Source organism: Affinundibacterium macrobrachii, from assembly GCF_014652415.1.
Classification (GTDB): Bacteria; Pseudomonadota; Gammaproteobacteria; order Burkholderiales; family Burkholderiaceae_D; genus Undibacterium; species Undibacterium macrobrachii.
The window spans coordinates 634,387-723,948 of record NZ_BMYT01000003.1; the positions used below are offsets into that span (position 1 = coordinate 634,387).

Sequence of the window (89,562 nt, forward strand, 5' to 3'; positions counted from 1 at the left end):
CAGTCACCTCGACCAAACTCAAAGTGACCGGCATTGATCTTTTTTCGGCTGGTGATTTCTCCGGCGGTAAAGATACCGAAGAAATTATCTTGTCTGATCCTATCGGCGGCGTCTACAAAAAACTCGTGCTGAAAGACGACAAACTCATCGGCGCTTGTCTGTATGGTGACACCGTCGATGGCAGTTGGTATTTCAAATTGCTACGAGAGGGTAAAAACATCGCCGAGATACGTGATTCGCTGATGTTCGGGGAATCAAATACTGGCGACGTTGGCCATGAAGGTCACACCAAAGCCGCAGCGATGCCAGACAATGCTGAAGTCTGCGGTTGCAATGGCGTATGCAAAGGGACGATCGTCAAAGCGATTAAAGAAAAGGGATTATTTACCTTAGAAGATGTACGCAAACACACCAAGGCTTCGGCATCCTGCGGTTCGTGCACAGGCTTGGTCGAACAAATCATTATGTTCACAGCAGGTGGCGATTATTCAGCTACACCGAAAGCCAAGGCCATGTGCTCATGTACCGACCACTCGCATCATGCAGTGCGTGAAGCGATCAAAGCCAATCATTTATTGACCGTGGCAGCGGTTCAACAATTCATGGAATGGCGCACGCCGAATGGTTGCGCCAGTTGCCGCCCTGCTTTGAATTACTATCTCATTTCAACTTGGCCGAAAGAAGCAGTGGATGATCCGCAATCGCGCTACATCAACGAGCGCTCCCATGCAAATATCCAAAAAGATGGGACTTACTCGGTCATTCCGCGTATGTGGGGTGGCGAAACCAATGCTTCCGAGTTACGTAGGATTGCCGACGTCGTCGACAAATTTAAGATCCCCACCGTCAAAGTCACTGGCGGTCAGCGTATCGATTTACTCGGCGTGAAGAAGGAAGACTTACGCGCAGTTTGGCAAGATCTGGGCATGCCATCCGGCCTCGCCTATGCCAAAGGGTTGCGCACGGTGAAGACTTGCGTGGGCAGCGAATGGTGCCGCTTTGGCACGCAAAATTCGACGTTGATGGGGCAACAATTAGAACGCGAATTGGCACGCATGTACGCGCCACACAAAGTCAAACTCGCAGTATCGGGTTGCCCGCGTAATTGTGCTGAAGCCGGAATTAAAGACGTTGGTGTGATCGGCGTCGACTCTGGTTGGGAAGTGTATGTGGGCGGGAATGGTGGCATCAAAACGGAAGTCGCTCAATTCTTAGTCAAGCTCAAGACCCACCAAGAAGTCATGGAATATACAGGCGCATTTCTACAACTGTATCGCGAAGAAGGTTGGTACTTAGAACGTACTGTGCACTACATCGCCCGCGTTGGCCTTGATTACGTCAAACAACAAATTTTAGAAAATGCTGCGCGACGTAAAGAACTGTATCAACGCTTGCTGTTCTCGCTGGAAGGTGAAGCGGATCCTTGGCATGAACCGGAGAAGGCGCAAGTGGATACGCGGCAGTTTGAGCGCTTGTCGGGCTAGGATTATTAACACCCGATTTCTCACCTAAACAGCACTCTAGATAAGAGCTTCTACAAAAATTTGAAGTTCGATGAAAGTCCCCTCCCCTTCAAGGGGAATCGGTCAGACGAAAAAACCTGTTTCTTCGTCTGACCGATTCTAAGCTGCATGATTGCAGCGCAGTGGACGGGCTAGGGTGGGGATAGGTTGAATGAAGAAAGCTGATAGCGCTCAATTGTGGTAACCCATCCCCATCCCAACCTTCCCCTTGAAGGGGAAGGAGCATTAATCGAAACTCAAGTTTAGGTAGATGCTGGTGCATAAAAATCTTTGATTGAAAAGGAAAACCTATGTCCAAAGAATGGCAAATCATCTGTCGCATAGACGACATTCCTGTACTCGGTGCGCGCGTAGTCAAACGTCCAGCGCAAACCGATGTCGCTATCTTCAGAAACAAGGAAGACAAAGTCTTCGCATTATTGGACAAATGTCCGCACAAAGGCGGCCCCTTATCGCAAGGCATCGTCTTCGGTGAAAAAGTCGCCTGCCCTTTGCACAACTGGAATATCGAATTACCGACTGGTTGCGCCGTCTCGCCTGACGAAGGTTGCACGCAAAAATTTAGTGTCAAAGTGGAAGCCGATCAAGTGTATTTATGTACGCAGGAATTACTCACGTTAGCGATCGATTCTTAACGCCAATCAACGCCTACGATCAAGGTTAAATACGATGCTAGAAACTAAATCTACCTGTTGTTATTGCGGCGTTGGTTGCGGTGTGATCATCGAATCCGATGGCGCTCAAGTTATCGGGGTGCGTGGTGATCCGGCGCATCCTGCGAATTTTGGGAAGTTGTGCAGCAAGGGTAGTAATTTACATTTGACGGCTCAGCCACTATTGCAACAACAGGTACGCGCACTGTATCCCGAAATGCGCACTGCACGCAATCAAGAAAGACAGCGTGTGAATTGGGATGTTTGCTTAGAAACGTTGGCAGATAAATTCGCAGATTGCATACAAACGCACGGTGTAGACAGCATCGGCTTCTACATCTCCGGTCAATTACTGACCGAGGATTATTACGTCTTCAACAAACTAGCAAAAGGCTTGATCGGTACCAATAACATCGACAGTAATTCACGGCTTTGCATGTCAAGCGCAGTCGCTGGTTATAAGCAAAGTTTGGGTGCCGATGCGCCGCCTTGCAGTTATGAAGATATCGAACTAGCGGACTTAATTTTTATCGCTGGCTCGAATACCGCTTATGCTCATCCAATTTTATATCGCCGCATAGAACAGGCGCGTGAGAACAATCCCACTCTCAAAGTAATCGTGGTTGATCCGCGTCGTACCGATACCGCTCGAGACGCTGATTTGCATCTGGCGATTTTACCCGGCACTGATGTGGCGCTGTTTCACGGCATGCTGCATTTATGTTTGTGGGAAGATTTAATCGATACCCAATTTATCGCAGAACATACTGAAGGTTTTGCTGAACTCAAACAAACAGTGCGTGATTTCACGCCCGCATTTACTGCGCAAATTTGCGGCATCGCTGAAAAAGATTTGATTCAAGCGGCGCGTTGGTTTGGGCAAAGCAAAGCGGCATTATCGCTGTATTGCCAAGGCCTAAATCAATCGAGCGCAGGTACTGCAAAAAATAGCGCCTTGATTAATCTGCATCTGGCGACTGGGCAAATCGGCAAACCCGGTGCTGGTCCTTTTTCTTTAACTGGACAGCCAAATGCGATGGGCGGTCGTGAAGTAGGTGGTATGGCAAATTTACTGTCAGCACATCGCGATTTGAACAATCCTGAACATCGTGCTGAAGTTGCCGCCATGTGGGAAATACCTGAGGTTCCCGAACAAGCTGGCAAAACTGCGGTGGAGATGTTTGAAGCCGTGCGTACAGGTAAGATCAAAATTATTTGGATCGTCTGTACCAATCCAGCGCAATCGATGCCGGATCAAAATTTAATACGCGCAGCATTAGAAAAAGCAGAGCTGGTGATTGTGCAAGAGGCATATCACAACACCGCGACGGTAGCGTATGCAGATGTACTTTTGCCTGCTTCGACCTGGTCAGAAAAGTCCGGTACCGTAACCAACTCTGAACGTAGAATCTCTCGCGTACGTGCTGCGTTACCAGCCATCGGGGAAGCCCGCCACGACTGGCAAATTGCCACACAGTTCGCACAAAAATTGGGACGAAAATTAAATAAAACAAAACCCGATTTTGCTTACGACCATCCTGAGACGATTTGGAATGAACACCGTGACAGCACTGCGGGACGGGATCTCGACATCAATGGTTTGTCTTATACATTCCTAGAAAATCATGGGCCGCAACAATGGCCCTTCCCTGCTGGTGCCACCAAAGGCAAAAATCGTCTATATCAAGACCATCAATTCGCCAATACAAGTGGTAAAGCACGCTTTATCAATTGCAGCTATGTAGCACCTGCTGAAAAAATCACACCACGACACCCATTTGCTTTAAATACTGGACGCTTGCGTGATCAGTGGCATGGCATGAGTCGCACCGGTTTGGTCGCGCAACTGTATGCCCATGCGCCTGAGCCTTGCATAGAAATGGCAACTCAAGATATGCAACGCAGCTTCATCAATGATGGTGATCTTGTCGAAGTCAGTAATCAACGAGGGACACAAATCCTGATCGCAAAAGCGAGTGCGCAACTCAAGGCTGGGCAGAGCTTTATCGCCATGCATTGGGGTGAAGAGTTTGTCTCGGGTTGCCAAGCGAATCAAGCCCTATTCGGTGTGAATAGCTTATGTAATCCGCGCTTTGATCCTATTTCTAAACAGCCAGAGCTAAAACACAGTGCGGTCAAAATCAGCAAAATTGACTTGGCATGGCAATTCCTCGCCTGTGCTTGGGTTGATTCCTCACAGATCTTCAATGTACAACAAACGCTGCGCCGCTATTATCCTCACTTCACTTACGCGAGTTGCGTGCTATTTGGACGCGAGCGTCAAGGTCTATTATTTCGTGCTGCGCATAGCATTGCGGTTGCAGCGGAGGTTATACACGCGATTGAACGCCTACTTGGCTTGCATGGCGAGTTTGTGTTGCAATACGACGATATCAAACGTGGGACTGGGCGCAAAATTTTAATTGAGACGAAACAAACTACACTTCCCCAAAAATGTATCGCGGGTTTTTCTTTAGCAGGCGATATTGCAGCAGAAAATTGGCTCAAACAATTGCTATTAGATGAAGAAGCGCTAACGATTACACCCACCTTGCTCGCCCGATCTCAGCCTGCCGTGAGCAAGGTCTCTGGTGGCCAACAAGATAATCAAGTCGTGTGTACATGTTTCAATATCAAGGCGCAACAAATCAAACATTCGCTAAGCTTGCATAACGGAGATGAGAAACAGCGACTTAGTCAGTTACAACAAGCTTTAGCTTGTGGTACCAATTGCGGGTCTTGCATACCTCAACTAAAGCAGTTCGTGCGCGAGGCCGCGCTTACTGATTAAACTTCTAATGATTAAACTTCTAAGTCAAATTCTGCTTTTTTATCCCACCATCGGTTGATTACAGCTTGCACCAGCATCCCATTGTGTGGCACTCTCGCAGTTCATTTTCTGTCCGACCTCACATGCGTCGGACTTTTCTATTTGGACTAAACAAGTATGCAACATTTTCGATTATCTATTCTTATTTCTCTGATTTGCTTAGGCATCGCAACCTATTGGGGTTACACCCATGGCGGTGTGACTGCGGCAGCCAGTGCGCTTGGTATTGCGATGATTTTGGCGATATTAGAAATCTCGCTGTCATTTGATAATGCCGTCGTCAATGCTTCTGTCTTAAAGAATTGGGATGCATTTTGGCAAACTCTATTTTTAACAGTGGGTATTATCATCGCGGTATTTGGTATGCGCTTGGTTTTCCCTCTGGTGATCGTAGCCGTTGCGGCAGATTTGGGATTGGCTGAAGTTTGGAACTTGGCGATCGACAATCCTAAGGAATTCTCCACACATCTAATTAATCATCATGCTGAAGTAGCTGCTTTTGGTGGTGTTTTCTTATTGCTGGTATTTCTCAATTTCTTATTGGATGATGAAAAAGAAATGCACTGGCTTGGCAATGTCGAAGCCAAAATCGCCAGCTTTGGTCGTATCAGTTCCATCCCTGTGTTGATTGCACTTGGCGTCGTGGTTGGTAGCGTCAGTTTGGTCGAAGCGTCACAACAATATGCTGTCTTATTATCTGGCGTGTGGGGCATCATCGTGTACGTTGGTGTTGACTTCATCAGCAGCTTGCTAGAAAAAGAAGAAGCAACGGATGTCAATGTCGGCGCGGTTGTTAAAACTGGCGGCATTGGCGGCTTTTTGTATTTAGAAGTGCTTGACGCCTCATTTTCATTTGATGGCGTGATAGGTGCATTTGCTATCACCAGCGACGTGGTCATTATTATGTTGGGTCTTGCAATCGGCGCTTTGTTTGTGCGTTCAATGACTGTGTATTTAGTGCGCCAAGGCACGCTCGAAGAGTATGTTTATCTTGAACATGGTGCACATTATGCGATTGGCATTTTGGCCTTAATCATGTTTGCGAGTATGAAATTTCATATTCCAGAAATCTTTACCGGATTGATTGGCGTTGCATTCATCGTGGCGTCGTTTTGGTCCTCATTGAAACATAAACGACTTGAGCATACGCGCTAGAAAGTGAGGCTGAGCACTAAGCACCAAAGCGAGGCAGGGACGTGGTGAAGACGAGAAAGATCACATCTCTGCCTCACAGAGTGCAGGCGTAGAGAGCATCACTTTTTCAAAAATTCGGGCGGGTGCTAATTTGCTGCGTAGTCTTGTAATTGCGCCCGATAGAAATCAATAAATGCTCTCACCTTGTGCGGCACATGACGACCCGGTGGTAGCACTGCATAAATGCCACCGGATGGCAGTCGCCATTCGGGCAGTAAGTGTTGTAACTTCCCACTCTGCATTTCTGATTTTGCACTCATCGAATCCATCACCGAAATCCCCGCACCTTGCTGCAGCAAAGCCAATAAACTACTTGGTGCATCAACTTGTAAGCGGGACCGCATATGTACCGTCTGCATCTCACCATCAATATGACTGAACTGCCAAGTTAATGGCGTGGGCAAAAGGTTTAAAGCAATCCAGGCATGATTACGCAAGTCTTGTGGCAATTGAGGATGCCCATGTTTTTTCAAATAGGCAGGTGCCGCTAGCAAGATTTGATCAAACTCACTCAACTTGATCGCCCGCTGTGACGAATCACGTAGCCAGCCCATACGAAACGATAAATCGATGCCATCAGTGACTAGATCACTAATGCGGTCGTTACTGCGCAAATCAATACGCAAATCGGGATGTAAGGCAGCAAAGCGTGCCACTGAAGGTGCCAAGGATTGACTGGCATGCATCACGCTGGTGGCAATTCTTAACACCCCAGTCAGGGCTTTATTCGCCGCCCCCACTTGTAAGATAGCATCTTGCAACCCTAATAAAGCTGGTTGGCATTGCTCATGCAATTGACGCCCAGCATCAGTCAAACTCAATCGTCGCGTGGTGCGGGTGAATAAAGCGGTGCCCAATTGCTGTTCTAGACGTGCAATTTGCACGCTGATCTTCGCCTTCGCCACATTCAATCGGTGTGCCGCTGCGGTAAAGCTCCCTGCTTCGACCACCGCGTCGAAAATCCCAAGTGCATTGAGATCAATTTGATCGAGAGTCGGCATGATGGCTCCGTCTTTGTGATTTATTCGTGGATTGAATACTTGCTTCTATGGAGATTGCAACGACAGAAGTCAATTCATCTGCTTCATATCTCAAAATCGAATCTCTATTGATAAGAATATGAGAACAATGAATTGTAGATTTGGTGGTTTATCTAGTCAATTAATTCGCCCATACTGCGTTTCATGCTGAGTTCTGTAATACAGACAAGCACAAATTCTCCATACATCTACGTCTTAACATCTACAACTTAACAAGGACTTCATCATGAATATCGCACTCATCGGCGCGTCAGGCTTTATCGGTTCCGCATTACGCCAAGAATTACTTAGCCGCGGACATCAAGTCACGGCATTCGTCAGCCAGCCCGCCAAATTAGCGGCACAAGAAAACTTGCGCGTAGAAGCGACCGACGTACAAGATTTAACGAGCTTGTGCACACAGCTTGCCAATTTCGATGCGGTGATCAGCGCATTTAGCGGGCATGCGCAAGCGAATACACTTGATTACTATGTATCTGGCATCAAGAATATTATTCAAGCAAGTAAGTCGGCCAAAGTGCCGCGTTTGCTGGTAGTTGGAGGTGCTGGTTCACTCGAAATCGCACCAGGTTTGCAGTTAATTGATACACCTGAATTTCCTGCTGCTTATAAAGCAACTGCAGAAGGTGCGCGTCAAGCTTTGAATTTATTGCGCGCAGAGACAGAACTGAACTGGACTATGCTGAGCCCCGCAGGCGTGATCGCACCGGGGCAACGCACTGCTCAATTTCGCCTCGGCAAAGATCAACTCCTTACCGACGCAGACGGCAAGAGCCATATTTCGGTAGAAGACTATGCAGTGGCGATGGTGGATGAATTAGAGTATCCGCAACACCTCAAGCAACGATTCACACTAGCTTACTAAGCACATCCTATGGGCGAGAACGATGCTAGATTCTGCGCATCACAATGCCATTCGAGTTACGTCGATCTCGCCCCGCTGTGTGAATTAATCAATAGAAGTAAAGAATAAACGCAATACATCCATCCCAGATCAAGAACAACTTGCTAGTAACAGAATCAAAAGCTATTCTGCAAATCTTCATTACAAGAATTTGGATGGGCGTCTATGCGAAGTATTTTGATACGCATCGTGTTGTGCTGTAGCCAGTTGTTGCTGATCAGCGGATGTGCGACCAAGCCAGTGGCACTGACCAACGATAATCTGTTCCATGACGAGCTGTTCGCGGCACCTACCGATCTTGTCAGTGCCGAGAGTATCTTCCAGCTCAGTCCCTCGATGCATCAATTTCTTGATCGTGAAATCCGTAAGCAATCAAGAATACACAGCGACCAACGTGCTCTGTATATGGCGCTCTACGATGAGGGCAAACTGCAATTACGTTACGATGCCAGTTACACCCGTAATGCCTCTGACACCTTTGAGTCTCGATCTGGCAATTGCTTATCCCTAGTGATTATGACCGCGGCGTTCGCGAAGGCAATGGGATTAACGACCAGCTATCAAAAAGTATTTCTGGAGGAGGAATGGAGTCGTGCCGGCGAACTCTATTTTGCGAGTGAACACGTCAACGTCGTGCTCGGACAAAAAAGACTAAAACTCTATAACGATAGTACTGGGCCAGAAACCATGGTGGTCGATTTCTTGCAACGTGGTGAAGCCGCCAATTTGCGTTCGATAGAAATCGATGAAAATACCATCGTTGCCATGTTCATGAACAATCGCGCAGCGGAAGCGCTAGTGCGCAAGGATTACAACCAAGCATATTGGTTTGCGCGGGCGGCAATTCAGGCAGATGATCAGTTTGCGGCTGCCTATAACACGCTAGGCGTGATCTACATGCACCGTAATTATCACGAGCAAGCCTATCGTACGCTAAGCACGGCATTAATCCTTAACCCTAAAAGTTTAGCAACCATGTCAAACATGGTGCAAACACTGAATAATCTTAATCGCGTGGCGGAAGCCAAACAATTAAGCCAACGGCTATTGGATCTGCAACCACATCCACCGTTTCATTTCTTTCAGTTAGGTTTGGCGGCGATGAATAAGAATGATTATGTCGCGGCGAAAGCGATGTTTCAAAGAGAACTAAAACGCGCGCCTGATTATCATGAGTTTCATTTCTGGCTGGGCTTGGCGCACTTTCGCTTAGGTGAATTAGCTGATGCTGAAAAAGAACTGAATTTAGCGAAACAAAATAGCATCAATCAAAAAGACTATGCTTTGTACGCTGCCAAACTGAATTATCTCAATGCGCTCAATGCAAACCAATAGGATGTTCGACTTCTGACTAACTCAGGATGCTAGGCCATCATTCCTTAGTGTGTACTAGTGTTTGCTGGTGTTCATTGATAAATAAAAAACTGCCAAACTTGTTGGCAGTTTTTTTGTTTTTTTAACAGGAAACTACTTGAGCTAGCGTGCTCGGTTTATCGAGAATGACGAAGTTTGTTGGATGCAACAATCTAGAGGCACCTGCTCGCACCAAGGCAAGCTAGATGCAAGCACACTCGTATCGAGCGGATCAAGCAGCTAAAAATACAGGTGCTTTCGCCGCAACTGGAACGCGCACAGCAGGGATATCTGCTAAATGCGTCGCACCACTCATTAATTCAGCGATACGATCAGTCAAGGCTGTTTCTTGGGTTGCCAATTGAAAATGCGCAGGACGTTGCGTTTGTACGATACCCCAACGAACGATAGGGGAGCGTCCACTGCCATCCAATAAAGCATGGTCACGCAACCATTGCTCAAAGAAACGTGTAGGCATATTGCTTTCCACCCAAATCAGATGATCCGATGTCATCAATTTATTGTAGGATGGGCGAACTAAAATTTCGTAGATCATTTTGACAACTCCCTAAATGTCTTTGTCTTGTTGGATTCGACAAAGCTGCTGTTAGGCAAAAAACGTGATCGACTTCAGTCCGGTTGACACAAATACTTACAAGTTTCGAGATTTTTTAAAAAATTCGCGATTATTTTTATCGAAATCCACATTTCCATACAAAAAAGGCCTGATTTTTTTCAAATCTAGGCCTTTTATTGCTTTTTTGAAGTAACTAAATCACTTCTTCTTATGGCACTTATGACACAAATGCCGGGCTTGTACGTTTGACAGGATTGCTTGTTTGAGCAGTATTGGCATGATCACCAATAAAACCGAACAAGTTCTTAGGATTTTCCATCGCTGGAATCAAGGACAAGGTTTCACTCATGCCCATCTCAACGGCGACATCGCGCATAAAACGCAATGCCGAGTAGTCTTCTAATGCAAAACCAACGGAGTCAAAAATAGTCACTTGATCCGCACTGCTACGCCCCACAACTTTGCCCGACAATACTGTCCACAATTCAGTGACGGGAAAATCTGCAGGCATTTGCTGCATATCGCCCTCGATACGCGATTGCGGCTCAAATTCGCAGAAAACTGGTCCCATGCGCAATACATCTGCGTGCAATTCTGTCTTACCTGGGCAATCGCCGCCAACACCATTGATATGCATACCCGGCTCAACCATATCGGGTGTGATGATCGTCGCATTGGTTTTATCTGCGGTCACCGTGGTAATAATATCCACGCCTTTCACTGCCTCTTTGGTGCTAGCAAAACGTTTGGTTTGCAAACCCATTTTGCGCAAATTCGCTTCTAATTTATCCGTGGCGGCAGTATCAATATCAAACAAATGGAACATTTCGACGCCAAGCAAATGGTGGAAAGCTAATGCTTGGAAATCGCTTTGTGCACCATTGCCAATGATCGCCATCGTTTTGCAATTGTCACGCGCTAATGCGCGTGCTGCTACTGCAGACATCGCAGCAGTGCGGATTGCGGTTGTCAAAGTCAATTCGCTAACCAATTCAGGCACACCTGTTTCGACATCCGCCAAAACACCAAATGCCATCACGGTTGGTAAATTAAAACGGTAATTACTTGGGTGACCATTCACATATTTAAATGCATACGATTTGTCGTCAGCGATTGGCATTAATTCGATAACACCCACATCTGAATGGTTCGCGACACGCGCACATTTGTCGAAAGAATTCCAACGCAAAAAATCTTGGTTGATGTAAGAGGCTACGCCAGTAATACAAGCGCCAATGCCGCGCTTTTGAATAATTTCTGCGACGCGCTCAGCGCTTAAATATTGCGTCACGGCGCGACGTGGTGTAATGACTTGTTGGGATTGTGTAGTGTGGTTTGGGTTACTCATATCGGTCTCCGTTTATTTGGTTTACTAATGAGAACTTGCGTAAAATTTCTACAACCAGCTGAGAGAAAACTAAGCACTTCACCATTAAAAATATGAACAACTAATTTCGGTGAATCTCGCTGCAACAACTTTGCGTAAGTTCTTAAAAAATTTTGATAGAAGCATCTTACGGGATGTCGATGTTAAACAGAATCAGCAGAAATGTACCAAATTCATCAAATTTCTGCCAAAATGACAGCATTATTTGACGAAATACACAAAATGGACGCACTAGATCAACAACTCATCAGCTTGTTACGCACCGATGCGCGGATGAGCATCGCCACCCTCGCACACAAGCTCAAAGTATCACGCGGTACGATTACAAATCGCATCACCAAACTCGAAGACGATGGCATCATCGTCGGCTATACGGTACGTCTTCGTCCCGATGCCCAACAAAACGAAATTCATGCATGGATCAGCATCGCCGTCGAAGGGAATGAGACCCGCGCGGTTATTGCTTCCTTATTAGGCGAACCGGGCATAGAAGAAATTCACGACACAAATGGTCGCTGGGATTTATTAGCCAGTCTACGCGCAGCTAATTTGTCTGAACTTTCATCCGTACTAGAAAGAATACGTTTGATTAAAGCGATACAAAATACCGAGACCAGTATTCATTTGCAGACTTATCGTACTTCTAGCAAGACATAAAATAAGTTCATCACAAACTATCTATCCAAACAAATTCAGCACTTCAAATCTTGTAAAAGATAATCACAAAAATCCCTAGCTTATTAAACAAGCGTAGCACTTAGGCACAATTTCTGCTTTAACCCAAACTGAAATAATGCAATTGAACTCAACACACGAGTTTCCATGCATAAGAAAAATAAACTTAGGGATGAACGATGAACTTCTTCAAAAGACTTTTAGGCATCGATAAGAGTGCCGATAAAAAATCTTCACTCAAGCAAACGCCAGAAATCAAAGCCGCACAAGAACGTATCAAAGCACGACAAGAAAAAGAAGCGAAATTAGCAAGCGAAAAACAAAAACAAGAACGCGTGCTTAAAACGCAAAGTGCATCGGCTCGCGCTTCGCATCATCAATCCGTATCAGCACAAGAAGAATTGCGCCGCTTAGAAAGAAGAGCGCAACAACATCATCAGGACAAACTACAAGCCGATAGCGGCATAATGGCAAATAGCAAAATGGACTTATGGATGAACAGCATCGCACCAGAAGATCCACCTGATACCATCGCACCACACCTACGCATCCCCGATACCGTCTTTAATGTAGAGACGAATAAATTCGAAAAATCCTGATTACATGTAAATTAGCGCAATGTTTTACAGGTGATCAGCGCTTGAATGATTTCGACCGTGAGCGTTCCATCTAGCTATTTTGCAAGTCAACTAAGCATGCAGCAAAACAACACGATCACCAATCGTCGTACGTGTCACATCCTCGTCATCAAAACTTGAAACAATCAGCAGCAATTTAGGTTCGGCAATGACGCGCCTATCGAAGGTACTTTTTACGTACTTTTTTGCGTGCTGATTTGAAGTACTCATTTGAAGTACTTATGTGCATTTTCATTTCATTTTTTAATTTACGAAGGATCTTCATGTTGAAATCTGGCCGACGCCATTTAATGGCATCTCTCATCATTCCTATCTCTATCTTAAGCGGCTGTGGCGGCAGTAACGATGAGGTCAAAGAGACCACCACTCCGGTTGCACCAACGCCAGTCAGCATGACATTAGAGAAAATCGGCAGCTATGATGGTGTCGCACTTGGTGCTGCGGAGATCACTGCGTTTGATCCTGCCAGCAAGCGACTCTTTGTGGTGAATGGTGCTAATGGTTCTGTTGATGTGCTCGACTTAACTAACCCAACTACGCCGAAATTAATTAGCACCATCAATGTCAGCAGCCTTGGCGGTGGTGTCAACAGTGTGGCGGTTCATGATGGCTTAGTCGCACTCGCAATCGAAGCAAAACAAAAAACTTCACCTGGCGTAGTCGCCTTTTACAACGCAGCTGATTTGAAACTGCTGCACTCCGTCACAGTCGGCGCTCTACCCGATATGCTGACTTTCACCTCCGATGGAAAAAGCTTATTGGTCGCCAATGAAGGCGAACCAAATAGCTATGGCTTAGCCGACTCGGTCGATCCAGAAGGCTCAATCAGCGTGATCACAGTCAATCGCAGCGGAACTTCAACTGTTAGCACAGCGGACTTCAAAGCCTATATTGGTAAAGAAGCCGAGCTACGCAGCAGTGGCGTACGCATCTACGGTCCTGGCGCGAATGCAGCGCAAGATATAGAACCTGAATACATCGCCATCAGTGCGGATAACAAAACGGCTTATGTGACTCTGCAAGAAAACAATGCGATTGCGATCGTCGATATTGCAACGGCAAAAGTCACCGCAATCAAGCCATTGGGATTTAAAAATCATAATGTCGCTGGCGCTGGTTTAGATGCAAGTGATGAAGATGGCGGTACCAACACCAATAGCGGAACGCCTGCAATTAAAATTGTTCCGCAGCCAGTAAAAGGCATGTATTTACCTGACGCGATTGCGCGCTACACCATCAATGGAAGCACTTATTTGATTACCGCGAATGAAGGTGATGCCCGCGCCGATTGGCCTGGATTTAATGAAGAAACGCGCGTAGCCACGCATTGCAAACTGGGTTTAGATCCAGCAATATTCGGCAGCGATGCAGCTAACTGGTTATTTGATTCCAATCTCGGACGCTTGCGTATCACCACGACACCAAATGGTGGCAGCGCAGGTAAAAATGCAGCGGGACTCTGTACTGATTTATATGCCTTTGGCGCACGTTCATTCTCGATCTGGTCTAGCGACATCGTACGTGTTTACGATTCTGGCGATGAACTGGAGCAACGTACCAAAGCGCTCAACAATGTTGCGTTCAATGCCAGCCATGACAACAATACACTTGATGGACGCAGCGCCAGCAAAGGCCCTGAACCTGAAGGCGTGGTAGTCGGTACTTTTGGTAACAAGACTTATGCCTTTATCGGTATGGAACGTGTTGGCGGTGTGATCGTGTATGACGTCAGCAATCCAAACGCACCTAGTTATGTAACTTACCTCAATACCCGCAATGCACTAACAGGTGATCGCGGTCCAGAAGGTTTAACTTTGATCGCCGCAGACAAGTCACCGAATAGCAAACCCTTGCTCATTGTTGGCAATGAAGTCAGTGGTACGACTGCGGTCTATCAACTGAATTTGACTTACTAACTCTGCGACTATCTTGGGACTAATTAAGAGCGCAAAGAGTATAAAAAGATAGTTATTGTGGATATAGAATCAGCGCAGATTGAAGCAAGAAATTCAAGCGACAATCTACGCTGATTCGCACAATACTAGACCGACAACAAGCTTAATCCCAAGCAGTCGCGGGTATCTCTCCCAAGCCTTTAAAAACAGGCTGACTAAACCAGTAGCCCTGCATCAACTTGATGCCAATCGAAAACAGAAAATCACGCTCGGCGCGTGTTTCTATCCCTTCGGCCAAAATCTGAATGTTCAATTCTCGGCAGATCGTGGCGATCCCTCTTACAATCGCTTGACGCGCTTTATCGGTATCAATACCACGCACCAAATCCATATCAATCTTAATGATGTCGGGCTGATATTCAGACAGTAAATTCAAACCCGCATAACCCGCACCAAAATCGTCGATCGCGGTTCTAAAACCGAAATTGCGATACTGTCTAAAGATATTCACCAAATGTGGTCGATCTTGAACGCGCTCGCCTTCGGTTACTTCAAAGATGATTTTCTCAATCGGGAAGTTATGTTCACGCGCAGCCTCGAAAGTGGTTCGAATACACACTTCTGGTTTGTATACAGCATTAGGTAAGAAATTGATCGACAAAAATTCTTGCATACCCAAGCGCGCCGCCCCCTGCACAGCTTTTACTCGACACAATTGATCAAAACGATAGCGATTACGATCATTCACTTGCGCTAAAACACTCGCTGCAGATTCCCCGTTTGGACCACGTACCAAAGCTTCGTGCGCAAAAATAGTTCGCGATGCAAAATCGACGATAGGCTGGTAGGCAAATTCAATCTCAATCTCAAACGGACTGTCGCTTCGGCAACCACCACAAGCATCACTTGCAGCTAGCGATTCGGCATCATTAGCGCCTTGTAAAAATACGGGGATAGTTGGATTGGTCATATCGATCTAGATGCGCGCTACCTCATACATAGGTTCAACCAACTATATGTCAATGCGGAGACTCAAATCAAGAGGAATTTTGGTTTGAGTAAGGTACAGAAATGACATTATTGGTGAAGTCGTTTAAACATAAGGATTTAAGAAAAATATGCTGTGTCACAAAATACCAACAACCAACTCAATTAGCATTTTTATCTAATTTTAAAATTCGAGAAACATGTTCTTTGTATACACGACCAACCGGAATGAGCGTGCTACCTAGTTCAATTTCATTTGCACTGATTAAGCTAATCGCATGATGAGCGATGATATAAGAACGATGTACGCGACTAAATTTATCCTTCGGCAAAATCTTTTCAAAATCCGAAATTTTCATCTGACTGAGGATATGGCCATCGGCATGATAGACCGAGGTGAAGTTGCCATTCGCTTTAATATAAATAAGCGCATCGAGTGCGACCTGATGCTGCTTTTTGTCGTCCTTGATGAAAATATGTTTTGCCATAGACGAAGTGCTACCAGACTGCGCTTGCAGCAGCACTGCTTGTTTGGCGATATCTTTTTCTACCTTTTCAATCGCATGGGAAAAACGCTGTAAATTAAATGGCTTCAACAGATAATCGGTGATCGCATATTCATAGCTTTCTAAAGCGTAATCCTTATGTGCAGAAATAACGATGACGTGTGGCGGGTCGACCAGATTTTGTAAAAATTCAAAACCACTTTGCGCAGGCATTTGAACATCCAAGAAAATCAAATCCACTTTTTGCGTATCTAGCAAAACCTGCGCATCCGCAGCACGAAATGCGCTACCGACAAAGTGCAAGCTTCCCAATGTATCGGCAAATTGCCGAATCAATGTATGCACAATAGGTTCATCATCGATAATCAGATAATTTAAAGCCATAGTCGTTCTTTTGTAGTCCTTATTTTAGAATTGCTAACTTAAGTCGATATTCACTTCGGCTCGATAACGGTCACCGCTAAGCTCGGTACGATACTGATGCTTATTCGGGAACAACAAAGCGAGTCGTCGCTTTATGTTCTCAGTCCCTAAGCCACCTTGCCCACGTTGTCGTTTATTTTTCTCTAGCACCTGCGCATCAAAATTATTTTCTATCGTAAATGCAATCGACTTCGCATTCGTGCGTAAGCTAAATTCAATGAAGGGATCGAGGCTCAAGGTCTCTACACCGTGCTTAAACGCATTCTCCAATAAATTGATAAACAATAAGGGCGGTATGCGTTGCTCAGGGTTTTCTATCTGTTGATCAAAACGAATCGCAATTCTATGCTGCTGACGAATTTGATTGAGTTCGACAAAATTTTCGAGATAGGCGATTTCTTCCTTCACACTCACGCTATCTTTGCGTCCATCATAAATCGTAAAGCGCATCATTTGCGCCAACTTATGTATGACTTCTGGTGCAAGATCCGATTTGGCAATCGCCAAGCCATACAAGTTATTCAATGTATTGAAAAAGAAATGCGGATTAATTTGACTCTTCAATAAATTCAATTCAGCCTTCAGGGTTTCTTGCTGTAAATGATCGATGACTTGCGCTTGCTTGTATTTATCGACGATCAAATAAACGATAGGAATCATCAATGATAGCGTCACAAACACCATCAATAAATCGGCATTATTGAGACGATAGATGGCATACAAAAGAGCGGCATAAATGCCACTCGCAATACTAATTTTGATGAGCGTTTTCAAGGATCTACAGTGGTGAATTGGTTGTTCGACATGGTTTAAGCGTCGTTCGTCATTAGCTTATTTATTTTTATTTTACTAGCAGTATGATGAAATCGATCAATACTTTTTGTGCTACCAGCCGGAATTTCTAATTATGCTCACACTACGTAATCTCTCAAAAACCTATGACAATGGCGTGCAAGCCTTGAAGGCGATCTCGCTTGATATCGAACCGGGTTTATTTGGATTGTTAGGCCCGAATGGCGCTGGCAAATCCACCTTAATGCGTACCATCGCAACGCTACAACAAGCCAGTCATGGGCAAATCAGCTTTGACAATAAAGACGTGATTCAGAACCCGAATGTCTTACGTAGTTGCCTCGGCTATTTACCGCAAGAATTCGGGGTTTATCCCAAAGTATCTTGCTATGACTTGCTCGATCACATCGCACTACTCAAAGGCGTGGTTGACCATAAAGCACGCAAGGCGCAAATCGAACAATTGCTACACCAAACGAATTTGTACGACGTTAGAAAGAAAGATGTGAGTTCTTATTCTGGCGGCATGCGTCAACGTTTTGGTATTGCGCAAGCGCTACTTGGCTCGCCACGATTGATCATCGTAGATGAACCCACCGCCGGACTCGATCCGCAAGAGCGTAATCGCTTTCATAATTTATTATGCGAGATCAGCGAGAACGTGATCGTCATTCTGTCTACCCACATCGTTGAAGACGTAAGTCAACTTTGTCCTAACATGGCGATTTTGATCAATGGAGAAGTAAGGCTGCAAGGCAAACCCGCCCATTTGATACAAGAAATTGATGGCACGATCTGGAGCAAGCTGCTGCCGCGCAATCAAACTGAACAATACAGAGATAAATACAATGTTATCTCAGAGAGATTAGTCGTCGGTCAAACACAGATACTCGTGCAAAGCGAATTCCAGCCAGAAATTGGTTTCGAACTGGTGTCCGCCAACCTTGAAGATGTGTATTTTGCGACCTTGAAAAAATTTGAGCAAGGAGCACAACATGTTCGGTAATATGTTCGGTAACTTGCTCAAGTTTGAATTCAAAATCTATCTCAAACAAGCTGGACTATGGTTAGGTGTCTTGCTGTTTTCTGCACTAGCTGCACTCATCACGACCCAACGCAGCTTTGCCAATTCTTCGTACGCGATTACGCAAACCTTGCTCTTCATCTCCCCGAATATTATTTTTTTGGTGTGCGTATTAGCGACGCCGGTATTGCTAAGAGATAGCCAGCATAAATTCGAATCCTTCATTTACACCACGCCACTCGACAAATTTGTTTATCTGGTCAGTCGTTACTTAGGCTTAATGTTAGCGAGCTTATTGGTGATGATAATCATGATGTTGGCAATGATGACGACCGCCCTATTTCTTGATCCGAAACAGGCAGGTAATTTCAATCCGTTTTACTACTTGTCTAGTTTCGCGATTTTCATCGTGCCGAATGTCTTGCTCTGTGTTTCCATTATATTTTCGACTGCGATATTTACTAAAAATACCTTAGCCATGTATGTCGCAGCAATCGTGGTTTATGTGTTGTATATCATCGGTTCAGTTTTAGGGAACTCACCTATCCTCGCCAATTCTTCTCCGCTTACCGCAGGCAACTACGGCTTCTCTGCTTTACTTGAGCCTTACGGACTAATCGCATTTTTTGAGCAGTCCGCCTATTGGACAAGCACGCAAAGAAATCAACTAGAACCAACGTTGGCAGGTAGCCTGTTGAGCAATCGTCTACTGTGGCTTGCCGTCAGTGCAGCGATGTTTGCTTACACTTATCAAAAGTTTTCTTTCAAATTATTCGAAGAAAATTCAAAGAAAAAGCAGGCTACAGAAACAACGATTGCAGAACCGATTCAGTCATACAAAGCGGTGAATCCACGCCACAACTTGGAAGATTTTCATATCGATATTTGGTTTTCTAAACTCAAACTGGAATACTTGAGTCTGGCGAAAAGTCGCGTGTTCTTGGTGTTGGCACTCATCACCATCGTCTTCACTGCGGTGCATCTGCTGAGCGAAATCTTGACCGGGCCTATCAATGGTGGGCGGCCTTACTATGCGACTACGGGAATGATTTTAGAATCACTAATTGAACCCTTAGTCATCTTTGGACAATTGATCGCGATTGTGTACGCGGTTGAACTCTATTGGAATGATAGAGCCGTGAATTTTCACGCTATCATCGATGCTAGCCCGACTAATAATCTCACTTTTTATCTAGCGAAACTCTGTAATGTGGTGGCTATTTTGTTTAGCTTCATCACACTCAGCGTGTTGACCGCGATTGCGTTCCAACTGATTCTCGGTCTACAGCGTGGCATGCATGAAATTAATCTTTCGCAGTATGTTCTGCTGTATTACTACGCGGGCATTCCCATTTTGTTGGTGGCTTTGTTTTGCCTATTTTTGCAGGGATTTGCAAAGAACAAAGCGATCGGTTTGCTATTGGGCATGGGCGTATTTTGTTTAAACATCATCTGGAAAACCTTCAGCATCAAACATCCTTTGTTGGTATTCGCGTATGTTCCCAAATTCTATTACTCAGAAATGGCGGATACGATTTATCACCATGAAGCCTTTCATTGGATTAGCGCCTATTGGCTATCGCTAGGCGGCTTATTCGCGCTGCTTTCTGTACTTTATTGGCGCCGTGGCGACTACAGTATTTTCAGCAATATGATAAGCAATGGTGGAAGCCGTAAGTGGACCTCGACAAGTCGCGTCTTATTGTTATGCGTCCTCATCAGCTTTATCGGCACGGGTAGCTATGTGTTCTATCAAACCAATGTTTTCAATAGCTATATGAGCGCCAAAGAGAAGTTGGCTTGGATGGCGCATTACGAAAAGAGCTACGAACAATACAAGAACATGCCGCAACCAAGTATAGAAAGTGTCAAGGTTGAATTGCATATTCAACCCGAGCAACGTTCCTATCAAGCTACAGGCCAGTTACAAATTCGCAATCAAACATCAAAGACCATTCATAAGATTATGGTGAATGTGTTGAGGCAAGCTCACCTTCAACACAGTGTCAAATTGCAAGGTGCAAAACAAGCGTCTTATGATGCGGCTTATCAAACTTATTGGTTCGTCTTAGACCACCCCATGCAGGCGCAGGAGAGTAGACAACTCACATTTACTTTGGATGTCACGCATAATGCATTTACCAAATTAGATGGCGAACATTGGGTCACTCAAGGAGGTAGCTATATCGAGCTAGAGGACGTGTTGCCGCAATTTGGCTTTGATCAACGCTATATGATTAGTGATGAACAAGAACGACTCAAACATGGCTTGGCAGCGGTCGAGTTGGCGGCACCGACGGCGCAAGATCAACTGAGCAAAGACGATAATGTGACCTATGAAGCGACGCTATCAATGCCCATCGCAAGCCAACAAACCGTCGTCACGGTTGGTCAGTTACAAAGAGAATGGCAAGATGAAGGACGCCGCTATTTTCACTACAAGAGTCATCAAAAAGTAGGATTGCAATTAGCCATCGTTGCAGCCGACTTTCACACCACAAAAGCACAACACAAGGATGTGAACATCCAACTATATCGCAGCCCTAAGCACGATAAAGATGATGCCTTAATGCTAGAAGCTTTGACGCAAACCATGGATTATTTTGCGACGCATATACAGCCGTATACCGACAAAGAATATAGCGTAGTCGAACTCCCTTACTTCGCCAAAGCGCAATCATTCGGTAGCGCGCAGCCGGGTATGTATTTGGGTGTAGAAAATCGTTTCTTCAATTTAGATAATCGCGGCATAAAAAGTAATCCATTATTGAATGGTGTTTCACATGAGTTTGCACACCACTTTTTCGGATTTGCCGTTGATCCAAATTACGTTGGCGGCTACCCCATGTTGACCGAAGTATTATGCAAATACATAGAACTCGTCATGAGCAAGAAATACCAAGGCGAAGCAAGTAATTTAGAAGCGATACATCAAGCAATAGATCGATATTTACGCCAACGTCCGTATAGCCAAAACACCGAACGACCATTGTTCAGCGTAGGCATGGAACCGCATATCTATTACAACAAAGGGCAACATAGTATGTACGCGCTGATGCATTTAATTGGCGAAGACAAAATCAATCTGGCCTTACGCAATTTACTCCAGAATTTTGCTTATCCACGCAAGCCAACTTCCTTAGACTTACTCAATCTGTTTTACCAACAAGCAGACGCGGCACAAGTCAAGATCATCGACGATCTATTCAAGCGCATCGTGTTCCATGATTTCACCGTACACGATGCCAAAACAGTACAACTAGCGAACGGCGAATTTGAAACCACAGTCGATTTAAGTGCGCTGAAATATGTGCTCAATGAAACGACGGGGGCAGAAGAGCAAGAGACCATCAACGACGACATAGAAATCGCCTTGTTCGCAGAATTTCCAATCAAGAAAGAGAGCGATCAAATTCTGTTGAATAAGCAGTCACTCAAGCAGGCGCGCAATACTATCCAACTGCGCAGTAAAGTTCGTCCGCAGTATGTGCAGATCGATCCACGACGTTTGCGGATTGATCGGACGCCTAGTGATAATTTGTTGAAGATTGGGGATTGAGGGTTGATGAGGTTTTGGTAGCGTCAGACGAGGGTTAGCTCAGTGACACGGTTGGTGCAATTGGGCTTAACTCGTTTGAATTTGTGATATTTCCCCGCAAGGAATTTTTGATGAATCCGAGCAAGTTGTAGACATTACGTCTCTCTACAGTATTCGGGAGTTTTTTTGTCGTTGATGGAGCAAAAATACAGCGTTGACACCTTGGTTAACCCGCGCCGAAGGGCGGAGGGGGCCAACATTGGCCATGAAATTAGCCTATATTGGCATCGGCGTTAAACCGACGGTCAGACATTCGCGTGCCTCATTGAGTCTTAGATGAGATACCAATATTTCGCGCTCGCTTGTGAATTATTCTAGCTCCCAACAAGCCTACCTTTACGTAAACCTCTGGAACCTCGGTTTGAGAGAGTTGCTGCTCGATTTGCACTCGATAGCGTTCATAGTGACTTAGCGTGAAGTCATCAAAGCTCATAACGACGATGAAGGCTATGCCATCAGATCCCTTGCTGGTTATCTGCTTGTAGGCCATCGTCAAGTCAGCGTCGAGCTTGCGCAAAAATCCTACGCTGAGCTCATAGTAAATGGATCCGTCAAAGCCCTCCTCAGCCTCCCGGCGATTGATCTGCGCCTCTGAAATACCGATACTCTTTACTTCGCAGTATCTTGTCTCGTTACCGTGACGGTATGACAAGTCTGGCGTCGTTTTGCCGTCCTCCGGCAAGACCGAGACATGCGTATAACCCTGGCGGAGGAGGAACTGATAGGCAAAGGCTTCGTTTAGTTGGTTGAAAAATCCCTGTTTGAGTTGACCTTTCCGATGATCCCGGAAGTGCGCGACGGCTTTCTTTGACAGTCTTTCCCAAGACGCTTGATCCATACAATCGAACGCCTTGTCATAGGCTCGATAAGACGCGCGGGCCTGTTTTGATAGACGCAATGTTTCGCCCACTGACTCAAAAAATTTGTCGTATGGATAGTTTTCCTTGATCAACCGAATGAGTGCTGCCATCCGCCTCATTTGACATGCCTAACGTGATTTAATTTAACAAGTCGCAAAGATAATCGAACATAAAAGAAAAGCCAATTCGTTTTAACTCTCTGCAAACCCGAATTCCACTTAGTTGGCTCTGTTTATACCGATTACTTGCTAGATTTCGTCCACAAAACCCATCCCCACCCTAGCCCTCCCCTTGAAGGTGAGGGGATTTATCACTTGAATTACTCTTGCGGCAAACTGAAAAAGTGCAAGTTAAATCGAAGCAACTTCTTTTACGTTCCATAAAAAAACACCCCAATTCAACACAGGGTTGAATTGGGGTGTTTTAGATTTGGTACTTAATGCTTATCTATTCTAAGGTACGCTTCAGAACGGAATATCATCATCCATATCGGAGAAGTTCGGTGCAGGACGTTGCGCTGGAGCTTGACGTGGTTGCTGCACGGGCGCGCTGTATTGTTGCTGTTGACGTGGGGCTGGAGCGCCGCCGTAGCCGTCGTCATCCATCGGGGCGCCGCCACCGCCGCCCATGCCTTGGCGACTGCCTAGCATTTTCATTTCGTCGGCACGAATGTCGGTTGCGTATTTTTCTACCCCGTCTTTGTCGGTGTATTTGCGAGTACGCAAGCTACCTTCAATGTAAACCTGTGAACCTTTTTTCAGGTATTGACCTGCGATCTCGGCCAATTTGCCAAAGAAAGTCACGCGATGCCATTCGGTCGCTTCTTTCTTTTCACCGGTTTGTTTGTCTTTCCACGATTCTGTGGTTGCTACTGCAATGGTGGTCATTGCATCGCCACTTGGCATGTAGCGGGTTTCTGGATCACGTCCCAGATTGCCAATAATCAGAACTTTATTTAGTGATGCCATATTTATGTCTCCTACTCTCAATGCGATAACATATCAATCTAATTTTAGAGGTCATCGCTGTGTTACAAAGCCTCGCAATACTAGTGTATTGCTACGTTTTGATGCCTTGCGCTACCACTCTATAAGAATTGCTACCTTTATCGCTAATTTATCAACGTAACTCGCGTGTTTCAATAGATCAAAAATGCTTTCCTTTTAGGAGGACAATTTTGCTTACTACTTTTCCGACTTTGCTAACTAACCGGCAGACGCTGCGTCGTTCGCATTGGCAGAATTCGGTTTGCTGGCGCGCTTAGGCAATTCCGGCATCCGGCTTGCGATTATAAGCCAGATCAAGGATAAAACTGCAGTAAATATGAAGACGGAACTAGCGCTGATGTGCTGCTTCATCCATCCACCTACAAAACCACCACAGGCCAAGCCCAGTGCTTGCAAAGTGTTATACACGCCGAGCGCCGCGCCCTTGGCTGAAGGTGGCGCGAGACGAGAAACCAAGGAAGGCTGACTCGCTTCCAAAATATTGAAGGCCAGAAAGAAAGCGAACAACATCGCAATCAGCATCCAAGCGTGGTCAAGGAAGCTCCAAAAGCCCAATTGCACCAGCATCAGCAAAGCAATGGCAGCAATAAAAACTTGCTTCATTTTGCCGCTACGTTCTCCTCGCATAATCGCGAATAGCATCACGAAGAAAGAACCAAATACGACTGGCAAATAGACTTCCCAATGCTTGTCTAGCGGCAGATGCACGGTTTGCACTAAGGCGGATGGCACAACCACAAACATCGCTACCTGACTGAAGTGCAATACAAACACGCCTAAATTCAAACGCATGAGCTCAGAATTTTTTAGCACATCAAGCAAAGGCACTTTGGCGCTTGGTAAAGACGGTGCATCTGGTGTAATCCACATCACCACAGCGATAGCAGCAATTGCCATGATCGCGGTCATGATGAAAATGCCTGACATGCCGATACTCTGATATAACACTGGAGCAAACACCAGTGACAAAGCAAAACTAATCCCGATTGATCCACCCACCATCGCCATTGCCTTGGTGCGATGCTCTTCTCGTGTAGTGTCGGCCAACAATGCCGTAATCGCCGCAGAAATTGCGCCTGCGCCCTGCACTGCGCGTCCAATCAAAATGCCCATCACAGTATTCGACATCGCTGCAATCACCGCGCCGAGTGCAAATAAAATCAACCCAGCGATAATTACTGGCTTGCGTCCATACTTATCCGACGCCATGCCGAACAAAATCTGCAAGCAAGCTTGGGTTAAACCATATACACCCATCGCCATTCCGACTAATGCGGTGTTATCGCCATCTGGCAGAGTTTTGGCATGAATTGCGAAGATCGGCAAAATCAAAAATAAGCCGAACATGCGTAAAGCGAAGATCGATGCCAAAGATGCGCCAGCACGGATTTCGGACGCGGACATTTTGCTAGAAGCGATAGTTGATGAGAGCGAATCTGTGCTCATAGGTGTTGCACTATTCATAAGACGATTAACAGCATTGCAAAAAGCAAAATAACGAGTACGGGTCAGCCGGAACCATGATTCTGAGGACTATTTACAGCGACACTCGCGCTTATTTTTGAAAACCCGTTATAGTATCAGGTTGCTCGCTTTTCATTTCAAAATGCGGCAAGCTTGCGCGGCTTAATTGCATTTCACACATTGATTTGGCTTAAATTTCATCACAAAAAATTGATCTGGCGATGGCACGCGCAGCAAATTAAAGAAAATTTCTACTTTTTATAGCATTTTGAATCCTTATTGATCGACCATCATACGCAGGAAATGTTTCATGACCATTAGCAAAACTAAGAAGTCCCTTAAGTCCGCACCGGCAGAAATCGAATTCGATCAGGTGGACATGCCGCTCCCCAAAAAGGATGCGATCCGGGTTCGTGGTGCGCGTACGCATAATCTGAAAAACATTAATCTCGATTTGCCACGTAATAAACTGGTGGTGATCACAGGCTTATCGGGTTCTGGCAAATCCTCACTGGCTTTCGATACTTTATATGCGGAAGGCCAGCGCCGTTATGTTGAATCTTTGTCGGCTTACGCGCGCCAGTTTTTGCAATTAATGGAAAAGCCCGATGTCGATTTGATCGAAGGTTTATCACCTGCGATTTCGATTGAACAAAAAGCGACTTCACATAATCCGCGTTCGACGGTCGGCACGGTGACAGAGATTCACGACTACTTACGTTTGCTATACGCGCGCGTTGGCACACCCTATTGCCCCGATCATCCAGAAAATCCTCTTGCAGCGCAATCCGTCTCGCAAATGGTCGATGCGGTGTTAGCGATGCCAGAAGACAGCAAGCTGATGATCTTGGCGCCGGTAGTCTCAAATCGCAAAGGTGAGCACGTCGATTTATTTGAGCAAATGCAGGCACAAGGTTTTGTGCGCTTCCGTGTGCAAAGCGGCACGCATGCTGCGAAGATCTACGATGTCGATGATTTACCTAAACTCAAGAAGACCGAAAAACATACGATTGATGTGGTAGTGGATCGCGTCAAGGTCAAAGCCGAAATCAAACAGCGTTTAGCCGAATCATTTGAAACCTGCTTGCGTATCGCTGAAGGTCGTGCCTTAGTCGTTGATATGGATAGCGGACACGAGCAATTATTCTCGAATAAATTCGCTTGCCCGACTTGCGGCTATAGTTTGCAAGAACTCGAACCTCGCTTGTTCTCATTCAATAATCCTATGGGCGCTTGCCCTGAGTGTGATGGTCTTGGTCACATCGAATTCTTTGACCCTAAGCGCATCGTCGCTTTTCCGAATTTGTCCTTAGCGAGTGGCGCGGTCAAAGGCTGGGATAGACGCAATCAATTCTATTTCCAGATGTTGTCGAATCTAGCGGCCTTCTATGATTTCGATCTGGATCTGCCGTTTGAACAATTGCCAGAAGCAGCGCAACAAGTGGTCTTGTATGGATCTGGCAAACAAAGTGTTCCCTTCACTTATGTGAATGAAAAAGGGCGCACCGTCATTAAAGAACACCCATTTGAAGGCGTAGTCACCAATCTGCAAAGACGCTATCGAGAAACGGATTCGATGGCGGTTAAAGAAGAATTAGCAAAATTCATCAATGAAAAAGAATGCCCGTCATGCCATGGCGCACGTTTGCGCGTGGAAGCGCGCTATGTGAAAGTCGGCACGGGCAAACAAGAGCGCGCGATTTATGAAATCAGCGCGATGCCTTTGCGCGAAGGTATGGAGTTTTTTGGTAAGCTCAAATTAACAGGCGCCAAACGCGACATCGCCGATCGCATCATTAAAGAAATCAGTTCTCGCCTCACTTTCTTAAATAACGTCGGCCTTGATTATTTGTCGCTGGATCGCAGCGCAGATACTTTGTCGGGCGGCGAAGCGCAAAGGATTCGTCTTGCCTCACAAATTGGTTCGGGCTTAACCGGTGTGATGTATGTGTTGGATGAACCATCCATTGGCCTACATCAACGTGATAATGATCGATTGATCGGCACGCTCAAACATTTGCGCGATATCGGCAATAGTGTGCTCGTTGTAGAACACGATGAAGACGCGATTCGTTGCGCTGACTTTATTGTCGATATGGGAATTGGTGCTGGTGTGCATGGCGGTGAAGTGATCGCCCAAGGTTCACTCGACGATATCATGCAAAGCAAGCGCTCTTTAACGGCACAATATTTGTCGGGCGACTTGGCAATTGAAGTACCGAAGAAACGCACTGCATTTAATCCCGAAAAACAATTCGTAATCGCTGGTGCCACAGGCAACAACTTAAAAAAAGTCACGATGAAGTTACCCGTCGGTCTACTGACTTGTGTGACTGGCGTTTCTGGCTCCGGCAAATCTACCTTGGTCAACGATACTTTGTACTTGGCAGCATCACGTCATCTGTATGGTTCGCAAACGGAACCTGCTGCATTTGAGAGCATCAGCGGACTTGAACACTTCGACAAAGTCATCTCGGTTGACCAAGCGCCTATCGGACGTACACCACGCTCGAATCCTGCGACTTATACAGGTCTATTCACACCGATACGCGATTTGTTTGCGACCGTACCGGTTGCCAAAGAGCGCGGCTACAGTGCCGGACGATTCTCGTTCAACGTCAAAGGCGGACGCTGCGAAGCTTGCCAAGGTGATGGCGTGATCAAAGTCGAAATGCACTTCTTACCTGATGTGTATGTACCTTGCGATGTCTGTCACGGCAAACGCTACAACCGCGAAACTTTGGAAGTGCAATACAAGGGTAAAAATATCCACGAGATTTTAGAAATGACGGTAGAAGATGCGCATGAATTCTTCAAACCAGTGCCCTTAATCGCTCGTAAATTGCAAACCCTGTTGGATGTCGGTTTAGGTTATATCCGTCTCGGACAAAGTGCGACGACGCTCTCTGGGGGGGAAGCACAGCGCGTCAAATTATCACTAGAGTTATCCAAACGCGACACAGGACGCACTTTGTACATCTTGGATGAACCAACCACAGGTTTGCATTTCCACGATATCGCTCTGCTGTTAAAAGTCATTCATCGCTTACGTGATCAGGGCAATACCGTGGTCATTATTGAACACAATCTCGATGTGATTAAAACCGCGGATTGGATTGTTGATATGGGACCAGAAGGCGGTGCTGGCGGTGGACGAATTATTGCGAGTGGTACGCCAGAAGATGTCGCCGCGAATGAGCATAGCGTGACTGGGCATTATTTGTTGCCGCTGTTGAAGAAGAAGTAAAATCCCTAGCAATGTATAAGGCTCCCTCTCTCGTATGCGGGAGAGGGTTGGGGTGAGGGAAGTTCAGATAGGTCGAATGCTTGTTCAAAGCATCTATCAAAAAATCGGCATATAGACAGAAATCATCGTTTGCTGTGATCCGAGCCCCCTCATCCCCGCCCCTTCTCCCGCTTGCGGGAGAAGGGAGTTGCAATATCAAAATTCGGTCAAATTATTATGAGCATCAAACTAATCGTAGGCCTAGGCAACCCCGGCCCTGAATATGAACAAACCCGCCACAACGCGGGTTTTTGGCTAGTCGATCAACTCGCTGGCAGCAGCTTGCAACGCGATAAAAATTTCAATGCTCTGGTCGCCAAGACGCGCATTGCAGGTGAAGAAGTTTGGCTATTGCAGCCACAGACTTTTATGAATCGCTCTGGACAATCGGTTGGCGCACTCTGTCGTTTCTATAAGATCACGCCAGAACAAGTTTTAGTCGTGCACGACGAACTCGATATCGCACCAGGTTTAGCCAAACTAAAAAAAGGCGGCTCATCGGGCGGGCACAACGGCCTCAAGGACATCACCGCGGCACTGGGTACACAAGACTATTGGCGTATGCGGATCGGCATTGGTCATCCGCGCACTTTGAATTTGCAGCAAGGTGTTGCTGATTTTGTTTTGCATAGACCACGTAAAGAGGAACAACCGTTGATTGATGAATCAATTGCACGTGGTTTGGAAATTATTCCCATGCTGATCAAAGGCGAGTTTGCGGACGCGATGACGAAATTACATACCGTCTCAAAATAATCTAAATAAAAAACACAAAACAAAATGCCCGTTGCACTTATCATGCAACGGGCATTTTTACTTGAGCAGAACTTACATTCTGCTCAAATGCTGCCATCCGTTTCTTAGAACTTGTAAGTACCGTTCACATAGAAAGTACGGAAGCTTGGTGCCCAACCACCGCGCCAGTCGGTTGGGTTTTCTGCCGCAAATACATTACCAACGAAGAAGTTCAGTTTTGTATTTTTAATGCCAGTGTATGACAAGCTGTAGTTCACAAACGTACTTGCATCGATACGCTCACAAGTTGCCATATTTTCTGGCGCTACTTTTTGCGTTACGCAGTAAGTTGGGGAAGACAAGCTATTTGAGCTGTATCCACTTGCATAGTTAACGATAACGGCATTATCCCAGTTACCAGTTTTCAATGCTGCAGTCACTTTTGCACCCAATTGACCGCCACGATCGTAAGTACCAACTACGTTTTTGTTCCATGTGTTATCTGCAACACTGAAAGTTTGATATTTCAACTCGTAGTTACCATCAAGATTCAAACGCAAAGTACCAATGTTATCCAACTTGATTGTTGTTCTCGCGTCGAAATCGAAACCAGAAGCACGTGTTTTACCAGTGTTCACGTATGGGTTGTAAACCATACCCAATTTGCCGATATTTTGGAAAGTAACGCTATTGGTTGGTGCGTATTTCTTCACCAATGCCAAGAATTCGTTATCTGTCGCAGAATTATCAACACGCAACAATTGACCTGCTGGCAAAGTAGCTTCGCCTTTCAAGATGTCAACAACAGAACGTGTGCCGATTTCATCTTTACGTTCGATATTGTAGTAGTCGATACCAAATGACCATTGTTTAGATGGTGCAAATACCAGACCCATCGTGTACGAACGTGAAGTTTCTGGTTTCAAATCAGGATTTGAAGACACGAAACTTGGCAAGCTTGCTGAGCAATCGCCGTTACGATAGCTGTTACCCAAAGCTTTATCCGCTGTTGTTGCCGCTGGGTTGCTTTGAATCAGATTATTCAAAGTAGTCGCGATTGGGCAACGACGCAAATCATTGTTGCCGTTGGATACTGAGCTACGACCCAAACCATTACCAGATTCAACGATGTTTGGTGCACGGAAACCACCAGATGCTGTTGCACGAACTAACAATGCATCAGTTACTGTGTAACGCAAGCCGAGTTTTGGAGAAACGTGAGCATCGAAGTCACCTTGTTTATCCGCACGCAAAGCTGCACTTACTTCGAAGTTCTTCACAACAGGAATAGTCGCTTCTGAGAAGATAGAGTATTGGTTACGTGAATCTTTCACTTGCAAGCCGAAAATACCAACCAATTCACCATTCAATACGTTGTCAGAGCTCTTCATTTCATAAGCTTCATGACGCACATCTGCGCCAACCGCAAATGACAATGGACCAGCTGGCAATTGCATCAATTCACCAGTCAAAGTCGCATCCATAAAGGTGATCGCAGATTTACCATTTGTCGTACGAATTGGGAACATGGACTCTAACAAGGCACGGTCATTCTTTTTGCCAAAAACATAGGTCTTGTTAATGATCGCATCGGTGTAACCTTTAGCGCTAACCGCACGTGTTACCTTATCAGCAGTCGATTCCATATGGCCGAATGCAGATTTCCAATCATAGTTGCCCAAAGTGCCGTCCAACGCCAACATGACACGGTATTGATCAGAATTAGTTTTGTTGAAGTTAAAACCATCGCCAGTATCCATCATACGTGCGCGATATTCGACTGGCGTTGTGTATGGGTTATTTGGGTGGCCAACTGGGAGTTTTGGATAGCTGAATGGGCCAACCATCTTGCCGCCATACACGTTGTACCAGATGCTGCTTGAAGAAGTAGCTGAACCATTACTTACATTGAATGGTGCCAAAATGTAAGAGTCGAAAGACTTAGAGTAAGTAACTTCGAAATTTGCATCGATCTCTGAGCCAATTTTGAAACGTGTGTTACTTGCTAAAGCATAGCGTTCGCTGTTAGTAGTTTGACCACCGTACTGCAAGATATCCATCTTACATTGCTTATCAACTGGATCGATATCACCTGCTGGGCAACCAGGTGCAGCAACAATGTTGGTGCTGCTTAAGAAGTAGTTACCAGTTGGTGAAAAAGAACTTCTTGCATCCCAAGTCGAACGACCTGGTGTTAAACGATGCCAATCTGGGTACAAGTTACGCATTTCTTCAGTGGTGTAACCGTCGCGCTTATTGCCTTCAATCGTCAAATAAGTATTGAAGCCATTTTTTGCAACATCACCGTATCCATAGATTGCTGATACGTTGCGTGTACGACGGTCAGAAAGATTTTCTGTACCTGTGTAACCTGCTTTGATTTGTGCGCCTTGGAAATTTTTACGCAAAATAATATTAATAACACCTGCGATCGCGTCTGAACCATAGATAGCAGATGCGCCATCTTTCAAAATTTCAACACGGTCAATTGAATCCGCAGCAATTGCGTTCAAATCCGTGAAGTTATCTTGCGCACCATCGGACAAGCCATAAGGAGCGATACGACGGCCATTAACCAATACCAGAGTCGCTACTTTACCCAAGCCACGCATACCGACTGCAGATGCACCAGTCGCGAAGCTACCAGAAGAACTAGATGCTGCATTCAAGCTCGTGCCAACAGCAACAGAATCAGTCAAAACGCCGAGCGCAGTCGTTGCACCAGAACGCTCGATGTCTTCACGCGTTAACACTTGCACGGATGCAGATGTCTCAATATTTGTACGTTTAATACTTGAACCAGTAATTTCAATTTTTTGAATTTTTGGTGCAGTATCTTGAGCAAAAGCTGGCGCAATGCTAACCATCGCATGTACGACGCCAACTGCCATTAAGGCCTTAGTCATCTGTTTGAGTTTCATAGTTTCTCTCTTGTGTTTGTTGAAATTCTACCACTATTTTGTAATCACCCTAGCGTACGAGGCAAGGGTGACACTGCCAATTATGAAAGTTATTTTTCACAATCAAAAATGAAGCAACTTGAAATAATACAAGATTTAAGCGGAAACTATCTATAAATATTTTAGTTACCACAACATTTTCAATTGGTTTTGAGGAAGATCACTTGAAATTATGAAAATTAAATTGCAAATTTGAGCAGTGAATCGCCGAACTTCAAAAACAAAAGCACGATCAACAAGATTGGGCAGCAGAATAGAAATTAAAAACCATCAGGGTATGAAGTTGCGCAAGATGAAATTAATTTGCGCGATGGGGCTATTTGCGAAATTTCGATAAGAGAGAACGATCTCTTGAGCGCTATGGGGAAGTTACAAATCACCTTGATTATCGGGCTCAGCGCTCGTCTTGGCATCAAGCTTTCTGCCTCGTTGCTGCAAAGCCTGACGCAACAAGTACTCGACTTGCGCATTTGCGCTGCGCAATTCTTGCGCTGCCATGCGTTCAATCTCGACCCAAAGCACAGGGTCGATACGAAGTGGAAATGATTTTTTACCGGGACTAGCCATGGCGATTTACTGTAATTGAGTGAGGCGTGCCTGCAATTTTGCATAAAGCACTTCAGGCTCAGCAGAACCTAGACGAATTTTGCTGCCATCTTTCTTGTAGATTCGTACTGCGCCATTGCCAGCCGCGTTATACAACATACCTTCTCTGGTAAGGCGTATTCCCTTCCCCTCATACCAGCGTGTACGACAAAGCTCAACGCGTTGAATCTGCGAGATCGCCAAGCACCAGCTTGGCCATTTCAATAGCCCAAAGTGCCAACGCAAAGTTTGTTCGTCAAGCTGCACCGTGAAATGACCGAAAATAAGCAAAGCAATCAAATTGATCAAGCTCATGAAGACCACGAGCTGAATCATCTGCGCTGCTCTTTGTTCAGGCGGCGCATCTACACCAAACAAGGCGACCGCGACCGTGCTGATTGGCAGTATCAACCATAACAACAGCAAAAATTGTCGCGATTCGTATTGAGGCATTTGTTTACTCTTCATTGTTTGCAGGTTCGACTACTGCGATCCTTGCAACAGATTTTTTCTTGGCAGCGATGCCAACACATACGGCAATAAAAACGATGATCATCACAGCTTGCATCATGCACCCCTCTTTCTCAAATCTTACTCAAAATCGAATTTAATTGTACAAAGTACCTGTATTAATCACCGGCTGCGTTTCTTTATCTGAACACAAAACCACTAATAGGTTACTCACCATGGCCGCTTTGCGCTCGTCATCTAATTCCACAATTTGACGCTCCGACAATCCTTGCAGTGCCTCTTCCACCATGCTGACAGCACCTTGCACAATTTTCTTGCGCGCACTAATAATCGCTTCAGCTTGCTGACGACGTAACATGACTTGCGCAATTTCCTGCGCATACGCTAAGTGCGTAAGCTTGGCATCTTCTACATCAATCCCTGCAGCGACAAACCGGTTATGCAATTCTTGTCGCATTGCGTTGGCAACCACGTCCATCCCTGCACGCAAGGTAGTTTCGCCAGTCGCCAAGTCTTCACCATCATCATAAGCATATTGTGCCGCAAGATGGCGAATCGCCGCCTCCGCCTGCACTTGGACAAAACGCTCGAAGTCATCCACGTTAAAAATTGCTAAAGCTGTTTCTTCAACGCGCCAAACAATTGCAGCACCAATCTCCACCGGATTACCACGCTTGTCATTCACTTTAAGCGGTGGCGTATTCAAAGTGCGGGCACGCAAACTTAACTTGCGTTTGGTATATAAAAAATTTGCCCAACGCAGACCTTCACTACGGTCGGTTCCTTTGTAATCCCCAAACAAAGAAAGTAACACCGCCTCATTTGGTTGCAGCATATACAAGCCTGCAAAAATCATCGTGCCAATCACGTTCAATAACAACTTTGCAACCACACTCACTAGCGTGTGCTCACTCGCATTAAGCAATAGCGCAACGCCAGCAACTTGCAAGAACACGCCTAAACCCAACATTGCATAACCATTTTTTGATTGTAATTGGCGCTCTTGAATAATCTTTTTTGTCGATAACTGCTTCTCTTGAACCATCATTTTCTCCGTTAGATTAAGTGATCTGATGAAATTACAAAACGATTCATATGAAATCAAAGTGATATCACTTTAATTTCACTCTAATCAGAAGTCAAGTTTTTTTATCAAAATTTTTCAATGTCCGACAACCAACAAAATTGGCACATCAGGTAAGATGCTTCGCAATAGAAGAATCTTATTTCCCACCCATGAAAACCAAAATACGTACCGAGCTTGCGAAGCTTTGGCAAATTGCATGGCCTGTACTCATTGGTCAACTTGCAACAGTTGGTATGTCTGTTGCCGATGTCGCCATGACTGGGCATCTGAGTGCAGAAGACCTAGCCGCGGTAGCGCTCGGCGCATCGCTCTGGTCCATTATCTTAGTGACCGTCATGGGCGTGATGATTTCAATTAACGCCGTGGTTGCGCACGAGGTAGGTGCCGGCGCATTCGAAAAAATCCCCCACATCATGCGCCAATCCATGTGGATGGCATTTGGTGTTGGCATGATTGCCTGCCTGATTCTCAATTTATCAACGCATGTATTTAGTTACTTGCAACTTGATCCCTTTGTTCAGAAAAAAGCCACCGAATTTGTGCGCGTGATCAGCATAGGCATGCCCGCCTTCGCCATGTACCGAGCGCTGTATAGCTACACCACAAGTCTGAACGAAACCAAGCCAATTATGATGATTGCGATCCTTGGTTTGATATTCAATGTGATCGTCAACTACCTATTCATCTACGGTAAATTTGGACTGCCGCAGCTTGGTTCCACGGGTTCTGCAATGGCAACCGGGATTGCAATGTGGCTAATGTTAGGAGCCATGCTTTGGTGGATACACCATTCGCCGATCTATAAACGAACCTTCCCTTTCACACACAGAGAAAAACCAAACTGGGTAGAAATTCGCTCTATGTTGCGCATAGGCTTACCAATTGGCGTTACTTACTTTGCCGAAGTGTCGGCATTCTCCGCCGTCGGTCTATTGGTGGCACGCTTCGGCGTTGTAGCGATTTCAGCGAATCAAATTGCTTTGAATTTTTCGTCTCTAGTATTCATGGTGCCGATGAGTTTAGGCATTGCGCTCACAACCCGCGTTAGCCAAACTTTAGGTGAAGGTGATGTCGTTCATGCGCGCTTTGTATCGTGGACAGGGGTTGGTGTTTCTTTAGTTTTTGCCGTCATTTCAGCGAGCATGATGACGCTGTTACGTTATGAAGTTGTCGCGGCTTATACTTCAGATCCGATGATTCAAGAAGTCACCGCAAATCTCTTATTGCTTGCTGCAATTTTCCAGCTTTCAGATGCAGCGCAAATTACCATCTCTTGCGCACTGCGCGGCTACAAAGTCACGCGCATCCCGATGTTCATTCACATCATGGCGTTTTATGGTTTCGCAATGCCGATAGGATTAGTCTTGGGATTAGCACCAGATTGGATGCCTTGGCACCCAGCAAAACCGATGGAAGCCAGCGGTTTCTGGATTGGCTTAGTGCTCGGATTAACAGTGGCTGCAATTATGTTAGGCATCTTTCTACATCGTTTATCCACCTCACGTATCGCTTATCATTTGCGTACCAACCCATAGCGCAACGAAGCATACAATGGCGCAAACTAGTCGCGCTGAAAAGCACATAGTGTAAAATGTCGGATTAAATCCAATAATCTTTCCATTTGCGCAATCCCGATTTTGCGTGAATATTTTTAAGCAAAGTTCATTATGAGTCTCCAATGCGGCATCGTCGGCCTACCCAATGTCGGCAAATCTACGCTTTTTAATGCCTTAACAAAAGCAGGTATCCCAGCCGAAAACTATCCTTTCTGCACGATCGAACCAAATGTTGGCGTCGTCGAAGTACCTGATCCGCGCCTAAAACAGTTGTCTGAAATCGTTAAACCAGAACGCGTACAAAATGCGATTGTGGAGTTTGTCGATATCGCCGGCTTGGTTGCAGGTGCTTCCAAGGGCGAAGGCTTAGGCAATCAATTTCTTGCACACATCCGCGAAACCGATGCGATTGTGAACGTAGTTCGCTGCTTTGAAGACGACAACGTAATTCACGTTGCCGGCAAAGTAAGCCCGTTAGATGATATCGAGGTTATTCAAACCGAGTTATGCTTAGCTGACATGGGCTCAGTGGAAAAAGCGATTCATCGCGAAAATAAAAAAGCACGCTCTGGCGACAAAGATGCACTCAAGCTCGTTACCTTGCTTGAGAAAATCATGCCAGGCTTGAATGACGCGGTACCAATTCGCGCGATGGGCTTAGACAAAGAAGAAATGGCGTTGATCAAGCCGATGTGCCTGATCACAGCCAAACCAGCAATGTATGTAGCCAATGTGTCGGATGACGGCTTTACTAATAATCCTTTGTTAGACCAATTGACCGAATTCGCAGCTAAACAAAATGCGCCTATCGTCGCAATTTGTGCCGCGATCGAATCTGAAATTGCGGATTTAGAAGATGAAGATAAAGCCGCTTTCCTAGCAGACATGGGAATGGAAGAGCCAGGATTAGATCGCTTGATTCGCGCTGCGTTTAAACTATTAGGCCTGCAAACCTATTTCACCGCAGGCGTAAAAGAAGTACGCGCTTGGACTATTCATATTGGCGATACAGCACCACAAGCAGCGGGCGTTATTCATACTGATTTTGAGCGCGGTTTCATTCGCGCGCAAACCATCGCATTTGAAGATTACGTCGCACACAAAGGCGAAGCAGGTGCAAAAGAAGCGGGCAAGATGCGCGCCGAAGGTAAAGAGTATGTTGTTAAAGATGGCGATGTTTTGAATTTCTTGTTCAACGTCTAAATCGTATTTCCGTTCATCACGTCCAATGCATCCAGCGTTGGGCGAATAAAAAATCCCACGTACCAAACTAAACGGAGCGTGGGATTTTTTTATGCTCTCTACTCTCAATGTGCGATTAGGTGATCCAACTTCTACAACCCCACCGCGACACTTAGTCCATTAAAATTGCGTTTACGCGACTCACTCGCTTCAGTTTTACTATCTTCATAAACCAGCTCAATCACCGCATCATCAGAATAAGCATTATTGAACAAGCTTAAAGAGTAACTCGACTTTGATAAATCGACAGGAAGCGATTGACGACGATCACCTTCGATGAGGGTTGCTTCCTTCAAGCCCATAAATTCAGCCGGAAAACTAAAGCTCACTTTCTTGGTATTGCAAGGACCACCTAAAGCTCGTACGAAATTTCTCGCTATAAAAGGCAAGTCATCGTAATAGATTGCCCAAAACATTTCGCACTCCAAACGCAAATCGCCAAGACGGCGTTGATTCACCAACACTGTTGGACTACGTACCAAAGGCCACCAGCGGAACATATCTTTTTTTCGATTAATCATTAACTCAGCGTTTTGCTCTTTTGCCTGCGAATCGATAGGCAAACTAAAGCTACCATCTTCGGCAATTGGAATGGGACGAGAGAATGTATCTGTCGATAAACGCAAACTCACCCCACGCAATTCAACTTCAGCGCGACGCGGTTTCAAAATAAATTTATGCGATGCTTGCGGCGCGCGCGCATGAAATTTCTCAAATGCATCGACACCCTTTAGCATGACACGATATGATTTCCAGTCAGGGTTTTTGGCATTCGTTACCTCTACCGTTTGCGTTACGCCATCATCAGATTTCTCTTGTGGCGGAGGCGCCTCGCCTTGTTCCTGCGCAAATGAGATCGATGCAAATGAGAACGAGCAACACAACAATATCAACAGAGTTCGAAACGAGAATTTCATAGATCAAGACAGACGAGTTAGGAGGAGAAGTATTATTGAAGCGCAGAAAAAAATTCGCAAAAGAAATTTACAAAGTACATTCAGCTAAGCCCAATTGGTAGCAAGCAACTTGATTTATGCCTTGCGGAAACTATGTAGTATTAGGACGACATATTCCATGTCACGAAATCGTATGCATGTCGCTCGCATGTTAAAAAGTGTAAGTTGATTCCAGCATATCCAAGCACATGATACAGTTATAGCATTGATGTAGACCGCCTTGATTGATACATCTGTACGCGAGAAATTTATGGACAAGTCACTTACTCCTAGCACCAGCCATGCCAGCGATCCTACGCACCGAGAAATGATGCTAATGCGTGCTCAGCTGCAAGACTTCATCAACGAAGCGCGTCACAATCAGAACATCTTAAATCGTCATCAAACACTTGATCTGCAACTAATTGGTGCGCATAGTTTTCGTGAATTGATTCAACACATCTTCGTTACATTGGCGTCGATATGCGAACTTGATCAAGTCACATTATGCCTAGTCAATACCCAACATAATTTGCAAGAGATGCTGGCTGATCTAAAAATTGATCGTAACGAATTCCCTTTTCTGTTGTTCGCTAATTCTGAGAGCGACCTGCAACTCGGCGGCAAGCCTTTACGCAAATCAGTCGTAAGCGCCTACGATGCTGAGCAACACCACAGTTTGTTCGCGCCCTGCTTTGAGATGCCGAAAAGCGTCGCGATTATTCCCTTGATTCGACAAACCAAATTGTTAGGCTGTTTAAATTTAGGAAGTAAAGATAGCGAACGCTTTACAGCTGACATGGGTACAGATTTTATCGAACGCCTCGGCTCAATTATTGCGATTTGCTTAGAAAATGTGATCAACAGCGAACGTCTAACGCAAATCGGTCTCACTGATGCCTTAACCAATGTCAGCAATCGGCGTTGTGTGGAGCAACGTATGTTGGAAGAGATTGCACGCGCACGTCGTCAACATTACGGCATCGCATGCATGTATTTGGACATCGATCACTTTAAAAAGATCAACGACATTCATGGTCATCAAGGTGGTGATGAAGTCCTTAAAGAAGCAGCGAAACGGATTAAAGCAGAACTGCGACTGAGTGACACCATCGGTCGTTTTGGCGGTGAAGAATTTGTCGTTCTATTGGTCAACACCAACCGCGAGAATGCACGTCATGTCGCGGAGCGCATACGTAAAAGTATCGCGGATAAGAGTTTCCTTCTGAGTATGACCGGACTTTGCGACGTCACCTTATCAATCGGCATCGCCAGCTTATCTGAAGATCATAATTTAGGAGAGATCGAGAATGCAGCGCAATCCCTCTTGTTACGAGCAGATCGCGCGCTTTATGAAGCAAAAGAACAAGGAAGAAATTGTGTTCGAGAAGCGGTAGAAGATTAGTGTTTTTTAGCCGCAGCTTGCAAGGCTTCGTACTTCGCCATCAATTGCTCTTTGGTCTCGCGCCACGCTGGATTAAATGGAATACAGCTAACTGGGCAAACTTGCTGACATTGTGGCTCATCGTAATGACCAACACATTCCGTGCATTTATTCGGATCAATTTCGTAAATCTCTGGCCCCATGTAAATCGCTTCGTTCGGGCATTCAGGTTCACACACATCACAATTGATGCAATCGTCGGTAATTAATAGTGCCATATTGATCTTCGTTACTTGATTACTTTATTGCTGAGAAACTACACATAAAACGATTTACTAAATAAATCGCTGAACAAGGTTTTTTATTTACCTTGTTCAGCGATTTTTTTCCTCAGCCAAGCATCGACCGAAGGAAACACAAATTTTGAAACGTCACCACCAAATTGCGCAATCTCACGCACGATGGTGCCAGAAATAAATTGATATTGGTCAGATGGCGTTAAAAACATCGTTTCGACATCGGGTAATAGATAGCGATTCATACCCGCCATTTGAAACTCATATTCAAAATCAGACACCGCACGCAAGCCACGCACGATCACACGAGCGTCGTTCTTACGGACAAAATCTTTCAATAAGCCAGAAAAACTCTCAACCCGCACATTCGGATAATGCCCTAGCACTTCATTGGCAATACTCAGGCGCTCTTCTAAAGAGAAGAAAGGTTTTTTATTTTTACTATCTGCCACACCGACGATCAGTGTGTCGAACAAGCCAGAGGCACGACGCACTAAGTCTTCATGTCCGCGGGTCAGCGGATCAAATGTTCCTGGATAAACGGCTGTGACCATAACGATTCCCTTGGTGTGGTGATGTTTGCGATATTATTTTTACTAAGTTCACTTGGTAAAACGCGACTTAGCGATTATTTTAGACGGGCATTATCCCAGATTTTAAGCGGCTTCACCGGAATCCGTGTTGCGTTGCAACAAATGAAAGTACACACTCCCCGCTTTATCTTCTCTCAGCACTTGCCACCTCATCGTCTGCGTTGTAGCCAAGCTTGCGAAGGCTTGCTCCGATTCCACATACAAAACGCCATTTGGCGCCAACAAATCTACGCATAGCGGCAACACTTTTTCCAAGAAGCCCAAATTGAATGGCGGATCAAGAAAAATCACTTCGAACTTGTCGGTTTTAGCAAATAAGCTTTTTAACAATACCAACGCATCACCACGCTGCAAGTAAATTTGATCCGCTTTGAGTTTTTCCTTGACCTGCTGTAGTTGGGCAAATGCCGCAGGAAAAGCCTCAAACATGGTCACTTTTTTTGCGCCACGACTAGCAGCCTCAAATCCCAACGCACCACTGCCAGCAAAAACGTCTAAGCATGACAGTTGCTGCCATTGACCATCCCACACATGATTCAACCAATTAAACAGCGTTTCTCTCACCCGGTCAGGTGTCGGTCGCAAACCCTCGCCATCAATCACAGTCAAAGGCGTACGTTTCCACTCGCCACCAATGATGCGGACTTGATGACTTGCTTTGGCATGCTTGGCTGGCTTGCTTGATGATGCGCTTGGATTGTGGCGTTTCTTGATGTGATTCATAGCGGGGGGCGAAAAATCGCGGTAAGGCTCTGTTAGAATGGCAGCATTCTAAAGGTTTTTCGCACACGCTTTGCATTTCTCCGATGATCGGCAACCGACTTCACCGAATTGTCTTAGCCGGCACTCCAGTCTTTGCGAAATCTCTCAACACTATTTTTGAGTACAAGTTCATCAATGTTTAGCTTTTTTAGAAAAAAAACACCTGAAGTCGTTGCAACTCCAGCTGCCTCAGAAACCCCAAATACCCCAATTACCTCACATCAGAGCGGCCAGATCGAGTCCGCTACTGCGACAGCTCAAATTGAAGTTCAAGCCGAAGCTCCAGTTGAAACAAAAGCAGAAGACAAACCAGAAAGCACGCCTGCCAAACTCTCTTGGATTGCGCGCCTAAAACAAGGTTTAGCCAAAACGTCATCCAGTTTAACCACGCTATTTGTTGGCGCTAAGATTGACGATGATTTGTATGACGAATTAGAAGCTGCTTTACTCACTGCGGATGCAGGTGTAGAAGCAACCATGTATCTACTCGACAATTTAAAACGCAAAGTCAAAGAAGAAAAATTAACTGAAGCTGAGCAAGTCAAAGCTGCACTGAAAGTTTTGTTACTCGACCTACTCAAACCTTTGCAAAAACCTTTTGAACTAGGTCGTTATCAGCCTTTGGTCATGATGATCGCTGGTGTGAATGGCGCAGGGAAAACCACCACCATAGGCAAACTCGCCAAACACATGCATGCACATAATCAATCGGTGGTCTTGGCGGCGGGTGATACTTTCCGCGCCGCCGCTCGCGAACAGTTAATGGTCTGGGGTGAACGCAATAATATTACGGTGATTGCACAAGAGTCTGGCGATCCAGCAGCAGTTGCATTCGACGCTGTTGCTTCTGCGAAGGCACGCGGCACCAACGTCGCTATGGTTGATACCGCTGGTCGACTACCAACCCAATTACACTTGATGGAAGAACTCAAAAAAATCAAACGTGTGATTGGCAAAGGTATGGATGGTGCACCACAAGAAGTCGTCTTGGTGATTGATGGTAACACTGGCCAAAATGCACTAACTCAAGTTAAAGCATTCGACGACGCCTTGCAATTAACAGGTCTAATCATCACCAAGCTCGATGGTACAGCCAAAGGCGGCGTGCTAGCTGCGATTGCAAAAACCCGCCCTATTCCTGTGTACTTTATTGGCGTCGGCGAACAAATTGAAGATTTACAAGCCTTCAACGCACAAGAATTTGTTGACGCGCTATTACAGTAATACCGCCAAAAATACGACGAAGGAAAGTTCACGATGATTGAATTCCAACATGTCAGTAAAGCCTTTGGCAACGACATCTATGCCCTAAGAGACGTATCCTTAACTATCGGTGATGGCGAACTAGTTTTCTTAGCGGGACCATCCGGTGCTGGCAAATCAACGCTATTGCGCATGATCGCTGGTTTAGAAAAACCTAGCAGCGGCACGGTGTTAATGAATGGTCAAAATTTGGGTCAATTAAAAGCTAGCAGCCTGCCTTATTTACGTCGTAAATTAGGACTGATTTTACAGGGACAAGGTTTGCTATTAGATCGCAGTGTTTTAGCCAATGTGATGTTGCCGATGATAGTGGTCGGTGAGTCAACGACAGAGGCGGAAACACGTGCGCGCGCGGCATTAGATCGCCTGAATATTCTCGATAAAGCACATGCATCTCCTCTCGCTTTGTCTGGCGGTGAGCAACAACGCGTCGCAATTGCGCGCGCGATCGTCAATCGTCCCAAAATCATTTTGGCCGATGAGCCAACCGCTTATTTAGATCGTGATAATGCCATCATCGTAATCAATGCCTTAAAGGCATTTCAACGCTCGGGCGTGACTTGTATTATTTCTAGCCACGATGAACAGTTTTTAGAGCAAGCGAATCGCGTCATTTATTTAAGCAAGGGCGAAGTTACCGACTCTTGGACTTCCGCAGTTGAGTCAGTTGTTGCCGCTTAAGTCAGACTTCAAGGATACATATTCACTATGACCAATTGGTTCCGTCAACATGCCTATGCCATGCGCAGCGCACTCACGCATTTACGCGCCGCGCCGGGTAATTTTTTATTCAATGTATTGGTGATCGCCATTGCCTTGTCTTTACCGATCGCTGGCTTAACTGTGTTAGAAAATATTCGTCCAGTCGCATCGCAGCTATCAATCGAGCCCGAAGTCAGTATTTTTCTGAAACCAGAATTAGCAAGTGCTGATGCCGCAGCATTGCAAGCGCCGATCAAAAAAACTTTAAAAGATTTACAAATCACGGCAAAGTTACGCTTTGTGCCGAAAGACAAAGCCTTGGCCGCAATGGAAGGTACAAATAATCTTGCCGAAGTTCTGGCCACCTTGGGCGGTAATCCACTGCCGGATGCGTTTGTCCTGTCTTTATCCAGTGCAGATAGCGCTAAAGTTGAACAATTGACCAGCGCCTTACAAGGTCTCGATCACGTCGATGTGGTGCAAGTCGATTCAGCTTGGGTCAAGCGCTTAGCGGCACTTTTACAGGTCTTGCAAATGGCTTTGCTGTTTTTAGCGGGTACTTTGGCTGTGGTTGTTATCGTCGTGATTTTTAATGCGACACGTCTGCAAGTCATCTCACATCAAGCTGAAATCAGCGTCAGCCGCATGTTAGGGGCGACTAATGGTTTTATTCATAAACCGTATTACTACACCGGTGCAATGTTAGGTGTGCTCGCTGGTTGTTTGGCCTTGGGCTTGGTTGCACTTTCATTGCAACCCTTAAATCAAGCGATTGCTGAATTTGCTAAATTATATGCATCAGAATTTCATTTAAGCCCACTCGGCCTTCTGCCTAGTCTAGGCTTAATTTTGATCAGCAAACTACTTGGTTTGTGTGGAGCCTATCTTTCTGTGCGTCGTCAACTGTCTAAAATTCCGGCTTAAAGCACTCAGCCCATAATGCAGCAATGCAATTTTTTGATGAAATTTCAGTCTTAGCCATCAATCTGCTGCCGTAATTTCCACCGAAATTAATTTTTTTACAGCAAAACCCTTGAATTTTGAGAAAACAAACAGATTATTAGCACTCATCCCAATTGAGTGCTAATATTAGAACTTGAAGGTGCCAGAAAAATTTTTGGTACGGCTCTAAAGATACAATCTGATTTGATATCAGGAGGAAACATGACACAAACATCAGCACAAGGCATTTTGCGTTCTTCGGATAGCACCGCTTTAGCACTGGGGTTTACCGGTACATTGGGCAATATTGATGCCTATATCTCTGCGGTCAATCGTTTACCTATGTTGACGCAAGAAGAAGAAACCAATCTTGCTACTAAATTAAAATTACATAACGACTTAAATGCTGCGCAACAATTAGTTATGTCGCATTTACGTCTGGTCGTCTCCATTGCGCGCGGCTATTTAGGTTATGGTTTGCCACATGCGGACTTAATCCAAGAAGGCAATATTGGCCTAATGAAAGCGGTTAAACGCTTCGATCCAGATCAAGGCGTGCGTTTGGTCTCTTACGCGATGCATTGGATTAAGGCTGAAATGCATGAATACATTTTGAAGAACTGGCGCTTAGTGAAAGTAGCAACAACAAAAGCGCAGCGTAAATTGTTCTTCAATCTGCGTTCAAATAAAGAAGGCTTGGATTCTATGACGCCTTCTCAAATCGATCATTTAGCGAGCAAACTCGATGTCAAACGTGAAGACGTCATTGAGATGGAAATGCGTCTATCAGGTCGCGATGTTGCACTCGATGGCTCTAGCGATGATGAAGACGAAAAATTTGCGCCAATCGCGTATTTAAAAACCGACGCTGGTGAGCCAAGCAATGTGATCGAAGCACAACAATATGATCGCTTACAAGGTGAAGGCTTAGAGACTGCATTAGCGAAACTTGATCCACGTTCACGTCGCATCATCGAATCGCGTTGGTTGCAAAATGATGATGGCTCAGGCGCAACTCTGCATGAATTAGCGGATGAATATGGCGTTTCTGCTGAACGCATTCGCCAAATCGAAACTGCGGCATTAAAGAAGATGAAAACTGCCCTCAGCGATTACACTTAAGCAGTTGTCTGGCGCAAGCTGCTCAGTTTGCTCTGTTATGCTCAGTTAAATTCTTAGCTAAATCTAATAAAACAAAAGGCACTCAATTGAGTGCCTTTTGTTTTTTCTGCTTCTTCAATACCAACTATTTTATTTCAAGAGAAGCTTCAAATCATGCACAATCGCTTCAGGCTTTTGTCCATATTGAATATACAAACGAATCCGACCTTGTGGATCAAATACATAACTCGCTGCAGTATGATCCATCGTATAACTTTCTGGCGTTTTGCCTGGGCTCTTTTGATAGAAGACTTTAAATTCTTTTGCGACTTTAGCGGTTGCTTCCGCATTGCCATAAAGCCCTAAAAAACGCTTATCAAAATTAGGAACATACGCTGCCAACAAATCTTGTGTGTCTCGCTCAGGATCTACAGTGACAAACAAAACTTGCACGCGTTCGGCCAATGGCCCCAGTTGCGTCATCACCTTAGTCATTTCAAACATCGTTGTCGGACAAACGTCTGGACACTGGGTATAACCAAAGAAGAAGACGACAGCTTTACCTTTGAAATCAGCCAAGGTGCGCGGCTGCCCATTTTGATCAATCAATGCAAAATCTTTTGCATAAGAAAGTCCTGTCAAATCTGTATTTAAAAATTTTTCTTCCTGTTTACTGCATGCACTCAGTATCAAACCAGTCGCGAGCGCAAAACCGAAGAAGGCAATTCGACTCCAAACAGAACGTATAGAAAGAGTTTTCATATCAGAATTTAATGTAATGATCGACCAACAATGCAGCAAACAATAATGAGAGATAGACGATGGAAAACGTAAAGGTTTTACGCGCCAACACATCATCATAGTGACGATAGATACGCCACGCGTACCATAAAAACCCTATCCCCAAAATCACTGCGCTAATCAAATAAATCATGCCACTCATCTTGACCGCATACGGCAGCAAAGTAGTCGCGAATAAGGCGATGGTATAGAGCCAAATGTGGAAACGTGTAAATTCAGGTCCATGCGTGATTGGCAGCATAGGCAAGCCAGATTTTGCATAATCATCGCGGCGATACATCGCCAGCGCCCAAAAATGCGGCGGCGTCCATACGAAAATAATCAGCACTAACAACCATGCTTGCATCGGCACTTCGTTGGCGATCGCGGCCCATCCTAAGGCTGGCGGCATCGCCCCAGATAAGCCACCGATGACAATGTTTTGCGGTGTAGCTGGCTTCAAGATAATTGTATAGATTACGGCGTAACCAACAAAGGTAACGAAAGTGAGCCACATCGTCAGTGGATTGACCAAGGCATACAATATCCACATGCCCGCACCGCCAATCAAAAACGAAAATGCCAAGATCTGTTTGGTGCTCATCTCGCCTTGCGCACTTGGGCGACGCGCAGTGCGTGCCATACGTGCATCAATCTCGCGTTCAACCAAGCAATTCACCGCAAAAGCGGCACCTGCCAATAACCAAATCCCAATTGTGGCGGCAAGCACGATGCGCCAGTCTGGCAAGCTAGGTGTCGCCAAGAACATGCCAATTACCGCACAAAAAACGGCCAACTGCGTTACTCGTGGCTTAGTTAGTGCCACGTATTGAGAAAAACGATTTAACAAGGTACTTTGAGTTGTCATTGGAGGCAATTAGGATTCATTAGCAACACTGGAGCGAACCCGATAGTTTAACATGCTCAATAGCAGCACAAGCAGCGCCGCACCCGCATTATGCAAAACAGCGATAGCCAAAGGCCAAGAAAAGTAAATTGTCGCTACACCTGTTATCAATTGCATCAGCAAAACCGCCAAAACACCGTTTGATAAGGTTTTGGTATCGGCATGCTTTCTACCGAGATAGGCGACATAAGCTAACAAAGCAAACACCACCCAAGCAAAGGTTCGATGTACCCAATGAATAGTAATCAATGCAGAAAATGGCAGAAAGTCACCACTTCCAGTGCGTCCCAATTCTCGCCACAATACGTAGGCATGTTCAAAATCAAGTTGCGGCACAACTTCACCATTACATAAGGGATAGTCATGGCAGGCTAAAGCCGCGTAATTGGTGCTCACCCAGCCGCCAAGTGCTACTTGCATCAATAAAACAATAAAGGCTAACGGTAATAAATTGCGGAGTTTTAAAGAGTATTTAGTAGTAGTTCGCGGCGATTCGCGCTGCCATGCCCAGACCAACAGCGACAAAATGATCAAGGCAAGAATCAAATGTATCGTCACGATAATCGGCTGCAACTTCATGGTGACTGTCCAGGCGCCGAAAGCACCTTGAATGCCGACTAAAACAAATAAGCTGGTCGCCAACCATGGCGAAAAAGGACGCGTCTTACGCTTCCACCAAGCAATCCCCATTTGCAGCATAATCAAGAATCCAACGCTCATCGCAAGATAGCGATGTATCATCTCTACCCATGCTTTCGCAACTGTGACTGGTCCGGTGGGCAATAGGTTTTCAGCCGCTTTAATCTCACTATGTGCTTGGAAAGGATTGGCCTCTCCGTAACACCCAGGCCAATCTGGGCAACCTAAGCCAGAGTCAGTTAAACGCGTAAAAGCACCAAAAATAATGAGATCAAAGGTCAAAAACAAGGTAACTGCGATCAGCTTCTTGTATTTATTCTGTTCTTTAGAAAACAGCACCACTGCCAGCGGAATCACCGCGAACAATATTCCGATAATAGCAAGTTGAATCAGCATGTTTAGTTCAACCTATCGCCGAGGCTTTCAATAATTTGATCAAGTCTTTTTTGATCTTGTTGGGATCTGCATCTTTGGGATAACGCATCATCAGATTGCCCAATGGATCAACCAAATAGATATGATCTTGCAAGCTAGTGCCATTCTCTGTTGGTAGCCATTTCTCCAATTTGTTTTTATCCCCACGCAACATATGTGTGCCAGCAATACCGGGCTTTAATTGTTCCGGCACAGCCTGCGAATCGGTAATTAACCACACTCGTTCAATGCGATCCATTCCCTTCCCTTGCGCTAATCGTAATTGGCGCATTTCGAGTAATTTGCGTTGACAGGCTTCGGCACAACTCGCCTCGTCGATTTGCAGCATTAACCACTTACCTTTTAAGCTACTTAGCTCCGTAACTTTGCCATCTTGATCAATCAGGTTCAAAGACGGCATAGGATACTGACGCGGATCAATTAAGGTGCCGTAGTTATTTTTGGGACCTGGTTTAATGACGTAATAAGTAAAATAAGAGGCGATCAAAGGTGAGGCGCATACTGCCAACACTGCCAACAATTTCCAACGCCCTGCAGTTTTTTTATTTTCTATTTTTTCCACGACGAATTCCTGTAACTACAAAAAAGATAGCCGCCATCAAGGCTAAGCCATACCATTGAAATGCATAAGCTCGATGTTTGTCTGCACCAGCCGAAGGCTTAGGCCAATCACGCACCAAACTGTCGCTCGCGTTCGAAGTCTGCTCTAACACTTTATCAAAAATGGAAAAGCCAGTTAATTTGCTGAGCTCATCCAAAGGAAGGTGCTGGACTATACTTCCTGGCTTTAAAGTTTCAGATTTACCGAGCTGCATGGTGCGATCTAGTTGATCTCGCACGACGCCTTCAATTTCGATAAGGCCATTATCCGTTAACAAAGGCGGTATTTTAGTCCGTTCTACTGGATTGCGTTGAAGCCAACCGCGTGCTACCAAAACGTAGCGATCACTGCCCTCAATCTTAAACGGCATGAGCACATAGAATCCGGCGACGCCGTATAGAGGACGATTATCCAAATAGAGTGGCCAATCTCTTACGAATTGACCGCGCAATTTTACTTTTTGAAATGCTTTTAACTGATCAAAATCTGCTGCCTGCACAAGCACTTTCGGAGCTTGCTGTAACTGTGCTTGAATCAGTGTAGCAATTGCGTCTTTTTCTTCTGCTCTTCGTGTTTGCCAATTTCCCAATGAAATACCGATAGCACACACGATTGCCGTTGCAAGCAGGGGTAATATACGAATCAACTTCGACTTAAGCATTACAATAGCTCTTTTGCGAAAAAAGTGATTAACATGAAAATTCTGGTTGCACTCGCCTTTGTACTCATTCTATTTAGCTTAGCCTCTGCTTTAGTTTATCTCATGAAAGATAAGGGAAGGAGTAATCGAACTGTCAGAGCTTTAGCATTTCGGGTTGGCTTCTCTGTTAGCTTATTCATCTTGATTTTAATCGCCAATCACTACGGCTTAATACAACCAACAGGGATACGTTGATTTACCACTAAGTGACATCAAGGATGCCAACAAATGAGAAAAAGCCGCACTGAGTGCGGCTTTTTCTTCAACTAAATAGCTAACTTCTGGCGCTTACAACCAGTACACAACAACGTACAAGCCCAGCCAAACAACGTCAACAAAGTGCCAGTACCAAGCTGCGCCTTCAAACGCGAAATGATTCTCGGCAGTAAAGTGGCCTTTCATCAAACGATACAGGACGACAGACAACATAATCGCACCCATCGTGACATGGAAACCATGGAAACCAGTCAACATGAAGAAAGTCGAACCGTAAATACCTGATGTCAATTTCAAATTCAAATCATTGTAAGCATGCATATATTCATAAACTTGGAAGCCCATGAAAACAGCACCCAACAAAATTGTTGCGAACAACCAGAACGCTGCTTTTGCGCGCACGCCTTCACGAATCGCGTGATGAGAAATCGTCAAAGTCACGCCAGATGCTAACAACAAAGCCGTATTAATCGTTGGGATTGGAAATGGTCCCATAGTCTTAAATGCTTCTACAGTTCCAGCTGGACCAACACCACCCCATTGTGCAGAGAAATCTGGCCACAATACTTTGTGATCCAAATCGGCTAACCATGGCATCGTAATACTACGTGCATAAAACAAAGCACCGAAGAATGCACCGAAGAACATCACTTCAGAAAAGATAAACCAACTCATACTCCAACGGAAAGATACGTCAATACGCGCGCTGTATTTTCCGCCTTCAGATTCAGCAATCGCATCGCCAAACCATTTATAAAGTACGACCAAGGTCAAAAAGATGCCTGCCATATTCAAATAGGCACCCCAAGTCACACCATTGACCCATGCAGATGCGCCTATCATCGTTAACAACAAAGTAGTAGCACCCAAGACTGGCCACTGTGAAAGTCCAGGCACGAAGTAGTAAGGTGCGTTAGCGTTGTGAGAACTCATTTCCATCTCCCGATACAATTTTCTAAACTGAATTATTGACTAATATTAACTAATTTCTTTATTTTGCGACGACTTGCTTCACGATAAAAACTAAGATCGTGATAAAAATAGCCGCGCCTATCAATCCTGCAATAATCACATGAACGGGATTCAACTGTGCTGCATCCTGTTCATAAGCGCTCTTTTTACGTATCCCAAAAAAAGACCACAACACCGCTTTCATTGTTGCTAAAAATGATGCCTTACGTTTTGTTGCTTGCTTCAAGTCATCCATATTTGCACACCTTTATTTGATCTATTTTAGATCGACTAGACCAAATATTATGATCCTGTTTTGTCAGCAGTAGGCTTTAAACCAACTTCAAAAAACGTATAAGACAAAGTAATCGTCTTTACTTCTTTCGGCAACGCAGGGTCAATAAAAAACGAAACTGGCATTTGGCGTGCTTCATTTGCTTCTAAAGTTTGCTGCTGAAAACAAAAACACTCCATTTTCTTGAAGAAGTTTGCTGCTTGTTGCGGCGCGTAACTTGGGATTGCTTGCGCATCCATCTTATAAGACTGCTTATTCACAACTTCGTAAACGACTTGTGCCATTTCACCTGGATGCACTTGCAAACTAGAAACCGTTGGACGAAAACGCCAAGGTCCTTGTGTATTTGCATCAAATTCAATGGTGATTAAGCGAGTTTTATCGACTTGCGAATTGACAACCGCATCAGCAGAAATATCTTTTGGCGTCAAAATATTGATGCCAGTGATCTCACAAATCTGCTTATAAATCGGAATCAGAGCATAGCCAAAACCAAACATCATGATTGCAATGACCACTAATTTCTTCAACATCAAGAAATTCAATTTCTTAGTCACAACCTGATCTTCGTTCGTTTCTTTCGAAACGCTTTGCTTCAAATCTTCAGACATGCAAATTCCGATGTAGTCTTAACGCAAGAAAGTCTGTTTTGCGAACACGCCAATAAAAAACACTAAAACTACTGACGCAAGTATCAAAGCAGTTTTCAGATTACTTTTATTTTGGTTTTTCATTTTTCAAACAGCCCCAATCTAAGTTGGGGCTGTATTCCATTATTTACTTAACGACTGGTGGTTCTTCAAAGGTATGGAAAGGCGCAGGACTTGGTACTGTCCATTCCAAACCTTCTGCACCTTCCCATGGTTTTGCGTCAGCTGGCTTACCACCTTTGATCGATGGAATCACCACGAACAAAATGAAGTAAACCTGCATCAAACCAAAACCAAAGGCACCAACAGAAGCGATCAAATTGAAATCTGCAAATTGCGCTGGATAGTCAGCATAACGACGTGGCATACCTGCCAGACCCAAGAAATGCATTGGGAAGAAGGTGATGTTGAAAGTAATTAAAGACATCCAGAAATGGATCTTACCGCGTGTTTCGTTGTACATGAAACCTGTCCACTTTGGTCCCCAGTAGTAGTAACCAGCGAATAAAGCAAACAAAGAACCCGCTACCAAAACATAGTGGAAATGCGCCACAACATAGTAAGTATCTTGCAACTGAATATCGATTGGAGTAACCGCCAAAATCAAACCAGTAAAGCCACCCATCGTAAATACGAAAATGAAACCAACCGCAAACAACATAGGCGTTTCGAAAGTCATCGAACCTTTCCACATCGTTGCGATCCAGTTAAATACTTTCACGCCTGTTGGGATAGAAATCAACATCGTTGCGTACATGAAGAACAACTGTGCGGTGACCGGCATACCAGTTGTAAACATGTGATGCGCCCAAACGATGAAAGACAAAATCGCGATAGAAGCAGTTGCATAAACCATAGATGCATAACCGAACAAAGGCTTACGTGCAAATGCTGGAATGATTTGAGAAACGATACCAAACGCTGGCAAAATCATGATGTACACCTCTGGGTGTCCGAAGAACCAGAAAATGTGTTGGTACATGACTGGATCACCGCCGCCAGCAGCATTAAAGAATGAAGTACCGAAATGACGATCTGTCAAAGTCATGGTAATTGCGCCTGCCAATACTGGCATAACTGCAATCAACAAATACGCAGTGATCAACCAAGTCCAGCAGAACATTGGCATCTTCATCAAAGTCATGCCAGGAGCGCGCATGTTCAAAATCGTTGTGATGATATTGATGGAGCCCATGATGGAAGAGGCACCCATGATGTGCACAGCAAAAATCGCTAAGTCCATACCAGGACCCATTTGTGTCGACAATGGTGCATACAAAGTCCAACCAGCAGCGGTCGCGCCACCTGGAACAAAGAAAGAACCAGCCAACAACAATGCTGCAGGGGGCATTAACCAGAATGAGAAGTTATTCATACGGGCAAATGCCATATCAGATGCACCGATTTGCAAAGGAATCATCCAGTTAGCGAAACCAACGAATGCCGGCATAATCGCACCGAAAACCATGATCAAACCATGCATCGTGGTCAACTGATTGAAAAACTCTGGTTGCATTAATTGCAAACCTGGTTGGAACAATTCACTACGAATACCAAGCGCCATAACGCCGCCCAGCATTAACATTGAGAACGCAAACCACAAGTACAAGTTACCGATGTCTTTATGATTCGTCGCAAATAAATAACGGCGCCAGCCATGTGGGTGATCATGATGATCATGGGCGTGGTCGTTGTGACCATGAGAGTGATCGTGTGCGTGATCAGCTACTGTATTACTCATCTCTATCTCCTGTTCAATTACTTACGCGCAGCCAAAACTTCGGCTGGCTGGACGATATTTTCTGCTGCCTTATTCGACCAGCTATTACGGGTATAAGTAATTACCGCAGCAATTTCTGTATCAGACAATGTAGCTTTCCATGCAGGCATACCAGCCTTACCATTCAACAAGATGTTGATTTGATCAGCTTTTGGACCATTTACCATCGCAGAACCATCCAAAGCGGCGAATGCACCTGGAACACCTTTACCATTCGCTTGATGGCAAGCCACACAGTTTGCTGTGTAAACGCTTTCACCGCGTTGTTTCAATTCATCTACAGTCCAAACTTTGCTTGGATCATCTGCTTTCGCAGCCATTTCTTTTTTCTTGGCATCAACCCAAGCTGTGTAATCTGCGTCAGAGACAACGCGCACGACGATAGGCATGAAAGCGTGTTCTTTACCGCACAATTCAACGCATTGACCGCGATACACGCCAATTTTTTCTGCTTTGAACCAAGTGTCACGAACGAAACCTGGAATCGCGTCTTGCTTAACGCCGAAAGCAGGAATTGTCCAGCCGTGAATCACATCGTTTGCGGTCGTGATGATACGAATCTTCTTATTCACTGGAACAACGACTTCGTTATCGACTTCCAACAAATAATTAACGCCACGAGCCTCTGTAGGAGCCAAGCCTGGCGCACCGACTTGCGTGCGTGGAGTAGCCAAGGTAGACAAGAATGAAATCCCTTCGCCTTCACCTTTGAGGTAGTCGTAACCCCATTTCCATTGCATACCGGTTGCTTTGATCGTCAAATCTGCATTCGACGTATCTTTCATTGCCACCACTGTTTTTGTTGCTGGCAATGCCATCCCGATAACAATGAAAAATGGCACGATAGTCCACAAAATTTCAACGGTCGTACTTTCATGGAAAGTCGCTGGCTTGTGGCCCAAAGACTTACGATGTTTCAGAATGGAATAAAACATCACACCAAACACTGCGACAAAAATTGCCAAGCAGATGTAGAGCATGAGGTTATGGATGGAATAGATCTGCTCCGCGATTTGTGTCACGGGTGTTGCCAGATTCAACTGCTTGACGGCAGGACCACCTGGGCTATCTTTAACGGCCCAAGCTGGCATCCCAGCAGCCAAAAGCGAAGCACCGAGCACCAAGGAGGCGCCAAGCGTTCTCGACTTTAATCGCATAGCATGTTTCATGATTTCCCCAAAAACCTATTAGAATTTTCAACAGAAATTGCCAAAGGAAAATACTGACAACTTCCACAACTGCGAGAGTATAAAGCGTAAAGCTGAGCTATATCAAGAAGAAATCATGGTTCAGCTGCGCAAAATCATATTGACAATCTTGATTTTTACTAGGAAATCTCGTAGGCCAATCTGTTTCATTGGCAATAAAACTTGCTGAAATACTTTTACTTTTTTAAGGCATCAAAGCGAATAATCGATTCGCCACTAGCCAGCTTAGTGGGAACAGGTTTAAAGGCGTGACCAAACACCACTTCGATTGTCAGTGGTATGCGGCCATCACTTCCGCGCTTTTTTTCCAACGCAGAACGCAGCGATGCCATCGCTGATTGACTCATTAGACCCCGACGACGATTCGACAAGGGATTCCCGCCTAGAGCACGCACATCGCTTAACATTTTTTGCACATCTTGATAGCGCAGTGTAATACGTTCGACATCCATTACAGGGGTAGCAAATCCTGCTGCAACCAACATGTCACCGAAATCATGCATGTCGACAAATGGAAGCGTATGTGGATAGTCATCGACCTCCGCAAAAGCTTGCTTCAATTCGACAAAAGTATCAGGACCAAAACTAGAAAAAATGACGATTCCATTGCGCGCTAGCACTCGAAACCATTCTTTCAACACCAAATCCGGTTGTGGGTGCCATTGGATTGCTAGATTCGACCACAAAACGTCAATACTAGCGCTCTGCAAAGCCAAGTTCGCAAAATCGCTGCAAGCAAGTAGTGGTCGGGCATATTGGCCTTGTTTGCTAGAAAACAAACGACCAAGCATTTTTTTAAGACCGCCCGCGACATCGCTATTTGCGAATTCTGATTCACTCAGCATCTGCCAAGAAGCATCAACACCGAGAACCGACTGCGCCTGCTGAAAGCGTTGGCTCAGCGTTGGCAAATCCATCCCTTCACCACAACCAGCGTCTAACACACGTTTGGACTCAATTTTTATTAAATCAAGCTTTTCATGCATTCTTTGCGCAACTTCTCTGCGCAAAAAAACAGAATCTTGAAGCAACTTTGGCTTTGAGAACAAACGGCGAACTTCGGACAGATCGATAGGAGCACTAAGCATAATTTTTAAAATAGCATAACAAGTTAACACGTAACTTGATGATGGGACTATAGTAATTGATCAATTCCAGCAGTTTAACCGTTCAAACAAAATCTGACTGAGAGAAGTAAGGACTATCGATGCAAAACTATCTCCATTATTTTTTGCCGACATACTGCGCACTTTGCAAAACCGCATCAAAAACTGGGATATGTTCAGCGTGTCAAGAAGACTTCATCAACGACCAACAACATCGCTGCAGTATCTGCGCAATACCAATAGTCGATCAAAAAGCGAAAATCTGTGGCCGCTGCCTTAAAAGTCCACCCCACTTTGATACAACTATCGCCTGCACAGATTATCTCGCGCCGATAGATAGCATCGTTCTCGGCTTAAAATTTGCAGGTAATTTATCCTACGCCAGCATCATCGCGCAGCAACTGCACGACAGAATCAAACATCCGCTCAATACACAATATAATCTCGCTGCCATCATTTGTCCTGTGCCGCTCAGTCCACAAAGATTACGCACGCGCGGCTTTAATCAAGCTTTGGAAATCGCACGCCCTCTTAGCACACAGTTAGCGATTCCACTTCAAGCACAACTTCTTTGGCGAATTAAAGACACCCAACAGCAAAGTCGCTTACATCCAGATGAACGCTATCAAAATGTTCAACACGCTTTTGCCATCAATCCGCGACTAATGCATTTGATTGAAGGACAGCACTTTGGACTAGTTGATGATGTGATGACGACCGGAACGACCTTGAACGAGATAGCAAAATTACTCAAACGCTATGGCGCAGCACGAGTTTCAAATTATGTTTTTGCTCGAACCAATCGCGACTAAGCGATAAGTTCAAATCGGGAAAGAACAAGCCAGCTCTTTTAGCACTAGTTTGCGCTATCATGCGCAATATAATTTTGGCGCCGATTTAGATTGGAGATTCCGATTGCATAAATCGATCTCATATATGTGCTATGTGGCGACATGTGCACACAGTTTGTGTCGTATCAGTTATCGTATAAATTAAAGGAAATGTTTTGTTTAATGTCGTATTAGTCGAACCAGAAATTCCACCAAATACGGGGAATATTATTCGCTTGTGTGCAAATGCAGGAGTACAACTGCATTTAATTGAACCACTTGGTTTTCCATTAGAAGACAGCAAATTGAAACGTGCCGGTTTGGATTATCACGAATACGCGCAAATGAAAGTCCATAAAAACTGGGATGCGTTTATTGCGAGCGAACATCCAGCAAGCGATCGCATGTTCGCCATGACCACCCATGGCTCATCCACTTTTTCCACGCTCGCTTTTCAAGCAGGTGATTATTTTGTATTTGGCGCAGAAACGCGCGGATTAGCCAAAGAACTGCGCGAATCTTTTCCTACGACACAAAGAATCAGATTGCCGATGCGCCCAGATAATCGCAGTCTGAATCTATCAAACACAGTCGCAATTGTTGTGTACGAAGCTTGGCGCCAAAATGGATTTATTGGCGGCACTTGATACAAAAATCAGGTATTTTCATTTCTTATAGCGTGAATACAACAGCTTTATTTAATTCACATCAATCCATATTGTCAGCCCTTTACATGTAAAGGGCTGACAATCACATAAGTATCACACCGCAACGCTAACAAGTCATTCACACTCTCCAAATTGCACTAGATTACTAGAGCCAAACACGCATTTGCACCGTCCCTAGTCATTCGTTTTTACGCGTTTTTGCACACATAAAAATACACGTCAAACATGGATTTAAAGATATTTAAAACTTCGCAAAAAAAACAACTAGATAACCGGTGACAAAGGCTACAAGTTCATATTGAAGCATGCTAAGCTATATCTACAAAGCAACAAAAAGCATTTTACTTAATCAAATTTGGTAAAGAATGTAGCAGTTTTCATGGCTTGCGTTATTGAGTAGATTAGCAAGTCAAATCCAGCGTCAAAGATTGCTTAAACTAGGATAGTTGATTTCCTCTTTGTGATAGTAGCCCTGAGGTTCTAATGCGATGACCCAGATTATTCCAACACTTACATCACACATCTGCAAGGCATTACCACGTCTGGGCTTAACAGCATCAACACGACAATTGCCTGCTTTTCAGCACATAAGACAATTTTCGGTATCGGTGTCGCTACACGTTCGTTAGCTAATTCTGCAAACAATTAATAATCGAGGGATAACATGGCAAAAACAGTGATGGTCGTTGATGATTCCGCATCTGTTAGACAAGTGGTTGGATTAGCGTTGCGCGGCGCTGGTTACGAAGTGATTGAGGGCATCGACGGCAAAGACGCCTTAGGTAAACTCAAAGGTCAGAAAGTGCATTTAATTATTTCTGACGTCAATATGCCAAATATGGATGGCATCACTTTTGTTCAAGAAGTGAAAAAACTTCCTATGTATAAGTTCACACCCATCATTATGCTCACCACGGAATCTCAAGAAGGTAAGAAACTTCAAGGACAAGCGGCTGGTGCTAAGGCTTGGGTGGTCAAACCCTTTCAACCAGCGCAAATGCTGGCGGCAGTTTCCAAGTTGATCTTACCGTAAAAGGTGGCCTGTGAATTCTCATGCCATTTCTGGCGAGCTAACGATCTACACTGCCGCCACTGAAAAATTGCAACTGCAAAATTTTCTTGAATCTGACGATGAATTAGAACTGAATTTGTCGCAGGTTTCCGAACTAGATAGCGCAGGATTGCAGATTCTGATTTTAATGAAGCAAGAAGCGCTGCGACGTAACAAGAAGTTGCACTACACCATGCACAGCAAAGCGGTATTAGAGATTCTTGAAATGTGTAACTTAACCGCAAGTTTTGGTGATCAAGTCATTCTTACCTAGCTAAATAGCAGGAGATTCCGTATGAGTTTTGAAGATGAAATGAAGGCGGCGCTTGATACCTTTGTCGTAGAAAGCCGCGAATTGCTCCAAGACATGGAAGATGGCTTATTAGGTTTAGAGCACGACGATAATCCGCAAGATGCGATTGGTGCGATTTTTCGTGCAGCGCATACCATCAAAGGCTCGGCTGGGCTATTCGGATTAGATCACATCGTTCATTTCACCCACGTAGTTGAGAGCTTACTCGACATGCTGCGCGACGAAGAACTTGCCATCTCCTCTGCGCTAATCGCTGTACTATTACCATGTCGTGATCACATCAGTAGTTTGATTGATGGCATCGCTGCAGGACAAATGGAAGAAACCGACGAACAACGCGATACCGGAAAAATACTGCACGAGCAGTTGCGACAATTTATTAACGGCACGCCACCGGACTCGAGCTCGGAAGTCATTACACATCAAGACGACCATCATCCACACACTTCTGGTGGAGGTGTGGTCGATTCCGGTAATTGGTATCTATCGCTACGTTTTGGACAAGACTGCCTGCGTAACGGCATGGACCCGCTGTCGTTTATCCGCTATCTCAGTACCTTAGGCGATGTCATCAATTTGATTACCATCACCGACAATATTCCACATCTAGAACAAATGGATGCTGAGAGTTGCTACCTCGGTTTTGAAGTCGTCTTAAAAAGCAATGCCTCAAAAGAAGCGATTGAAAATGTTTTTGAATTTGTGCGTGATGATAGTGTTATTCGCATAGTTCCACCACGCAGCAAAATCGATGAATATATCGACATCATTAATAATCTTCCGGACGATGATGAATTGCTCGGCGAAATTTTGATCAAGAGCGGTGTTCTAACAAAACATGAATTGGACGAATGTTTAAGCTTACAAAAGAAACGTCAAAAGCTAACGCGTAGCGACACTCCTGACGCACCGATTGGTGAAATTCTCGTCAAGCAAGAAATGCTACAAGAGCCGATATTAAACGCGGCTTTACACAAGCAACAAAAAGTTAAAGATACCAAAGCAAAAGAAAAACAAAATATTCGTGTCGATGCAGAACGTCTAGATAAGTTGATTGATTTAGTCGGTGAATTAGTCATCGCTGGCGCTGGCGCAAATTTACGCGCTAGCAAAGCAAATGACATCGCCCTATCTGAGGCAACCAGTGAAGTCATGCGCTTAGTCGAAGAGGTGCGTGATAGTGCCTTGCAATTACGCATGGTTCCAATTGGTACTACGTTTAGTCGTTTCCAACGGGTTGTTCGCGACGTAAGTATTGAACTCGGAAAAGACATCATGTTGGAGATTTCTGGTGGAGATACCGAAGTCGATAAATCAGTCGTTGATAAGATCGGTGATCCACTAATGCATTTGGTGCGCAATTCGATGGATCATGGAATCGAATCGGCTGCCATCAGGGTTGCGCGCGGCAAACCTGCGCAAGGTACTTTACGACTCAATGCGTATCATGAGTCTGGCAGTATCGTGATTGAAGTAAGCGACGATGGCGGTGGTTTAAATCGCGACAAGATTCTCGCAAAAGCCATCGAAAAGGGCTTGATCGCTGACGGTACCGGATTAAGCGATAAAGAAATTTATGCACTGATTTTTGAACCCGGATTTTCCACTGCGGATCAGGTTTCTAACCTCTCAGGCCGTGGTGTTGGCATGGACGTCGTCAAACGCAACGTTACCTCGTTACGCGGCAGTATCGAGATCGACAGCGAAGCTGGAATTGGCGCGACCATGCGCATCCGCATGCCTTTAACCTTAGCGATTATTGACGGCTTTTTGGTGGGAGTCGGTAAATCCTCTTTTGTTATTCCTCTCGATCAAGTGGTCGAATGCGTGGAATTACCGAAAGAGTGCGAAGACCAAGATTACATGGATTTACGTGGTGAAGTTTTGCCATTTATTCGCTTACGCAAAATGTTTGAAATTGATGGTGCCGAGCCACGTCGTCAAAATGTAGTGGTGATCAGTTCTGGTGCCAATAAAACCGGCCTCGTAGTGGATCGTCTGATGGGTGAATTCCAAACCGTGATTAAACCCTTAGGCAAGCTGTTTGGACACTTGCAAGGAATAGGCGGCTCAACCATCTTAGGTAGTGGTGAAGTCGCACTGATTCTCAGTGTGGCTAGCATGACGCAGCACTACTCAAGAATGGAACAGAAACGCTTGCTTGCAATGCCAAACAATAGCAACAGATAGTAAACTGACCAGCCAATTCTTGTAAGGCATCTCCGCTTAACATCCATTGACACTGGTCTTCACTAATTAGATTTTCCGAACATTAGTAGTAAACCCAAATCGAATTTCGTGAGAAACGCTCATACCAATAAGGGGAAATGAAATGAGTCAAGTCAAGACATCTTGGATTTCAAAGCTGGTTAGTGGCGCGCAATTAGAGGCGCAAGCTGCAGAGCTCGCTGCGTTACGAAAACAAATGGCCGAAATGGCGCAAGAGTTAAAAGTGCGATCCGATATTATGGATCTCACCAGTATCGTGTCATTTTCCGACCTCAAAGGCGACATCGTTACCGTCAACGATAAATTCACCGAAGTATCGAAATATAGTCGTTCAGAACTCATCGGAAGACCGCATAACACCACGCGTCACCCCGATATGCCGAAAGAAACTTTTAAGCAAGTTTGGTCGACGATTGGTCGTGGTGGTACATTTCGCGGCGTGATTAAAAATCGCGCCAAAGATGGCTCGCCTTACTATGTCGATGCGGTGATCGCACCGTTTCTAGGTGAAAACGGTAAGCCGACAAAATATCTCGGCGTGCGTTACGACATCACGGTACAAGAACTCGAACGTCAAAATGCCAAAGGCGTGTTGGATGCAATCGACGAGTCTTATGGTTATATCGAATTTGATCTTGGCGGTAACGTACTTCAGGCAAACAAAAATTTTCTGTCTTTGATGGAGTACCAATTAGAAGAAATTAGAGGTAGACACCATCGAACCTTTATGGATTCTGCACAAGCAAATTTGCCAGAATATACGCAATTTTGGCTAGATCTCAATGCAGGCAAGCCGCAGAAAAATGTCTTCAAACGCGTTACCAAATCACGTAAAGAAGTCTGGATACAAGCAGTTTATGCACCAGTTAAAGATGAAATGGGGCGCATTTTTAAGATCGTCAAAATTGCCACCGATGTGACCGATCAAATTAACGCAGCGAACATGTTGAAAGAGGCGGTCGAACAAGCACAGCAAGTCACTTCTGCCGCTAAGGATGGTGATCTGAGCCAACGCATTCCTTTAGATGGAAAATCTGGTCCTATTCTATCGCTGTGTTCTGGAGTTAACTCCTTAATGGAAACCACGTCGGTTATTTTCGACGATGTTAGCCGCGTGTTAGAGTCATTTGCCGAAGGCGATTTATCACAACGCATTGATCGTGATTACTCAGGCATGTTTGACGATGTTAAGAGAAATGCCAACTCTGCCAGTGAAAAACTAACACAAACGATCGAAGACATCGCCCGCATTTTTGGCGGTCTCGCCAGCGGTGATCTCGGTCAGCGTATCACGCGCGATGCCCCAGGTATGTTCAACCAAGTTAAGGAAGATGCGAATACCGCCTGCGAAAAACTAGCCACCATCGTCGGCGAAGTACGCAATGCGACCGATGCATTATCGAATGCATCTGAACAAGTAAGCGCCACTTCTCAAGCCCTATCACAAGCAGCCAGCGAACAAGCGGCCAGTGTCGAAGAAACCAGTGCAAGCATAGAACAAATGGCGGCTGGAATTAACCAAAACGCCGAAAATGCCAAAGTGACCGATGGCATCGCAGGTAAAGCATCGAAAGAAGCCATTGAAGGCGGTGATGCAGTTAAACAAACTGTCTCAGCGATGAAAGAAATCGCCTCGAAAATCGGCATCATCGATGACATTGCTTACCAAACCAATATGCTCGCGCTGAATGCCGCAATTGAAGCAGCGCGTGCTGGTGAACATGGCAAAGGCTTCGCCGTAGTTGCTGCTGAAGTACGAAAATTGGCAGAACGCAGCCAAATTGCCGCAAAAGAAATTGGTGATTTAGCCAGTGGCAGTGTCAAAACGGCGGAACGTGCTGGCGATTTAATCGATGAAATTGTTCCAGGTATTGGACGCACTTCTGATCTGGTGCAGGAAATTGCAGCTGCCTCGCAGGAACAGTCCGCTGGTGTTGGTCAAATTAACACCGCAATGAATCAGATGAACCAAATCACACAACAAAATGCTTCATCCAGTGAAGAGTTAGCGGCAACTGCGGAAGAGATGACTAGTCAAGCAGAGCAATTAATTGATTTGGTGAGTTTCTTCCACGTTGGGCAAGCGCAAAAATCTGCAGGACCAGTCTCCAACAACGAACGTAGTGTTGTTCGCTCTACACCCAAGCGGGCACGCCCCCACTTTGGTAGTTCAAGCGTGGACGAAGCGAAGTTTGAAAGGTTTTAGGAGATCGCTATGAATGCAATCAGCAAAGTGAACAACGGCGCTCTCGCAAATGTCACGGATAAATCATCCTCGGAATCGGGGCAATTTCTTACCTTTGTTTTAGGAGGCGAAGTCTTCGCGCTCGGCATTCTAAACATTAAAGAAATTATTCAGTACGGTGATTTAACAGAAGTACCGATGATGCCGAACTTTATTCGCGGCGTCATCAATTTACGTGGGCGCGTCGTGCCAGTGGTGGATTTAACCGCCCGATTTAATCGCGGCACAACCAGTATCTCGCGCCGCACTAGCATTGTCATTATCGAGATGGAACAAAGTGATCAATCCGAATCCCAAAGTATCGGGGTCGTGGTCGATGCGGTCAATGAGGTTATTGAAATTACAAGCACAGATATTGAACCACCACCATCTTTTGGCGCAAAAATTCGCCCTGACTTTATCAGCGGCATGGCAAAAAAAGATGGGCGCTTCATCATCGTTCTCAATTTAGATCGAGTGCTCTCGGTAGATGAAATGCTGGCACTCGGGAATTCAATAGACACCTCATCACACAATGCTGCAGAGACGGAGCATGAACAATAAGTCGATTCCCTATGCTGCACCAGTTGCTTTAAAAAAGAACGAGTTTGAATGGATCTCTCGCTTCTTATATGAACGCACTGGCATCGCTTTAAACGACGGTAAACAAGCATTAGTGATGGGGCGCTTGGATAAGCGCTTACGTAAACGGGATTTACTATCCTATAGCGATTATTTCGCCTTATTGGGGCGCCCTGGCTATGAAGATGAAACTACCGTTGCGATTGATTTACTCACCACCAATGAGACATATTTTTTTCGTGAGCCCAAGCATTTTGATTTTTTAAAAAATGTCGCCTTCCCACAATATCAGCGACAAAAACAAATACGAATTTGGAGCGCCGCCAGTTCCAGTGGTGAAGAGGCTTACACGATCGCCATGACGCTGGCTGAATACTTTCAAGGTAGTGATTGGGAAGTGATCGGTACCGATATCTCAACGCGCATGCTGGAGAAGGCGCAACGCGGACTTTACCCGATGTTAGCGGCAGACAAAATTCCAAAGCCGCTACTGAAGAAATACTGTTTGAAGGGGCGCGACGAATTTGAAGATTTCTTTTTGTTTGATTCAAGCATTCGACAGCGTGTTCATTTTAGTATCGCCAATTTAATCGAACCCTTGCCCGAACTAGGAATGTTTGAGGTGATATTCTTGCGTAACGTGATGATCTATTTTGATAAAGATACGAAAAAACGCTTAGTCGAAAAAATTACTACGAAACTACGGACCGGAGGTTATTTTATTGTCAGTCACTCAGAATCCCTCAATGGTTTGGATTCTCCACTTAAATTAATTGCACCTTCAATCTATCAGAAGACGTTCTAAGGCTAAACAGCTTTTGCCTGTTATTGACACTTATCTATACTGTATGAATGAACCGAGCTTTTATATCGACATATTTTTGCAGCCCGGAGAATTTTATTTCGGTGATCACGAAACCAGAATCCGCACCATTTTGGGCTCGTGTGTATCGATTACCATGTGGCATCCCATTAAACGAATCGGCGGCATGTGTCACTACATGCTCCCCAAAAACAAACGCAATCCCCACAATATCGGACTCGATGGAAAATATGCGGAAGATGTTATGCGCTTGTTTTTACAAGAAATCAAAGCATCGAAAACATCGGTGCATGACTATGAAGTAAAAATTTTTGGTGGTGGCGATCAATTTCCTGGACAAGATCAGCGGGTATTTTCCGTGTCCGAACAAAATGTGAAAATTGGCCGCCAATTATTACAAGAATACGGTTTTAAAATTAAGTCCGAACATCTGGGTGGTGTCGGACATAGAAATATTATTTTTGACTTGTGGTCGGGAGACGTCTGGGTCAAACATGTTGAAAAGATAAAGGAATAATGAAAGCTAAAATTAAAGTCATGCTGGTTGATGATTCAGCGGTAGTTCGACAAGTGTTAACTGCCCTGCTCACAAAAGATGGCAGTATCGAAGTAATTGCTTCAGCTCCTGACCCTATCTTTGCGATGGACAAAATGAACTCCAATTGGCCCGACGTCGTTGTGCTTGACGTGGAGATGCCAAGAATGGACGGCATTACCTTTCTCAAGCAGATTATGTCGGTACGTCCTACACCAGTGATCATTTGCTCGACACTCACTGAAAAAGGTGCAGCAACATCAGTACAAGCACTAGCAGCGGGCGCAGTAGCGATTGTAACCAAGCCCAAAGCAGGTCTAAAAAACTTTTTAGAAATGGATGCTGGCGACATTGTGCAAGCGGTTAAAGCGGCGGCTGGAGCAAATCTACGCCCTTTCCGCAATCTTAATGTAGCTTCCGCCAACACCGCATCGATTCCACCGGCAAAAATCAAAATTGACGAAGTGATGCCTGCACTAAACGCAAGCCTAACTAGCGCAATGGCAGTTACAACGGATAAGTTGGTGGCGATTGGTACTTCGACTGGCGGCACGCAAGCACTGGAAGCGGTATTAAAAAAATTGTCGAGAACCGCACCTGGCATCGTGATTGTTCAGCATATGCCAGAAAAATTTACTGAGGCATTTGCTGATCGTCTTAACAAAATCTGTGAGATGGAAGTATTAGAAGCCAAAAATGGCGACCGTGTTATCCCAGGTCGCGCCCTAGTCGCACCAGGTGGGCGTCACATGCAAGTCAAACGCAGCGGTGCGCAATATCATGTTGAAATTATCGATGCACCACCAGTGAATCGGCATCGCCCCTCGGTCGATGTCTTATTTCGCTCCGTCGCTAAATGCGCAGGCAAAAATGCGCTGGGGATTATCATGACTGGCATGGGTGACGATGGCGCATTAGGTATGCGAGATATGCACGATGCAGGTGCAGAAACAATCGCGCAAGATGAAAAAACCTGTGTCGTCTATGGTATGCCGAAAGAGGCAGTAAAACTGGGAGCAGTCGATAAGATTGTCCCGCTTGATATCATCGCATCGCTAATTGAAACGTATGGAAAAAAATAGTCGGAGAAACCAATCATTTGCTCGAATCCCTACTTTCATGTCCAACTATGCCTTCATTTTATGCCTTCATTTATCGCTATCGAACATACCACGAACGCAACGACGAAATTCATTTTTTAAACTAGCATTTTTTCGCAACACACAATCAGCATGCACATGAGGGTCAAGGTGGTCTGATGTCGTTAAGAGAACTGTTTTGGTTTTACTAATTCGCCCTCCCGACTTCTGTAATGCGCAAATCAATGCGAGTCCGTTTAATCGGGGAATCTCTAGTCCTGTAATCAACAAATCAAAATGTTCCGCTAACACACGGCCTAAAGCGGAATAGCCATCGGTCGCAATTTCAATGCGAAAGCCAGCAGCTCGCAAGACTTCTTGTAGCATGTTAGTCACGACCTCGGATGATTCGACTATTAAAGCCGAATATCGAGTATTGAATGCAGATTGCCGTAACTGAACTAAAATCTGCTGCATCTCGGCATCTGGCTCGGTCGATTCGGCGTAACTAAGACAAGCTCGTCGTAACAAATCCATATACGCCAAAGCGGTACTAATGAAACCATGATTGAGTGCAGTCGGATGCTCAATAATGTGACTTAGTAAGTCTTCCATTGGATGACATACATCGCTAATAAAAGGCATGCCATAAGTGCCACCACTACCTTTTAAGCTGTGAATGTGTCGATAAAGCTCTTGGCACAAAGCAAGTTGAAAACCCTCAAGCTCCAAACGCAATATTAGCTGTTCAATTTCGTCGATGTGCGCAGGCAAGTCACGCAAATAATCTTTACGTAGTGCTGCCAACATAGCTTTTACTTGTTGCATTTTTTGACGTGGCTAGAGCCTGTTATCATTTAAAGGAGAAATTTACTCAAAACAAATCACTTATGTTGAAGCTCTCATCTTTTGCAAAGTTTTGGTAGTCGATCTGTCGTGTTCAAATTGAATTGCCGCCACTTGACCGCCATAAGCTAACACCGCCTTGCCTTCCGGGATTGAATGCATCTCGTAGTCGCCACCCTTCACATAAATGTCGGGACGCGCAAGTATGACCGCTTCGAGTGCCGTATCTTCATCAAAAGCGACCACTAAATCAACCGACGCGAGCGCTGCCAGTACCGCCATTCTGTCTTCGCAAGTGTTGATAGGTCGATCATCACCTTTACCCAATCGCTTTACCGAGGCATCAGTGTTCACTGCCACAATCAAGGATGCGCCCATCGCTCTTGCTTGCGCCAAATAAGTGACGTGGCCACGATGCAATAAATCAAAAACCCCATTTGTCATGACCACCGGATGAGGCAATTGCTGCGCTCGAATTGCTAACTGCGAAACCTCACATAATTTATTTTCAAAACTTGGCATAGTGATTTAATTCTTGTTTGTTAGGTCGAAACCATTCTGGAGGCGCTTCTTTAAGAAACGCGAAAATTGACTCAATGAAGATTATTCACACTGTAACTGGCTGCGCCATTCTCGGCAACTCTCAGTAACTATTAGCAACTCTTAGCAACCAAGCTCCACTTTTTACGGCGAACTACCGCAGTCAGCAGAACCAAAAAAATTGCGTTAAGATGCTCCATCAAATTGAGATTGATGCACGTGTCTTGCCATAGTGTGGCGCAAGCACCTACGCCAATTAAGAATACCAAAATTACATTTTAGGAGCCTCTATGTCTATCACATCCAAGCTAGTCCTCATCGGTGCATTATTTTTTAGTATGTCTGGTGTCGCTCAGGCGCAAACCGATAGCTGTCCAGAGATTTTGCAACATAGCTTCAATCGCTTGCAAGACGATGCGCCACAAAATTTGTGCCAATTCAAAGGGAAAGTTGCATTGGTTGTTAATACTGCCAGCTACTGCGGTTTTACTAAGCAATACGAGGGATTAGAAGCTCTGTATGCAAAATACCAATCTCGTGGCTTGGTTGTACTTGGCTTTCCATCGAATGATTTCGGCAAACAAGAACCCGGAACGAGTAAGGAAATTGCGGATTTCTGCTTCAATACTTACGGCGTAAAGTTTCCTATGTTTGCGAAATCTTCAGTACGCGGTGACGATGTTAATCCGTTTTATGCACAACTCATCAAAGCAACTAACACCACGCCAAAATGGAATTTCTACAAATATTTAATCGACCGTAATGGAAAAGTCTTGGCTGCTTACGCCAGCACAACAACGCCTGAGAACAAGGGCTTGGTTGCGGCAATTGAAAAAGCGCTTGGAAATTAAGCTTAGACATTAAGTTTAGATATTGAGTTTAGATATTAATGCTTGGCTGCTGATCGATGATTGATCAGCAGCCTCTAAAGATTTAAGCAGGCTGACACCACACAGCTTGCGCAATACTTAAATCTTCTTGGCTGTCGCTTTAGAAACTGTTTTTGAAGCGGCTTTCGGAGCAGCCTTGACGTTGGCGACTGGGCGCACCTTGGATTGCGAACTCGACTTGGTCGTTGCTTTTCTCTGTGTCTTTATTGACGCGTTTTTAGGGCTCGAAGTTACAGTTTTTTTCGTAGTAGCCCTTGCGGCTGGCGACTTAGTTGGCGTTACCTTGTCCGTCGTTTTTTTCACTTTTGCATTCGTTTTATCGGCTTTTTCGTGACTAGTCTGCGCCGGAGAAACGTCTTCATCTTTCATTGCGTGCGTCAAAGCTTGCTTGAATTGATCTTGCAACACAGTCCACCATGCAGCTGGATTGTGAAAACCAGAACTTGGGTTTTCGGTGGGTGGTTTGGCCTCGTTGCTTGCTGGCGAGTCTGCACTTGCCTTTATAGTTTCTATAGTTTCGCTAGAATTAGTGGTGCCTTCGTCTTCAATATCAAATTCTTCCTCTTCATTTTCTTCGACGCTAGGTTCTGATATTGGCGCTGTAGAGCCAGAAGGATTAAAAGACGAACTAGTCGTCTTACTTGCGTACTTACTTGCGTGCATAGGCCAAGCTTGCTTGATCTGCTCATCCACTGCGGCATTGTTCGAATGATTAGATGCAGACGTAGCTTCGGCTCTACTTCCTGCCTGCGCAAAACTTTCTCCCATCGTCTTCAATGCGGATATCGTCGCGCGCTGCACTTCTAAGGCTTGAATTGTGCCTTTTAGCATATTCATGTTGACAGTTAACCAAGACTCAACTGTTTTTAAATCCTTAATTTGCTTATCTAACTCATCAACCGACAGCGTTGGCGTTACCATACCTGGTAGTTGCATATCACCCCAAAGTTTTTTCACAAATGCTAATGGGTCGTGCATGTTGCCACTTGTCGTTTGTTGAAAGGGATTTTGCATAGCTACAACTCCTATAATGAATGTGAAATCGAGGTCGAGGAGAATTTACCCTGCCGCCCTCCACTATCAGACCAAATTGAATTTCTAAGCTTGAGAGATACTAAACATGAACCCACCTTGTCGCAAGATAAAGCAAGAAGGTTTACACTACGGACATGAGCAAGAATTTATCTCCCTTCCCTTTTAAGCAACAACTGAGCAAACCCAGTACTTGGCTCTTTTTGTTGACGACCATCTTACTGCATATTTTCTTACTAGAGTCAGCCTCTTGGAAAGTTTCACCTGCATCGTCTGAATCCGATATTCCAGCAAGTGTGAGCGTCTATTTGCGGCCAGAAACAATTGAAGAAGCACCAGCACCAAGCGCGCCACCAAGCGTAGAAAAAGCAAAAAAAAGTGTCACGACAACAGCACCAGTCACAAAAAAAGAAGCCCCAAGTTTAGATCAACAAACAGATACTAAGGCCGAGCCACCTCCGCAAGAGTCGAGTACGACCGAAACAAACACTACGGCTACCGAAACACCAGTAATTGCTGAATCTACTGCGAATCCAAGTGACGGTGCAGCGATGCCAGAATTCTCACTCAAGTTCCCACCACCTGCAGAATTGCAGATGGAAGTTTCTTACGCCAAAGTCAACGACAGCCCAACCACCGGCGTTGCTACTCTTACGTGGGAAAGAGATATAGAGAAATACAAAATTTCGATCGAGGTTGGCATCAATTTATTAATTACTAAACTCAATTTGATGACGATCACTAGCGAAGGTTATAGCGATATCTACGGCTTAATGCCAGTAGTAAGTCATGACATCCGCAGGACGCGTGCGGCGACAGCCATTCACTTTAATCACAAAGATAAAGTCATCAGTTTTTCATCTTCCAATAAAAGTATTCCAATGGAAAATGGTGCACAGGATGCCGCCAGTATTTTAATGCAGCTAGCCGCAATTGGGGCTGCGAACAAAAGTCAACTTGAGGCAGGACGCGAATTCTCTATCCAAGTAGCGGAAGGACGCGATGCAACACCATTTTTGTTTCGGGTAATTGGTGAAGAAGAAATTGACAGTAAGCTCGAACCAGAAACAGGAAAACTAACAACCGTCCATATTACAAGACCGCCAAAGCCCGGCTTTTACAACTCGCAATTAGATATCTGGCTGGCGCCTAGCCTAGGTTGGTATCCGGTACAAATTCGCAATACAGAAAGTAACGGCACCGTCACCAATCAGGTTGTTACTTCAATCAAACAAAACATTCGCTATGAAAACTAATCGACATGTTTGCTAAAAAAATTTTTTCCGTTATTACTTACGGCCTTTTAATGTTCACTCAGATCACATCGCATGCTGAGCAGTTGACATTCCCGCCTTCCGCCGAATTATTGTATAGCTTGAAGTCGACGCAAAAAGGTGTTCCTGTCAGTGGCGAAGCAAAAGTGCAATGGCAAGTGAACAAACGTGATGATCAAACCAAACTGTATCGTTTAAACTCGGAGACGAAAGTAGCGATTTTTGGGAAAATTTTGGTCAGTAGTAGCAAAGGCAGTATTCAAGAATTTGGCTTGGCACCAGAGCAATTTCAAGAAAAACGATTTCGTCGCACAGAGGTCAACACCTATTTTGATCGCGAACAGAAAATCATACGATTCTCTGAATCGGATTTACAATATCCAATTCAGGGCGGCGAACAAGATCGTTTAAGCGCAACTTGGCAATTAGTTGGACTTGTACAAAAAACCGGAGCGCAGACTAAGCTTGGACAAGAATGGAAGATGTTCGTTGCGGGTACGCGCGATGCTGATCCATGGACTTTCAAATTCAGTGACTTTACCAAAATTCGTACCGCACTTGGCGAGCTTAATGTCATGCACATCATAAAAGCCCCACCTAGTGATGCCCAAGGCCAACGTATTGAACTATGGCTAGCACTAGATATGGGGTTTTATCCGGTTCAAATTCGCTACCAAGACCATAATGGCGACGTTTTAGAACAGAAAATTATCTCAATCAAAAATTAAACAAATATCAAACAAAATTTTTATCGATAAACACAATGACTATAGAAAAACAAAGTGCACTCGTTTTATTCAGTGGCGGGCAGGACTCCAGCACCTGCTTGGCATGGGCGCTGAGTCGCTATCAACGTGTCGAGACGATCGGATTTGACTACGGCCAAAGACATGCGATTGAACTGACGATGCGCCCACAGCTTTTGCAAAAAATGCGTGGATTGTCGACCGATTGGGATCAAAAATTGGGTGAAGATCACATGATCGATCTGTCACTCATTTCTCAATTATCGTCAACGGCAATGACCGAGAATATTGCAATTCAAATGCAAGAAAATGGTTTGCCAAATACTTTTGTACCGGGTCGCAATCTGATGTTTATGATGGTAGCTGCAACACTCGCCTACCGTCGGCAATTGGGAGTATTGGTTGGTGGCATGTGCGAAACCGATTTTTCTGGTTACCCTGACTGCCGCGACGATAGCTTAAAAGCCTTGCAAGTCGCATTAAATCTTGGCATGGCGAGTCGCTTAACAATTGAAACGCCATTGATGTGGATCGACAAAGCAGAATCATGGCGTTTGGCTGAGAGCTTAGGTGGAGAGAAGTTAATTGAATTGATTCGTCACGATACCCATACTTGCTATTTAGGCGAGCGCGGCCAAATGCATGATTGGGGTCATGGTTGCGGAACTTGTCCCGCATGCGATTTGCGGGCGAAAGGCTATCATCAATATCGCGCAGCAAAGAAATAAGTTGCTTGAGTGGTGTAGTGTGTTTGACGCATCTACAGCACTATTTCCACTCACGCAGCCAAGGTTCGATTGCACTCTCTAGCATAGGGCGTGCAATTAAAAATCCCTGCCCTTCATCGCAACCTAAGCGATTTAACACTTCCCAGTGCAATTCAGTTTCGATACCTTCTGCGATAATGTGCAATCCCAGTTTTTTACCTAACTGCGTAATCAGTTCAGCGATACGCGGTCCACTTTCGGAATCAATTTGGGTGACAAATGCGCGATCAATTTTAAGTCGATCAACGGGCAACTTGTCGAGATAACTCAAAGAAGAGAAGCCCGTTCCGAAATCATCAATCGCAATTTGCACGCCCATATTTTTCAAGCGTGCTAATGCATCTTCGAACAATCCAGCGCCATTCATCGTCACTGATTCGGTGATTTCCAGTTCCAAATAATGTGGTGCCAAGCCACTATCGCGCAAAGCATTTTCAACTAGTTCAAAGAAATCCGGCTGTCGAAATTGGATCACCGATACATTGACTGCGATGCGATCTAATTGAAAACCCTTTTCCAATAATTGCACCATCGTAAAACATGCAGTACGCATTACCCATGCGCCTAAACTAATAATCAAACCAGAATGCTCTGCCAAAGGAATAAAGTCGGTCGGTGGAATCATTTGACCATCGTCCGTACGCCAACGTAGTAAAGCTTCAAAACCTAGGACACGACGGCTGCGCAGATCAATCTGCGGTTGATACATCAAATACAAGCGCTCCGCATCAAATGCTTTATGTAGATGTTGCATGAGCATTGCGCGTTCGCGAATCTCTACCCCCATCTCTCGCGTGAACAAAGTGTAAGAGCCGCGTTGGTAGCCTTTGGTGCGCTTGAGCGCAATACTGGCGTCTTTTAGTACATCGGCACCGGATTGTGTGTATGAATCTAAGGCGACCAAACCCATTGACATCGATACCGCATGCGAGGTGTCATCAATAATGAAGGGATCAACAAATAATTTTTGCAAATCGGCAGGTAGTAATACGCGTGTATTCCCCAGCAAGCCAAATACATCGCCACCAATCCGCGCCAAGAAAGCTTGCGCGCCTATCGCATTTTGTAATCGTGTGGCGACCGCTCGTAATAAAAGATCGCCATAGCGGTGACCAAGCACATCGTTGATCTCAGCAAAATCATCGATATCAATCAATACCACCATCTGCTCCGGTGTTCTTTGCTCAATCGAATGATCGATTTGTTCGATAAATCGCAGACGATTCGGCAACATCAATAATTGATCGCGGAATGCGTAATTCTTTAATTGGCTGACTAAGCCAAGATTATCTAAACATACGCCCAAGTTGAAACAAAAGATCTCTAATAATTGTTGATCAATTGAAGATAAGGCGTAAGGTAATTCGATGAATGCCGCGATCGCTCGTTTTCCTCGTCCAGAGAAATACAGCGTCATATTATGTTCTTCGAACAATGAGGTGCGTTCGGACAAGGCGCGACGTAAGGAATCTCTAATCACCGGATTATCGATTTCATCGATGGGCCGATTCATCAAATTGCGATAATGGCCGGCTGAGGCGATGACGCTATAACGCAAACTATTATCAAACTGTAGTGCCTCATCACACTGTGCGCATAACAATCCTTCTGATGGCACACCACACAAGGCGGCAATTTGGGTAATCACACCAGAGGCAAATCCCTCTATGCCATCCTGCATCGAAAAGGCGGAACTGGATGTGATAATTTGATGTAAACCACGACGACTTGCTTCGATGGTACGCAATTGATCATACGATCGAATCGCTGCTGTCAAAGCGGTTAATAATTTTTTTCGGGTGAGTTCGTTTTTGGTCTTGTAGTCGTTGATATCGTAGTCTCGAATTGCATCTTCTTCAGGGGCATAACCTGGCTGCCCTGTACGCAAAATGATGCGAGTGTCGAGCCACTTTAATTCATCGCGAATAAAGCAAACTAAATCTAAACCGGCATGCTCGGTTTCCATCACCACATCCAACAACACCACCGCGATATCGGATTCGACTGCGAAACGCTCATGCGTTTCTGCTTTGGAGTAAGTATGAATAAATTCTAGACGTCGATTGAGAATTTTGACGTCGAGCAAAGAAAACTCTGTCGCCCGATGAACATCTTCATCGTCATCGACAATTGCGATCTTCCAAGTACGTTGTGAGATATTTGCCAAAACCTCGGTCTCAAGGTCTTCTTCAATGAGTATCTCATCATCATCCAAGTGTTCTGACATGCTGCCTCCGCCGTAGGGAAACTCACACTAACAAAGTGCATTCAGTATATCGCAACCACCTTTCCGTGCAACAACAAATTCAGAGCAACTTTACAACAATTGCTGCATCAAATTAAACAGATGACAAGAGATAGCAAAAACGAATCCTCACCTATGATGAACACTCCTAAGCGAAACGTCTTGTGGCATCCCAAGCGAGACCGGCACCGATGCTACCAAACACGTCACCTTGAACTAATTTCGCATTCGGCAACAGTTGTTGCAAATCGCGCCGCAAACCGCGTACGCCACTTGCACCTCCAGTAAAGAACACTGTATCAATGCTTGATGCTGCAACGCCCGCATTATGAATCGCATTAGCAATTGTCTGATTCAATTGTGAAAACAAGGGGGCAATCGCGGCATCTAATTGGGTGCGATCTAGTGATAAAGAATGCAGACGTGAACGATCTTCTCGGCTACGCAATCGCTCCAATTCTAGTTGTACCATTTCTGCATCACTTAAACGGATTTTTGCCTCTTCCGCTTTTAAGGCGAGCCAATGACCATCTCTTTGTTCAATTAATTGCAAAAAACAGGCGCAACGATAACGCAGCTCTGGGTCACTGATGTCTCGACATATATCTTGAATTTCGCGCACCACTTTCTGCGAATACACCAAGTTAATCGTATGCCAAGTGGCTAAATTAAAATAATTTGCGGAAGGCATTTCGATACCATTATTTAAGCGACCACCCATCCCTAATAAAGGCATCAGCTGTTGCAAACTCAGGTACTTATCAAAATCAGTTCCGCCGATATGCACACCTGTATTGCTTAAAATATCGGCTTGCCGATCTATTTGTTGACGGCGCTCTGGTGACAAACGAATCACAGAAAAATCAGCAGTACCACCACCGATATCAACCACCAAAACTAATTCTTCTTGCGCAATACGCGACTCATAATCCAATGCCGCTGCAATCGGTTCGTATTGAAACGCGACTTCTTTAAAGCCAGCGGCAATTGCGATTTCACTTAAGGTGTTTTCTGCTTTTTTGTCCGCGCTAGGATTGTCATCAATAAAGAAAACAGGGCGGCCGAAAACTGCTTGCTCGAATTTTTGTTGGGCGGAATTTTCGGCACGTCGCTTCAACTCAGTGATGTACTGAGTCAACAATTGCTTGTAGCTCAATTGACGCCCTTGCACTTCGGTATATCCGTCAATCAGCGAAGTGCCTAAAAGACTTTTCATCGACCGCATCAGGCGGCCTTCGTAACCATCCAAATAAGCAGCTAAAGCAGCACGTCCATAAGCCACTTCATCTAAGTCGGCATTAAAGAAAATCACGGACGGCAAAGTTGGCTTTTGCTCTTCTAAATTTAACAGCCGCACTTGACTTCCATCGTAAAAACCTACTGTTGAATTTGATGTACCAAAATCCAAACCACATACATTATTCATTCAACATCCCATTCCTGCTGTTTCAGCTTTTTCACAAAACCGAGATCTTAAACTAGTTGGTACGCCCTGTGAGCAATAAAACTGCACAGCTTTCTTATCCATAGCAAAATGAAATTCATCATTTGCGATCAATAATGTGCTTAGCAAGCAAACTCACTGTCATCAAGCAGCAACTTTTAAGGGGCAAAATTAGGCGCAATGATGCGTATTTTCTTGCGCCAGATCAACGATCAATGGTAATACCGACGATCAGCAAAAAATGCGTGAGAATATGCGCTTTCCAAATTTCGGCTATCCTATACAAACTTTATCTGGTCGATCATTGTGCGCCTCCGGTATAACACAAGCAAAGGATGCTTAACTTGAACAGCCCTACCCGCAACTTACTCGAACAACGTCTACAACTGATTAATGCGCCTGCGAACTTGCCACTACTACAGCAAGGCTTACGCGGGATTGAACGCGAAACCTTGCGCGTGAATGCGCAAGGGCAATTGATGCTTACCCCACATCCAATTGGACTGGGATCTGCATTAACGAATCCGCTGATCACAACGGATTATTCAGAATCGCTACTTGAATTTATTACGCCAGCCGAACAAGACATTTCCATTGCGCTCGACAAGCTCGATGCGATTCATCGCTTCAGCTACACCCAATTTAACAATGAGATGCTATGGAATAATTCGATCCCTTGCGAATTACCTTCTGAGGCAGAAATTCCAATCGCTTGGTACGGCACCTCACATATTGGCATGATCAAACATGTTTATCGACGCGGCTTAGCTCTACGTTATGGCAAAAGTATGCAATGCATTGCTGGTATCCATTACAACTATTCGCTATCAGAAAATCTATGGCAGTTGATTGCGCAAGCAGAAGGTGACACGCGTAAACATCAAGATTATCAATCGGAAAGTTACATTGCTTTAATTCGTAATTTCCATCGATATAGTTGGTTACTCATGTATTTGTTTGGCGCGTCGCCGGCACTTTCTAAGAGCTTTTTACGTGGTCGCCAACACAATCTAGAAAGTTTATCGGACGACACTTTGTATCTACCTTATGCGACAAGCCTACGCATGAGCGATCTAGGCTATCAAAATAATGTTCAAGATGGTTTGGTACCACCTTACAACACGCTATTAGACTACATGCGGAGCTTATCGCTGGCGGTACGAAAACCGCATCCTCCTTACGCTGAGTTGGGTATCAAAAAAGATGGCGAGTGGATGCAAATTAATAGCAACGTGCTGCAAATCGAAAACGAATTCTACGCAACAATACGCCCAAAACGGGTGATCAAAACTGGTGAACGCCCCGTCGAAGCGCTATGCGCTCGTGGTGTGCAATATATTGAAGTCCGTTGTATGGACGTTGATCCATTTGAAGCTTTAGGGATTAATTTATCGACCTCACGTTTCTTAGATGCCTTCTTACTTTTTTGCGCCCTCGATGAAAGTCCATTAACCAATCAAGCAGAAGGCCAAGAAAATCTCGATAACTTTGCACTCACAGTGAAGTACGGCCGCAAGCCCAATCTTAATTTACAGAATCAAGGGAAATCGATTTCTTTAAAAGCGTGGGGCGAAGAGCTTCTATCAAAAATAAAACCTCTAGCGTTACTGTTAGATCAGCAAGCGCAATCAACTGAACATCAGAATAGTTTGGCACTGCAATTTGCTAAGCTGGCTGATCCAGAATTAACGCCGTCTTCGCGTGTTCTAAAAGCGATATCCGAACATCAAAACTCGTTTGCACAATTTGCGCTGGCGCAGAGTTTACATTTCGCGCAGCACTTCAAAGCCAATCCGCTGGATGAAAAGCAAACTGCGTTTTTTGAAAAATTGGCGGCAGACTCAATTGCAGAACAAACAGCAATGGAAGCAAACCAGACTGGTAGTTTTGATGAGTTTATTGAAGACTATCGTTCGAGAACTTCGAGCCAAATTTGTTGCGAAGGATTTCAACAGTAAACATTGCACTTACGGCTGATGACTGATTAGTGGAAAGCAGAAATCAAAACGCCACGACTTAGCGGCGCGTTCTGCTGACCACTTCACGAAATCGCTTTAACGTATCATCGTATTCACGATTCGTTCTTTGTATTTCTTGATCATAGAATGCGATCGATTTACGTGTACTTAAAACATTGTTCGACAAATCATCGGCACGTCGTTGGATCGACTCAAATTCTTGCGTGGTTTTTTTCGAGGTCTTTAATTCCGCTTGCAAACTAAGCAGCACTTGATTAAATGTCTCCAACTGCTCATTCGCCAAACGCTTTTTATCCTGCAGAACATCAACCGCACGCTTGCGTGCTGACTCAACATCTGCCTCATTTTGATAGTGCGCTAACAAATAACGCTCCTCGCGCTTGCGCTCTTCTTCAGCGGCTTGTTGCTTCTGCTTTTGCTCTTGTTCTTGCGCGATTTTCTGTTTTTCTTCGGCACTTAAGGGCGGCAGAATATTTCTCTTAAAGCGACCTGCGTCTGAATACACTTTCATACCACGGCTAATACACTCGGGAATCGGACGATCTGAGGTGACAACTTTGCCTTGTGCCGTCGTGCAACGAAAAATATCAGCGTGAACCTCTTGCACAGAAGAGCAACACATGGCACTCAAGAGCGTTATAGGCAGCTTATTCACGATTAGATTTTTATTGGTGGTCGAAAATAGAATCTCAAAATGTAATTTAACTTCAGATGTAAGCAGCTCGTTATCTTGTCGGGTATCAACTATTCGACAGCAACGAAATTCATGCGTACAAACACGTTTGAATTTACACGAGTTCAGTCTGATCAGAAAACAAAATTATGATTTTTGCAGACCACTTCGTCGTTTTTTTATCTCGCCGAAAAAGCGCAAAAAAACCGAGTAGACTCAAAGCCTACTCGGTTTACAGACCCATCTATTTCAAGCTAATTTAGTTCCTTGAAGGGAAAATACCTTCCATCGCAATAATATAATTCAAACCTAAGTAAGGTTGCATATTGGAAATCGTCGCATTTGTTACTACTGGTGCAACCAAAGGAGTTCCCGTTCCAGTATTTCCGGTAGTTACAGTGCCACTGCCAGTTACCGTAGTGGTTACGCCACCAAGATCGACAGGACTCGTTGGCGCTGTACCAGCTGGCAAGTAAATTGCTGCACCAGATGGACCTCCCGCAGTAGCCGTCAGACCACCATTGCTGGCAACTGCTGGTAAGCCACCATTTGTCCCAGTACCAACTGTCACGCGTGTCGTCGCATTTAAGGCATCTAGGGCTAACGTAGCGGGATGATTATGTGCTGGCAAATTAGCCAAAGTCAGCGTGATATTTACTGTGCCGTTGGCAATCACTGTTGTATTGTTCGTACCAGCTTTTTCACCTTGAACAACATTAGACAAACCTGGGCCTTGACCTTGTGAACCTACAATTGTGCGACCACGTAAATCTGGCAAAGCGAAAGTAGTTTGGCCGTCGCCACCATACATCGTTCCCAACAGAGCAAACATCGCGGAATTTTGTGCGATCGGAATAATCTGTCCATTACAAAACATCCAACCGCGTGGTGGGTAATTAAAAGCGACTGGCAGAACGGTACCCATGAATGCATCCATTTATATCTCCTTCGTGTGTAAATGCAGCAAGAACGATAGCGCAATTGCGCCCACTTTATTTTTTAACTTTAGAAAAACAGATAGATTTATCTATTCCTAAAAATTAAAATTCATATAATTACTTACTTTTTTAGTAATGCCTACTTAAAAATTTGATTTTAGTAGTATTTTTATCTAAGCAATTGATATGCCAGCCTCAATATGTTGCTAGTGGGAAGCTTATTTAGAATCGAGTGCGGTCGCCTCTAACTCGTCTGCCAATGCCAAGCCCGCAGGGAATCCAGCCAGACGCAAACGCTCGATTACCTCAAACACGTTGCCGTCATGGATGGAGGGATCGGGATAGCGAGGTAAAGGTCTGGGCACCCAACCAGCTTGTTTGAAGACCTGTTCAAGCCAGGCATTACTGACACAGTCAAGCATCAAATGGATACGTGCTTGCTGACTATCATTGCGCACGCCATGCAGACAGCTTGCATTCAAATACCAAGTATCACCAGCAGAAAAATGTACAGGCTGATGGTCGATCATGAAAATTACTTCAGGCGATGTTTGAATTGGTATATGCAAACGTGTAATACCATCTTCTAAACTAGTACCAGCATCTACGTGCTCTTTAATGATGCCGCCAGCCTCTAGAGACATTAGGCGTATCGAGGTTATCTCGCATTCAAAATGCTTGATCACTTCGCGGAAGTAAGCGCATTGTTCGAGAATAACCGTGTCCTGAAATTCCGCACTGTCGATCGGCAATATGTGATCGATGCTTCCACCAACCGAACGTAAAGGAATACAAGACCAATCTTTCTCGTAAGCTTGTGTATTGAAATGTTTTATCCATGGCGATCGCACCGCCAAAGCTAAATCGTGCTGGAGCCTTGTAATATCAAACGAAAACGGTAATTTCAGGTAGGGGCAACTCGACATAAAGACACATTCATTTAGATTGAAGTTAGGTCACAAAAATTAAGTATTTCAAATCCACAAATTCAAACTACCATGGCAGGATGCCAATTCATTTGATTAAATAAACCATCACTACTTTGTACAACAAAACCTAGCCGTTGATAAATACCGTACGCCCGCGAATTATTGGATTGCACCGCTAAGCTAATTATTTTCTCATGACTACGAGCATATTCTTGCAAGCCAACTAGCACTTGTGTTGCGAAACCTTTGCCCTGCCATTCTGACTTGATCGCGATGTCGACCAGACGTATTGACGACTCATCCTGCGCAAGCACGATACGCCCAACAGAATCTTCTTGCCACAGTAAGAGCCTGTGCAGAGCATTCGGATAGCTGTGCGTTATTCCTTGTGTCTGACTCATTTGCTGCATACGAATCATCTGCTGCATCGCCAATTGCGGTAAGGGCATCGCCAACAAGTCTGGCCGACTATCTTGATACAGTGCATCTAAAAATTCCTGATCACTAGTTTCGATTTGCCGCCATCTCAGCGGTGGTTTTAAATGAATCAAGATATAAACCTCAGAACAGAAATAACACGAACAAAACCAAGAAAATAAAGCAAAGAATATTCCCATACTTTGAACGCCGAATTGGCGTGCTTTGTTGAATGGCACATCACTTGCTATGATTTCATAAAAATTAGGTATTTTTCACAGTTTAAACTCATACTGACCGAAGGTAGTCAATAATCAATATTGGAGAAAATATGTCACTCAGCTTTGCACAAGCGCAAACTTTATTACATAGCAGCTTTATCGTTCATACCTCAGTCGGCACCGTCGAATTGCGTCTGATCGAAGCAACTGAGATCGCGCGACCAGGACTGCCCGCCGAATATCGCACGCCAATGTTACTGGTATTTTCGGCCCCAGCTAGTCCAATACTTGCCCAAGACAATTACTACTTCGACCACCCTAACATTGGTCGCCATTTTTGGTCAGTGGCACCGGTACTCGCGCCTGCGAGTCGCCCGATCACCGTCAACAATGAACCTCTTAGTTTCTACCAGGTCTTATTCAATTGAAGTGTATTCAACATGTAAATTAATTCCATTAGCTTAGGCTTACATGTAAATGAAATTAGCACTTTCACGGACTCAGCAAATCAAAATTACCACTAAGCAATGGTATGGTTTTTGCTAGATTTTATTAATTGCAGCAACTGTGCTCAGCATTAAGGACTTGGAATTTTGAACAGTGCTCAAAACAAATACGCTTTAACGTGGTGGTTGACTGGGCTGTCGGGTGCGGGCAAAACCACTTTAGCAAACGAACTTGCATCAAAACTGCGCGAGCAAGGATTTCCGGTTTGTGTGTTAGATGGCGACGAATTAAGACAAGGCCTGTCAAAGGACTTGGGATTTAGTATGACGGAACGCGAAGAGCAAGGGCGACGCGGCGCTGAAATGGCAAAGATACTCAATGCAAATGGTATTTTTGCGATCATTTCACTGGTATCACCAAGCGCTAGTGGTAGAAGTTTAGCTAGGAACATTGTTGGAAAAAATCACTTTATTGAGTGTTATATATCAACGCCTTTACATATCTGTGAGCAACGAGACGTCAAGGGCTTGTATGCGAAAGCGAAAACCAACCCATCAATTCAATTAACCGGAATTTCAGCTCCATATGAAGCACCAGTTGAGGCAGAATGTACGATTGACACTTCCCAAATAGATCGTGCCAGCGCAGTCAAGCAGCTCTATGCATTTTTGAAAGATTAAGAATTTTATGCCTCCTACCAAGTACCACTTTATCTCTGGATTACCGCGTTCAGGTTCAACTCTATTGGCAGCGCTACTTCTACAAAATCCACGCTTTCATGCTGGCATGACTAGCCCTGTTGGTAGCTTGATGAAAGGCATGCTAAATCAGCTTGGTGCTGGAAGTGAATTTGGTAGCGTGGTAACAAAAGAACAGCGCAAGCGTTTAACGAACGGACTATTCGACTCTTATTACGCTGATCACGCCGATAAAGAAGTCATTTTTGATACCAATCGTATGTGGTGCGCGCACATGCCCGTGTTAATGGATCAATTTCCAGAAGCAAAAGTGATTGCCTGCGTTCGAAATGTGGCTTGGATTATGGATAGTTTAGAGCGCCGTTATCGTGCAAATCCTTATGAAATCACGCGCTTATTTAACGACGATAACGAACGAAATACCGTGTACAGCCGGGTAGAAACCTTGGCGCAAGCAAATCGTTTAGTTGGTTATCCTTGGACTGCGCTCAAAGAAGCATTTTATGGCGAACATGCTGAATCATTATTAATCGTTGATTACGACTTACTCGCGCAAGCACCAGACAAAGTTATGCCGCTGATTTACCAGTTTTTAGGTGAGCCTGAATTTAAGCATGACTTCAGCAATTTAAATTATGACGCGCCAGAATTTGATGCCCCATTAGGCATGCATGGTTTACATAAAGTACGTGCCAAAGTGAGCTATGAAAAACGTGCCAGTATTTTGCCACCAGACCTATTTGAAAAATTCGCCGCGCTCTCATTCTGGCAAGACAATAGCAATAGCCGCTGCAACGTCATTACGCCTAAATTTTCCCCTACTAAAACCGCCTAATTTTGTCTAATCCCGTCTAATTGAGACCGCCATGAAAAACACGAACGATCTTCAAAAAAATACCTTGAATGAAAACACGGTTTTATCATCTTCTAGCCAAGTGTCCAGCGCCAGTCATGCCAATATCGTCTTCATCGATGCTCGGGTACAAGATAGCGCCTCTTTGCTGAAAGACATTGCAAGCGGTACCGAAGTCGTTTTTCTAAAGGCGGATCAAGATGGCTTGCAACAAATAGCCAACTATCTGAATGGACGAGTGGTTGAATCTATTCAAGTGATTGCACATGGATTCGAAGGCAATTTATGGCTAGGCAATTCATTTCTCGACAACAATACCCTCAATACTCATAGCCAAGCCTTAAGCGATATTGGTCAAGCGCTGACGGCTGATGGCGATATTTTGCTGTATTCCTGTAATTTGGCAGCAAACACCGATGGACTCAGTTTTATCGCAAATTTTGCTACTCTCACCGGCGCAGATGTCGCTGCATCCGATGATCGCACTGGCACCGACGGTGACTGGGATTTGGAAATTACGACGGGTTCCGTCGCTGCTATTTCTGCAATGTCACAAGCCGCCGAAAGCAATTACGACTACGCTCTAGCAACCATCACAGTGACCAACGGCAATGATTCAGGCGCAGGATCCTTACGCCAAGCGATTACCGATGCAATCAGTGGCGACACCATCACGTTTAATGCAGGCATGACCGTAACACTCAATGGTACGCAGTTATTGATTACTAAGAATCTGATTATTGATGGGGATTTAGATAACAACAATACGCCAGATGTCACGATCGATGCGAATTATAAGAGTCGCGTGATCGAAATTTTCTCCGGAAATGTCACTCTTGAAGGTTTAGTGATTACACATGGTTCATTATCTGGAAATGGTGGCAACGGTGGTGACAGCACTGGTGGCGGTCCGACTGACGGTAATAGCGCACTTGGCGCAGGCATTAGAAATGCTGGCACATTAACGATCAACAACACCAATATTACCGTCAACGGTGCCGCTGGCGGCGGCGGCGGCGGCGGTGTCGCCAGCACATTTGTTGGTGGTGGTGGTGGTGGTGGTGGTGCACTTGCTACTGGAATTGGTGGTACTGGGGGGAGCACTTTTGGCATTCCTAATGGTAACACAGGAGCCCTTGGTAGTACCGGACAAGGGGGGAAAGGTGGAGGCTCGGGGCCAATAGCGTCACTGGGTGGCTCAGGTGGAACAACCACCGGAGGTGCTGGCGGTTTTTATGCTGGGTACTCGACGGGCGGCGCAGGTGCAACTGCAAATAACGGTAGCATCTCCATCGGTGGTGGTGGTGGTGGTGGTGGCTATAATGCTCAAGGTAAAAAAGGGGGGGGGGCAGTTGGTGGAATTTATAACGCAGCGTCTGGAACCATCAACGTAATTGGTAATTCACTCATTACAAACAATATCGGTGCTGGCGGTGGTGGCGGTGGCGGCGGATACGCTGCTCCTCAAGGAAGTGACTCAAACGGTGGTGATGGAGGTCTTGGCGTAGGTGCAGTTCTGAATGCAGGTACTTTTAACATTACCAGCGCTAACTTTGCAGCAATGAGCGGCAATACGGGTGCTAGTGGCGCAGGCGGATTAGAAACAGGCACAGGTGTATCTGGCACATCACCAACAGCAGCCAACAATATTAGTAGCACTGGAACACTTAACACCAACTACGCACCAGCACCAGTAGTGAGCAGTGTCAGCGCAAGCACTTCAGATGGCAGCTATAACGCGGGTGACATCATCAATGTAACAGTCACTTTCAGCGCAGCTGTTAATGTTTCAGGAACACCCCAGTTAACATTAGAAACAGGAACCACCGATCGCACGATCAACTATGTCAGTGGCACAGGTACTACAACCTTGACTTTCACTTACACAGTTCAAGCAGGTGATACCTCTAGTGACCTCGACTACCAAGGAACAACAGCCTTAGTGCTAAATGCGGGAACCATCAAAAGTGTCAGTGACGCAACCGATGCCGTATTAACCTTACCAAGCCCCGGTGCGGCGGGTTCATTGGGAGCCAATAAAAATATCGTTATTGATACTACAGCACCTAACGCACCAAGCGCACCAGACATGACCTCTGGTACTGATATGGGTAGTTCAAGTACCGACAATAATACCAACGATACCACTCCAACTTTCACAGGTACTGCGGAAAGCGGATCGACTGTCACACTCTATGATACCGATGGCACTACCGTCATCGGGTCTGGCACAGCAACTGGGGGCAATTATTCGATTACGACTTCCGCCCTCAGTGCAGGATCACATACGATCACTGCCAAAGCAACTGATGCTGCGGGCAACACTAGCCTCGCTTCGTCTGGATTGGGCATTACGATTGATACTACCGCCCCTAGTTTAGCATCCGCGATCACCATCTCTGACACTGCACTTAAAATCGGTGATACCGCAACCGTCACATTTACATTTACCGAAGCAGTGGCGGGCTTTACCACCGCCGATGTCACTGTGCCCAATGGTGCACTGTCTGGCCTTTCCTCTGGTGATGGTGGCATCACTTGGACGGCAACACTGACACCTAATGCCAGTTCAACATCTGCCAGCAATGTTCTCACGCTTGACTACACTGGCATCACCGATATCGCAGGTAATGCGGGAACTGGCAATGCCACTAGCGGTAATTACGCGATCGATACTGCACGTCCAATACTGGCATCCGCGATCACCATTTCTGACACCGCGCTTAGAATCGGCGATACTGCAACTGTCACATTTACCTTTACCGAAGCAGTGTCGGGTTTTACCACCGCCGATGTCACCGTACCCAATGGTGTACTGTCTGGCCTTTCCTCTGGTGATGGTGGCATCACTTGGACAGCAACACTGACCCCCGATGCTAGCACCACGGCTTCTAGCAATGTCCTGACACTCGATTATTCCGGCATCACCGATACAGCGGGTAATGCGGGCACTGGCTCGGCTAGCAGCGGCAATTACGCCGTAGACACCGTACGCCCAAGCTTGGCTTCTAGCATTACCATCAGCGATACCGCACTCAAAGTCGGCGATACCGCGACCGTTACGTTCACTTTCAATGAGGCGATCACTGGTTTTACAATCGCCGATATCACTGCAGACAATGGTGCCCTATCAAATTTAACTACCGGCGATGGTGGCATCACTTGGACCGCAACATTGACACCAAATGCCAATACAACCGACTCAAGTAATACTTTAACGCTCGATTACACTGGCATCACCGATCTAGCAGGTAATGCTGGAACTGGTACTGCGACCAGCGGTAATTACACAATCGATACTGCACGTCCTGTACTAGCATCCGCGATCACCATCTCTGACACTGCACTTAAAATCGGTGATACCGCAACCGTCACATTTACATTTACCGAAGCAGTGGCGGGCTTTACCACCGCCGATGTCACTGTGCCCAATGGTGCACTGTCTGGCCTTTCCTCTGGTGATGGTGGCATCACTTGGACGGCAACACTGACACCTAATGCCAGTTCAACATCTGCCAGCAATGTTCTCACGCTTGACTACACCGGTATCACCGATCTATCAGGTAATGCGGGAACTGGTACTGCGACCAGCGGTAATTACGCAATCGATACTGCACGTCCAATACTGGCATCCGCGATCACCATTTCTGACACCGCGCTTAGAATCGGCGATACTGCAACTGTCACATTTACCTTTACCGAAGCAGTGTCGGGTTTTACCACCGCCGATGTCACCGTACCCAATGGTGTACTTTCTGGACTTTCCTCTGGTGATGGCGGCATTACTTGGACAGCAACACTGACGCCCGATGCTAGCACCACGGCTTCTAGCAATGTCCTGACACTCGATTATTCCGGCATCACCGATGCAGCGGGTAATGCGGGCACTGGCTCGGCTAGCAGCGGCAATTACGCCGTAGACACCGTACGCCCAAGCTTGGCTTCTAGCATTACCATCAGCGATACCGCACTCAAAGTCGGCGATACCGCGACCGTTACGTTCACTTTCAATGAGGCGATCACTGGTTTTACAATCGCCGATATCACTGCAGACAATGGTGCCCTATCAAATTTAACTACCGGCGATGGTGGCATCACTTGGACCGCAACATTGACACCAACTGCCAACACAACCGACTCAAGTAATACATTAACGCTCGATTACACTGGCATCGCCGATCTGGTAGGTAATGCAGGAACTGGTTCTGCGACTAGTGGTAATTACGCGATTGATACCGACGCTCCGAGCGTAGTTATTACCAGCGATGTAGCAACACTTAAAATCGGTGAAACTGCAATCATCACTTTTACGTTCAGTGAAGATCCAGGAGTAAGCTTTACTTGGGATGGCAGTAGCGGTGACGTTGTTGTTAGTGGTGGTACACTAAGTGCAGTGAGTGGCACGGGCTTAATTCGTACTGCCACTTTTACACCGACAACCAACACCAATGGCGGCACTGCTAGCATCACAGTAACCAGTGCTACTTATGTCGATCCCGCCGGCAATGGAGGAACTACGGGTGTTACCCCCAGTCTTACTTTCGATACCCTTTCCCCATCGGCCCCAAGTACGCCAGACATGACCGCTGGCACCGATACAGGTATCTCCAGCACCGACAACATCACCGCAAACACCACGCCTACTTTTACAGGAACGGCAGAAGCGAATAGCACAGTTAAATTGTACGATACCGATGGGGTGACCTTATTAGGTACTGGTACTGCGGATGGCGCGGGCAACTGGAGCATTACCAGCGCAACGCTAACCAACGGATCACATACGATCAAAGCTAGCGCAACCGATGCGGCAGGTAATGCAGGCGTCTTGAGTTCAGGCTTGTCCGTTTCGATTGCCTCCCCAGCCATTACCAGCGCCACCTATGATGCTGCTAATGGCATTCTCTCGGTCACTGGCAGTGGCATGATCACGAATGATTCAATTGATGTTAGTAAGTTAAGCCTCGTCGGCGAAAGTGGTGCGTCCTATACACTCACCACACCAAGTGTCAATGCGAGCAGTCCGACTGCGTTCTCTATCACGCTCAATGCAGCAGATAAACTCGCGATCAATGGCCTGCTCAATAAAGATGGCCTACAAGCCGTGAGTGGTACCGTCTTTAACCTAGAAGCAGCACTAAATTGGGATAGCACAAGTAGCTCCGGTGCCGATCTAACAAGCAATGCGATTACCGTTTCTAACGTGACTGCACCAACGATCACTTCAGCGACCTACGATGCTACAACGCACATCTTGACCGTGACTGGTACCAATCTAGTTAAGACTGTTGGCGCCACCAATGATGTGACGGTCTCTACCCTCACCATCACCGGTGAAGGTGGCGCAACCCGTGCTTTGACCACGACTGGTAATGTTGAAGTCACTTCAGCGACTAGCTTTGCCGTCACACTTGCAGGTACAGACATAACTGCTGTCGAAGCCCTGTTCAACAAGAATGGCATTACCTCCACCAATGGCACTACTTACAATCTCGCCGCTAGCGATGATTGGAACAGCGTCATCACCGGTGGCAACATTGCCGATGCAATCTCACCGATTACGGTCACCAATGTTCCCGTTCCGACGATCACCTCGTCGACCTATAACGCTAGTACAGGTGTACTAATCGTAACAGGTACTGGCTTTGCGGGTCTCACTGGTGCCAATAACGATATCCTCGCCAATAAATTTAGTCTACAAGGTGAAGGCGGTGCCAGCTACACCTTGACCACCACGAGCAATGTCGAAGTCAGTTCAGCCACCTCCTTTACTCTAACTCTCAGTGCAGCAGACAGGCTAGGCGTCAATCTCATCATGAACAAGAATGGCACCAGCTCTACCAGTGCCAATACCTATAACCTGATTGCTGCTGAAGATTGGAATGCCGGTGCTGATACCGCCGTCGTTATTGCAGACCTGACCGGCAATGGCGTCACCGTCTCGAATGTGGTGGCACCGACCGTCACTTCAGCCACCTACAATGTTGCGACAGGTGTGCTGGTGGTGACAGGCAATAACTTCCTATCACTGACTGGTGCAAACAACGATATCGTTGCTGGCAATATTCGTTTATTAGGACAAGGTGCATTCAACTACACGCTAACCGATACCGCCAACGTTGACATCACCTCCAACACCAGCTTCACCATGACCATGAGTGCTAATGACAAAGCGCAACTGGCACTAAGGTTGAACAAGGATGGCACAACTTCCACCGACAGCACCACCTATAACATTGGTATGCTGGAAAACTGGAATGCAGGCGCAGATACCGCTGTCGTGATTGCGGATCTGTTTGGTAATGCGGTCACCGTCACAGGCAACAACGTCGCTCCAACCATCACAGGCACAGTCACAGGTCAATCCATCAATCAGTCCATGACGATTGCGCCTTTTGCTAATATCGTCATCACCGATCCTGATGTTGGTGCCTCTGAAACTGTCTCCATTACGCTCGATAACGCAGCCAAGGGCGCTTTTACCGCCGCTTCACTCTCCGCTAGTGGTTTCTCTACCGCCGATGGCGGTACAACTTATACTCATGCCGCAGCCTCTCCTGCTGTCATCCAAGCTGCTCTGCGTGCGCTGGTGTTTCAACCGACTGCAGGTCGTCTTACCATCGGCTCTTCTGAGACTGCGACATTCTCACTCTCTGTCTCCGATGGTATCGCCCCTGCTGTATTGAATAATGCCACTACCGTCACTATCAATGGCGTCAATGTCGCTCCTACTGCGATTGCGTTAAGTGGTGATTCTTTGCCTGAGACCGCAACCAATAACACCGTCATCGGGA

Annotated in this window: 79 protein-coding genes (1 of these 79 only partly in view); 40 read left to right on the forward strand and 39 right to left on the reverse strand. The window is 45.3% G+C overall.

Annotation, left to right across the window (positions count from 1 at the left end):
- From nirB to IE103_RS11645, 4 genes are all read left to right on the forward strand, one after another.
- Nucleotides 1-1,484 carry the 3' portion of a nitrite reductase large subunit NirB gene (gene nirB, locus IE103_RS11630; RefSeq protein WP_189346263.1) on the forward strand. It extends 946 nt beyond the left edge of the window, so the window shows 1,484 of its 2,430 coding nt (coding positions 947-2,430); its start codon lies beyond the left edge, outside the window; its stop codon occupies nt 1,482-1,484.
- Nucleotides 1,485-1,813: 329 nt separating this feature from the next.
- Entirely contained in the window at nt 1,814-2,158 is a 345-nt protein-coding gene (nirD, locus tag IE103_RS11635; RefSeq protein ID WP_189346264.1) for a nitrite reductase small subunit NirD, read from the forward strand.
- 34 nt (nt 2,159-2,192) lie between these two features.
- A complete protein-coding gene (locus IE103_RS11640) occupies nt 2,193-4,967 on the forward strand; it encodes a nitrate reductase (protein ID WP_189346265.1) in 2,775 nt (924 codons plus the stop codon).
- A 156-nt stretch (nt 4,968-5,123) separates the two neighbouring features.
- On the forward strand, nt 5,124-6,161 hold the full coding sequence (locus IE103_RS11645) for a DUF475 domain-containing protein (protein WP_189346266.1): 1,038 nt from the start codon (nt 5,124-5,126) through the stop codon (nt 6,159-6,161).
- 125 nt (nt 6,162-6,286) lie between these two features.
- Here the strand turns inward: IE103_RS11645 and IE103_RS11650 are convergent, their stop codons facing one another.
- Nucleotides 6,287-7,201 (reverse strand): LysR family transcriptional regulator, encoded by a 915-nt coding sequence (locus tag IE103_RS11650; protein WP_189346267.1) that lies wholly within the window; start codon nt 7,199-7,201, stop codon nt 6,287-6,289.
- A 265-nt stretch (nt 7,202-7,466) separates the two neighbouring features.
- On the opposite strand from IE103_RS11650, the gene IE103_RS11655 reads away from it, so the two are divergent.
- Together IE103_RS11655 and IE103_RS11660 are read left to right on the forward strand one after the other, a co-directional pair.
- On the forward strand, nt 7,467-8,105 hold the full coding sequence (locus IE103_RS11655) for an NAD(P)-dependent oxidoreductase (RefSeq protein ID WP_189346268.1): 639 nt from the start codon (nt 7,467-7,469) through the stop codon (nt 8,103-8,105).
- Nucleotides 8,106-8,309: 204 nt separating this feature from the next.
- Nucleotides 8,310-9,479 carry a tetratricopeptide repeat protein gene (locus IE103_RS11660; protein WP_189346269.1) on the forward strand — a complete coding sequence of 390 codons (1,170 nt, stop codon included), beginning with the start codon at nt 8,310-8,312 and terminating at the stop codon, nt 9,477-9,479.
- A gap of 250 nt (nt 9,480-9,729) precedes the next feature.
- On the opposite strand, the gene IE103_RS11665 is transcribed toward IE103_RS11660, so the two are convergent.
- Both IE103_RS11665 and IE103_RS11670 read right to left on the reverse strand, forming a co-directional pair.
- A complete protein-coding gene (locus tag IE103_RS11665; protein ID WP_189346270.1) occupies nt 9,730-10,053 on the reverse strand; it encodes a hypothetical protein in 324 nt (107 codons plus the stop codon).
- A 238-nt stretch (nt 10,054-10,291) separates the two neighbouring features.
- Nucleotides 10,292-11,422 (reverse strand): ornithine cyclodeaminase, encoded by a 1,131-nt coding sequence (locus IE103_RS11670; protein WP_189346271.1) that lies wholly within the window; start codon nt 11,420-11,422, stop codon nt 10,292-10,294.
- A gap of 261 nt (nt 11,423-11,683) precedes the next feature.
- Here IE103_RS11670 and IE103_RS11675 point away from each other — a divergent pair, with 261 nt between their 5' ends.
- Together IE103_RS11675 and IE103_RS11680 are read left to right on the forward strand one after the other, a co-directional pair.
- Nucleotides 11,684-12,118, forward strand: coding sequence for an Lrp/AsnC family transcriptional regulator (locus tag IE103_RS11675; RefSeq protein WP_189346371.1), 435 nt, complete (start codon nt 11,684-11,686; stop codon nt 12,116-12,118).
- Between the two features lie 197 nt (nt 12,119-12,315).
- Nucleotides 12,316-12,735, forward strand: a complete 420-nt coding sequence (locus tag IE103_RS11680) for a hypothetical protein (protein ID WP_189346272.1) — start codon at nt 12,316-12,318, stop codon at nt 12,733-12,735.
- Nucleotides 12,736-12,825: 90 nt separating this feature from the next.
- Here the strand turns inward: IE103_RS11680 and IE103_RS11685 are convergent, their stop codons facing one another.
- The gene (locus tag IE103_RS11685) at nt 12,826-12,984 is read right to left on the reverse strand and encodes a hypothetical protein (protein ID WP_189346273.1); all 159 of its coding nucleotides are present in this window, start codon (nt 12,982-12,984) and stop codon (nt 12,826-12,828) included.
- A gap of 53 nt (nt 12,985-13,037) precedes the next feature.
- Here IE103_RS11685 and IE103_RS11690 point away from each other — a divergent pair, with 53 nt between their 5' ends.
- On the forward strand, nt 13,038-14,690 hold the full coding sequence (locus IE103_RS11690; protein WP_229827235.1) for a choice-of-anchor I family protein: 1,653 nt from the start codon (nt 13,038-13,040) through the stop codon (nt 14,688-14,690).
- 142 nt (nt 14,691-14,832) lie between these two features.
- On the opposite strand, the gene IE103_RS11695 is transcribed toward IE103_RS11690, so the two are convergent.
- The 3 genes from IE103_RS11695 to IE103_RS11705 form a co-directional block, all read right to left on the reverse strand.
- Nucleotides 14,833-15,639, reverse strand: coding sequence for an EAL domain-containing protein (locus IE103_RS11695; protein ID WP_189346274.1), 807 nt, complete (start codon nt 15,637-15,639; stop codon nt 14,833-14,835).
- A gap of 178 nt (nt 15,640-15,817) precedes the next feature.
- A complete protein-coding gene (locus tag IE103_RS11700) occupies nt 15,818-16,546 on the reverse strand; it encodes a LytR/AlgR family response regulator transcription factor (RefSeq protein WP_189346275.1) in 729 nt (242 codons plus the stop codon).
- Between the two features lie 33 nt (nt 16,547-16,579).
- Nucleotides 16,580-17,359, reverse strand: coding sequence for a sensor histidine kinase (locus tag IE103_RS11705; protein ID WP_189346276.1), 780 nt, complete (start codon nt 17,357-17,359; stop codon nt 16,580-16,582).
- A gap of 133 nt (nt 17,360-17,492) precedes the next feature.
- On the opposite strand from IE103_RS11705, the gene IE103_RS11710 reads away from it, so the two are divergent.
- Both IE103_RS11710 and IE103_RS11715 read left to right on the forward strand, forming a co-directional pair.
- Nucleotides 17,493-18,383, forward strand: a complete 891-nt coding sequence (locus IE103_RS11710) for an ABC transporter ATP-binding protein (RefSeq protein ID WP_189346277.1) — start codon at nt 17,493-17,495, stop codon at nt 18,381-18,383.
- Nucleotides 18,373-21,960 (forward strand): M1 family aminopeptidase, encoded by a 3,588-nt coding sequence (locus tag IE103_RS11715; protein WP_189346278.1) that lies wholly within the window; start codon nt 18,373-18,375, stop codon nt 21,958-21,960. Before IE103_RS11710 ends, IE103_RS11715 begins: the two co-directional genes overlap by 11 nt.
- 301 nt (nt 21,961-22,261) lie before the next feature.
- Here the strand turns inward: IE103_RS11715 and IE103_RS11720 are convergent, their stop codons facing one another.
- The 3 genes from IE103_RS11720 to IE103_RS11730 form a co-directional block, all read right to left on the reverse strand.
- Nucleotides 22,262-22,969, reverse strand: a complete 708-nt coding sequence (locus IE103_RS11720; RefSeq protein ID WP_189346279.1) for a hypothetical protein — start codon at nt 22,967-22,969, stop codon at nt 22,262-22,264.
- Nucleotides 22,970-23,323: 354 nt separating this feature from the next.
- The gene (ssb, locus tag IE103_RS11725) at nt 23,324-23,827 is read right to left on the reverse strand and encodes a single-stranded DNA-binding protein (RefSeq protein ID WP_189346280.1); all 504 of its coding nucleotides are present in this window, start codon (nt 23,825-23,827) and stop codon (nt 23,324-23,326) included.
- Nucleotides 23,828-24,064: 237 nt separating this feature from the next.
- Nucleotides 24,065-25,312: an MFS transporter gene (locus tag IE103_RS11730; protein WP_229827236.1), complete on the reverse strand. Its 1,248-nt coding sequence runs from the start codon at nt 25,310-25,312 to the stop codon at nt 24,065-24,067.
- Nucleotides 25,313-25,709: 397 nt separating this feature from the next.
- Between IE103_RS11730 and uvrA the strand changes: the two genes are divergently transcribed.
- Nucleotides 25,710-28,577 (forward strand): excinuclease ABC subunit UvrA, encoded by a 2,868-nt coding sequence (gene uvrA, locus IE103_RS11735; RefSeq protein WP_189346374.1) that lies wholly within the window; start codon nt 25,710-25,712, stop codon nt 28,575-28,577.
- Nucleotides 28,578-28,793: 216 nt separating this feature from the next.
- The gene (pth, locus tag IE103_RS11740; RefSeq protein WP_189346281.1) at nt 28,794-29,372 is read left to right on the forward strand and encodes an aminoacyl-tRNA hydrolase; all 579 of its coding nucleotides are present in this window, start codon (nt 28,794-28,796) and stop codon (nt 29,370-29,372) included.
- Nucleotides 29,373-29,476: 104 nt separating this feature from the next.
- Here pth and IE103_RS11745 read toward each other — a convergent pair whose 3' ends face one another.
- From IE103_RS11745 to IE103_RS11760, 4 genes are all read right to left on the reverse strand, one after another.
- Nucleotides 29,477-32,272, reverse strand: a complete 2,796-nt coding sequence (locus IE103_RS11745; protein ID WP_229827237.1) for a TonB-dependent receptor plug domain-containing protein — start codon at nt 32,270-32,272, stop codon at nt 29,477-29,479.
- Between the two features lie 408 nt (nt 32,273-32,680).
- Entirely contained in the window at nt 32,681-32,878 is a 198-nt protein-coding gene (locus tag IE103_RS11750) for a type II toxin-antitoxin system antitoxin (protein WP_189346282.1), read from the reverse strand.
- Nucleotides 32,879-32,884: 6 nt separating this feature from the next.
- A complete protein-coding gene (locus tag IE103_RS11755) occupies nt 32,885-33,349 on the reverse strand; it encodes a hypothetical protein (protein ID WP_189346283.1) in 465 nt (154 codons plus the stop codon).
- A 154-nt stretch (nt 33,350-33,503) separates the two neighbouring features.
- Nucleotides 33,504-34,415 (reverse strand): SPFH domain-containing protein, encoded by a 912-nt coding sequence (locus IE103_RS11760; protein ID WP_229827238.1) that lies wholly within the window; start codon nt 34,413-34,415, stop codon nt 33,504-33,506.
- Between the two features lie 188 nt (nt 34,416-34,603).
- Here IE103_RS11760 and IE103_RS11765 point away from each other — a divergent pair, with 188 nt between their 5' ends.
- Both IE103_RS11765 and ychF read left to right on the forward strand, forming a co-directional pair.
- On the forward strand, nt 34,604-35,989 hold the full coding sequence (locus tag IE103_RS11765; protein ID WP_189346284.1) for an MATE family efflux transporter: 1,386 nt from the start codon (nt 34,604-34,606) through the stop codon (nt 35,987-35,989).
- 132 nt (nt 35,990-36,121) lie between these two features.
- Nucleotides 36,122-37,213, forward strand: a complete 1,092-nt coding sequence (gene ychF, locus IE103_RS11770) for a redox-regulated ATPase YchF (RefSeq protein ID WP_189346285.1) — start codon at nt 36,122-36,124, stop codon at nt 37,211-37,213.
- Between the two features lie 131 nt (nt 37,214-37,344).
- Here the strand turns inward: ychF and IE103_RS11775 are convergent, their stop codons facing one another.
- Nucleotides 37,345-38,169 carry a hypothetical protein gene (locus IE103_RS11775; RefSeq protein WP_189346286.1) on the reverse strand — a complete coding sequence of 275 codons (825 nt, stop codon included), beginning with the start codon at nt 38,167-38,169 and terminating at the stop codon, nt 37,345-37,347.
- Between the two features lie 289 nt (nt 38,170-38,458).
- On the opposite strand from IE103_RS11775, the gene IE103_RS11780 reads away from it, so the two are divergent.
- The gene (locus tag IE103_RS11780) at nt 38,459-39,592 is read left to right on the forward strand and encodes a GGDEF domain-containing protein (RefSeq protein ID WP_229827239.1); all 1,134 of its coding nucleotides are present in this window, start codon (nt 38,459-38,461) and stop codon (nt 39,590-39,592) included.
- On the opposite strand, the gene IE103_RS11785 is transcribed toward IE103_RS11780, so the two are convergent.
- From IE103_RS11785 to rsmD, 3 genes are all read right to left on the reverse strand, one after another.
- Nucleotides 39,589-39,849 carry a YfhL family 4Fe-4S dicluster ferredoxin gene (locus tag IE103_RS11785; RefSeq protein WP_189346287.1) on the reverse strand — a complete coding sequence of 87 codons (261 nt, stop codon included), beginning with the start codon at nt 39,847-39,849 and terminating at the stop codon, nt 39,589-39,591. The two genes, IE103_RS11780 and IE103_RS11785, sit on opposite strands and share 4 nt — an antisense overlap.
- Before the next feature lie 83 nt (nt 39,850-39,932).
- The gene (coaD, locus tag IE103_RS11790) at nt 39,933-40,421 is read right to left on the reverse strand and encodes a pantetheine-phosphate adenylyltransferase (protein WP_189346288.1); all 489 of its coding nucleotides are present in this window, start codon (nt 40,419-40,421) and stop codon (nt 39,933-39,935) included.
- Between the two features lie 102 nt (nt 40,422-40,523).
- Nucleotides 40,524-41,183 (reverse strand): 16S rRNA (guanine(966)-N(2))-methyltransferase RsmD, encoded by a 660-nt coding sequence (gene rsmD, locus IE103_RS11795; RefSeq protein WP_189346289.1) that lies wholly within the window; start codon nt 41,181-41,183, stop codon nt 40,524-40,526.
- A 174-nt stretch (nt 41,184-41,357) separates the two neighbouring features.
- Here rsmD and ftsY point away from each other — a divergent pair, with 174 nt between their 5' ends.
- The 4 genes from ftsY to rpoH all read left to right on the forward strand — a co-directional run bounded on the left by ftsY (nt 41,358) and on the right by rpoH (nt 45,251).
- Nucleotides 41,358-42,446, forward strand: a complete 1,089-nt coding sequence (gene ftsY, locus IE103_RS11800; protein ID WP_189346290.1) for a signal recognition particle-docking protein FtsY — start codon at nt 41,358-41,360, stop codon at nt 42,444-42,446.
- 33 nt (nt 42,447-42,479) lie between these two features.
- The gene (locus IE103_RS11805; protein WP_189346291.1) at nt 42,480-43,166 is read left to right on the forward strand and encodes a cell division ATP-binding protein FtsE; all 687 of its coding nucleotides are present in this window, start codon (nt 42,480-42,482) and stop codon (nt 43,164-43,166) included.
- 27 nt (nt 43,167-43,193) lie between these two features.
- A complete protein-coding gene (locus IE103_RS11810; RefSeq protein ID WP_189346292.1) occupies nt 43,194-44,111 on the forward strand; it encodes a cell division protein FtsX in 918 nt (305 codons plus the stop codon).
- Between the two features lie 240 nt (nt 44,112-44,351).
- Nucleotides 44,352-45,251 carry an RNA polymerase sigma factor RpoH gene (gene rpoH, locus IE103_RS11815; RefSeq protein ID WP_189346293.1) on the forward strand — a complete coding sequence of 300 codons (900 nt, stop codon included), beginning with the start codon at nt 44,352-44,354 and terminating at the stop codon, nt 45,249-45,251.
- Nucleotides 45,252-45,380: 129 nt separating this feature from the next.
- Here the strand turns inward: rpoH and IE103_RS11820 are convergent, their stop codons facing one another.
- From IE103_RS11820 to IE103_RS11840, 5 genes are read right to left on the reverse strand one after another with little or no spacing between them, the layout of a single operon-like run.
- The gene (locus IE103_RS11820; protein ID WP_189346294.1) at nt 45,381-45,992 is read right to left on the reverse strand and encodes an SCO family protein; all 612 of its coding nucleotides are present in this window, start codon (nt 45,990-45,992) and stop codon (nt 45,381-45,383) included.
- Nucleotide 45,993: 1 nt separating this feature from the next.
- Nucleotides 45,994-46,878 carry a heme o synthase gene (gene cyoE / locus IE103_RS11825; RefSeq protein ID WP_189346295.1) on the reverse strand — a complete coding sequence of 295 codons (885 nt, stop codon included), beginning with the start codon at nt 46,876-46,878 and terminating at the stop codon, nt 45,994-45,996.
- A 9-nt stretch (nt 46,879-46,887) separates the two neighbouring features.
- Complete coding sequence (locus IE103_RS11830; RefSeq protein ID WP_189346296.1) at nt 46,888-47,952, reverse strand: COX15/CtaA family protein; 1,065 nt, start codon at nt 47,950-47,952, stop codon at nt 46,888-46,890.
- Between the two features lie 7 nt (nt 47,953-47,959).
- On the reverse strand, nt 47,960-48,544 hold the full coding sequence (locus IE103_RS11835; protein WP_189346378.1) for an SCO family protein: 585 nt from the start codon (nt 48,542-48,544) through the stop codon (nt 47,960-47,962).
- Nucleotides 48,534-49,253: an SURF1 family protein gene (locus IE103_RS11840; protein WP_189346297.1), complete on the reverse strand. Its 720-nt coding sequence runs from the start codon at nt 49,251-49,253 to the stop codon at nt 48,534-48,536. The genes IE103_RS11835 and IE103_RS11840 overlap by 11 nt, the downstream gene beginning before the upstream one ends.
- A gap of 33 nt (nt 49,254-49,286) precedes the next feature.
- Between IE103_RS11840 and IE103_RS11845 the strand changes: the two genes are divergently transcribed.
- Nucleotides 49,287-49,487 carry a twin transmembrane helix small protein gene (locus tag IE103_RS11845; protein ID WP_189346298.1) on the forward strand — a complete coding sequence of 67 codons (201 nt, stop codon included), beginning with the start codon at nt 49,287-49,289 and terminating at the stop codon, nt 49,485-49,487.
- Nucleotides 49,488-49,580: 93 nt separating this feature from the next.
- Here IE103_RS11845 and IE103_RS11850 read toward each other — a convergent pair whose 3' ends face one another.
- From IE103_RS11850 to IE103_RS11875, 7 genes are all read right to left on the reverse strand, one after another.
- Nucleotides 49,581-50,441, reverse strand: coding sequence for a cytochrome c oxidase subunit 3 (locus IE103_RS11850; protein ID WP_189346299.1), 861 nt, complete (start codon nt 50,439-50,441; stop codon nt 49,581-49,583).
- Between the two features lie 58 nt (nt 50,442-50,499).
- Nucleotides 50,500-50,715, reverse strand: a complete 216-nt coding sequence (locus tag IE103_RS11855) for a DUF2970 domain-containing protein (protein ID WP_189346300.1) — start codon at nt 50,713-50,715, stop codon at nt 50,500-50,502.
- 47 nt (nt 50,716-50,762) lie between these two features.
- On the reverse strand, nt 50,763-51,365 hold the full coding sequence (locus tag IE103_RS11860) for a cytochrome c oxidase assembly protein (protein WP_189346301.1): 603 nt from the start codon (nt 51,363-51,365) through the stop codon (nt 50,763-50,765).
- Between the two features lie 18 nt (nt 51,366-51,383).
- Nucleotides 51,384-51,488, reverse strand: coding sequence for a cytochrome oxidase small assembly protein (locus tag IE103_RS18430; RefSeq protein ID WP_229827241.1), 105 nt, complete (start codon nt 51,486-51,488; stop codon nt 51,384-51,386).
- A gap of 43 nt (nt 51,489-51,531) precedes the next feature.
- Nucleotides 51,532-53,145, reverse strand: coding sequence for a cytochrome c oxidase subunit I (gene ctaD / locus IE103_RS11865; protein WP_189346302.1), 1,614 nt, complete (start codon nt 53,143-53,145; stop codon nt 51,532-51,534).
- A 17-nt stretch (nt 53,146-53,162) separates the two neighbouring features.
- Nucleotides 53,163-54,353: a cytochrome c oxidase subunit II gene (coxB, locus tag IE103_RS11870; RefSeq protein WP_189346303.1), complete on the reverse strand. Its 1,191-nt coding sequence runs from the start codon at nt 54,351-54,353 to the stop codon at nt 53,163-53,165.
- Nucleotides 54,354-54,568: 215 nt separating this feature from the next.
- Nucleotides 54,569-55,378, reverse strand: a complete 810-nt coding sequence (locus IE103_RS11875) for a methyltransferase domain-containing protein (RefSeq protein WP_229827242.1) — start codon at nt 55,376-55,378, stop codon at nt 54,569-54,571.
- A gap of 221 nt (nt 55,379-55,599) precedes the next feature.
- Between IE103_RS11875 and IE103_RS11880 the strand changes: the two genes are divergently transcribed.
- From IE103_RS11880 to IE103_RS11925, 10 genes are all read left to right on the forward strand, one after another.
- Entirely contained in the window at nt 55,600-56,310 is a 711-nt protein-coding gene (locus IE103_RS11880; RefSeq protein ID WP_189346305.1) for a ComF family protein, read from the forward strand.
- A 194-nt stretch (nt 56,311-56,504) separates the two neighbouring features.
- Entirely contained in the window at nt 56,505-56,975 is a 471-nt protein-coding gene (trmL, locus tag IE103_RS11885; protein WP_189346306.1) for a tRNA (uridine(34)/cytosine(34)/5-carboxymethylaminomethyluridine(34)-2'-O)-methyltransferase TrmL, read from the forward strand.
- A 685-nt stretch (nt 56,976-57,660) separates the two neighbouring features.
- Nucleotides 57,661-58,029, forward strand: coding sequence for a response regulator (locus IE103_RS11890; RefSeq protein ID WP_189346307.1), 369 nt, complete (start codon nt 57,661-57,663; stop codon nt 58,027-58,029).
- Nucleotides 58,030-58,039: 10 nt separating this feature from the next.
- Nucleotides 58,040-58,321 (forward strand): STAS domain-containing protein, encoded by a 282-nt coding sequence (locus tag IE103_RS11895; RefSeq protein ID WP_189346308.1) that lies wholly within the window; start codon nt 58,040-58,042, stop codon nt 58,319-58,321.
- Between the two features lie 21 nt (nt 58,322-58,342).
- Nucleotides 58,343-60,550: a chemotaxis protein CheA gene (locus tag IE103_RS11900; RefSeq protein ID WP_189346309.1), complete on the forward strand. Its 2,208-nt coding sequence runs from the start codon at nt 58,343-58,345 to the stop codon at nt 60,548-60,550.
- A 142-nt stretch (nt 60,551-60,692) separates the two neighbouring features.
- Nucleotides 60,693-62,795, forward strand: a complete 2,103-nt coding sequence (locus IE103_RS11905; RefSeq protein WP_189346310.1) for a methyl-accepting chemotaxis protein — start codon at nt 60,693-60,695, stop codon at nt 62,793-62,795.
- 9 nt (nt 62,796-62,804) lie between these two features.
- Nucleotides 62,805-63,377 carry a chemotaxis protein CheW gene (locus IE103_RS11910; RefSeq protein ID WP_189346311.1) on the forward strand — a complete coding sequence of 191 codons (573 nt, stop codon included), beginning with the start codon at nt 62,805-62,807 and terminating at the stop codon, nt 63,375-63,377.
- Nucleotides 63,367-64,200 carry a CheR family methyltransferase gene (locus IE103_RS11915; protein WP_189346312.1) on the forward strand — a complete coding sequence of 278 codons (834 nt, stop codon included), beginning with the start codon at nt 63,367-63,369 and terminating at the stop codon, nt 64,198-64,200. The genes IE103_RS11910 and IE103_RS11915 overlap by 11 nt, the downstream gene beginning before the upstream one ends.
- A 154-nt stretch (nt 64,201-64,354) precedes the next feature.
- Nucleotides 64,355-64,735: a chemotaxis protein CheD gene (locus IE103_RS11920; protein WP_229827243.1), complete on the forward strand. Its 381-nt coding sequence runs from the start codon at nt 64,355-64,357 to the stop codon at nt 64,733-64,735.
- Nucleotides 64,735-65,835, forward strand: coding sequence for a protein-glutamate methylesterase/protein-glutamine glutaminase (locus IE103_RS11925; RefSeq protein ID WP_229827244.1), 1,101 nt, complete (start codon nt 64,735-64,737; stop codon nt 65,833-65,835). The genes IE103_RS11920 and IE103_RS11925 overlap by 1 nt, the downstream gene beginning before the upstream one ends.
- A gap of 66 nt (nt 65,836-65,901) precedes the next feature.
- Here the strand turns inward: IE103_RS11925 and IE103_RS11930 are convergent, their stop codons facing one another.
- Complete coding sequence (locus IE103_RS11930; RefSeq protein WP_189346314.1) at nt 65,902-66,660, reverse strand: response regulator; 759 nt, start codon at nt 66,658-66,660, stop codon at nt 65,902-65,904.
- Between the two features lie 60 nt (nt 66,661-66,720).
- Nucleotides 66,721-67,200, reverse strand: a complete 480-nt coding sequence (gene rfaE2, locus IE103_RS11935; protein ID WP_189346315.1) for a D-glycero-beta-D-manno-heptose 1-phosphate adenylyltransferase — start codon at nt 67,198-67,200, stop codon at nt 66,721-66,723.
- 356 nt (nt 67,201-67,556) lie between these two features.
- On the opposite strand from rfaE2, the gene IE103_RS11940 reads away from it, so the two are divergent.
- A complete protein-coding gene (locus IE103_RS11940; protein WP_229827259.1) occupies nt 67,557-68,069 on the forward strand; it encodes a glutathione peroxidase in 513 nt (170 codons plus the stop codon).
- A gap of 117 nt (nt 68,070-68,186) precedes the next feature.
- Here IE103_RS11940 and IE103_RS11945 read toward each other — a convergent pair whose 3' ends face one another.
- On the reverse strand, nt 68,187-69,122 hold the full coding sequence (locus tag IE103_RS11945; protein ID WP_189346317.1) for a PhaM family polyhydroxyalkanoate granule multifunctional regulatory protein: 936 nt from the start codon (nt 69,120-69,122) through the stop codon (nt 68,187-68,189).
- 155 nt (nt 69,123-69,277) lie between these two features.
- Between IE103_RS11945 and IE103_RS11950 the strand changes: the two genes are divergently transcribed.
- From IE103_RS11950 to queC, 3 genes are read left to right on the forward strand one after another with little or no spacing between them, the layout of a single operon-like run.
- Nucleotides 69,278-70,396 carry a DUF3108 domain-containing protein gene (locus tag IE103_RS11950; protein ID WP_189346318.1) on the forward strand — a complete coding sequence of 373 codons (1,119 nt, stop codon included), beginning with the start codon at nt 69,278-69,280 and terminating at the stop codon, nt 70,394-70,396.
- A 50-nt stretch (nt 70,397-70,446) separates the two neighbouring features.
- Complete coding sequence (locus tag IE103_RS11955; RefSeq protein WP_189346319.1) at nt 70,447-71,142, forward strand: DUF3108 domain-containing protein; 696 nt, start codon at nt 70,447-70,449, stop codon at nt 71,140-71,142.
- Nucleotides 71,143-71,177: 35 nt separating this feature from the next.
- Nucleotides 71,178-71,888: a 7-cyano-7-deazaguanine synthase QueC gene (gene queC, locus IE103_RS11960; RefSeq protein WP_189346320.1), complete on the forward strand. Its 711-nt coding sequence runs from the start codon at nt 71,178-71,180 to the stop codon at nt 71,886-71,888.
- A 40-nt stretch (nt 71,889-71,928) separates the two neighbouring features.
- Here the strand turns inward: queC and IE103_RS11965 are convergent, their stop codons facing one another.
- Both IE103_RS11965 and IE103_RS11970 read right to left on the reverse strand, forming a co-directional pair.
- Nucleotides 71,929-74,154, reverse strand: a complete 2,226-nt coding sequence (locus IE103_RS11965; RefSeq protein WP_189346321.1) for a bifunctional diguanylate cyclase/phosphodiesterase — start codon at nt 74,152-74,154, stop codon at nt 71,929-71,931.
- A 166-nt stretch (nt 74,155-74,320) separates the two neighbouring features.
- The gene (locus tag IE103_RS11970; RefSeq protein WP_189346322.1) at nt 74,321-75,598 is read right to left on the reverse strand and encodes an Hsp70 family protein; all 1,278 of its coding nucleotides are present in this window, start codon (nt 75,596-75,598) and stop codon (nt 74,321-74,323) included.
- A 353-nt stretch (nt 75,599-75,951) separates the two neighbouring features.
- Here IE103_RS11970 and gshA point away from each other — a divergent pair, with 353 nt between their 5' ends.
- Nucleotides 75,952-77,574: a glutamate--cysteine ligase gene (gene gshA, locus IE103_RS11975; RefSeq protein WP_189346323.1), complete on the forward strand. Its 1,623-nt coding sequence runs from the start codon at nt 75,952-75,954 to the stop codon at nt 77,572-77,574.
- A 58-nt stretch (nt 77,575-77,632) separates the two neighbouring features.
- On the opposite strand, the gene IE103_RS11980 is transcribed toward gshA, so the two are convergent.
- From IE103_RS11980 to IE103_RS11995, 4 genes are all read right to left on the reverse strand, one after another.
- Complete coding sequence (locus IE103_RS11980) at nt 77,633-78,217, reverse strand: DUF4124 domain-containing protein (protein WP_189346324.1); 585 nt, start codon at nt 78,215-78,217, stop codon at nt 77,633-77,635.
- Between the two features lie 310 nt (nt 78,218-78,527).
- Nucleotides 78,528-79,205: a phage tail protein gene (locus IE103_RS11985; protein WP_189346325.1), complete on the reverse strand. Its 678-nt coding sequence runs from the start codon at nt 79,203-79,205 to the stop codon at nt 78,528-78,530.
- Between the two features lie 219 nt (nt 79,206-79,424).
- The gene (locus IE103_RS11990) at nt 79,425-80,132 is read right to left on the reverse strand and encodes an aspartyl/asparaginyl beta-hydroxylase domain-containing protein (protein ID WP_189346326.1); all 708 of its coding nucleotides are present in this window, start codon (nt 80,130-80,132) and stop codon (nt 79,425-79,427) included.
- 62 nt (nt 80,133-80,194) lie between these two features.
- The gene (locus tag IE103_RS11995; protein ID WP_189346327.1) at nt 80,195-80,686 is read right to left on the reverse strand and encodes a GNAT family N-acetyltransferase; all 492 of its coding nucleotides are present in this window, start codon (nt 80,684-80,686) and stop codon (nt 80,195-80,197) included.
- Nucleotides 80,687-80,883: 197 nt separating this feature from the next.
- On the opposite strand from IE103_RS11995, the gene IE103_RS12000 reads away from it, so the two are divergent.
- The 4 genes from IE103_RS12000 to IE103_RS12015 form a co-directional block, all read left to right on the forward strand.
- Nucleotides 80,884-81,201 (forward strand): DUF6916 family protein, encoded by a 318-nt coding sequence (locus IE103_RS12000; protein ID WP_189346328.1) that lies wholly within the window; start codon nt 80,884-80,886, stop codon nt 81,199-81,201.
- A gap of 165 nt (nt 81,202-81,366) precedes the next feature.
- Entirely contained in the window at nt 81,367-81,900 is a 534-nt protein-coding gene (gene cysC / locus IE103_RS12005) for an adenylyl-sulfate kinase (RefSeq protein WP_189346329.1), read from the forward strand.
- A gap of 7 nt (nt 81,901-81,907) precedes the next feature.
- Nucleotides 81,908-82,753: a sulfotransferase gene (locus tag IE103_RS12010; RefSeq protein WP_189346330.1), complete on the forward strand. Its 846-nt coding sequence runs from the start codon at nt 81,908-81,910 to the stop codon at nt 82,751-82,753.
- Nucleotides 82,754-82,784: 31 nt separating this feature from the next.
- The coding region (locus tag IE103_RS12015) for an Ig-like domain-containing protein (protein ID WP_189346331.1) at nt 82,785-89,562 on the forward strand (6,778 nt) is incomplete at its 3' end.

Bases quoted from the DNA above. Each gene is read 5' to 3' on its own strand.
- IE103_RS11760 (WP_229827238.1), bottom strand. From the start codon at position 34,415: ATGATGGTTCAAGAGAAGCAGTTATCGACAAAAAAGATTATTCAAGAG.
- IE103_RS18430 (WP_229827241.1), bottom strand. From the start codon at position 51,488: ATGAAAAACCAAAATAAAAGTAATCTGAAAACTGCTTTGATACTTGCG.
- IE103_RS11985 (WP_189346325.1), bottom strand. From the start codon at position 79,205: ATGGATGCATTCATGGGTACCGTTCTGCCAGTCGCTTTTAATTACCCA.
- IE103_RS11850 (WP_189346299.1), bottom strand. From the start codon at position 50,441: ATGAGTTCTCACAACGCTAACGCACCTTACTACTTCGTGCCTGGACTT.
- ychF (WP_189346285.1), top strand. From the start codon at position 36,122: ATGAGTCTCCAATGCGGCATCGTCGGCCTACCCAATGTCGGCAAATCT.
- IE103_RS11905 (WP_189346310.1), top strand. From the start codon at position 60,693: ATGAGTCAAGTCAAGACATCTTGGATTTCAAAGCTGGTTAGTGGCGCG.
- IE103_RS11665 (WP_189346270.1), bottom strand. From the start codon at position 10,053: ATGATCTACGAAATTTTAGTTCGCCCATCCTACAATAAATTGATGACA.
- IE103_RS11940 (WP_229827259.1), top strand. From the start codon at position 67,557: ATGTCTGGTGTCGCTCAGGCGCAAACCGATAGCTGTCCAGAGATTTTG.
- IE103_RS11685 (WP_189346273.1), bottom strand. From the start codon at position 12,984: ATGAGTACTTCAAATCAGCACGCAAAAAAGTACGTAAAAAGTACCTTC.
- IE103_RS11670 (WP_189346271.1), bottom strand. From the start codon at position 11,422: ATGAGTAACCCAAACCACACTACACAATCCCAACAAGTCATTACACCA.
- IE103_RS11765 (WP_189346284.1), top strand. From the start codon at position 34,604: ATGAAAACCAAAATACGTACCGAGCTTGCGAAGCTTTGGCAAATTGCA.
- IE103_RS11750 (WP_189346282.1), bottom strand. From the start codon at position 32,878: ATGGCTAGTCCCGGTAAAAAATCATTTCCACTTCGTATCGACCCTGTG.
- IE103_RS11695 (WP_189346274.1), bottom strand. From the start codon at position 15,639: ATGACCAATCCAACTATCCCCGTATTTTTACAAGGCGCTAATGATGCC.
- IE103_RS11710 (WP_189346277.1), top strand. From the start codon at position 17,493: ATGCTCACACTACGTAATCTCTCAAAAACCTATGACAATGGCGTGCAA.
- gshA (WP_189346323.1), top strand. From the start codon at position 75,952: ATGCTTAACTTGAACAGCCCTACCCGCAACTTACTCGAACAACGTCTA.
- IE103_RS11675 (WP_189346371.1), top strand. From the start codon at position 11,684: ATGGACGCACTAGATCAACAACTCATCAGCTTGTTACGCACCGATGCG.
- coxB (WP_189346303.1), bottom strand. From the start codon at position 54,353: ATGAAACATGCTATGCGATTAAAGTCGAGAACGCTTGGCGCCTCCTTG.
- IE103_RS11915 (WP_189346312.1), top strand. From the start codon at position 63,367: ATGAACAATAAGTCGATTCCCTATGCTGCACCAGTTGCTTTAAAAAAG.
- IE103_RS11980 (WP_189346324.1), bottom strand. From the start codon at position 78,217: ATGTGTTGCTCTTCTGTGCAAGAGGTTCACGCTGATATTTTTCGTTGC.
- IE103_RS11805 (WP_189346291.1), top strand. From the start codon at position 42,480: ATGATTGAATTCCAACATGTCAGTAAAGCCTTTGGCAACGACATCTAT.
- IE103_RS11690 (WP_229827235.1), top strand. From the start codon at position 13,038: ATGTTGAAATCTGGCCGACGCCATTTAATGGCATCTCTCATCATTCCT.
- IE103_RS11830 (WP_189346296.1), bottom strand. From the start codon at position 47,952: ATGCTGATTCAACTTGCTATTATCGGAATATTGTTCGCGGTGATTCCG.
- IE103_RS11855 (WP_189346300.1), bottom strand. From the start codon at position 50,715: ATGGATGACTTGAAGCAAGCAACAAAACGTAAGGCATCATTTTTAGCA.
- IE103_RS11875 (WP_229827242.1), bottom strand. From the start codon at position 55,378: ATGCATGAAAAGCTTGATTTAATAAAAATTGAGTCCAAACGTGTGTTA.
- IE103_RS11925 (WP_229827244.1), top strand. From the start codon at position 64,735: ATGAAAGCTAAAATTAAAGTCATGCTGGTTGATGATTCAGCGGTAGTT.
- IE103_RS11655 (WP_189346268.1), top strand. From the start codon at position 7,467: ATGAATATCGCACTCATCGGCGCGTCAGGCTTTATCGGTTCCGCATTA.
- rpoH (WP_189346293.1), top strand. From the start codon at position 44,352: ATGACACAAACATCAGCACAAGGCATTTTGCGTTCTTCGGATAGCACC.
- IE103_RS11860 (WP_189346301.1), bottom strand. From the start codon at position 51,365: ATGTCTGAAGATTTGAAGCAAAGCGTTTCGAAAGAAACGAACGAAGAT.
- IE103_RS12000 (WP_189346328.1), top strand. From the start codon at position 80,884: ATGTCACTCAGCTTTGCACAAGCGCAAACTTTATTACATAGCAGCTTT.
- ctaD (WP_189346302.1), bottom strand. From the start codon at position 53,145: ATGAGTAATACAGTAGCTGATCACGCACACGATCACTCTCATGGTCAC.
- IE103_RS11660 (WP_189346269.1), top strand. From the start codon at position 8,310: ATGCGAAGTATTTTGATACGCATCGTGTTGTGCTGTAGCCAGTTGTTG.
- rfaE2 (WP_189346315.1), bottom strand. From the start codon at position 67,200: ATGCCAAGTTTTGAAAATAAATTATGTGAGGTTTCGCAGTTAGCAATT.
- IE103_RS11775 (WP_189346286.1), bottom strand. From the start codon at position 38,169: ATGAAATTCTCGTTTCGAACTCTGTTGATATTGTTGTGTTGCTCGTTC.
- IE103_RS11955 (WP_189346319.1), top strand. From the start codon at position 70,447: ATGTTCACTCAGATCACATCGCATGCTGAGCAGTTGACATTCCCGCCT.
- IE103_RS11810 (WP_189346292.1), top strand. From the start codon at position 43,194: ATGACCAATTGGTTCCGTCAACATGCCTATGCCATGCGCAGCGCACTC.
- IE103_RS11890 (WP_189346307.1), top strand. From the start codon at position 57,661: ATGGCAAAAACAGTGATGGTCGTTGATGATTCCGCATCTGTTAGACAA.
- ftsY (WP_189346290.1), top strand. From the start codon at position 41,358: ATGTTTAGCTTTTTTAGAAAAAAAACACCTGAAGTCGTTGCAACTCCA.
- ssb (WP_189346280.1), bottom strand. From the start codon at position 23,827: ATGGCATCACTAAATAAAGTTCTGATTATTGGCAATCTGGGACGTGAT.
- IE103_RS11720 (WP_189346279.1), bottom strand. From the start codon at position 22,969: ATGGCAGCACTCATTCGGTTGATCAAGGAAAACTATCCATACGACAAA.
- IE103_RS11965 (WP_189346321.1), bottom strand. From the start codon at position 74,154: ATGTCAGAACACTTGGATGATGATGAGATACTCATTGAAGAAGACCTT.
- uvrA (WP_189346374.1), top strand. From the start codon at position 25,710: ATGCCGCTCCCCAAAAAGGATGCGATCCGGGTTCGTGGTGCGCGTACG.
- IE103_RS11680 (WP_189346272.1), top strand. From the start codon at position 12,316: ATGAACTTCTTCAAAAGACTTTTAGGCATCGATAAGAGTGCCGATAAA.
- IE103_RS11715 (WP_189346278.1), top strand. From the start codon at position 18,373: ATGTTCGGTAATATGTTCGGTAACTTGCTCAAGTTTGAATTCAAAATC.
- IE103_RS11700 (WP_189346275.1), bottom strand. From the start codon at position 16,546: ATGGCTTTAAATTATCTGATTATCGATGATGAACCTATTGTGCATACA.
- IE103_RS11785 (WP_189346287.1), bottom strand. From the start codon at position 39,849: ATGGCACTATTAATTACCGACGATTGCATCAATTGTGATGTGTGTGAA.
- cyoE (WP_189346295.1), bottom strand. From the start codon at position 46,878: ATGACAACTCAAAGTACCTTGTTAAATCGTTTTTCTCAATACGTGGCA.
- IE103_RS12010 (WP_189346330.1), top strand. From the start codon at position 81,908: ATGCCTCCTACCAAGTACCACTTTATCTCTGGATTACCGCGTTCAGGT.
- queC (WP_189346320.1), top strand. From the start codon at position 71,178: ATGACTATAGAAAAACAAAGTGCACTCGTTTTATTCAGTGGCGGGCAG.
- IE103_RS11780 (WP_229827239.1), top strand. From the start codon at position 38,459: ATGGACAAGTCACTTACTCCTAGCACCAGCCATGCCAGCGATCCTACG.
- IE103_RS11945 (WP_189346317.1), bottom strand. From the start codon at position 69,122: ATGCAAAATCCCTTTCAACAAACGACAAGTGGCAACATGCACGACCCA.
- IE103_RS11645 (WP_189346266.1), top strand. From the start codon at position 5,124: ATGCAACATTTTCGATTATCTATTCTTATTTCTCTGATTTGCTTAGGC.
- IE103_RS11970 (WP_189346322.1), bottom strand. From the start codon at position 75,598: ATGAATAATGTATGTGGTTTGGATTTTGGTACATCAAATTCAACAGTA.
- IE103_RS11920 (WP_229827243.1), top strand. From the start codon at position 64,355: ATGTGGCATCCCATTAAACGAATCGGCGGCATGTGTCACTACATGCTC.
- IE103_RS11880 (WP_189346305.1), top strand. From the start codon at position 55,600: ATGCAAAACTATCTCCATTATTTTTTGCCGACATACTGCGCACTTTGC.
- IE103_RS11820 (WP_189346294.1), bottom strand. From the start codon at position 45,992: ATGAAAACTCTTTCTATACGTTCTGTTTGGAGTCGAATTGCCTTCTTC.
- IE103_RS11730 (WP_229827236.1), bottom strand. From the start codon at position 25,312: ATGAGCACAGATTCGCTCTCATCAACTATCGCTTCTAGCAAAATGTCC.
- rsmD (WP_189346289.1), bottom strand. From the start codon at position 41,183: ATGAATCACATCAAGAAACGCCACAATCCAAGCGCATCATCAAGCAAG.
- IE103_RS11900 (WP_189346309.1), top strand. From the start codon at position 58,343: ATGAGTTTTGAAGATGAAATGAAGGCGGCGCTTGATACCTTTGTCGTA.
- nirD (WP_189346264.1), top strand. From the start codon at position 1,814: ATGTCCAAAGAATGGCAAATCATCTGTCGCATAGACGACATTCCTGTA.
- IE103_RS11755 (WP_189346283.1), bottom strand. From the start codon at position 33,349: ATGCCTCAATACGAATCGCGACAATTTTTGCTGTTGTTATGGTTGATA.
- IE103_RS11745 (WP_229827237.1), bottom strand. From the start codon at position 32,272: ATGAAACTCAAACAGATGACTAAGGCCTTAATGGCAGTTGGCGTCGTA.
- IE103_RS11845 (WP_189346298.1), top strand. From the start codon at position 49,287: ATGAAAATTCTGGTTGCACTCGCCTTTGTACTCATTCTATTTAGCTTA.
- IE103_RS11930 (WP_189346314.1), bottom strand. From the start codon at position 66,660: ATGCAACAAGTAAAAGCTATGTTGGCAGCACTACGTAAAGATTATTTG.
- IE103_RS11640 (WP_189346265.1), top strand. From the start codon at position 2,193: ATGCTAGAAACTAAATCTACCTGTTGTTATTGCGGCGTTGGTTGCGGT.
- IE103_RS11840 (WP_189346297.1), bottom strand. From the start codon at position 49,253: ATGCTTAAGTCGAAGTTGATTCGTATATTACCCCTGCTTGCAACGGCA.
- coaD (WP_189346288.1), bottom strand. From the start codon at position 40,421: ATGGTCACAGCCGTTTATCCAGGAACATTTGATCCGCTGACCCGCGGA.
- pth (WP_189346281.1), top strand. From the start codon at position 28,794: ATGAGCATCAAACTAATCGTAGGCCTAGGCAACCCCGGCCCTGAATAT.
- IE103_RS11950 (WP_189346318.1), top strand. From the start codon at position 69,278: ATGAGCAAGAATTTATCTCCCTTCCCTTTTAAGCAACAACTGAGCAAA.
- IE103_RS11990 (WP_189346326.1), bottom strand. From the start codon at position 80,132: ATGTCGAGTTGCCCCTACCTGAAATTACCGTTTTCGTTTGATATTACA.
- IE103_RS11910 (WP_189346311.1), top strand. From the start codon at position 62,805: ATGAATGCAATCAGCAAAGTGAACAACGGCGCTCTCGCAAATGTCACG.
- IE103_RS11650 (WP_189346267.1), bottom strand. From the start codon at position 7,201: ATGCCGACTCTCGATCAAATTGATCTCAATGCACTTGGGATTTTCGAC.